92 protein-coding genes (2 of these 92 only partly in view) are annotated in these 115,343 nt (G+C 72.2%); 43 read left to right on the top strand and 49 right to left on the bottom strand.

Features of this window, described 5'->3' with window-relative positions; translation table 11 throughout:
- The 7 genes from HHX30_RS14640 to HHX30_RS14610 form a co-directional block, all read right to left on the bottom strand.
- Positions 1–769, bottom strand: partial view of a ThuA domain-containing protein gene (locus HHX30_RS14640; protein ID WP_169982459.1) — the 5' portion only. 5,246 nt of this gene lie to the left of the window's left edge; 769 of the gene's 6,015 nt are visible here — the first part of the coding sequence; it begins with the start codon at positions 767–769; the stop codon falls past the left edge of the window.
- Between the two features lie 132 nt (positions 770–901).
- Entirely contained in the window at positions 902–1,753 is an 852-nt protein-coding gene (locus HHX30_RS14635) for a sugar phosphate isomerase/epimerase (protein WP_169982458.1), read from the bottom strand.
- Positions 1,750–2,946 carry a substrate-binding domain-containing protein gene (locus tag HHX30_RS14630; RefSeq protein WP_169982457.1) on the bottom strand — a complete coding sequence of 399 codons (1,197 nt, stop codon included), beginning with the start codon at positions 2,944–2,946 and terminating at the stop codon, positions 1,750–1,752. Before HHX30_RS14630 ends, HHX30_RS14635 begins: the two co-directional genes overlap by 4 nt.
- A gap of 30 nt (positions 2,947–2,976) precedes the next feature.
- On the bottom strand, positions 2,977–3,990 hold the full coding sequence (locus HHX30_RS14625; protein WP_169982456.1) for an ABC transporter permease: 1,014 nt from the start codon (positions 3,988–3,990) through the stop codon (positions 2,977–2,979).
- The gene (locus HHX30_RS41630) at positions 3,987–5,012 is read right to left on the bottom strand and encodes an ABC transporter permease (RefSeq protein ID WP_169982455.1); all 1,026 of its coding nucleotides are present in this window, start codon (positions 5,010–5,012) and stop codon (positions 3,987–3,989) included. The genes HHX30_RS14625 and HHX30_RS41630 overlap by 4 nt, the downstream gene beginning before the upstream one ends.
- On the bottom strand, positions 5,009–6,511 hold the full coding sequence (locus HHX30_RS14615; RefSeq protein ID WP_169982454.1) for a sugar ABC transporter ATP-binding protein: 1,503 nt from the start codon (positions 6,509–6,511) through the stop codon (positions 5,009–5,011). Before HHX30_RS14615 ends, HHX30_RS41630 begins: the two co-directional genes overlap by 4 nt.
- Complete coding sequence (locus tag HHX30_RS14610) at positions 6,508–7,635, bottom strand: Gfo/Idh/MocA family protein (RefSeq protein WP_169982453.1); 1,128 nt, start codon at positions 7,633–7,635, stop codon at positions 6,508–6,510. The genes HHX30_RS14615 and HHX30_RS14610 overlap by 4 nt, the downstream gene beginning before the upstream one ends.
- Positions 7,636–7,765: 130 nt before the next feature.
- Between HHX30_RS14610 and HHX30_RS14605 the strand changes: the two genes are divergently transcribed.
- Positions 7,766–8,938, top strand: a complete 1,173-nt coding sequence (locus tag HHX30_RS14605; protein WP_169982452.1) for an ROK family transcriptional regulator — start codon at positions 7,766–7,768, stop codon at positions 8,936–8,938.
- A gap of 128 nt (positions 8,939–9,066) precedes the next feature.
- Here HHX30_RS14605 and HHX30_RS14600 read toward each other — a convergent pair whose 3' ends face one another.
- From HHX30_RS14600 to HHX30_RS14590, 3 genes are all read right to left on the bottom strand, one after another.
- Positions 9,067–9,594: an NUDIX hydrolase family protein gene (locus HHX30_RS14600; RefSeq protein WP_169982501.1), complete on the bottom strand. Its 528-nt coding sequence runs from the start codon at positions 9,592–9,594 to the stop codon at positions 9,067–9,069.
- Between the two features lie 128 nt (positions 9,595–9,722).
- The gene (locus HHX30_RS40620; protein WP_211591998.1) at positions 9,723–10,043 is read right to left on the bottom strand and encodes a hypothetical protein; all 321 of its coding nucleotides are present in this window, start codon (positions 10,041–10,043) and stop codon (positions 9,723–9,725) included.
- An 89-nt stretch (positions 10,044–10,132) separates the two neighbouring features.
- Positions 10,133–11,116, bottom strand: coding sequence for a patatin-like phospholipase family protein (locus HHX30_RS14590; RefSeq protein ID WP_169982451.1), 984 nt, complete (start codon positions 11,114–11,116; stop codon positions 10,133–10,135).
- 274 nt (positions 11,117–11,390) lie between these two features.
- Between HHX30_RS14590 and HHX30_RS14585 the strand changes: the two genes are divergently transcribed.
- Entirely contained in the window at positions 11,391–13,190 is a 1,800-nt protein-coding gene (locus HHX30_RS14585; RefSeq protein ID WP_169982450.1) for an MGMT family protein, read from the top strand.
- Positions 13,191–13,224: 34 nt separating this feature from the next.
- Here the strand turns inward: HHX30_RS14585 and HHX30_RS14580 are convergent, their stop codons facing one another.
- From HHX30_RS14580 to HHX30_RS14565, 4 genes are all read right to left on the bottom strand, one after another.
- Positions 13,225–14,283, bottom strand: a complete 1,059-nt coding sequence (locus HHX30_RS14580) for an ADP-ribosylglycohydrolase family protein (RefSeq protein ID WP_169982449.1) — start codon at positions 14,281–14,283, stop codon at positions 13,225–13,227.
- Positions 14,284–14,295: 12 nt separating this feature from the next.
- Positions 14,296–15,507, bottom strand: coding sequence for an acyl-CoA dehydrogenase family protein (locus HHX30_RS14575; RefSeq protein WP_169982448.1), 1,212 nt, complete (start codon positions 15,505–15,507; stop codon positions 14,296–14,298).
- A gap of 56 nt (positions 15,508–15,563) precedes the next feature.
- Positions 15,564–16,529 (bottom strand): glucosyl-3-phosphoglycerate synthase, encoded by a 966-nt coding sequence (locus HHX30_RS14570; RefSeq protein WP_169982447.1) that lies wholly within the window; start codon positions 16,527–16,529, stop codon positions 15,564–15,566.
- Positions 16,530–16,620: 91 nt separating this feature from the next.
- Complete coding sequence (locus tag HHX30_RS14565) at positions 16,621–18,093, bottom strand: helix-turn-helix domain-containing protein (RefSeq protein WP_249350017.1); 1,473 nt, start codon at positions 18,091–18,093, stop codon at positions 16,621–16,623.
- 244 nt (positions 18,094–18,337) lie between these two features.
- On the opposite strand from HHX30_RS14565, the gene aceA reads away from it, so the two are divergent.
- Positions 18,338–19,630: an isocitrate lyase gene (gene aceA / locus HHX30_RS14560; protein WP_169982446.1), complete on the top strand. Its 1,293-nt coding sequence runs from the start codon at positions 18,338–18,340 to the stop codon at positions 19,628–19,630.
- 105 nt (positions 19,631–19,735) lie between these two features.
- Here aceA and HHX30_RS14555 read toward each other — a convergent pair whose 3' ends face one another.
- The 3 genes from HHX30_RS14555 to HHX30_RS14545 form a co-directional block, all read right to left on the bottom strand.
- Positions 19,736–20,548 (bottom strand): ABC transporter ATP-binding protein, encoded by an 813-nt coding sequence (locus HHX30_RS14555; protein WP_169982445.1) that lies wholly within the window; start codon positions 20,546–20,548, stop codon positions 19,736–19,738.
- A gap of 45 nt (positions 20,549–20,593) precedes the next feature.
- The gene (locus tag HHX30_RS14550) at positions 20,594–22,258 is read right to left on the bottom strand and encodes a serine/threonine-protein kinase (RefSeq protein ID WP_169982444.1); all 1,665 of its coding nucleotides are present in this window, start codon (positions 22,256–22,258) and stop codon (positions 20,594–20,596) included.
- A 169-nt stretch (positions 22,259–22,427) separates the two neighbouring features.
- On the bottom strand, positions 22,428–23,408 hold the full coding sequence (locus HHX30_RS14545) for an alpha/beta hydrolase (RefSeq protein ID WP_169982443.1): 981 nt from the start codon (positions 23,406–23,408) through the stop codon (positions 22,428–22,430).
- A gap of 209 nt (positions 23,409–23,617) precedes the next feature.
- On the opposite strand from HHX30_RS14545, the gene HHX30_RS14540 reads away from it, so the two are divergent.
- The 4 genes from HHX30_RS14540 to HHX30_RS14525 are packed head-to-tail and all read left to right on the top strand — an operon-like array spanning position 23,618 to position 26,313.
- Positions 23,618–23,911, top strand: coding sequence for a hypothetical protein (locus tag HHX30_RS14540; RefSeq protein WP_211591996.1), 294 nt, complete (start codon positions 23,618–23,620; stop codon positions 23,909–23,911).
- Positions 23,908–24,708, top strand: a complete 801-nt coding sequence (locus HHX30_RS14535) for an ABC-2 family transporter protein (protein ID WP_311922392.1) — start codon at positions 23,908–23,910, stop codon at positions 24,706–24,708. The genes HHX30_RS14540 and HHX30_RS14535 overlap by 4 nt, the downstream gene beginning before the upstream one ends.
- Positions 24,709–24,714: 6 nt before the next feature.
- Positions 24,715–25,503 carry an ABC transporter permease gene (locus HHX30_RS14530; RefSeq protein ID WP_169982441.1) on the top strand — a complete coding sequence of 263 codons (789 nt, stop codon included), beginning with the start codon at positions 24,715–24,717 and terminating at the stop codon, positions 25,501–25,503.
- A 3-nt stretch (positions 25,504–25,506) separates the two neighbouring features.
- On the top strand, positions 25,507–26,313 hold the full coding sequence (locus HHX30_RS14525; RefSeq protein WP_169982440.1) for an ATP-binding cassette domain-containing protein: 807 nt from the start codon (positions 25,507–25,509) through the stop codon (positions 26,311–26,313).
- On the opposite strand, the gene HHX30_RS14520 is transcribed toward HHX30_RS14525, so the two are convergent.
- The 4 genes from HHX30_RS14520 to HHX30_RS14505 form a co-directional block, all read right to left on the bottom strand.
- Positions 26,237–26,713 carry a hypothetical protein gene (locus tag HHX30_RS14520; protein WP_169982439.1) on the bottom strand — a complete coding sequence of 159 codons (477 nt, stop codon included), beginning with the start codon at positions 26,711–26,713 and terminating at the stop codon, positions 26,237–26,239. The genes HHX30_RS14525 and HHX30_RS14520 overlap by 77 nt on opposite strands.
- Positions 26,714–26,777: 64 nt before the next feature.
- Entirely contained in the window at positions 26,778–27,725 is a 948-nt protein-coding gene (locus HHX30_RS14515) for an ABC transporter permease (RefSeq protein ID WP_169982438.1), read from the bottom strand.
- Positions 27,712–28,836 (bottom strand): ABC transporter ATP-binding protein, encoded by a 1,125-nt coding sequence (locus HHX30_RS14510; RefSeq protein WP_311922390.1) that lies wholly within the window; start codon positions 28,834–28,836, stop codon positions 27,712–27,714. Before HHX30_RS14510 ends, HHX30_RS14515 begins: the two co-directional genes overlap by 14 nt.
- A complete protein-coding gene (locus HHX30_RS14505) occupies positions 28,823–30,007 on the bottom strand; it encodes a DUF2092 domain-containing protein (protein WP_169982437.1) in 1,185 nt (394 codons plus the stop codon). The genes HHX30_RS14510 and HHX30_RS14505 overlap by 14 nt, the downstream gene beginning before the upstream one ends.
- Before the next feature lie 134 nt (positions 30,008–30,141).
- Between HHX30_RS14505 and HHX30_RS14500 the strand changes: the two genes are divergently transcribed.
- The 10 genes from HHX30_RS14500 to prfH all read left to right on the top strand — a co-directional run bounded on the left by HHX30_RS14500 (position 30,142) and on the right by prfH (position 42,497).
- On the top strand, positions 30,142–30,816 hold the full coding sequence (locus HHX30_RS14500; protein ID WP_169982436.1) for a response regulator transcription factor: 675 nt from the start codon (positions 30,142–30,144) through the stop codon (positions 30,814–30,816).
- Positions 30,817–30,855: 39 nt separating this feature from the next.
- On the top strand, positions 30,856–32,193 hold the full coding sequence (locus HHX30_RS14495; RefSeq protein WP_311922389.1) for an ATP-binding protein: 1,338 nt from the start codon (positions 30,856–30,858) through the stop codon (positions 32,191–32,193).
- An 8-nt stretch (positions 32,194–32,201) separates the two neighbouring features.
- A complete protein-coding gene (locus HHX30_RS14490; RefSeq protein WP_169982434.1) occupies positions 32,202–33,620 on the top strand; it encodes an aspartate aminotransferase family protein in 1,419 nt (472 codons plus the stop codon).
- A gap of 95 nt (positions 33,621–33,715) precedes the next feature.
- Positions 33,716–35,437 (top strand): GAF domain-containing protein, encoded by a 1,722-nt coding sequence (locus HHX30_RS14485; protein ID WP_169982433.1) that lies wholly within the window; start codon positions 33,716–33,718, stop codon positions 35,435–35,437.
- Positions 35,438–35,627: 190 nt separating this feature from the next.
- A complete protein-coding gene (locus HHX30_RS43250; RefSeq protein WP_169982432.1) occupies positions 35,628–36,674 on the top strand; it encodes a DUF4389 domain-containing protein in 1,047 nt (348 codons plus the stop codon).
- Between the two features lie 4 nt (positions 36,675–36,678).
- Positions 36,679–38,550, top strand: coding sequence for a hypothetical protein (locus HHX30_RS14475; protein WP_169982431.1), 1,872 nt, complete (start codon positions 36,679–36,681; stop codon positions 38,548–38,550).
- Entirely contained in the window at positions 38,528–39,094 is a 567-nt protein-coding gene (locus tag HHX30_RS14470) for a hypothetical protein (protein ID WP_169982430.1), read from the top strand. The genes HHX30_RS14475 and HHX30_RS14470 overlap by 23 nt, the downstream gene beginning before the upstream one ends.
- A gap of 338 nt (positions 39,095–39,432) precedes the next feature.
- Positions 39,433–39,924, top strand: coding sequence for a hypothetical protein (locus HHX30_RS14465; RefSeq protein WP_169982429.1), 492 nt, complete (start codon positions 39,433–39,435; stop codon positions 39,922–39,924).
- Positions 39,925–40,329: 405 nt separating this feature from the next.
- Positions 40,330–41,526 (top strand): RNA ligase RtcB family protein, encoded by a 1,197-nt coding sequence (locus tag HHX30_RS14460; RefSeq protein WP_211591995.1) that lies wholly within the window; start codon positions 40,330–40,332, stop codon positions 41,524–41,526.
- Entirely contained in the window at positions 41,523–42,497 is a 975-nt protein-coding gene (prfH, locus tag HHX30_RS41620; RefSeq protein WP_311922388.1) for a peptide chain release factor H, read from the top strand. Before HHX30_RS14460 ends, prfH begins: the two co-directional genes overlap by 4 nt.
- Before the next feature lie 210 nt (positions 42,498–42,707).
- Here the strand turns inward: prfH and HHX30_RS14450 are convergent, their stop codons facing one another.
- Genes HHX30_RS14450 through HHX30_RS14440 form a run of 3 tightly spaced genes read right to left on the bottom strand, consistent with a single transcriptional unit; the run spans position 42,708 to position 47,719 of the window.
- Positions 42,708–43,709, bottom strand: coding sequence for a hemerythrin (locus HHX30_RS14450; protein WP_169982428.1), 1,002 nt, complete (start codon positions 43,707–43,709; stop codon positions 42,708–42,710).
- The gene (locus tag HHX30_RS14445) at positions 43,709–44,353 is read right to left on the bottom strand and encodes a hemerythrin domain-containing protein (RefSeq protein WP_169982427.1); all 645 of its coding nucleotides are present in this window, start codon (positions 44,351–44,353) and stop codon (positions 43,709–43,711) included. Before HHX30_RS14445 ends, HHX30_RS14450 begins: the two co-directional genes overlap by 1 nt.
- Positions 44,354–44,398: 45 nt before the next feature.
- Positions 44,399–47,719: a BTAD domain-containing putative transcriptional regulator gene (locus tag HHX30_RS14440; protein ID WP_169982426.1), complete on the bottom strand. Its 3,321-nt coding sequence runs from the start codon at positions 47,717–47,719 to the stop codon at positions 44,399–44,401.
- 352 nt (positions 47,720–48,071) lie between these two features.
- On the opposite strand from HHX30_RS14440, the gene HHX30_RS14435 reads away from it, so the two are divergent.
- Positions 48,072–48,758, top strand: coding sequence for a neutral zinc metallopeptidase (locus HHX30_RS14435; RefSeq protein ID WP_169982425.1), 687 nt, complete (start codon positions 48,072–48,074; stop codon positions 48,756–48,758).
- Here HHX30_RS14435 and folP read toward each other — a convergent pair.
- Together folP and HHX30_RS14425 are read right to left on the bottom strand one after the other, a co-directional pair.
- Positions 48,751–49,662: a dihydropteroate synthase gene (folP, locus tag HHX30_RS14430; protein ID WP_249350015.1), complete on the bottom strand. Its 912-nt coding sequence runs from the start codon at positions 49,660–49,662 to the stop codon at positions 48,751–48,753. The genes HHX30_RS14435 and folP overlap by 8 nt on opposite strands.
- An 88-nt stretch (positions 49,663–49,750) precedes the next feature.
- A complete protein-coding gene (locus HHX30_RS14425; RefSeq protein WP_169982424.1) occupies positions 49,751–50,620 on the bottom strand; it encodes a LysR family transcriptional regulator in 870 nt (289 codons plus the stop codon).
- Between the two features lie 1,360 nt (positions 50,621–51,980).
- Here HHX30_RS14425 and HHX30_RS14420 point away from each other — a divergent pair.
- Both HHX30_RS14420 and HHX30_RS14415 read left to right on the top strand, forming a co-directional pair.
- Entirely contained in the window at positions 51,981–52,901 is a 921-nt protein-coding gene (locus tag HHX30_RS14420; protein WP_311922387.1) for a neutral zinc metallopeptidase, read from the top strand.
- Positions 52,902–53,417: 516 nt separating this feature from the next.
- The gene (locus HHX30_RS14415; protein ID WP_311922385.1) at positions 53,418–54,788 is read left to right on the top strand and encodes an LCP family protein; all 1,371 of its coding nucleotides are present in this window, start codon (positions 53,418–53,420) and stop codon (positions 54,786–54,788) included.
- Positions 54,789–54,877: 89 nt separating this feature from the next.
- On the opposite strand, the gene HHX30_RS14410 is transcribed toward HHX30_RS14415, so the two are convergent.
- Positions 54,878–55,420 carry a GNAT family N-acetyltransferase gene (locus HHX30_RS14410; protein ID WP_311922384.1) on the bottom strand — a complete coding sequence of 181 codons (543 nt, stop codon included), beginning with the start codon at positions 55,418–55,420 and terminating at the stop codon, positions 54,878–54,880.
- Between the two features lie 370 nt (positions 55,421–55,790).
- Here HHX30_RS14410 and HHX30_RS14405 point away from each other — a divergent pair, with 370 nt between their 5' ends.
- From HHX30_RS14405 to HHX30_RS14395, 3 genes are all read left to right on the top strand, one after another.
- The gene (locus tag HHX30_RS14405; RefSeq protein WP_169982421.1) at positions 55,791–57,152 is read left to right on the top strand and encodes a S8 family serine peptidase; all 1,362 of its coding nucleotides are present in this window, start codon (positions 55,791–55,793) and stop codon (positions 57,150–57,152) included.
- Positions 57,153–57,230: 78 nt separating this feature from the next.
- Positions 57,231–57,482 (top strand): hypothetical protein, encoded by a 252-nt coding sequence (locus tag HHX30_RS14400; protein ID WP_311922382.1) that lies wholly within the window; start codon positions 57,231–57,233, stop codon positions 57,480–57,482.
- On the top strand, positions 57,479–58,045 hold the full coding sequence (locus HHX30_RS14395) for an AAA family ATPase (protein ID WP_169982420.1): 567 nt from the start codon (positions 57,479–57,481) through the stop codon (positions 58,043–58,045). The genes HHX30_RS14400 and HHX30_RS14395 overlap by 4 nt, the downstream gene beginning before the upstream one ends.
- Here the strand turns inward: HHX30_RS14395 and HHX30_RS14390 are convergent.
- Entirely contained in the window at positions 58,042–58,629 is a 588-nt protein-coding gene (locus HHX30_RS14390) for a TetR/AcrR family transcriptional regulator (RefSeq protein ID WP_169982419.1), read from the bottom strand. The two genes, HHX30_RS14395 and HHX30_RS14390, sit on opposite strands and share 4 nt — an antisense overlap.
- 84 nt (positions 58,630–58,713) lie before the next feature.
- On the opposite strand from HHX30_RS14390, the gene HHX30_RS14385 reads away from it, so the two are divergent.
- Complete coding sequence (locus HHX30_RS14385; protein ID WP_169982418.1) at positions 58,714–59,676, top strand: zinc-binding dehydrogenase; 963 nt, start codon at positions 58,714–58,716, stop codon at positions 59,674–59,676.
- Between the two features lie 25 nt (positions 59,677–59,701).
- On the opposite strand, the gene HHX30_RS14380 is transcribed toward HHX30_RS14385, so the two are convergent.
- Together HHX30_RS14380 and HHX30_RS14375 are read right to left on the bottom strand one after the other, a co-directional pair.
- The gene (locus HHX30_RS14380) at positions 59,702–60,298 is read right to left on the bottom strand and encodes an HD domain-containing protein (protein ID WP_169982417.1); all 597 of its coding nucleotides are present in this window, start codon (positions 60,296–60,298) and stop codon (positions 59,702–59,704) included.
- A 48-nt stretch (positions 60,299–60,346) separates the two neighbouring features.
- Positions 60,347–61,111 (bottom strand): ion transporter, encoded by a 765-nt coding sequence (locus HHX30_RS14375; protein WP_169982416.1) that lies wholly within the window; start codon positions 61,109–61,111, stop codon positions 60,347–60,349.
- Positions 61,112–61,287: 176 nt separating this feature from the next.
- Here HHX30_RS14375 and HHX30_RS40615 point away from each other — a divergent pair, with 176 nt between their 5' ends.
- Positions 61,288–63,144 (top strand): serine/threonine-protein kinase, encoded by a 1,857-nt coding sequence (locus tag HHX30_RS40615; RefSeq protein ID WP_211591994.1) that lies wholly within the window; start codon positions 61,288–61,290, stop codon positions 63,142–63,144.
- A gap of 2 nt (positions 63,145–63,146) precedes the next feature.
- Here the strand turns inward: HHX30_RS40615 and HHX30_RS14365 are convergent, their stop codons facing one another.
- Positions 63,147–64,298, bottom strand: coding sequence for an ROK family protein (locus HHX30_RS14365; protein WP_169982415.1), 1,152 nt, complete (start codon positions 64,296–64,298; stop codon positions 63,147–63,149).
- Between the two features lie 241 nt (positions 64,299–64,539).
- Here HHX30_RS14365 and edd point away from each other — a divergent pair, with 241 nt between their 5' ends.
- Genes edd through eda form a run of 3 tightly spaced genes read left to right on the top strand, consistent with a single transcriptional unit; the run spans position 64,540 to position 67,969 of the window.
- A complete protein-coding gene (edd, locus tag HHX30_RS14360) occupies positions 64,540–66,369 on the top strand; it encodes a phosphogluconate dehydratase (RefSeq protein WP_169982414.1) in 1,830 nt (609 codons plus the stop codon).
- Positions 66,366–67,355, top strand: coding sequence for a glucokinase (locus tag HHX30_RS14355; protein WP_169982413.1), 990 nt, complete (start codon positions 66,366–66,368; stop codon positions 67,353–67,355). The genes edd and HHX30_RS14355 overlap by 4 nt, the downstream gene beginning before the upstream one ends.
- Entirely contained in the window at positions 67,352–67,969 is a 618-nt protein-coding gene (gene eda / locus HHX30_RS14350) for a bifunctional 4-hydroxy-2-oxoglutarate aldolase/2-dehydro-3-deoxy-phosphogluconate aldolase (RefSeq protein WP_169982412.1), read from the top strand. Before HHX30_RS14355 ends, eda begins: the two co-directional genes overlap by 4 nt.
- Positions 67,970–68,157: 188 nt before the next feature.
- Here the strand turns inward: eda and HHX30_RS14345 are convergent, their stop codons facing one another.
- The 6 genes from HHX30_RS14345 to HHX30_RS14320 form a co-directional block, all read right to left on the bottom strand.
- Positions 68,158–69,084 carry a PfkB family carbohydrate kinase gene (locus HHX30_RS14345; RefSeq protein ID WP_169982411.1) on the bottom strand — a complete coding sequence of 309 codons (927 nt, stop codon included), beginning with the start codon at positions 69,082–69,084 and terminating at the stop codon, positions 68,158–68,160.
- Between the two features lie 100 nt (positions 69,085–69,184).
- The gene (locus tag HHX30_RS14340; RefSeq protein ID WP_169982410.1) at positions 69,185–70,207 is read right to left on the bottom strand and encodes a LacI family DNA-binding transcriptional regulator; all 1,023 of its coding nucleotides are present in this window, start codon (positions 70,205–70,207) and stop codon (positions 69,185–69,187) included.
- Positions 70,208–70,217: 10 nt separating this feature from the next.
- Positions 70,218–71,831, bottom strand: a complete 1,614-nt coding sequence (locus HHX30_RS14335) for a glycoside hydrolase family 13 protein (protein WP_169982409.1) — start codon at positions 71,829–71,831, stop codon at positions 70,218–70,220.
- A 26-nt stretch (positions 71,832–71,857) separates the two neighbouring features.
- On the bottom strand, positions 71,858–72,730 hold the full coding sequence (locus HHX30_RS14330) for a sugar ABC transporter permease (protein WP_169982408.1): 873 nt from the start codon (positions 72,728–72,730) through the stop codon (positions 71,858–71,860).
- A complete protein-coding gene (locus tag HHX30_RS14325; protein ID WP_169982407.1) occupies positions 72,724–73,686 on the bottom strand; it encodes a carbohydrate ABC transporter permease in 963 nt (320 codons plus the stop codon). The genes HHX30_RS14330 and HHX30_RS14325 overlap by 7 nt, the downstream gene beginning before the upstream one ends.
- Positions 73,687–73,689: 3 nt before the next feature.
- The gene (locus HHX30_RS14320; protein ID WP_169982406.1) at positions 73,690–74,985 is read right to left on the bottom strand and encodes an extracellular solute-binding protein; all 1,296 of its coding nucleotides are present in this window, start codon (positions 74,983–74,985) and stop codon (positions 73,690–73,692) included.
- A gap of 318 nt (positions 74,986–75,303) precedes the next feature.
- Between HHX30_RS14320 and HHX30_RS14315 the strand changes: the two genes are divergently transcribed.
- Complete coding sequence (locus HHX30_RS14315; protein ID WP_169982405.1) at positions 75,304–76,575, top strand: ABC transporter ATP-binding protein; 1,272 nt, start codon at positions 75,304–75,306, stop codon at positions 76,573–76,575.
- Positions 76,576–76,593: 18 nt separating this feature from the next.
- On the opposite strand, the gene HHX30_RS14310 is transcribed toward HHX30_RS14315, so the two are convergent.
- Positions 76,594–77,211, bottom strand: a complete 618-nt coding sequence (locus tag HHX30_RS14310; RefSeq protein ID WP_169982493.1) for an amino acid-binding protein — start codon at positions 77,209–77,211, stop codon at positions 76,594–76,596.
- Positions 77,212–77,359: 148 nt separating this feature from the next.
- Here HHX30_RS14310 and pulA point away from each other — a divergent pair, with 148 nt between their 5' ends.
- The 7 genes from pulA (at position 77,360) to HHX30_RS14275 (ending at position 92,261) form a co-directional block, all read left to right on the top strand.
- Entirely contained in the window at positions 77,360–83,095 is a 5,736-nt protein-coding gene (gene pulA / locus HHX30_RS14305) for a pullulanase-type alpha-1,6-glucosidase (protein ID WP_169982404.1), read from the top strand.
- Positions 83,096–83,202: 107 nt separating this feature from the next.
- The gene (locus HHX30_RS14300; RefSeq protein ID WP_169982403.1) at positions 83,203–84,684 is read left to right on the top strand and encodes a serine hydrolase; all 1,482 of its coding nucleotides are present in this window, start codon (positions 83,203–83,205) and stop codon (positions 84,682–84,684) included.
- A gap of 163 nt (positions 84,685–84,847) precedes the next feature.
- Positions 84,848–86,233: a cell wall metabolism sensor histidine kinase WalK gene (locus tag HHX30_RS14295; RefSeq protein WP_169982402.1), complete on the top strand. Its 1,386-nt coding sequence runs from the start codon at positions 84,848–84,850 to the stop codon at positions 86,231–86,233.
- 123 nt (positions 86,234–86,356) lie between these two features.
- Positions 86,357–88,441, top strand: coding sequence for an N-acetylneuraminate synthase family protein (locus HHX30_RS14290; protein ID WP_311922381.1), 2,085 nt, complete (start codon positions 86,357–86,359; stop codon positions 88,439–88,441).
- Positions 88,438–89,388 carry a glycosyltransferase family 2 protein gene (locus HHX30_RS14285; protein WP_169982400.1) on the top strand — a complete coding sequence of 317 codons (951 nt, stop codon included), beginning with the start codon at positions 88,438–88,440 and terminating at the stop codon, positions 89,386–89,388. The genes HHX30_RS14290 and HHX30_RS14285 overlap by 4 nt, the downstream gene beginning before the upstream one ends.
- Positions 89,381–90,643: a polysialyltransferase family glycosyltransferase gene (locus HHX30_RS14280; RefSeq protein WP_311922380.1), complete on the top strand. Its 1,263-nt coding sequence runs from the start codon at positions 89,381–89,383 to the stop codon at positions 90,641–90,643. Before HHX30_RS14285 ends, HHX30_RS14280 begins: the two co-directional genes overlap by 8 nt.
- Positions 90,644–91,277: 634 nt before the next feature.
- Positions 91,278–92,261, top strand: coding sequence for a helix-turn-helix domain-containing protein (locus HHX30_RS14275; RefSeq protein ID WP_169982399.1), 984 nt, complete (start codon positions 91,278–91,280; stop codon positions 92,259–92,261).
- A gap of 81 nt (positions 92,262–92,342) precedes the next feature.
- Here HHX30_RS14275 and HHX30_RS14270 read toward each other — a convergent pair whose 3' ends face one another.
- Entirely contained in the window at positions 92,343–93,563 is a 1,221-nt protein-coding gene (locus HHX30_RS14270; RefSeq protein WP_169982398.1) for a DUF6716 putative glycosyltransferase, read from the bottom strand.
- Entirely contained in the window at positions 93,560–94,615 is a 1,056-nt protein-coding gene (locus HHX30_RS14265; protein WP_311922378.1) for a hypothetical protein, read from the bottom strand. Before HHX30_RS14265 ends, HHX30_RS14270 begins: the two co-directional genes overlap by 4 nt.
- Before the next feature lie 99 nt (positions 94,616–94,714).
- On the opposite strand from HHX30_RS14265, the gene HHX30_RS14260 reads away from it, so the two are divergent.
- The 7 genes from HHX30_RS14260 to HHX30_RS14230 all read left to right on the top strand — a co-directional run bounded on the left by HHX30_RS14260 (position 94,715) and on the right by HHX30_RS14230 (position 103,298).
- Positions 94,715–95,533, top strand: a complete 819-nt coding sequence (locus HHX30_RS14260) for an aldo/keto reductase (RefSeq protein WP_169982397.1) — start codon at positions 94,715–94,717, stop codon at positions 95,531–95,533.
- A gap of 154 nt (positions 95,534–95,687) precedes the next feature.
- Positions 95,688–97,190: a sulfatase gene (locus HHX30_RS14255; protein WP_311922377.1), complete on the top strand. Its 1,503-nt coding sequence runs from the start codon at positions 95,688–95,690 to the stop codon at positions 97,188–97,190.
- 331 nt (positions 97,191–97,521) lie between these two features.
- Positions 97,522–98,871, top strand: a complete 1,350-nt coding sequence (locus HHX30_RS14250; protein WP_169982395.1) for an ABC transporter substrate-binding protein — start codon at positions 97,522–97,524, stop codon at positions 98,869–98,871.
- An 84-nt stretch (positions 98,872–98,955) separates the two neighbouring features.
- Positions 98,956–99,930: a carbohydrate ABC transporter permease gene (locus HHX30_RS14245; protein ID WP_169982394.1), complete on the top strand. Its 975-nt coding sequence runs from the start codon at positions 98,956–98,958 to the stop codon at positions 99,928–99,930.
- Positions 99,927–100,817, top strand: a complete 891-nt coding sequence (locus HHX30_RS14240) for a carbohydrate ABC transporter permease (RefSeq protein ID WP_311922376.1) — start codon at positions 99,927–99,929, stop codon at positions 100,815–100,817. Before HHX30_RS14245 ends, HHX30_RS14240 begins: the two co-directional genes overlap by 4 nt.
- A 41-nt stretch (positions 100,818–100,858) precedes the next feature.
- A complete protein-coding gene (locus tag HHX30_RS14235) occupies positions 100,859–102,250 on the top strand; it encodes a GH1 family beta-glucosidase (RefSeq protein WP_169982490.1) in 1,392 nt (463 codons plus the stop codon).
- A 28-nt stretch (positions 102,251–102,278) separates the two neighbouring features.
- Entirely contained in the window at positions 102,279–103,298 is a 1,020-nt protein-coding gene (locus HHX30_RS14230; RefSeq protein WP_169982393.1) for a LacI family DNA-binding transcriptional regulator, read from the top strand.
- A 105-nt stretch (positions 103,299–103,403) separates the two neighbouring features.
- On the opposite strand, the gene HHX30_RS14225 is transcribed toward HHX30_RS14230, so the two are convergent.
- The 9 genes in view from HHX30_RS14225 to HHX30_RS14185 are tightly spaced (at most 13 nt apart) and all read right to left on the bottom strand, a layout consistent with a single transcriptional unit that may run on beyond the window.
- Positions 103,404–106,514, bottom strand: coding sequence for a non-ribosomal peptide synthetase (locus HHX30_RS14225; RefSeq protein ID WP_169982392.1), 3,111 nt, complete (start codon positions 106,512–106,514; stop codon positions 103,404–103,406).
- Complete coding sequence (locus tag HHX30_RS14220) at positions 106,511–108,454, bottom strand: non-ribosomal peptide synthetase (RefSeq protein ID WP_169982391.1); 1,944 nt, start codon at positions 108,452–108,454, stop codon at positions 106,511–106,513. The genes HHX30_RS14225 and HHX30_RS14220 overlap by 4 nt, the downstream gene beginning before the upstream one ends.
- A gap of 13 nt (positions 108,455–108,467) precedes the next feature.
- Positions 108,468–109,895, bottom strand: coding sequence for a condensation domain-containing protein (locus HHX30_RS14215; protein WP_169982390.1), 1,428 nt, complete (start codon positions 109,893–109,895; stop codon positions 108,468–108,470).
- Positions 109,892–110,080, bottom strand: coding sequence for an MbtH family NRPS accessory protein (locus tag HHX30_RS14210; protein ID WP_169982389.1), 189 nt, complete (start codon positions 110,078–110,080; stop codon positions 109,892–109,894). The genes HHX30_RS14215 and HHX30_RS14210 overlap by 4 nt, the downstream gene beginning before the upstream one ends.
- Before the next feature lies 1 nt (position 110,081).
- Positions 110,082–111,848, bottom strand: coding sequence for a condensation domain-containing protein (locus tag HHX30_RS14205; RefSeq protein WP_169982388.1), 1,767 nt, complete (start codon positions 111,846–111,848; stop codon positions 110,082–110,084).
- Positions 111,845–112,078: a phosphopantetheine-binding protein gene (locus HHX30_RS14200; RefSeq protein ID WP_169982387.1), complete on the bottom strand. Its 234-nt coding sequence runs from the start codon at positions 112,076–112,078 to the stop codon at positions 111,845–111,847. The genes HHX30_RS14205 and HHX30_RS14200 overlap by 4 nt, the downstream gene beginning before the upstream one ends.
- Complete coding sequence (locus HHX30_RS14195) at positions 112,072–113,646, bottom strand: condensation domain-containing protein (RefSeq protein WP_169982386.1); 1,575 nt, start codon at positions 113,644–113,646, stop codon at positions 112,072–112,074. Before HHX30_RS14195 ends, HHX30_RS14200 begins: the two co-directional genes overlap by 7 nt.
- Before the next feature lies 1 nt (position 113,647).
- Complete coding sequence (locus HHX30_RS14190) at positions 113,648–115,174, bottom strand: class I adenylate-forming enzyme family protein (RefSeq protein ID WP_169982385.1); 1,527 nt, start codon at positions 115,172–115,174, stop codon at positions 113,648–113,650.
- Positions 115,171–115,343: the 3' end of a non-ribosomal peptide synthetase/MFS transporter gene (locus tag HHX30_RS14185; protein ID WP_169982384.1), read on the bottom strand. The gene runs 5,536 nt beyond the window's last position; the window shows 173 of its 5,709 coding nt (coding positions 5,537–5,709); the start codon falls outside the window, past its right edge; it ends in the stop codon at positions 115,171–115,173. The genes HHX30_RS14190 and HHX30_RS14185 overlap by 4 nt, the downstream gene beginning before the upstream one ends.

The following is a 115,343-nucleotide window of genomic DNA, read 5'->3' as shown; positions in this document are numbered from 1 at the left end:
CCACGATGTGCCGCACCAGCGCCGCCTCGCCCGTGTAGTGGGCGCCGAAGTGGCCCATGCCGGTCACCCAGGCGCGGCCGCCGTCGTACGGCTTGCACCAGGAGATCGGGTGGTCGTAGCCCATGGCGTTGCTGCCCGGGTTGTAGGTCGTCTCGTCCATGGTGGCGAGCACGTGCGCGTTGCCGCGGACGTTGAGCGCGTAGTTGTACCACTCGTCGGCGCGTGCCCACCGCTGCGGCAGGTGCTTGGTGGACGGGTGGACCTGGTCCTCCACCCGGACGGTGCCGGGCAGGCCGGGGCTGGTGCCGGTGGCGGCGTGACCGGGCATCAGCGTGCCGATCATGTTGTCCCACCACGTGTAGTTGCCACGCATGTCGGTGGCGTTGTGGATGGCGACGATGCCGTGACCGGCCCGCATGTAGCGCTCCATGGCCGCCTTCTGGTCGGCGGTCCACGGGTCGCCCGAGGCCTGGAACATCACGAGCGCGTCGAACTGCGCGAGGTCCGCGTCGTTGAAGACGGACGCGTCCTCGGTGTGCTGCGAGGTGATGCCGGCCTCGGCGAAGGCGGCCTCCAACACGGGAACGCCCTGCTCGATCGCCTCGGTGTGCCGGAACTGCGTGGTCTTCGTGAAGATCAGCACGTGGGCTTTGTCGTCCGTGCCCTCGTGCGCGGTCGCCGGCGTGGAGCCGATCATGGTCAGCGCCAGCGCGCTGACCACGGGTATCGCGAGCCACCGTCCCCACCGGGGACGCCAGGTCACGTTCATGAGATGCGGTACCTCCATGACGCGAGGAACTACTGGTGTGGTCGTGACCGTGCGGCGTGCCGGCGCCGTCGGACTGGTGTTGAGTTGGCGTCGGGTCTGTCAGGGCTGTCGGGTCCGTCGGGTATGTCGGGTCTAGGGCATCACCCCCCTGAGGAACTCAAGTCCGCCCAGGGCGATCGCGTCCTGACTCACGGCGAGTGGACGCCAGATGGAGGCGGCGGTCGCGATCGTCGCGTTCTCCGCGGTGAACGACTCGATACACAGCGGGCCGGCGTAGCCCGCGTCGTCGATCGCGGCGAGGATGGCCGGCCAGCCCAGGTGGTCGGCGCCGGGCGTGCCGCGGTCGTTGCCGCACACCTGGACGTGCGCCACCCGGCCGGCGGCCGCGCGGATCGCCGCCGGGATGTCCGTCTCCTCGATGTTCTGGTGGTAGATGTCCAGGGCGACGCCGCAGTGCGGCAGGTCACCGATCGCTTCGAGGGTCTGGCCGACGGTGTTGAGCAGGCTCGTCTCGTACCGGTTGAGCGGTTCGACGGCCACCGTCACGCCGGCCGCGCCCGCATACTCGACCACGGGGGCGAGGCTGTCCCGCAGTTGCGCGTACGCGGAGGCCCGCTCGGCCGGCGACATCCGCCAGGTCCGGCCGACCGAGGAGTACGCCGGACCGGCGATCACCGGCGAGCCGACCGTCGCGGCGGCGTCCACCACCCCGAACAGATAGTCCTGGGTGGACCGGATGGTGGCCGGGTCCGCCGCGACCAGCTCACGACCGGGCGGCATCACCAGGCATACGGTGGCGCCGAGACCGTGATCGGCGAGCACCCGGGCGGCCCGCCGCGGCTCCCAGTCACCCGGGTTCTCCACCGGGAGTTCGAGCACGTCGAAGCCCCACCCCGCGACCTTGGCCGCGAGGGCGGCCAAGGTCGCGTCGGTCAGCGGCGAGGTCCACACCCAGGTGTTGACCCCGAGCCGATGTCTGGTCACTTCCACGGCCCCGGGTAGCCCGGCATGTCCTCGCAGCCGCACATCGCGTAGTGCAACGGCGGCATGTCCTGCTTGACGTACTCCTTGACGTTGTCGCCGGTGATCCGCGGCTGCGGCAGCACCCACTCCTTCGGCACCTGCTCGCCCTTGAGGATCTTCAGCGCCGCGATGATCGGGGTCCGCCACTGGTAGGTGGGATAGGTCGGCGCGACCGCGGTCAGGCCCTCGTCGGCCCACAGCCGCAGGAAGTCCTGCTGGTCCTCGCCGACGATGGCGGGCACATCGACCCCGGCGTCCTGGAACGCCTCCGCCGCGGCGACGGCGGTGGCACCGGCGTCCATCCACACACCGTCGATCTGACCCTCGCGCTGGATGTAGTCGGTCACGATGCCCTTGGTCTTGGCCGCGTCGCCGTCGGTGAACTCCACGCCGACCACGTTGAGCCCGCTGCCGGCGAAGATCTCGTTGGCGGCCGCCCACCGCTGCTCGAGCACGTCCACGCCCGGCAGGATGCGCAGGGCGAGGACCTTGCCGCCCGGCTTGACCTTCTCCTTCAGGAACTCCGCGCCGTCCGCCCCGAAGGCGAAGCCGCCGATGGGGTGGATGAAGGTGGCCTGGCAGTCGGTGTTTACGCCTCGGTCGAACACGATCACCGGCACGCCGGTCTTGCACGCCTGCTCGACGGCCGGCGTCAGCGTGGCGGTGGTGTTCGGCGAGATGATGATCGCGGAACAGTTCTGGCCGGACAGCGACTGGATGTCACTGATCTGCTTGTCGTCCTTCGCCTCCGCGTCCAGCACGGTGAACTTGGCGATCTCCGGGTGCAGCTTCACCTCCTGCTGCATGGTCTTGTAACCCACCTGCCGCCAGGGGTTGTCCACTGAGGCGTTGGAGAAGCAGAGGGTGTAGTTCCCGCCCGGCTTCGCGAACTTCGCGGTGTCGACCATCTCCGGCTGGAGCATCTGCTCCCACGGCTTGCCGTCCGGGCCTTCCGGCGTGGCGTTGCGGAACGCCAGCTGGCGGTCGTACTCGGCCTGGTCGAAGAACTTGGACTTGCCCGCGTCCGAACTGGGTGATCCACCGCTCGAACTGGGTGATCCCGCGCTCGGGGCCTTGTCGTCGGGCAGGTCGCTTGAGCACCCGGCGAGCGCGAGCGCGCCCGCCACGACCACTACGGCCCATCTATTGATCATTATCGTTGATCTCCTTACTACCGGGGGACTTCAGGAGGATGCGGGTTGCGCGGGTCGCTCGGGGTTCCGCTGTTTCGGCCACAATCGCAGCCGCTGCCGTACGCCGCTGCCGAGGGCGGCGTAGGCGACGGCGGCAATGATGATCACGCCCTGCACGGCCGACTCGAGGGCGCCGCTGACGCCGAGCAGGTTCAGCAGCGTGAACAGCGCCTCCAGGGACAGTGCGCCGGCGGCCGCCGCGACGACCGACCCGCGCCCACCGCCGAGGAGCACGCCGCCCAGCACGACGGCGGTGATCGCCCGGAACTCCAGGCCGTTGCCGACCTGCGCCGAGACGCTGGCGAACCCGCCGAGCAGGATCGAGGCGACCGCGGCGAGCAGTCCGGAGAGGACGAACGCGAGCAGCCGGAGCCGGTCGACCCGGCCACCGGACAGGCGCACGGCGGCCTCGTTGTCGCCGGCCGCGACCAGCGCCCGGCCGGTGCCGCCGCGCATGAACAGCGCCGCGGCCGCCAGGATCGCCAGCAGGATGAGCACCGACCACGGAACCGCGCCGAGCACCGGGACATCCACGGCGCCGCGCCCGAACATCCGGAACCCGGCGGACAGCGCACCGCGTGGCGCGCCACCGGTCCACAGGAAGATCGCGCCGTCGAGCACGAGCAGCATGCCGAGCGTGACGATGAACGACGGCACCAGGAGCTTCGTCGTCACCAGCCCGTTGACCAGGCCCACCAGCAGGCCGAACCCGAGCACGAACAGGATCACCCACGCCGTCGCCGACTCGCTCCCGTTGATGAGCCGGGCCGCGATGACCACGCCTGCGGTCACCAGCGCGCCGACCGACAGGTCGAATCCGCCGGAGACGATGACGAAGTACTGCCCGATCGCGAGGATCATGAGCGGCGCGGCACGTTTGAGCAGCGCCAGATAACCGGACGGCTCGTCGTAGGCCGGGCCGGCGACCGCCAGGCCGACGAGCAGCAGGAGCAGCACGACGAGCACCGGCGCGGTGCCCTCGGCCAGACGAGGACGCCAGGTCATGTCAACCTCCCGCGGGCCCGATTGGCCGTCATGCGCCGGGCGTAGAGCGCGACCGCCGTCACGAGCACGACGCCGCGCACCACGTCCTTGAAGAACGGATCGACCTCGAGGTCGTCGAAGATCGTGTCCAGGGTGGCCAGGATGAAGACGCCGCCGATGGTGCCGACGACGCCGCCCCGGCCACCGGCGAGCAGAGTCCCGCCGAGCACGACGGCGGCGATCGACTCCAGGTCGTACCCGGCGTCGGTGCCGACGTACGGGGCGCCCGATCCGAGCCGGCTGGCGAGGTAGATCCCGGTGAGGCCGGCGGCGACCGAGCACAGCACGTGGGCGGTGACGATGGTCCGGCGGGTCGGCACCCCCGACAGCCGGGCCACTTCGATGTCCCCGCCGACGGCGTACATGTGGTAGCCGGGACGGGTCCGCGACAGGTACCACCAGGACAGCGCGGCGACGGCCAGCATGAGCAGCGCCGCGACCGGCACAGGGCCGATCCGGTCGTAGCCGAGGTGCTGGAAGCCACGCGGTACGTCCCCGGCCGGGCCGGTGTAGGTGTCCTCGAGGTAGCCGCGCAGGATCAGCGCCACGCCGAGCGTCGCGATGAACGCGTTGGCCTTGAGGACGGTGATGACCAGCCCGTTTACCAGACCGACGCCGGCGGCCACCACGAGCGCGAGCAGCACGCCGGGCACGATCATGCCGTCCCGCCCGCCCATCGTCTCCGCGGCGATCAGCGAGGTGAGGCCGACCAGGTAGGCGACGGACAGGTCGAGGGATCCGGTGAGGATCGCCATCGTCTGCCCTATCGCGACGAGGCCGAGCGCGGTGGCCCGGGTGAAGATGTTGAGGATGCCGGCCTGGTCGAGGAGGACCTCGCCGCGGAGCCCGACGAGCACGCTGCCGACGACGAGAAGTGCGGCGAGTGCGATGTAGACGATGGCGACCGGGGTGAGTCGTCGGTGGAACGCCGGCCGCGTGACCTTCCGCGTGACCGGTACGGTGTTCTCCTCGAGAGCGCTCACGCCGCATCACCGACCCCGTGCCCGGTGGCCAGCGCCATCACGGCCCCCTCGCTCGCGCCCGCGGGCAGCTCACCGGCCGGCGCACCGTCGTGCATGACGAGGATCCGGTCGCTCATCCCGATCAGCTCGGGGAGCTCCGAGGAGATCATCAGCACCGCCACGCCGCGCTTCGCGAGATCGCGCAGCAGCTCGTGTACAGCCCGCTTCGCGCCGACGTCGATGCCGCGTGTCGGCTCGTCGACGACCAGCACCTTCGGCTCGACCGCCAGCCACTTGGCGAGAACGACCTTCTGCTGGTTGCCGCCGGACAGGAAGCGCACCTCCTGGTGCTCGCCGCGCGCCACCACGGTCACCATGTCGAGCAACGCCTTGACGTCCGATTTCGCCCGGGAGCGTGCGCCACTCAGCGCGGCGCGGCGTACCAGCAGCGTGTTGTCGCGTACGGACTGACGGAGTGCCAGCCCGTCCCCTTTGCGATCCTCGGTGACCAGCGCGATCCCGAGGCGCACCGCGGTCCGGGGCCGGGTGACCCGCTGTGCCACCCCGTCGACTTCCACCACGCCGCGGGTGAACGGCTCGACGCCGAACACCGCGCGTGCGACCGCCGAGCGGCCGGATCCCTGCAGCCCGGCCAGCCCGACGATCTCCCCGGCGCGCACCTCGATGTTCAGGTCACGAACGTGGTCGTTGCCGGCGCCGCGCACCGCGAGGCGGACCGGCCCGAGGTCGTCGGGGGCGGCCCGGTCCGGGTAATACTCGCCCAGGTCGCGGCCCACCATGTGCCGGACGAGGTCCTCGGAGGTCAGCTCGCCGGTCGGGGCGCAGGTGACGAACCGGCCGTCCTTGAGCACGGTGATCCGGTCGGAGAGGTCGAACACCTCCCGCATGCGGTGCGAGACGTAGAGGATCGCGATGCCCCGCTCGCGCAGCCGGCGCACCAGGTCGTAGAGCAGTTCGACCTCGTGATCGGCGAGCGCCGCGGTCGGCTCGTCCATGCCCAGGACCCGAGCGTCGGTCGACAGAGCCTTGACGATCTCCACGACCTGCCGCTGGGCGACCGACAGCGACGACACGGCGTCGGTGGGATCGATCCCGTCCTCGCCGAGCCAGTCCAGCAGCTCGCGGGTGTCGGCCACCATGCGCCGCCGGTCGACCTGCATCCCCCGCACGGGCTCGCGGCCGAGGTAGACGTTCTCGGCGACACTGCGGTGCGGCAGCAGGGTGAACTCCTGGTGGATGATGGCGATGCCGGCCCGCTGCGCGTCGGCCGGGCCGGCGAAGGACACCTCGGCGCCGTCGACCTCGATGGTGCCGCCGTCTGGCCGGTGCACCCCGGCCAGCACCTTGAGCAACGTGGACTTGCCCGCGCCGTTCTCGCCCATGACCGCGTGCACCTCGCCCCCGCGCAGTTCCAGGTCCACACCGCGCAGCACCGGCACGCCGAGGAAGGACTTGGTGATCCCGGTCAGCCGCACGTTCGTCGCGATGCCGGAGGTCATGCCGGCACCTCTCTCCACGCGCCGTCCGCGGCCGCCGAGGCCAGCACCGTCTCGGTGATCCGGACGGCGCGCAGGCCGTCCGCGAACGTGGGCAGGCCGTCCGGCGCGTCCTCGCCGCGCACCGCCCGGTAGGTGTCGGCGACGAACGCGTCGAAGCAGTCCTGGTAGCCTTGTGCGTGCCCGGCCGGCAGCCGGACGTAGCGCGCGGCGGAGGGGTGAAGCGTTCCGGGGTCACGCAGAAGCGTCTGACTGCCCTCGCGCCGGCCGACCCACAGTCGCTCCGGGTCCTCCTGGTCGAAGCCGAAGCTCGCCTCGGTGCCGGAAATCTCCAGGTGCAACCGGTTCTTGCGACCCGCGGCGACCTGCGACACAACCAGAGTGCCGACCATGCCGGCGGAGGTCGTGAAGTGCACGGAGGCCAGGTCCTCGGTGGGCTTCCCGTTCCCGCGGGCGCGCTCGTGCACGACCGCGGTGCGAGCGGACAGGTGCGCGATCCGGTCGCCCGTGACGAACTCGAAAAGGTCGCACCAATGCGAACCGATGTCGGCGAAAGCCCGCGACGGCCCGCCGAGCGCGCCGTCGACCCGCCAGTCGTCGTCCGACGGGCGGGATAGCCAGTCCTGGAGGTAGCCGCCGGTCACACTGGCGACGACGCCGGCCTCGCCCGCGGCCAGCCGCGCCCGCAACTCACGCACCATGGGGTGGAAGCGGTAGACGAACGGCACCGCGGCCACCCGATCGCCCGCCGTCTCAACGAGCGCGACGGCCTCGGCACTCCCGGTGGCGAGCGGCTTTTCGCAGATGACGTGCACACCGGCGGCGAGCGCGGCGGCGGTGACGGGGGCATGCGACGCGTTAGGCGTACAGACATGCAGCACGTCGATCTCAGCGTCGTCGAGCAGGGCCGCCAGGTCCGGGTAGCCCTCGTCCGCACCGACCGCGCGTGCCGCGGTGACGGCCCCCTCGGGGCGGGACGCCACCGCGGCCACGACTCTGGCCCCGGCGCGCCGGGCCGCCTCGGCGTGCACCTGTCCCATGAAGCCCACGCCTACAACCGCCACGCGCAGCGTCGGCTGCTCGGATTCGGGCCCGCCAGACGCCCGTAGAAGATCGGTCACTGACATGCGTTGAAGGTAAGCGAACTTATGTCGAGCGTCAACGAAAGTTTTGCCTTGATCGTAGAAACTTTTGGCGATCCCGTCTCAACTGGTTGCCGGTGCCGACGGAAGGCGGTAGCTTCGCTTTAATTGAGGGGTGAACCACGGGCAAAGCGCCACCCCGACGTCGCCTGGCGAGCTGCTTGGGCTGCTGCGGGACGGGAAAGCGCGCACCCGTACCGAGCTGGCGACCGAGACCGGACTGGCCCGGTCGACCATACGCCTGCGTCTCGACGCGCTCATGAACGCCGGGCTGGTCACCAGCGGGGGCGACAACGCCGCCACCGGCGGCCGGCCTGCGAGCAAGTTCGTGTTCAACGCCCGCGCGCGCGTGGTGCTGGCGGCCGACGTCGGGGCCACCCACGCCACCGTCGCCATTGCCGACCTGACCAGTGAGCCACTGGCCATCGAGAGGCTCGCGCTGGACATCGCCGACGGGCCCGACGCGGTGCTGGGCCTGCTCATCGACACCTGGCGACGGATGTGCGCCGACCCCGGCCTCACCGCTCCCGTGGCCGGCGTCGGTGTCGGGCTGCCCGGCCCGGTCGAGCACTCAACCGGCAAGCCGGCCCACCCCCCCATCATGCCGGGCTGGAACGGTTACGACGTGCCCGCGCGGATCGCCGCCGACTTCGCCGTGCCGGTCCTGGTGGACAACGAGGTCAATCTGATGGCGCTCGGGGAGCACGTCCGCTGCTTCCCGAACGAGGAGAACCTGATCTTCGTCAAGGTCGCGACCGGCATCGGCTCAGGCCTGATCAGCAACGGCCGGTTGCATCGAGGCGACGTCGGCGCGGCCGGCGACCTGGGGCACATCCTGGCCCCGCACGCCTGCGACGTGCGCTGCCGCTGTGGCAACAGCGGCTGTCTGGAGGCCGTGGCCAGCGGGCCCGCCATCGCGGCCAGGCTCCGCGCCGCCGGCCTCGATGCGACGACCAACGCCGACGTCGTGGCCCTCCTGCAGGCGGGCAACGCGATCGCCGGCCAGGCGGTGCGGCAGGCCGGCCGGGACATCGGCGAGGTGCTGGCCGCCGGCGTCAGCCTGTTCAACCCATCGCTGATCGTGGTCGGCGGGGCGCTCGCGCAGGCCGGCGAGATGCTGCTGGCGGGCGTGCGGGAGTCGATCTACCGTCGCTCGCTGCCGCTGGCCACCGAGCGCCTGCGCATCGTCACCTCACAGGCCGGCGAGAACGCGGGCGTCGTCGGCGCCGCTGCGATGGTCGTCCAGCACGTCCTTTCCCCCACCGTGCTGGACCGCGAGCTGGCCTAGAGACCGCCGGGGACCCCCGGCGCCACTCGCCGATCTCGCCATGCTCACGGCACACGTGTCGCGGAACGCCCGTCAGGCAGCGCGACGACGGCTCAGCGCAACGGGAAGGCGCTCGTTGGCGTTCCCGATCAGGGCAGGCGGCCGACGTAGGCGAGCGCCTGCTTGAGCAGCACGCCCTGGCCGCCGGTCATCTCCTGCTGCACGATCGGGGAGGCCGCCTCCTCCGGCGTGAACCACTCCAGGTCCAGCGCGTCCTGCCTGGGCCGGCAGTCACCGCGTACGGGGACGATGTACGCCAGCGAGACCGCGTGCTGGCGAGGGTCGTGGAACGGCGTGACCCCCGGGGTGGGGAAATACTCCGCCACGGTGAACGGCGTCGGCGAGACCGGCACGCTCGGCAGCGCCACCGGCCCGAGGTCCTTCTCCAGGTGGCGCAGGAGGGCGTCGCGGATGCGCTCGTGGTAGTACACCCGCCCGGACACCAGCGCCCGGCTCACGGTGCCGTCGGCGCCGATCCGCAGCAGCAGGCCGACGCGGGTCACCGTGCCCGTGTCGTCCACGCGCACCGGCACGGCGTCCACGTACAGGATCGGCATCCGGCCCCGCACCGACTCGATATCGTCGGGGGCGAGCCAGCCTGGCGTCGTTTCGGTCATTTCGGTCACGGGTCGATCGTACTTGCCCAGGCGACAGGTGGTTCGCAGGTCGGCGCAACCCGCACCGCACCCCCTGCGACCTGCTCCCCTGCTGGCACGCGGCGACGAGAAGCCTTGGCCACGCCGAGTCACCCGGTGGCCGCGATGACCCCGCCGCGGGCGCGGACCGTGCCGTTGTGACGCCAGATTCGCGGGTTGACAACGGCGGGCGCCGATCCCTCGGGGAAATTCACCAGGACCTCCCGGGCCGCGAGCCGGCGGAGCAGCTCGCGGGCTCCCTGCCGCTTCAGCGTCGTCAGATGGGTGGGGGCCAGCACGATCGGATCGGCCTGTTCCGCGTCGAACGGGTTCGGGTCGAGGTGCGGCCGGTCGATGACGACCACGGTGCCCGGCAGACGCTGGAAGGACAGGCCCCACAGCAGCCTGCCCAGCAGGCGGGCGCCGTGCACGTCCGACAGGATGTGCCACGTCTCGTGGAAGCGGTTGGTGGAGAACCGGGCCTGTGGCCCTGTTCATGAAAGCGCCGCGCGGGCGTCCGTCACAACTGAATTAGCCTGGGCCGGTGCCGGTGATCCTCCTCGTGCGGGGGGCCCAGCGGGCGGGCGAGTACGGGGTGCGGTTCGCGCCGCTCCAGCCAGTGGGCGGTCGACAGGGTCGCCCGCTCGATCATGTCGGCCGTACCGCGGAAGTCGACGGGCAGCACCTCGACCGGGCACAGCGGCGGCAGCACGTGCAGGCGGGTCCGGCGCGTGTTCTGCCTGATCGAGGCGCTGATGCGCTGCTCGCTGAGCAGGTTGTAGCCATGCAGGGCCATGGCGATCGCGGTCGACGGGGCCGCCGGCAGATGGCAGGAGAACCCCGGTGCCAGCAGGTACGCCTCGTCGGCGCCCGCGTCAACCGCGTAGTCCAGTGTGGTCAGGTCCGCGACGCCGCCGTCCATGAGCATCCGGTCCCCGATCGTCACGGTGGGATACAGGGCCGGGATCGCGGTGCTGGCCAGCAGGGCCGGCAGCGCGGGCCCCCGCGACAGGACCACCGGCCGTCCCGTCCGCACATCCGCGGTGAGCACCGACAACGGCGTCCGCGTCTCCTCCAGGTGCCGGATCGGCAGGATGCGTTCGAGGAACCGCCGCAGGGAGGAGTTGTCGAACAGGTAGTTGCGGCGGCCGAGCATCGCCGCGGCCAGCGTGGCCGGGTTGAGCGGGAAGGTGTAGTTGAGCACGCCGAGCGCCCGCAGGGCTCCCCGTACGGGATGGAAGGGCAGGTTTCCCGCAAGAGCGCGCAGCACGTCGGGCCCGCTCACCGGGTACACGTCGTGGCTGCTCACCGACAGCCACAGCCGGGCCAGCTCCTCCACGCCCTCCTCATCCGGGTGTGAGGCGTAGTAGGCGCCGTTGAGCGCCCCGATGGAGGCGCCGACCACCATGTCGGCGCGGATCCCGTGAGCGGTGAGCGCGCGGAGCATGCCGACCTGCGCGGCTCCCAGGCTGCCGCCTCCCCACAGGATGAACGCCGTCGTCATCGGCCGCTTCCCCACCCTCCCCCGGCCCCGGTCCCCCTTCCTACCCGTACGCCCTTGTTTCACCCGCCGTCCGGAGAGGTGAGGGTTACGTGAGACGAGGGACTTTCACCGAGCCCTTGTTTATCCTGCCGGGGGCGACAGTTGAAAGGCAGGAATCCCCCCGATGGCCTATGCCGACAAGATCTCTCCCATTCTCCGCGCCACGCTCGAGCTCCTGCGTGAGGCCGGACGGCCGCTGCGACCCGAAGAGGTTCGCGAGGAAGTCGAAGGGAGAGTGACGATCCCCCCGGAGCTCCGGGGGCCCAACGCGCACGGGCAGGCGCGGTGGTGGGCGCAACTGGGCTTCCGCACGGGGGAGGCCGCATCACTCGGCTGGATGACCAAGCGGAACGGCTGGGCGATCACCGAAGCCGGCGTCCGCGCGCTCGACGACTTCGCGGGCACCGAGCTCTATCGCGAACTGACGCGTCAGTACCGGGCGAGGAGACTGCCACCGCAGGGCCGTGTCTACAGCGACCCCCGCTGGAACGTCGTCCTGGAGGCCCTGGAGCGTTTGGAACCGGGTCACTGGACCACGTATGGCGACCTCGCGGCCCTGGTGGGCATGTCGGCGCAGTCGGTGGGAGGCTTCATGGCCGAGAGCGCCGACACGGGCCATGCTCACCGGGTCCTGCAGTCGGGAGGGCGGATCTCCCCTCAGTTCCGCTGGCTGGACCCGGAACGGACCGATGACCCGCGTGAGGTGCTCGAGAAGGAGGGCCTGGCCTTCGATCACGCCGGCCGCGCCGACCCTCGGCGGCGCGTCACCGCCGACCGCTTCCGTACGATGCTCGCGCAGGCCGGCGTCGTCCTGCCCCCGGCGGGCGGCCCCGAACCCGCGCCTCCGCCCGACCCGACTCCTGCCGCGTTCGAGCAGTTCCAGCAGAACATCGAGTACGCCCGGCAACTCGTCAACGGCGGCCGCAGCTTGGAGCAGCTCGGAGTCGGTTCCTTCGACGTCACCGACCTCTACCGTGCGGCCTGGACCCAGGGCGTGGCGGCCCTCGACCACTGGGTCACGCGTGAGATCGTCGATCGGGCCCTCACCCTGGCCCTGAATCCGAAACTTCCCCGTCCTCCCAAGTTCAACAATCTGAGCATTCCCGTCGAGCTGTTCGAGAGGATTCACTATGGTGACGAATCCCTCGGGGAGGCCTTCCGCGCTCACCTGGAGCGGCACTTCTCCTTCATGACCTTCCAGAACCCGGAGAAGATCAAGGAAGGGTTCGCCTACGTCAGCGCGGTGAACCTCTGGGTGAAGGTCGCCGAGGTCCTGACCGATCAGGACGCGAACAACCCGATCACCGCGGACGGCGTCCGTACGAGGCTCCGAGAGATCGCCTGGCGCAGGAACAACATCGCCCATACCGCCGACCACGATGCGCGACGCCCCGGGCAGAAGGCTCCGATCACCGCCGACGAGGCGGAGGCGACCATCGACTGGCTCGAAACGATGGCCATCGCCATCCAGCTGACCCTCGGCGACACCCTTCCCGCCCCGGACCCCGGCAGCCCGAGTGAGATGCGAGGCGCCCCTTCGACGGTCGGGGCAGGACAGGCCGGCGGCTCCCGGGCGAAGCGCACGTGGGACGAGCCCGGCTTCCTCCAGGCCGTCGAGCGGTACTGTCCCGCCGACGTGCGCGACACACTGCTGGCCGTCTACCGTCACGCCGAGAGCCACCCGTCCTTCCACGAGTACTACTTCGGCGAAGGCGAGTATCCGTCGGTGACCGCCTGGTTCAATCTCGGCTCGGACACGGCCTCCGTATGGAGCATCTACACGAGTCCGGCCAAGTCGGTCCTGGCTGTCAATTTCGGGTCAATCCGCCATCACGGCGCTTCGGAAGAACGGATGGCACGGCTCGCCGAGAGGCTCGGCGCCCTTCCGGGATCGGCTCATCTGCGCGACCAGCTCGAATCCGCCGACTACGCGAAATACCCGTCGCTCCAACCGGCCGCCCTCGCGCGTCCGGAGTCCCGGGAGGTCATCATCGCGGCCCTGAACGAGTTCCTGACCGGCGAAACACCCCACTGACCACCGCGACCGCAGGCCTTCTCGCCCGGCGAGATCACCACCCCGGGTAGCGGTCGAGCCAGAACGGGTCCTCCGGAGGCGTGTACTCGCTGCCGCCCGGGCTGTCGGTCACCTCCGACACCAGGTCACGTGCGAGGGTGTCCATGACCCAGGCCGACTCCAGCCTGCTGAGGAGCTCGACCGGCCACACGTCGACGCCGTGCAGGGCTCCGAGCACGGCGCCGGCGACGGCGGCGACGGAATCGGCGTCGGGCGCCGCGGCGGCGAAGGTGAGCGCCTCCATCGCCTCGGCCGGCTCGGAGTAGGACGCCGCGACGTACACGCCGCCGAGGAAAGCGGATGGCGCGGTGGCATCGGGTGCGATCCGCGCCAGCCGGGCCTTCTGCCGGGGATTCTGCCGGGCCTGGGCGAGGACCGCACGAGCCTCACCGAGGAACGTCCCCGTGTCCGGCGGCCAGGGCCGGTCGGCATCGGGCTCCGCCGCTTCATCCAGAGAACGAGTGGACAGGCACCGCCCGGTCAGGATCACAGCCGCCGCCGTCGCCTCGTACGCGCGCGGGTCGCCGTGAGTCAGCGCGGCCACGTCGCGGGCGAGATCCGCGAGCTGGTCCGCACTCATCGTCCGGGACAGGGCGGCCAGCGGCAGCGATCGGGTGAGGGCATGGCAGCCGCGGCTGTGCGTGGCCGGCCGGCGAGTGGTGCCCTGTTCCGGCTGGTTCAGTGCCTTGACGGTGGCGGGTGCGGACCCGCGCCGCTCCCTCAGTAGCGGCACGCCGGCGAGCCATCCATCCGGCCAGTGCTCCGATCCGTCCGACCACTGCCGATTCTGGTCGTACACCTCGATGCCCTGCAGTGCGGCCCATCGGCAGTAGGCGTGCCACACCACCGACGGCGGGTGACAGATGCCCTTGTGCGCCGCGCGGACCGACGCCCGGATGACGCCGTCGATCGTGAAGGCCGCCAGCTGCGTGCTGACCCCCGCCCGGATGGGCCCGGACGCGGGCACCGCGCCACGGCTCAAGCTTTCGCCCAGTGCGAGGCCCAGCACGAGGCCACGGACCCGGTTGGCCCAGGTGGCCTGGTCTCCACTCATCTGACAGGCGCCTCAGCGGACGGGGAGGCCGGTGACGGAGCGGCCGATGATGAGGCGCTGGATCTCGCTGGTGCCCTCGAAGATGGTGAAGATCTTGGCGTCGCGGTGGAAGCGCTCGACCGGGTGCTCGCGGGTGTAGCCGGCCCCGCCGAGGATCTGGATGGCCTGCTCGCTCACCCAGACGGCCGTCTCGCTCGCGACCAGCTTGCTCATCGACCCTTCGGCCTGCTCGAACCGCCGGCCGTGGCGGGCCATCCACGCGGCCCGCCACGTCATGAAGCGGGCGACGTCCACGCGGGTGGCCATGTCGGCCAGCAGGAAGGCGACGGCCTGGTTCTCCCCGATCTTGCGGCCGAACTGCTCGCGCTCGCGGGCGTAGTCGCGGGCGTACTCGAAGGCCGCGCGGGCGACGCCGACGGCCATCGCGGCGACGAGGGGGCGGGTGGTCTCGAAGGTCCGCATCGCGGCCTGCTCGCCCGAGCGCGCGCCGGCGCGCACCCGCGCGAGCCGCTCGTCGAGCTTCTCCTTGCCGCCCACCAGGCACCGCCCCGGCACCCGTACGTCCTCCAGGACGACCTCGGCGGTGTGGGAGGCGCGGATGCCGTGCTTCTTGAACTTCTGCCCCTGGGACAGACCCCGCGTGCCGGGCGGGACCACGAAGGACGCCTGACCCCGGGTGCCCAGGGACGGGTCGACCGAGGCCACGACGACGTGGACGTTGGCGATGCCGCCGTTGGTGGCCCAGGTCTTCACGCCGTTGATGACCCACTCGTCCTTGGCCTCGTCGTAGACGGCCCGCGTCCTGATCGCGCCGACGTCGCTGCCGGCGTCCGGCTCGGAGGAGCAGAACGCCCCGAGCTTGACGTCGTCGGGAGTGCCGAACATCTGGGGCAGCCACTCCCCCATCTGCTCGGGGGTGCCGTTCGCGGCGATGGATGCGGCGGCCAGGCCGGTGCCCACGATCGACAGGCCGATGCCGGCGTCCCCCCAGAACAACTCCTCGAACGCCACGGGCAGGCCGAGCCCCGACTCCTCGAACCACTGCTGCGCGAAGAAGTCGAGCGAGTACAGTCCGATCTTGGCGGCCTCCTGGATGACCGGCCAGGGCGTCTCCTCACGCTCGTCCCACTCCGCACCCGCCGGGCGGACGACGTCCCTGGCGAACTCGCGGACCCAGTCGCGCACCTCGCGGACGTCGTCGTTCAACTCGGGGCAGAAGGTCATCTCAGGCTCTCCTCTCCTTCAAGTGTTACCAACGGTAACACCTCGGCGGGAGCCGGTCAGCGCAATCGGGACGCGTACTGCGGGACCGTGGCCATCGGCGGGCGCTCGGCCACTCCGACGTGCCGCGTCAGCGGGCGGTGCCCGGTGGGGCCGCGTTCGAACTGGACGAGCCGCGCGGACGGCTCGTGCAGCGGGACGATCTTGTTCTGGCGCTCCAGCCGCACCCAGGCGGTGTGCATGATCTGTCCGGCCATCCCGCCGAGCGCCTCGGTCGACTGGTGGGAGTGGACTCTGCGGCCCAGGTCGACCTGCGCGAGCGCGTCGAGCCCCACCAGGTCCAGCAGGTCGATGAGGAGCCCCAGCTCCACGCCGTACCCGGTGACGAACGGCACCCGTTCGAGCACCGCGCGGCTGCCGGCGTATTCACCCGCGAGAGGCTGCACGAACCCGGCGAGCAGCGGCCAGTGCAGGTTGATCAGCGGCCGGGCGACCAGTTCGGTGACCCTGCCCCCGGCGTTCGGCTCCGCCGCGCCGAGCAGCGGCCGGTCGTAGCACGCCTTCACGTATCCGACCGCGGGGTCGGTCAGCAGCGGCCCGAGCAGGCCGGTCACGAACGAGGTCCGGAACTCGCGCAGGTCGGCGTCGACGAACACCACCAGGTCGCCGGTGGTCACCGCGAGGGACTTCCACAGCGCCTCGCCCTTGCCGTCGTAGCGAGGATCGTGCAGCTCGGGCAGGATCTCGTCCTGCGCGAAGACCTTCGCCCCGGCGCGTAAGGCCCGGGCCGCCGTGTCGTCCGACGACCGGGAGTCGATCACGACCAGCTCGTCCACGAGCGGCACGGCCTCGACGAGGTCGCGGCGCACGGCCGAGACGATCTCCCCGACCGTCTCCTCCTCGTTCCTCGCGGGCAGCACCACCGAGATCGAGGCGTCTCCCTTGGCGGACAGCAGGGCGCGGGCCGGCCAGTCGGCCGCCGACGAGGTACGCCGACTCAGCCAGGCCTCCACCTCAGGCAGCACGCCCGTCCTCCCCCTGTCCGCCGGCTTCACTGGCATCACCTTATGCGGCGGCCGGAGGAGGCGATCAGCACGGGGCGTACACCGGGACCGCTCAGCCGTGGGCGGCGTGGCGCTCCAGGAACGCGTACACGTCGGCCTCGTCGACGCCGGGGAACGACCCGGGCGGCAGCGCGGCCAGCACGTGGGAGTTGGCGCGCGCCGACGGCCAGGCGTAGCCCTCCCAGCGCTGCGCGAGCTCGGCCGGGGGGCGGCGGCAGCACTCGCCGTTGGGGCAGTTCGACTTGGTGCGGTGGGTGGTCTCGCGCCCCCGGAACCACCGCGACTCCCGGTACGGCACGCCCAGCGTGATCGCGAAGTCCTTCTCCTGTGACGGGTCCACGTGCGCGACGCAGAAGTACGTGCCGGTGGGCGAGTCGGAGTACTGGTAGTACAGCGAGAACCGGTCGGGTGAGAGGAAGACCTGGCGGCCCGACCACTGCTGGCACAGCCGCTGCCCCTCGATCGCGCCCTGCTCGTCGGCGGGGAAGACGATCCCGTCGTTCTCGTACGCCTTGTAGATGATCCCGCCGGCGTCGTTGCGGACGAAGTGGCACACCAGGTCGAGGTGGCGGGTGGCCAGGTTGGTGAACCGGTGCGCCGCCATCTCGTACGACACCGCGAACACGTCGCGCAGGTCCTCCACCGACAGCGCCTTGTCCTGCTTGGCCTCCCGCAGGTACGGCACGGCCGCCGCCTCGGGGACGAGGACGGCCGCGGCGAAGTAGTTGGCCTCCACCCGCTGGCGCAGGAAGTCGGCGAAGTCGCGCGGCTTGTGGTGCTGGAGCGCGATGTGCCCGAGCGTCTGCAGCAGCACGGTACGCGGCGTGTGCATGCCCAGTTGCTGGCGCTTGACGTAGATGCGCCGGTTGCGCAGGTCGGTCACCGAACGCGCCGAACGCGGCAGGTCGGGCGCGGTGTGCACGGCGAACCCGAAGTGCGACACCAGCGCCTGGACGGTGCTCTCCGACAGCGCGCCGGTCCGGTAGCCGACGGCGGTCAGGGCCTCGGCGGCGGCCTTCTCGATCTCCTCGAAGTAGTTGCCCAGCTCGCGCTGCTTGCGCCGCAGCTCGGCGTTGGCGGCCCGCGCCTCCTCCGGCGTGGCAGTCCCCTTCGCCTCCCTGGCCTTGAGCTCCTCGAACAGGCCGAGGATGTGCTCCAGCACGTCGTTGGGCACCCGAGCGGAGACCTTCAGACGGCTCAGTCCGAGCCCCGCGTAGAGCGGGTCGCGCTGGGCCTCCTCCAGGGCGATCTCGAGCTGGGCCCGCCGGTTCGGCGCCTGCCTGCGCAGCAGCTCCTCCACCGGCACGTTCAGCGCGGCGGCCAGCGACTTCAGCAGCGAGAGCTTGGGCTCGCGCTTGCCGTTCTCCAGCAGCGACAGCTGGCTGGGCGCGCGCCCGACGCGGTCGCCGAGCTCGGAGAGCGTGAGACCGCGTTGCTTGCGCAGGTGCTTGAGCCGCTGGCCGAAGGCCAGGAGATCGAGCTCGTGCGTCAAAGACAGCGGTTCTTCGCCCAGGACGGAGGTCATGACCCGATCTTATGCGGAAAATCGGTGTTTCTTCCAGCAGTACGTGATCCACCTCACACGGATTGGTCTAGTCCACATCGAAAACTTCGCGTTTCTTCACCTCTAAATACCCGTCAGTCTTGCTTGCTCCAGAAATTTTGAAGTTCTTTCTGCTGGTGTCGCCTTGTGAGTGTCTTGATATCGACACAAACTCGGAAGCAAGCCCCAGGTGACGACAACGTACGCAACAAGGGAGTGACCGGAGATGTCGGACCGCCTCACCGCCGCCGCCCAGCGGCTGCAGCAGGACTGGAACACCAATCCGCGATGGAGCAACGTCGAGCGGAGCTACACGGCCGAGGACGTCGTCCGACTGCGCGGCTCGGTGCAGGAGGAGCACACGCTGGCAAGGCTCGGCGCGGAGCGCCTGTGGGATCTCCTGCACCACGAGGACTACGTCCACGCCCTGGGCGCGCTGACCGGCAACCAGGCGGTCCAGCAGGTGAAGGCCGGCCTCAAGGCCATCTACCTGTCGGGCTGGCAGGTGGCGGCCGACGCCAACCTCAGCGGCCACACCTACCCCGACCAGAGCCTCTACCCGGCCAACTCGGTCCCCGCCGTGGTCCGCCGGATCAACAACGCGCTGCTGCGGGCCGACCAGATCAGCTGGGCCGAGGGCGACGAGGGGGCTCCGCACTGGCTGGCGCCCATCGTGGCCGACGCCGAGGCCGGCTTCGGCGGCGTGCTCAACGCGTTCGAGCTGATGAAGGCCATGATCGCGGCCGGCGCCGCGGGCGTGCACTGGGAGGACCAGCTCGCCTCGGAGAAGAAGTGCGGCCACCTCGGCGGCAAGGTGCTGATCCCCACCGGCCAGCACATCAAGACCCTGAACGCGGCCCGCCTCGCGGCCGACGTGGCGGGCGTGTCCTCTCTGGTCATCGCGCGGACCGACGCCCAGGCCGCGACGCTGCTGACCAGCGACGTGGACCCCCGCGACCGCGCCTTCTGCACCGGCGACCGCACCGCCGAGGGCTTCTACCGGGTCCGCAACGGCGTCGACGCCTGCATCGCCCGGGGCCTGGCCTACGCGCCGTACGCCGACCTGCTGTGGATGGAGACCTCCACGCCCGACCTCGACGTGGCCCGCGAGTTCGCCGAGGCGATCAAGCGGGAGTACCCCGACCAGATGCTGGCCTACAACTGCTCGCCGTCGTTCAACTGGCGCAAGCACCTCGACGACGCGACGATCGCCAAGTTCCAGCGCGAGCTGGGCCACATGGGGTACAAGTTCCAGTTCATCACCCTGGCCGGCTTCCACTCGCTGAACTACTCGATGTTCGACCTGGCCAGCGGCTACGCCGAGGAGGGCATGACGGCGTACGTCGGGCTCCAGGAGGCCGAGTTCGCCGCCGAGCGGCGCGGCTACACCGCCACCCGCCACCAGCGGGAGGTCGGCACCGGATACTTCGACCTGGTCAGCACGGCCATCGCGCCGGACTCCTCCACGACGGCCCTGAAGGGCTCGACGGAGGAGGCACAGTTCGCCGGGGCTCACTAACCACAGCGGACACAGGTCGGTGGCGGCCCCGCCGCCGATCCGCAGGTCACCCTCACGGGGATCTGACGGATCGGCGGCGGGGCCTCGCCGTGCCCGGCGCCGGTGTCAGACGCGCAGCGCGCGGGCGTACCAGCGGCCGTCCAGCGAGTCGATGCGCAGCCGCCGGCCGAAACAGTCCGACAGGTTCGGACCGGTGAGCACCTCCTCCACGGGACCGGCGGTGACGATGCGGGTGTCCCGCATCAGCAGCGCGTGCGTGGTGGTGGCCGGCACCTCCTCCAGGTGGTGCGTGACCATCACGGTCGTGAGCCCCTGCCGGGTGCGGGCCAGGTCCTCCAGGGCCTCGATCAGGTCCTCCCGCGCCGGCAGGTCGAGACCCGCGAACGGCTCGTCGAGCAGCAGGATCGCCGGGTCGGCCATCAGCGCCCTGGCCACCCGGATCCGGGCCCGCTCCCCCTGCGAGCACACCTGGAACCGCCGGTCGGCGAGGTCCTTGCAGCCGAGGTCGGCCAGCAGCCGGTGGGCCCGCTCCCGCTCCTCGTCGCCGTACCGGTCCCACAACGGCGCGCTCGTCGCGGTGTGCCCGGTGAGCACGACGGTCAGCGCGGTGGCGCCCTCCTCCTCCAGCAGCGACTCGTCCACGAGCCGCTGACTGGCCGCCACCAGGCCGATGCTCCGGCGCAGTTCCCGCAGGTCGACCCGGCCGAGCCGGCGCCCGAGCACCGTGGCCGTCCCCGAGCTCGGGTGGCGTACGGCCGCGGCGACCGAGAGCATCGTCGTCTTCCCGGCGCCGTTGGGGCCGAGGATCACCCAGTGCTGGCCGTGCTCCACCCGCCAGTCGGCCCCGGTCACCAGGGTCCGGCCGACCACGCGGACGGTCACGTCGTCGAGTTCGAGAGCTGCGTCCATCACGTCCATGGGCACACAGCATGCTGCATGGGCGTCCCTGCTCACCACGGCGTGTCAGGGGATGGACGGCGCCGGGGTGGACACCACACCGGGCGACTCGCTCACCGGCGGCGGGGGCGGGCTGGACGGCGGCGACTCTCCGTCCCCCCACTGCGGCTCGGCGGTGACCCCCGTCGACGGCGCCGGGGAATGGCCCTGCCCGGGGTGCCCCGGCTGTCCGGAGTGCCCGGGCTGCCCGGACTGTCCGGGCTGTGGTGGCGGGGACGGCCGGGCAGGGCGGCAGTCCCTCGGCCGCCCGGTGCCGCAGTGCCCGTCCGCCGGCGGGCGCAGCGTCACCCCGGCCGACGGCGGCGTGGGCACCGTGGTGGTCCGCTCGCCGTCCGGGGTCGCCGGCCCGGGCGGCGGCATGGTCCGGGTGGCCGTCACGGTCACCCTGGGCCGGGCGGCGTCCGCGATGGGCACCACCGGCGGCCGCGAGGTGCCGAGCTTGTCCTTCGGCGGCAGGGCGCCGTCCTCGCCCGGGACGACCACGGGCAGCGCGGGCGGCGGATCCGCCGTGCTCTCCATGCGGGCCGCCCCGGTGCCCGCCGCGACCACGGTCATCGCGGCGATCGTCACGGTGGCGAGCGCGGTGAAGCCCGCGTGGGACATCTGCGCCCCCGAGCGCGCCGCGCGGCGCCGGGCCGCCCTGCCCTGTGCCGCTCCCTGTGCCGTCCCCTGTGCCGCTCCCCGCGCCGCGCCGGCCCGGGTGCGCACCCCGCGTGCGGCAGCCCGGCCGGGGGCGGTGCCCGCCGGGTGGGGCACGGGCTGCCAGATCTCGTCGAGCACGGCGGCGACCGCGCGCCGGGGGTCGGCGGTCGCGTGGACCCCGCCCGCGGCGAGCAGGAAGGCGAGCAGCCCGGCCGCGTCGGGGCGGTCGGCCGGCTCCCGCCGCAGCGCCGCCGCCACGCCGTCCCACAGCGGCTTCGGCACGGCGTCGATCCGGGGCTCCTCGACCAGGATGCGCCGCGTGAGCACGTCGAGGTCGCCGGCGCCGAACGGATGCTGCCCGGTCGCCGCGAACGCGACCAGGCAGCCCCAGGAGAAGACGTCCGAGGCGGGGATGGCGTGATGGCCCCGCAGCCGCTCGGGCGCCACCCAGCCCGGGCTGCCCATGATCTGCCCGGCCTGTGTGTGCGCCATCGCGACGTCGAGGTCGCGGGCTATCCCGAAGTCGATGACGAACGGCCCGCGCGGCGAGAGCAGCACGTTGCCGGGCTTCAGGTCCCGGTGGACCAGCCCGGCCTCGTGGGTGGCCACCAGCGCGGCGGCGGTGCCGAGGGCCACGCCGTACGCGAGGTCGGGCGTGAGCGGTCCCCGGGCGGCGACGACCTGGGAGAGCGCGGGGCCGGGGACGTACTCGGTGACGAGGTAGGGCCGGTCGCCGTCGAAGCCGTCCTCGATGACGGCGGCCGTGCAGAACGGCACCACGCGGCGGGAGAGCGCGACCTCCTCGGCGAACCGGGCCCGCAGCGTGGGGTCGCCCAGGTGCATCGGATGCGGCGTCTTCAGGGCGACCTGCCCTCCGCCGGGATGCTCGGCCAGGTAGACCACGCCCATTCCGCCGCTGCCCAGCCGGCCGAGCAGCAGGTAGCGCCCGACGACGACCGGGTCGCCCACGGTCAGCGGGCGCACACCGGGAGGCATGCCGTTCTGGAAGGCCGTTCCGCCACGTGCCATACGGAAGCTACCTCTCTCGAAGTGCCGCACAGCCACTGTGGCCGCTTGGAACGCGCCACGCGCTCAACTAGCGCCAAGCGGCATGAGAGGTAAGCCCAATGGCACCTCCAGGTAAGGTCAGCCGGAGAAACCCCAGGTCACATTGGTCCCATTGACCCCAAAATGACCCCTACGCGGCCTCGGCGCCCGCGGCGGAGCGGTGGACGTCGACGGCGTCGAGGAAGCGGGAGACGTGATCGAAGAACAGGCGGCCCTCGGGGAGGACGTCGGCCAGGAGGGGGAAGATGTGCGGCATGCGGTTCCACTCCTCGTAGGTCACCTGCACGCCGTTCTCACGGGCGCTGAGGGCGACGTGGCGGGCCTCGTCGCGCAGGACCTCGGTGGAGCCGGTGACGATCATCAGCGGGGGGATCCCGGTGTAGTCGCCGTACACGGGGGACACGAGGGGGTCGAAGCAGTCGAGGCCGTCGGTCCAGCGGCGGGCGAGCCAGTCGACACGGCCGGCGGGGAGCATGGGGTCCGCCCAGACGTTGGCGCGGCGGCGGCTGGAGCTGAGGTCGGCCCAGGGGGACAGACAGATCCCGGCGGAGGGGAGCGGCATGCCGCGGTCGCGCAGGGACAGCAGCGTGGCCAGAGTGAGGTGGCCTCCGGCGGAGTCCCCGGCCAGCACGATGTCCTGGGCGTCGTATCCGAGGCCGAGCAGGCACTCGTACGCCTGGAGTGCGTCCGTCAGCGACTCGGCGAGGGAGTGGACCGGCCCCTGGCGGTAGTCGAGCGAGAACACCGGGCGGCCGGTGACGGCCGACAGCCGCCATGTGATCGGCCGGTGGGTGGCCGGGGAGCAGACGAAGTAGGCGCCGCCGTGGAAGTAGAGCACCACCTTGCCCTCGTCCAGGCCCGTCCCGCCGTGCACCCATTCCCCGGTGCACGAGCCGAATCCGTCTGGAACGATGGACACGTGCTTGGGGAGCATGCCCGGGACCCGCTCGCCGAGGCAGATGATGCGGCTGGCAACGGCCATCCCCCTGGTGTTGCGCACGAGAATGGTGGAGATCGGCTTCATGGTGCCCCGCAGAACCCCGTTGATCGCGGCGGCCTGCCAACTGACCGGATATTCCGGACGGATGTCTACATTCAGCTCATGCTCCATGCAAGCCTCCCAAAAGGGACATTCCCCATTAGGTCATCCGTTCTACCGGTTGGCATGTTTCACTCCCCTTACAGGGATGTTACGAGCAGGTAACGACCGGAGGTCATGAGGCACCCATGCATGGATATTCGGCGGCTCCGCTGCCCCGGAAGCTCGGTGTCAAGCCCGGCCACCGCGTGTTGCTGGTAAACGCTCCGCAAAATATCCGTATGGACGGCGATCAAGGGGACGACGGAAATCCCGAGCCGTACGACGTGATCGTGATTTTCTGCCCCGACAGGGCCACCCTGGCGGCCGCGTTCCCGCGGGCGCGCGAGCGCCTGGCGCGGGACGGCGGGCTCTGGGTGAGCTGGCCCAAGAAGGCGAGCGGCGTCGCCACCGACCTGTCCGGCGACCTCGTCCGCGCCTTCGGGCTCGGCGAGGGCCTGGTGGACAACAAGGTGTGCGCCGTGGACGAGGTGTGGTCGGGGTTGCGCTTCGTCCGCCGCCTCGCCGACCGGTGATCCCCGGCCACGGCGCCGCCGTCTCCCTCTACCCGCGGCTCGCCTGGTACGGCTTCCGCAGGCACGCGGCCTACTGGGCCGCCGCGCTGGCCGGGGCCTTCACCAACACCGTCTTCGGGGTGCTCCGCGCGTACGTGCTGATCGCGCTGTGGCAGGCCCGGCCGGGGCTCGGCGGGTACGACGTCGCGGCGGCGGTGACCTTCACGTTCCTCACGCAGGCGTTCATCGGGCCCATGCAGCTGTTCGGCGGCGGCCTGGACCTGCCGCAGCGGATTCGCAGCGGCGACGTCGCGCTCGACCTGGTCCGCCCGGCGTCCCTGCAGGCGTGGTGCCTGTCGGAGGACCTGGGCCGGGCGGCGTACCTGTTCGCCGTCCGCGGCGCCCCGCCGGCCCTCGTCGGCGCGTCGCTGTTCGGCATCCTCGCCCCGCGCGCGCCGGCCGCGTTCCTCGCGAGCGTCGCCCTCGGCGTGGTCGTGAGCTTCGGGTGGAGGTACATCGTCGCGCTGGCGACGTGCTGGGTCATGGACGACCGGGGCCTCGCGACGCTGTCCATGGTGCTCACCACGTTCTTCAGCGGGCTCATGCTGCCCCTGACGATCTTCCCCGGGTGGTTCGGCGAACTCGCCCGCGCGCTGCCGTGGTCGGCGATGGCCCAGGTGCCCGCCGACGTCTACCTCGGCACGGCCGAGCCCGCCCGCGCCCTCGCCTTCCAGGCGCTGTGGGCCGCCGTCCTGCTGGCCCTGGGCGCGCTCATGACCCGTGCCGCCCGCAGGAAGGTCGTGATCCAGGGTGGCTGAGCGGCCGTGATCAGGACGTACGCGCTGCTCGCCTGGGCCTGGACGCGGGCCGCGGCGCAGTACCGGCTCTCGTTCGCGCTCACGACGGCGGGCGCCTTCGTCGTCGGCGGCCTCGACATCGCGGTGATCTGGGTGATCTTCGCCAACACCGACTCGCTGGCCGGCTTCGGCCTGGCCGAGGTCATGTTCCTGTACGGCGCGTCGGAGCTGGCCTTCGCGCTCGCCGACATGCTGTTCGGCAACGTCGACCGGATCAGCCAGCACATCAGGGCAGGCACCCTCGACGTCATGCTGATCCGGCCCGCGTCGCTCTTCGTGCAGGTGGCGGCCGACCGCTTCACCCCGCACCGGATCGGCCGGGCCGTACAGGCCGCCGTGGTGCTGAGCGTGGCCCTGACGCGGCTGGAGATCCCGCTCGGCCGCGTCTGGATGGTGCCCGTCATGGTGGCGTCGGGGGCCGTGATCTTCACGGCGTTGTTCACGCTGGGCGGCGCGCTGCAGTTCCTGCTCACCGACGCCCCCGAGGTGGCCAACGCGCTCACCTACGGCGGGGCGATGCTCAACCAGTATCCGCTGAGCGTCTACGACGCCCGCATCGTCCGGGGGCTGACCTTCGTGCTGCCCCTGGCGTTCGTCAACTGGCAGCCGGGCCTGTACGTGCTCGGCCGGCCCGACCCGCTCGGGCTGCCGTCCTGGACGGGTTTGCTGTCCCCCGCCGCCGCGCTCGCGCTGGCCGCCGTCGCGGCGCTCGCCTGGCGGGCGGGGATCCGCCGCTACCGATCGACGGGGAGCTGAACAGTGATCGAGGCAGACGGGGTCGGCAGGACCTTCACGGTCCGCCGCCGGGTCGTGCACGCCGTACGGGACCTGTCCTTCCGCATCGCGGCCGGGGAGTTCGCCGCCTTCCTCGGCCCGAACGGCGCGGGCAAGTCCACCACGATCAAGATGCTGACCGGGATCCTCACCCCGACCTCGGGCCGGGTCACCGTGGCCGGTCTCGACCCCTCCCGGCGGCGTACGGCTCTCGCCCGCAGGATCGGCGTCGTCTTCGGCCAGCGGACGACGCTGTGGTGGGACCTGCCGCTGCGGGACAGCCTGGAACTGGTCCGGCTCCTGTACAAAGTAGATCGCAAGGTGTTCCGGGAGCGGCTGGACGAGCTGTGCGACCTGCTCGACCTGGGCGCCTTCCTGCGGACGCCGGTGCGCCAGCTCAGCCTGGGCCAGCGGATGCGGGGCGACATCACCGCCGCCCTGCTGCACGATCCCGCCGTGCTGGTGCTCGACGAGCCGACGATCGGGCTCGACGTGGTCAGCAAGGCGGAGGTGCGCGACTTCCTGCGCCGGCTGAACGCCGAGCGCGGGACGACCGTGCTGCTGACCACCCACGACCTGGGCGACGTGGAGCGGCTGTGCCGCCGCGTGCTGCTGATCGACCACGGCCGGCTGGCCTTCGACGGCACGGTGGACGACCTGCGCGCGACGGTGCCGGAACGCGCGTCGATCGAGGACGTGGTGGCCGAGCTCTATCTCAGAAGCCGAGCGACTCCTCGTACTCCTCCTCCTGCTCCTCTTCCCGCTCGCGACCGGCCCAGCGGGACGGCATGAGCACCGGGAGGAACAACGCGACGCCGAGCAGGCCGTACACGCCGGTGGACAGCAGCGTGAGCATGCCCCGGCCGGCCTGCAGCAGCTCGGCCTGCACCGACGGCCCGGTGGGCACAAGGCTCGCGGCGCGCGACACGTCGAGCACGTAGACCACGGTCCAGGCCAGCAGCGCCATCGACGGGACGAACGCCGCCAGCGGGGACACCCGGCCGACCAGCACCAGCCCGAGCAGCAGGCCCACGACGGCCATCACGCCCAGGGCGATCAGCATGCGGGTGTCCTTGGCCGGGTCGATGCTCTGGGCCGCTCCCCGGACCGCCTCCTGGGAGGCCCAGCCACCACCGAGGAGAAGAGCCGCCCCGACGACAACGCCCAGGAGCAGCCCGAAGAAGTGCCGCATGAACACCACCTTGGGTGAGAGGTCCGCGGCAACACTAGCGACAAAGAACGGTAAAGGGCAGCACTTACGCCGTGATGTCCTTGCTCGTGAAGCGCGCCCAGGCGACGGACCCGGCGACGATGGCGTAGGCGGCGAAGGCGAGCAGCCCCTGTCCCATCTGGTCGAACTCCACCGGCGCCCGCAACGCCCCGTCGAACGCGCCCCACCACGAGGTCAGCAGGAACGGCCGCACGGCCGCGACCTGTGGGATCGCGGACAGGACCTGGCTGACCACCACCAGCACGACGCTCGATGCCACCGCCCCGATCGGCGCCTCGGTCAGGGTGGACACCGCGAGCGCGACCGCGCCGAGCGCGGCCATCCCCGCGGCGGCGTACAGGACGACCACCCCCACGCGCAGCAGGGCGCCGCCCGCCGGGATCGTCGTGCCGGACAGCAGCGTCACCGGCCCGACCGGGAACAGGACCAACCCGGCCGCCAGCGCCGACAGCGCCACCACCGCGCACGCCGCGAGGCAGAAGACCACGACGTTGGCGTACTTGACCGCGAGCAGCCTGGTGCGGCCCGCCGGGGCGACGAGCAGGTAGCGCAGGGTGCCCTGGGCGGCCTCGCCGGCGATCGCGTCGCCCGCCACGACCGCCACGGTCAGGGGCAGCACGATCGGCATCATCGCGACGAACGCGGCGAACGTCAGCATCAGGCCGTTGCCCGCGATCTGCCCGACGATCGAGCCGCCCACGTCCTCACCCGACGCGACCCGCACCGCGACGCCGACCAGCACCGGCACCACGGCCAGCACCCCGAGCATCGCGAGGTTGCGCGGGCGGCGGAACGTCAGGCCGATCTCGGAGGCCAGCAGCCTCGTCAGATGCCGCGTCGTCCGCCCCGCCGACGGCACGCCCGGTGCGGGCCCGGTGGCGTGGGCGGACGGCCGCTCCTCCCCCGGCCGGGCCTCGGACACCGCCTCGGACACCGCCTCGGACACGGCTGTCGCGTTCTCACGCACCGACATCGAACCCCTCCCCCGTCAGTCCGACGAAGATCTCCTCGAGCGTGGGCCGGACCACGCCGAACCCGCGTACGGCCACGCCCTCGCCGACGAGCAGCGCGCAGAGCCGTTCCGGCGCCTCCTCGCCGGCGACCGCCGTCACCTCGCCGTCCCCCGCGCGCACCTCGCGCAGCCCGGCCCGGGACAGCACGGCCACCGCCGCGCCGACGTCCGGCGTCTCCACGCGCAGGCGCGCCTGTTCGCCCGACGCTCGAAGGGCGGCGATCGGCCCCTGGGCGACGAGCCTGCCGGTGCGCATGACGCCCACGTGGGTGCACATCTGCTCGACCTCGCTCAGCAGGTGGGAGGAGACGAAGACGGTCGTGCCGTCCTCGGCGATCCTCCTGATCAGCGTGCGTACCTCCCTGGTGCCCTGCGGGTCGAGGCCGTTGGTCGGCTCGTCCAGCACGAGCAGCTCCCTCGGGACCAGCAGCGCGGCGGCGATGGCCAGGCGCTGGCGCATGCCGAGCGAGTAGTTCCGGTAGCGCTTTCCGGCCGCCGCCGTCAGCCCGACCCGCTCCAGCGCCGCGCCGATCCTGGCCCGCGCCGTACGCGGGTCGGCCCCCGGGCCGGCCGCGTCCAAGCGGCGCAGGTTCGCCTCGCCCGACAGGTACGGGTAGAAGGCCGGCCCCTCGACCACCGCGCCGACGCGCGGCAGCGCCCGCGCCAGCCCGGCGGGCATGGGCGTGCCGAGCAGCGACCACGTGCCGGCGGTCGGGGCGACCAGGCCGAGCAGCATGCGGATCGTCGTGGTCTTGCCCGAGCCGTTGGGGCCGAGGAAGCCGAAGACGGCGCCGCGCGGCACTGCCAGGTCGACCGCGTCGACCGCCACCTGGCCGCCCCGGAAGCGCTTGGTGAGACCGGACGTGACGATGGCGTGCGCGCCCGCGCCCTCGGAGGAGGGCGAGGGTGCCCCGGCGTCGTCCCGGAGCGCCCCCGCGCGCGTGCCCACCGTCACCGCGTCCACCGTGATGTCCACCCGGCTGTCCACCGCGATGTCCACCGCCATGTCCCGCGTGATGTCCTCCGCGATCCCGTCCGTCCGCGGTGCGTGGGCCGGGTCATCTCTTCTCACCCGCCGCCCGGTAGAGGGCCTCCGGGGTGACGGCGCCGGCGAGCAGGCGGCCGTCGTCGGTGATCAGGATCGACACCACCTTCGTGCGCAGCAGCCTGCCGCTCCCCCACGCCCCGCTGACCGGGGTGGCCGACGAGCGCACGCCGTCGAGCAGCGCCGCGAGATCCACGCCGTCCCGCTCGCCGGACCGCTCGCCGGACCGTTCGGCGGGGGCGTCGGGCAGGGACGTGACGAGCACGCTGTCCCAGCCCGAGCCGACGACGCGGCCCCGGTCGCGGGCCTCGGCGGCCGCCTCCGGCCGGTGCCCGGCGGAAGGCGCGGCGGTCCCCTCCTCGACCTTCGCGCCGGGCGGCGGCGTGAAGGCGAAGTTCTCCGGGGCGGGAGCGGTGAACGACAGCGACTCGAAGCCGACCTCGAAGACCGGCTCGGCCGCGCCCTTCGCGTACACCTGGACACGCAGCGGCATCAGCTTCTCTCCGTCGAGCGCCACCCGGACGTCCTTGATCAGTGAGTCGGCCGCCTTGGGCGTCAGCACGATCTGGTAGGCCGCGCGGCCCGCGACCGTCACGTTCTCGCCGACGCCGATCGCGGTGTCGGTGCCGGCCGCCTCCAGCGCCTGCCGCGCGGCCTGCTCCGGCGTCGCGAACCGCGTGTCGAACGGCGTCGCGGATCCGGGCCGCATCGGGAAGGCGCCCTCCGGCCTGCCGCCGGTGGCCGCCGGAGCGGTCATACGGGTCGCCTTGTTCGCGGCGCTGTCCCACAGCCACACCTCGTCGCCGTCGGCGATGAGGTCGGTCTCGCTCATCTCCCCCGGCAGCATGAGGCGGAACCGGTTCTCCCCCGCGTACCAGATCTTGAGCTGGTGCGACCCCGACAGCAGCGACGCCGGCGAGGCCCCGGCCGACCCGGGCGGCCCGGACAGGCCCGACAGGCCGGGCAGCGCGGGCAGGCCGAGCGACGCCGTCTCGACGATCGTGCCGGACATCTGCGGCATCCGGCCGTTCTGCCAGGTGCGCGCGACCTCGGCCAGCAACTGCTCCGCCGTACGGTCCGGCAGCGACGGGTCGCTGCGCACCGCCGCGATCACCGGGCCGGTCCCCACGGCCGCCGCCACCACGGCCACCGCCGCCACCGGCACTCCCCACCTCACGGCTCGGGCTCTCTTCGCCATCTCACATCTCCCACTATGGGCGGAAACCTGACGACTCGAGACTGCCGGGAGGTTCCTGTGCCGACGCTGAGACGGGCTGAGAGGCCTCTCAGGCACGCCGCACCCGCACGGGCGAAAGGGGCCACACTGGGGCAATGCGGGTTCTGGTGGTGGAGGACGAGCGGCGGATGGCGGCGGCGCTGCGCCGCGGACTGCAGGCGGAGGGCTTCGCCGTCGACCTGGCGCACGACGGCCACGAGGGCCTGCACCTGGCCCGCGTCGGCGACTACGACGTGGTCGTGCTCGACATCATGCTGCCCGGCATGTCCGGCTACAACGTGTGCAAGCAGTTGCGCGCGGAGGAGAACTGGGTGCCGATCCTCATGCTGTCGGCCAAGGACGGCGAGTACGACATGGCCGACGGGCTCGACCTCGGCGCCGACGACTACCTCACCAAGCCGTTCTCGTACGTCGTGCTGGTGGCCCGTCTCCGGGCGCTGCTGCGCCGGGGCGGCGGCCGCAGGCCCGCCGTGCTGCGCGCGGGCGACCTGTCGCTCGACCCCGCGGCCCGGCACGTCGCGCGGGGCGAGGAGCCGGTCGAGCTGACGCCCAGGGAGTTCGCGCTGCTGGAGTATCTGATGCGCCGGCCGGGCGAGGTGGTGTCGAAGCCGGAGATCCTGGAGCACGTGTGGGACACCTACGACACCGATCCGAACGTGGTCGAGGTGTACGTCGGGTATCTCCGGAGGAAGATCGACACGCCCTTCGGGCGCGCCGCCCTGCAGACCGTGCGCGGAGCCGGATACCGGCTCGCGAGCGACGGCGGCTGAGCCGTGCGCCCGCCCGATCCCCCCGTTCTCGCGCGCCCCGTGACGTGGTGGCGGCGGCAGAGCCTGCGGTTCCGGGTAACCGCCGCCGCGACCGCCGTGCTGGCGCTCGCCCTCGCCGTGTCGGCGTACGTGTTCGTCGCGGTGCTCGGCGAGGCGCTCGTCCGCCGCATCGACGACCAGGTCTACCAGCGGGGCCGTGAGATCGTCGCGCTGTCGGACGCGGACCGGCTGTCCGATCCCGTCGTCTCGGCGGACAACACGATCGTGCAGGTGCTCGACCGGGACGGGCGCATCGTCGACGCCACCCCCAACACCGATCGCCTGGTCCCCCTGCTGCCGGCGGAGGCGCGGGAGGCCGCCGTGCGCACCGGCGAGCCCCTCTTCCTGGACGGCAGGCCGTACGCGCTGCCGGGGCCGCTGCGGGTGCGGGCGCTCAGCGCGGACCGCGGCGTGACGGTGATCGTCGCGCGGTCGTTCGCCGAGGTGGAGAGCAGCCTGGTGACCACCGGGCACGTGCTTGCCGTCGGTGTGCCGCTCCTGCTCGCGCTGCTGGCGGCGGTCTCGTGGCTGGTCGTCGGGCGCACGCTGCGGCCCATCGCGCTGCTGCGGCGGGGCGCGGCCGAGGTGGGCGCGACGGCGCGGTCGCGGCGGCTGCCGGTGCCCGAGGCCCGCGACGAGGTCCACGCGCTCGCGACCACGCTCAACGACATGCTCGGGCGGCTGGAGGAGGCCGACGCGCGCCAGCGGGCGCTGGTCTCCGACGCCGCGCACGAATTGCGCAGCCCGCTCGCGAGCATCCGGCTGCAGCTGGAGGTCGCGCTCAGCCACCCGGAGGGGCAGGACTGGAAGGAGACGGCGGAAGGGGCGCTGGAGGACACCCTCCGGCTGTCCCGGCTCGCCGAGGACCTGCTCGCGCTCGCCCGGCTCGACGAGGGCCGCCTGGGCCGGCGGGAGCCGGTCGACCTGGCCGAGCTCGCCCGCCGTACGGCCGAGCGGCACGGCCTCGACCTCGACCTCGCGCCCGGACCGTCTCCCGTCGTGCTCGGCGACGCCCTGGACCTGCGGCGGGTGCTCGCCAACCTGGTCGGCAACGCCCTGCGGCACGCGGCGTCGGCGGTCCGGATCGGCGTACGCGCCGCCGGGGCGGTCGCGGAGCTCACCGTCACCGACGACGGGCCGGGCATCCCGCCGGAGGACCGCGAGCGGGTCTTCGACCGGTTCACCCGGCTCGACGACGCGCGCAGCCGCGACGACGGCGGCGCCGGGCTCGGTCTCGCGATCGTGCGCACCACGGTCGAGGCCCACGGCGGTACGGTCCATCTGGAGGACGCCTCCCCCGGACTGCGCGCCGTCGTCCGGATCCCCCTGGCACGTTGAGGAGTTCCATGCTTCCCGACCACGGCAGGCCCGTCGCCGAACTGCTCGCCGAGCTCACCGCCCTGAAGGCGGCCGACCTGCCGGTCCGCGGCGGCAAGGTGACGGCCTACGTCTACGACACCGGCCTGCCGGAGGTGCACGAGGCCGCGCACCGGGCGTACGCGGAGATGCTCGAGGTCAACATGCTCGACCCGACGGCCTTCCCCAGCATGGTCGCGCTGGAGCGTCAGGTCGTCGGGGCGGTCGCCGAGCTGCTCGGACGTCCCGGCGCGCCGGGGATCTTCACCAGCGGCGGCACCGAGTCGATCATGCTGGCGGTGAAGGCGGCCCGCGACGCCCGCCCCGGCGCCACCCGGGTCGTGCTGCCGGTCACCGCGCACCCGGCGTTCCACAAGGCCGCGCACTACCTCGGCATGGAGATCGTGCCGGTCCCGGTGGACCCGGCCGGCTACCGCGCCTCGGTCCCGGCGTTCGAGGACGCGCTGGACGAACGGACCGCGCTGGCCGTGGTCTCGGCGCCGTCCTATCCGCAGGGCGTCGTCGACCCGGTCGAGGAGGTCGCCGCGCTCGCCGCCTCGCGCGGCGTGCCGTGCCACGTCGACGCCTGCGTCGGCGGCTGGCTGCTGCCGTGGCTGCGCGAGGCCGGGGCCGCGATCCCGCCCTTCGACCTGAGCGTGCCCGGCGTCACCTCGATCTCCTGCGACCTGCACAAGTTCGGGTACGCGCCGAAGGGGGCGTCGGTGCTGCTGTTCCGCGACGCGGAGCTGCGCCGCCGGGCCTACTTCGCCTCGGCGGCCTGGCCCGGCTACACGATCATCAACGCGACCGTGCAGAGCTCGCGCTCGGCCGGGCCGCTCGGCGGCGCCTGGGCGACCCTGCAGGCCCTCGGCCGGGAGGGCTACCTGGAGCTCGGCCGCAGGACGCTGGAGGCGACCCGGCGGCTGGCCGACGGCGTCGGGAAGATCCCCGGCCTGCGGGTGCTCGGTGAGCCGGAGGCCGCGCTGGTCGCCGTCGCCGGCTCCGCCGAGGTGGACGTCTTCGTGCTCGCCGACGAGGCGCGCCGGCTCGGCTGGTTCCTCCAGCCGCAGCTGTCGTACGCCGGGATCCCGGCCAACATCCACGTGACGGTCACCGGCGTGACGCTGGCCGGGGTGGACGCGATGCTGGAGGTGATCGCGGAGGCGGCCGAGGCCGCCCGGAAGCGAGGGCCGGCCGAGGTGCCGCAGGGCCTGCCCGAGCTGATCGCGTCCCTCGACCTCGACGCGCTGGACGACGCCACGTTCGCCGAGCTCGCCGCGTCGGTGGGCATCGACCTCACCGCCACCGGGCAGCCCGGGATGGCCGTCGTGAACGCCGTGCTCGACGCGCTGCCGGCCGCGGCCCGCGAGGCGGTCCTCGTCCGGTTCCTGTCGGTCCTGTACTCCTGAGCCGCCTCTCGCGGAGGAGGCCCTCGGCCCCGGTGAGCGCCCCCCGGTTCTCCCGGGGTGGGCACGGGCGTGCCGGTGATGCCAAACTTCGCGTTATGAGGGAGAACGAGCAGCGGTCGCTGGTTCCCAGCATGCGGCTGGACGATTTGCTGGCGGAGTTGCAGGCGCGTCTGGAGGCGGTGCTCGCCACGCGTGACCGGGTGCACGCGCTGCTGGAAGCGGTCGTGTCGATCGGCAGCGATCTGGACCTGGAGGTGGTGCTGCGGCGGATCGTGGCGACCGCCACCACGCTGGTGGATGCGACCTACGGGGCGATGGGCGTGATCGGGGAGGAGAACACGCTCGTCCAGTTCGTGCCGGTGGGCTTGAGCGAGGAGGAGATCGCCAGGATCGAGCACTGGCCGCACGGGCTGGGCCTGCTCGGTCTGTTGATCAAGGAGCCGCAGACGCTGCGGTTGTCGCACATCGCCGAGCATCCCGAGTCCTATGGGTTCCCGCCGGGTCATCCGCCGATGGGGAGTTTCCTGGGTGTGCCGATCCGGGTGCGTGACGAGGTGTTCGGCAATCTGTATCTGACCGAGAAGCGCGGGGGCGGGGACTTCGACGAGGACGACGAGGCGATCGTGGTGGCACTCGCCACGGCCGCGGGTGTGGCGATCGAGAACGCGCGGTTGTATGAGGACAGCCGGCGGCGGGAGACCTGGTTGCAGGCCTCGGCCGACATCACGACCCGGTTGTTGTCCGGTGGCGAGCCGCAGGAGGTCCTCACGCTGATCGCGCGGCGCGCCCGTGAGATGGCCGACGCCGACGCCGCGGCGATCCTGCTCCCGGGCAAGGGCGACGACACCCTGCACGTGGCACTGGAGGACGGCGCACCGGCCGACGACGGGCAGCAGGGCGTCCGTCTCGTCGGCGACGAGGTCGCGATCGAGGGGTCCCTGGCGGGCCGGGCGTTCCTCAGCGGCGAACCGCTGGCGCTGGACGATCTCGACCACAACCAGGTGCGTCTGGTCTGGGCCGACGACCCGCCGGTGGGCCCGGCCGGCGCCGTGCCGCTGGGTGCGCCGGGAGCCGTGCGCGGGGTGCTCGCCCTGGTCAAACGCTCGGGACGGATGCCGTTCAGCCAGTCCGAACTACGGACACTGCACGCCTTCGCCGGACAGGCCGCCGTCGCCCTGGAACTGGCCGAGACCCGCCGCGACGCCGAACGACTCGGCCTGCTGGAAGACCGCGACCGCATCGCCAAGGACCTGCACGACGTCGTCATCCAACGCCTGTTCGCCGTCGCCATGACCCTGATGAGCGCGGTACGCCTGGTCGAACGCCCCGAAGCCTCCTCCCGTCTGCAGAACGCGATCGACGAGCTCGACACCACCATCCGCCAGATCCGCTCGACCATCTTCGCCCTGCAGACCCCGCGCGAGCACACCGCGCCCAGCCTCCGCGCCCAGATCGTCGACCTGGTCGAAGGCGCCCGCGGCCACCTGGGCTTCATGCCCGGCCTGAGCCTGGAGGGCCGCCTCGACAACGACGTGCCCCCCGAGGTCGCCGAACACCTGCTCGCCGTGCTCCGCGAGGCCCTGTCCAACCTCGTCCGCCACGCCAAAGCCCGCCGCGCCGACGTCACCGTCCACGCCGCCGACGGGCACCTGACGCTCCTGGTCCAGGACGACGGCGTCGGCATCCCATCCGAAGGCCGCCGCAGCGGCCTGCGCAACCTCGCCGACCGCGCCGAACGACTCGGCGGCGCCTTCGCCGTCACCTCCCCCGAGGCCGGCGGCGCCCGCCTCGAATGGACCGTCCCGCTGCACGGATGAGACCCCTCCCCTACGCCGGCGGATCCTCGCCGGCGTAGGGGCCGTCCGGCGGCGGGTGGCGAAGGTCACCGCCGCCGCACGTCACTCGGCCCGCCACGCCATGCCTTCCGCCCGTGGCCACCGCCGCCGGGCGCGGCGAGGCTGAGGCCAGGGCCGGCTCCCGGTCCGGTCCCGGGATGGAGATGGTCCGATGTCCGCGGCAACCTATCCGGTACGCGTGGACGCCGCGCCGGACCGCCCGCTGTCACGGTGGCTCTGGCTCGTCAAGTGGCTTCTCGCGATCCCCCACTACGTCGTCCTGGCGCTGCTGTGGCCCGCCTTCGCGGTGCTGAGCGTGTACGCGTTCTTCGCGATCCTGATCACCGGGGAGTACCCCCGGCCGGTCTTCGCGTTCAACGTCGGAGTGCTGCGCTGGACCTGGCGCGTGCAGTACTACGCCTACGGGGCGCTGGGCACCGACCGGTACCCGCCGTTCACCCTCGCCGACGTGCCCGGATATCCGGCTCATCTCGAGGTGGCCTACCCGGCGCGGCTGTCGCGCGGTCTCGTGCTGGTCAAGTGGTGGCTGCTCGCACTGCCGCACTACCTGGTGGCGGGCCTGTTCGCGGGCGCGGCGCTAACCCTCCGCACGCCGGCGCCCGTGCCGGACCGGCCGCCCGCAGCATGGACGGGCGGCAGGATCGTCGCGGTCGTGGCAGGGGTCCTCCTCGGCCTGGCCGCCGGGGGCCTCGTCACGGGCGGGGCCGCCGTCATGCGGCTCGACCACGCGCGCGACGCGGCCGGGTACGTGTCCGCCCCGGCGCGGCTCCTGACGACGGACGGCTACGCCCTGGTCGGCGAACAGCTCGACCTGCACGGCGCGGCCACCGCGCGCACCCTGCGCTCGGTCCTGGGCGACGTACGGATCGAGGTGGTGTCCGCACGTGCTGGCACTCCCGTCTTCGCCGGCGTGGCCCCCGCCGCGGCCGGCATCTGGACCGCGCAGGTCTCGGGCGCGGGGCCGCGGACGCTGGCCCTGCCGGTGGCCGAGGGCTCGTGGAGGGTCGTGGTGATGAACGCCGACGGTACCGGCACGGTGCAGGCCACGGCCCGGGCGTCGGCCCGGCTGCCCGGGCTGGGCCGGGTGGCGTCGGCGCTGCTGGCCGCGGGCGGGGCGGCGTTCGCGGCGGCGGTCGTCCTCGTCGCGGTGCCGGTGGCCCGTGCGTCCGCCCGGCGGCCCCGAACACGGCGACCCTGAGGACATGGGTCCCGCACAGGGCGACTGGCTGATCAAGCCGGCTCGCCCGAAGCAGCCGGGGGTGAGGACCATGGCGGCCGAGCCGAACCCTCTTTCCGAGGACCCGGCATTGTTCGACATGTACATGACCGCGCTGGACCGGGTGATGGCGCGGCCGGAGATCAGGAGCGCGCTGGCCGACCTCCGCCTGCCCGGAAGCGCGGTGCGGTCGAGGCTGCTGGTCGGCGCGCACCGGGTGCTGAGCCTCGCGCCGGACGAGTACGCCGCGTACCGGGCCGAGCTGTCCAGACGTACGCACGTCGGCCAGGCAGAGCTCCCCGGTCCGGATCTGCCCGACGAGCTCGACGCGCTCAGGTACGTGAGCCGCAGGATCGCCGGGGCGGGGATAGTCATTATCGCGTTCGGCGCCCTCGCCCGGTGGTGGGACTGGTCGTGGATCGCGCTCTGGGCGGGAGGCACGGCGGTGACGGCGGCCGCCGCGGCGCACCTGCTGTCGAAGCCGCGCATCGGGCTCATCAACGGGCACGAGGTCCTGCGCCGAGGGCCGATTCCCGACTGGAGCTCGTCGCTGACGCTCGCGCGCGACCGTCTGATCGTCGCGGTGAGCCGCGTCGAGCTCCTCGCCCAGGTGCGGACGCTCCTCAACACCATGCGGGAGAACCGCTTCGACCACGCCTTCTCGGTGAGCAGCAGCCCCGGCCTGAGCGAGGTGTACGACAGCGCGTACAACGTGGACACCCACACCATCGACCAGGTCGACGCACTGATCAGGAGCGTCGCGGGGATCAGCCTCGGCATCGCCGGTCCCCGGGGGTCGGGCAAGTCGACGATCGTGCGGCGCTACTGCTCCCCCGGGTCGCCCCCGGCCGCTCCCCGCGAACCTCCGGGCGCGACGGGCGATGACCTGCGGTGCATGGTCTCCGCGCCCGTCGACTACGCGGCGCGCGACTTCGTGCTCCATCTGTTCGCGACGTTCTGCCGGGCCGTCGTCGCCCATTACGCCACTCCCCGGCACGCGGGCCGGGCGGCGTTCCGCAGGCGCGTACGCGGACTCAGGCGCGTCCTGGCCGGGCGGGCCGGAACCGTCGTCCATCACGGTCTCGTCCTGCTCCTCATGCTCGTGGTGGCACAGCCGGTCTCCGTGCTCCTGGGAGTGCCGCCGGCATGGGTCGCCGCATCGGCGGCGGCCCCCGCTCTGTTCGGACTGGTGCGCCAGACGAAACGCTGGAGCGGCCTGCTCACACGGCGGCGCGCGTCCCGGCGCGCCCGGGCGGGCATCGTGGCCGCGGCCCGGCGCAACCTGCTCAGGGTGCGGTTCCTGCAGTCGCGCACCCTCGGGTGGTCGAGTGGGGTCAAACTGGCCGCCGGGTTCGAGGGCCAGGTGACGGGTAGCGTCACCCACGCGGAACAGCCACTCAGCTATCCGGAGGTCGTGGAGCAGTTCCGATCCTTCGCCCACCGGGTCGCCACGTTCGCGCACGCGCGAGGGGAGAACGTGTTCGTCGGGGTGGACGAACTCGACAAGATCGGGTCCGCCGATCAGGCCGAGCAGTTCCTCAAACGAGATCAAGGGCATTTTCGGCGTTCCGCACGTGTACTTCATGATCTCGGTGTCCGACGACGCCCTCATGGCCTTCGAGCGGCGGGGCATCCCGGCGAGGGACGCCTTCGACAGCTCCTTCGACGAGATCGCGCGCGTCGGGCTGCTCGACTACGCGGAGAGTCGCAGGCTCCTGTACCGGCGGGTGATCGGGCTCAGCGAACCGTACGTCGCCTTGTGTCACGTGTTGTCGGGAGGGCTGGCCCGCGACCTGATCCGGTCGGCGCGCCAGTTGGTGCGCATCGGCGCCTCCATGATGGCGGGAGACGCCGGTGAGGAGCCGTCCGAGCTCGTCATGGAGGCCGACCGGTACGTGCTCGCGATGGAGGACGTCGCCGGGCGGGGGACCGCCCTCGCGCCACCCTCGCTCGGCGACCTGTGCTCCGCGCTGGTCCGGGACGAGCTGACCCGCAAGGCCCAGGCGATCGGCCATGCGCTCGGTGTCGCCTGCCCGAGCGGCGGCGGAGATCTCGAGGAGGTCCTCTACGACATCGGTCACGCGGGCGGCGCCGCCAAACCGCCGATGGAGATCGTCGACGCCGTGCTGAAGGGGGAGCCGGGCGAATCCGCGGACGCGGCCCGCCTTCGCCTCGACTTCGCCTCCTACGCCTATTTCTGCTCCGCTCTGCACGACGTGTTCGGAGAGTCACTCGGCCACGACCGCATGCGCGAATGCGCCGGCGGCGGGGAGTGTCCGGGCAGCTTCGACGCGCTCGCGAACGCGCGGCACGCGTTCGTGGTCGACCCACGGATCGCGTGGGCCAGGGTGACCGCCTGCAGACGAGCGTGGCACCTCGAGGTGCGGGAGATCCCTGGCTGACCACGGTGACGGAGTCGCGGATCATGAACCGGCTGCGCGCTCATGGCACGACCGCGCCCGCCGCAGGCGCGACCGCAGCCCGCAGGTGGTGCTGGCCGCGGAGATTGCCAGTGCTGTATTCGAGGCCGGTCTGCCGCCGTACGACAGCGACCGCCAGAGCTCGCTCGGCGGTATGTACCTCGGCCGCGCGTGGCAGGCAGACGGTTACACCGTGCTCTGGGCTCAGCACGACCGGCAAGCCCGCCTTGACGTGCGCGGCTATCAGGTGTTCACCGACGTGCAAAACGTGATGAACAATACGCTCCGCGATCTCCTGCGCGTGCTCGGAGCTCGACGGGGTGGTGCTGCACGGGAAGGTCGTTCCCGCGGGGGACGATCTACCCGCTCCGGACGCTCCCCGCGAGTATCTGACGTCCGAGGCCGCCGCGCTGATCTACGACGGCGTCGCGGAGAACACCCGCACCACCTACCGGCGCGCCTGGACACAGTTCGAGTCCTGGTGCGAGCAGTACGGCTTCAGCCCGCTGCCGTGCGGGGAGCTGACCCTGGCCAACTACGTCGCGTCCATGGTGATTGCGGGCCTGGCCCCGGCGACGATCGACCAGGCCATCGCATGCATTCTCAGCCGGCACGAGCTGGCGCACCAGCCGAAGCCGAACACCAAGGCCGCCCGGCACGCGCTGCGCGGCTACAAGCGGCGGCTCCTGGATGACGGCTGGCGGCAACGGAAGGCTCCGCCGATCCTGCCCGAGCAGCTGCAGGCCATGGTCGCCGCGCTGCCGCGTACCGTGGCCGGCATGCGGGACCAGTTCATGCTGGTGGTCGGCTGATGGATGATGGCCCGCCGCTCCGAGCTCGTCGCGCTCTGAACTCCTCCCGGGACACATCGTCCCAAGCGTTCAGCTGTCCACAAGACCGGGGCAACATCAGCCGAACCCGAAACCTGGTCCGAGCAACCCATCAGCTGAACGCCGCACCATGCAGGAAGCCATGGCGCCCACTGCCGGTACTCCGCAACGAGACCCCGCGGCCACGTACTCACGCAGGCATGCCCTAGCCGCACGGCCATGCAGGCCCGTACGGCCCAAAATCGTTTGCCTGGCATGGCGGGGCTCAGAGAATGTGGTGTCCATGAGGCTCTGACAGACAACACCCCCGCGACTTCAAGATGTCACTGCGCCGACTCGCGCCGTGATGCCGCCCGCTCATGCCCTGTTTCAGCGAAAAGAGCGTCTTTGTCTCACCAACACTCCCCGCAGGAGTTCCTGCCGCCCACTACGGCCATGGGGTCGGCCACCGTCACCGTGTTCGCCTCCCCCACCAGCTGGATCGAATCCGAGGCCCTCGCACAGTGCAACCAGGTGGCCGCCCTCGACGGCATGAAGCACGTCGCCGCCATGCCGGATCTGCACCCCGGCAAGGGCGCCCCAATCGGCGCCGCCATGGCCTCGACCATCTTGTACCCGTTACTGGTGGGCTCCGACATCGGTTGCGGCATCGCCGTGTTCCCCGTCAAGCTCAAGCGCGCCGTACCCGAGAAGCTCGCCGCCCGGTTCCCCGACCTCGATCGCGCGCTGGACCCTGAGCAGGATGCCGACGACCCGGCCTGGGCCGTCGTGAAGGGCGATATCCCCGCCGGTCACCTCGAGGGCCTCGGGACGGTCGGCCGAGGCAACCACTTCGTCGAACTGGCGCGCATCGGGACCGTCTCCGAACCGAACCACGCGAGCCGACTCGGACTCGCCGCCGGCGACCTGGTCCTCATCGTCCACAGCGGCTCCCGCGGCTTGGGCGAACAGATCCTGCGGGCACACACTGAGCTCCACGGCGCGGGCCCCGCCCCTGATCCCGGCGCCTACCTGGCGATGCATGACGACGCCGTACGCTGGGGCTCACTCAACCGACGGCTGCTGGCCGCCCGGGTCGCCCACGCGCTGGGGACCGAGCCCACCGAGCCGATCCTCGACCAGTGCCACAACCTCGTCGAGGTCCACGACGAGATCTACCTGCACCGCAAGGGGGCGGCACCGGGCGACGGCCGCGACGTGCTCATCGCCGGAACGCGAGGCACCCCTTCCTACCTGGTGGCCGGCCACGCCGGGCCGGACGCCAACCATTCCGTGGCGCACGGCGCCGGCCGCAAGATGTCCCGTGCGGACGCCCTGCGCCGGGGCCGTGCCAAGCACACGGTCGAAGAGCTGCGACGCACACCGATGGGGTCGCTGGTGGTGTGCGGCGACCGCCAACTCCTCTTCGAGGAGGCACCAACGGCCTACAAGCGCATCGAGCAAGTCATCGCCGACCTCGTCGACCATGACCTGGCCACGCCCGTGGCCACCACCATCCCTCTGGTCACCTACAAGACGCCCGACCTCGGCTCCACACCCCAGAAGGACCACCGGGACCACCGCCGCAAGCGAGGCCGGCCGTGAGCGTCCACCTGCTCCTGTCAGCCGGACGCGGGCCGCAGGAGTGCACCTGGGCGCTGGCCCAGCTACTGCACCGCCTGGAAGCCGACGCCACCCGGCACAATCTGGAGACCCATCGGGCCCAAACTGTCCCCGGTGACCGGGCCGGCACCTACCGATCGGTCCTCATCCAGATCTCAGGAGACGGCGTCGAGGCATTCGCCGCCTCATGGACCGGAACCCTGTGCTGGCAGGCCCCCAGCCCATACCGGGCCAACACCGGACGGAAAAACTGGTACGTCATCGCCCAACCGTGCCAGGTCGACACCCCACGCACCACCTTCGCCGAAGCAGACGTCGACATCGTCGCCTGCCGCACCGGCGGCCCCGGCGGTCAACATCGCAACAAAGCCAGCACCGCGGTACGGGCCACCCACCGGCCCACCGGTATCGTCGTCGTAGTCGACACCGAGCGGCAATTCAGCCTCAACCGCCGCATTGCCATACGGCTGCTGCGACAGGCCATCGAGCACGGCGACGAGGCGGCAGAGCGCGCCGCCACCACCGACCGCTGGCGCATCCATGATGACCTCGTACGCGGCAACCCCACCCGCATCGAACGTCCGGAACCGTCGAAGCAGGACCTGGCCCCGCAGAAGCAGACGCGCCGACGACGGCGGCAGTCCACTGGACCGCGCCCACCGCCGAAGGAGAATCGCATCCGACAACACACAAGATTTTCGGCGGGTTCCGGGACGCTGGTTCCTCCGGAGACGCGATCAGGTCGCGGCAACCGCCAGCCGTCCAGTAAACGACCTCCCTATCCACCATCGACAACCGAAACACCGCTAAGGCGTACGCGATCATGCTGCGCATCCTTGGCCCGCAAGCTCGGCGTGCAGAACCTGAGCGGTGCGAGCCTGGGGCAGGTACGGGGGATGACCGAGAAGGAAATCCGGGCCGTGGCCATTGTCGATGCTGGAACGCGGTTTTGACGGCGCCCTGGACAAGGTGGCCGCGTGAGTGCCCTTAAGAGCAGCAGGAAGACGCTCAGCCCGCCCAGTGGCGTGCTGACCCCGAGCGGGTACATCGGCCCGAGTGTGCTCGACGTGAAGGGCGGTTCGACGGCGAACGGGGCGACGGTTCAGCTGTGCGCGCTGAAACGAGAACGTCCAGCAGTACTGGCGGCGGGTCCGCGGACGAGGTCACGCGTCTGGGCGGCGGACGCGGGGAACGGCCTGGCCGCGGCGGGCGGCCTCGGCCTCCAGGCGCTTCCTGAGCAGCCTGCCCTGGCCGAGGAACGAGCGCATCCGCTCGCGGCGGTTCCCCGACAGGCTCCAGTCGTCCAGGGCCCGCTCGACCCGCACGCTCAGCCGATCGCCCTCTCCGGTCGCGGTCCCGACGAGCACCACGTTCTCCTGCCACTCCATGGCCGGGCCGTGCCGGTGGAAGGTCAGGCACACCGGCCCTTCGGCCGCCTGGACGCCCGCGGGAAGCCGCAGGTCGAAGCCGGTCTCGGTCCGTACGGCCGAGCGGGTGCGCACCGCCAGCGGCATGTCGTCGGCCACCATGGTCACGACGGGCTCGCCCAGGCGGGCCGCGCGGCCTGCGAAGGGCCGCCAGTCCGCGGGCGGGGCCGATCGGCTCGGCAGCCAGGGGCCCGTCGGGGCGGGATCGGAGGCGGGAACCGCGACGTCTCCGGGGGCCGTCCAGACCTCGGGCGTCCTGGACAGGTCGCCCTCGGGCCACCAGACCATCCTCTCGGGGGTGACCTCCACCCAGATGCGAGCGAAATACCACCCCAGCCGCTTCACCAGGAACCACGGCATCCCGGCGAACCCGGCGCCGGTCTTGGCGAGCGACTCGCGGACGTACCGGTCGGTGTTGGCCTGCAGATCCGCGTCGCGTACGGTCGCCCGGCCCTGCACGAGGACGACGGGCGGCCGGCTGAGCCCGCTGCCCGTGTCCTCCGCGCCGGCGCCGGAGTAGAGCAGCGCGACGCGCGGATCGTGCCGGGCGCGCTCGGCCTTGCCGGGGTAGGTGAGCCCAGTGCTCACGTCGAGCGTGCCGGCCGCGCCGGCGTACGGCGTGACGGGCCAGGTGACGGGCCGGCCTTCGCGGGTGAGCGAGGCGTATTCGCAGACCATGGCGCGGACGAGAATCTCAGCCACCTCGTGCGGCCACGTGGTCGGCGTGGATGCGGTCATCACGACTCCAGGACAGCGTTCGCGGGGATGGTGACGCCGTACAGGCGGGTGAAGCGCCGCCGGTAGGCCGGCCACCAGAACAGGCGGAACATGAGCCGGGCCACGACCGGCAGGTCGGCGTACGACGTCGCGAGCAGATCGGCGTCCGCACTCGAGGCGAGCCAGCCGAAGATGACGGCGACACGGCGGCGCCCGAAGTCGTCCATCGCCCGGCGTTTGTCGGCCTCGACGTCGTCGAGGGTGAGGTGGCGGAGCATGAGCGGCACGGCGGTCCGCTCCTCGTGGTCGAGGTGCTCGTTGACGAGCTCGTGCAGCCGCCGCAGGGTGGGCGCGCGCTCGGCCAGGGGCACCCCGCGATCGGAGGCGGCCGCGATGAGCGGGTCGAGCACGGAGTGCTCCGACTCCAGCTCGGCCAGCACGTCCGCCGCCTCCGGGGCACGGCCGGCGAGCGTGGGCCACAGGCTGGCATCCTCGTGCGAGTGATGGGCGTGCAGCATGTCCAGCACGAGCGCGAGCTGCTCCTCCAGCAGTTCCTCGTGCGCGTCGTCACGCGGGTTCGCGCACGCCTCGGCCAGGCGGCCGAACTCGGCGCGGAAACCGGCGTGCATCATCAGGAAGCCGGTCAGGTGTTCTGGTGTGATCATCAGTCTGTTTCCTCACGTGTCGGAAACAGACTGCGCGCCCCGCCCCTACGCGCACTTGTCGAGGGCTTGCCGGGCCCTTGTCAGCCAGTAGCCGCCGCCCGCCCGCTCCAGCAAGCGCACCGCCTCCCGCAGGTGGGCCCGCGCCCCCTCGCGGTCCCCGAGCGCCAGTAGCGCCTCGCCCATGTGGCCGTCGTACGCGCCGTCGATCGTGGTGCAGGTGCCGCTCACATGCAGCAGCCCGGCGAAGGGACGGAACGCGTCGTAGACCTCCCGCACGATGTCCGTCTCGCCGAGCCGGATCGCCGCGTGCAACCGGCACATGGCGGCCATCGCCCAGTGGTAGTCGCGCGGCGGCAGCGGGGTCTCCCGCAGGAGCCTCCGGGCGCGCCCGTGCTCGCCCCGGTCCGCCAGCGCGTACGCCAGGACGTAGGCGAGGCCGGCCATGCCCGTCCGCTGGAACATCTCCTCGATCCATTCCGCCTCCTCGCCGAAGCGGTCCTCCTGGATGAGCGTCTCGGCCCGCACGGCGAGCATGCCCACCTCGAAGTACGCGAGGTCGGAGAAGGACAGCGTCGCCCTGACGGGCTCGAAGTGGCGAGTCGGGTCCGGCACACCCTGGAACAGGTCGAGACCCACGTGTGCGATCGCCGCCTGCAGCGCCAGCGTGGGGTTGTGCAGGTCGCGCAGCAGCGCGTCGGTCTCCGCCAGCAGCGCGCGGGCCTGCGGCACCCTGCCGTGCTCGACGTGATGGGCGACGAGGTGGAGCTGTGCGATCGCCCTCAGCTGGGACGACAGGTCCGGCTCGGCCAGCAGGCGCCGCGCGGTCGCGGCGAGCTGCTCGACGAAGTCCTGTCCCTGCATGGCGAGCAGCCGCAGGTGGAGCACGCGCCGCAGCAGGGCGGGGTCGCCCAGGCGCTCGGCCGCCGCCACGGCCCGCGACGAGACCGCGTCGACCTCGTCCTCGCGGCCGGTCTGGGCGTGCACGACGGCCCGGACGGCCTGCGCCGTCGCCCACGCGGACGTGTCCGGGGACAGCTCGCGCACGGCCCGGTCCATCGCCTCCCGCAGGGCGGCCACGTCGAGGCCGTAGCGGAACGGCACCCAGACGCCGTGTCCCATCGCGATGTCGGCGGCCCTGACGGCCTTGTCCAGGTCGGCGCCGGCCAGGGCGAGCGCCTGCTCGACCGCCTCGTAGCCCTCGTCGAACCGCCCGGCGGCGTAGCGGCTCTCGGCCAGCCCGACGGCGAGCTCGAACCGCTCGGCCAGGCCGGCCCCGGCCGGCCCGGCCGCCGCCAGCGCCTCCTGCCACGAGGTGGCCGCGTCGTCGGGCGCGTGCCGCCGCAGGGCCGCCCGCGCGGCGCGGGCGGAGTAGTCCATCGCCATGCGGGCGGGCTCCGCGCCCAGCTCCGCCGCCGCGAGCCAGTGCCGCGCGATGACCGCCGCGCGGTCGTCCCTGTCTCCGTGGACGCGGGTGAGGACGCCCGCGACCTGCTCGTGCACGCGCGCCCGCCACAGCCGCGACCGGCGCGACAGCAGCGCGTCGGTCACCAGGGCGTGCGCGAACTCGTACCCGCCCAGCCGGTACGACGACTCCCAGATCAGCCCCGCGCCGAGGGCCGCGTCGAGCGGCGGCAGCAGGTCGCCGACCGTGCCTCCGGCGACCTGGGCCAGGACGCCCGCCTCGAACTCGTCGCCCATCACGGCGGCGAGCTCCAGCACACGTGCCGCCTCCTCCCCCAGGCCCGCCACCCGGTGCAGCACGACGTCCAGCACGCCCTGCGGCAGTTCCTCGCCCGCCCGGGCCAGCTCCGCCAGGAAGAACGGGTTCCCGGCGGTGCGCCCGCGCAGTTCCTCTGCTTTACGGCTGCCCGGGTCGCGGCCGGACAACTCCCGGACGAGCGCGCGGACCTCCTCGGCGGCGAGCCCGTCGAGCCCGAGCCTGCGCGCGCCGAACCGCGACAGCGCCGACAGCGTGCCGGTGAGCGCCGACGCCTCGTGCCGCCGGAAGGTCGCCACCAGCAGCAGGCCCGGCCGGGCGGTGGACGCCACGTGGACCAGCAGCCGCAGCGTCGCGTCGTCGGCCGCGTGGATGTCCTCCAGCACGACGATCACCGGGCCGGCGCCGGCCAGGAACGTGCCGACCGCCTCGAAGAACCGCAGCCGCGCCCCCTGCGCGTCGGACGCCGGGATCGCCTCCAGGCCGCCCGACAGGAACGTGCTCACCTCGCCGGGCAGGGCGACCTCCGGGGCCGCGGCGGCGAGGTCGCGCAGGACCCGCTCCCAGGGCCACAGGGCGGGCGCGGTCTCGTGGTCGGGACTCGACCCCCAGCCGACCGGCACGTCGGCGGTCGCGCGGAACCGCTTCAGCAGGCTCGTCTTGCCGACGCCCGGTTCGCCGTCCACCAGCACGACCTGCCCGGCGGCGGACGACGCCTTCGCCGCCTCGTACAGGAACTCCAGCGCGCTCTGCCTGCCGACGAAGACCGGCTGTTCCGCCGCGGGCTCGGGAGCCCTGCGTGCCGTCGTCTCTTTCGGCGTCCGCTGTTCCGGCGTCCGTGCCGCAGGCCGCCGCGGGGGTGACGGCGTGGCAGGACGCTCCGGTGGGAGCAGCGCGGCGTCCTGGCGCAGCACCGCGCCTTCGAGCTCCCGCAGCCGCGGCCCGGGGTCGATGCCCAGTTCCCCGGCGAGCACCTCCCGCACCCTCCGCAGGCAGCCGAGGGCCGCCGCCTGCCGGCCCGCCCGGTAGTGGGCCAGCACCAGCAGTTCCCAGGCACGCTCCCGCAGGGGGTGTTCGCGGACGAAGGAGTCCAGCCGCGCGACCACGTCCGTGTGGCGGCCCAGCTCCAGCAGGGCCGCGGCCAGCCCCTCCACCGCGTCCAGCCGCACCTGTTCCAGACGGCCGATCTCCGGCTGCGCCCACTCCTCGGACCGCACGTCCGCGTACGGGTCGCCCCGCCACAGGCCGAGCGCCTCGGCGAGGGCGTTCGCCGCCACCTCGTGCCGTCCCCCGGCCAGATGGCCGGTCCCGGCCGACGCGAGCGTCTCGAAGTCCCTCGTGTCGAGGTCGAGCCCGCCGGTCATCAGGCCGTACCCGTCGGCGGCGCTGACCAGGACGGCCGCGGTCGCGCCCGGCCGCCGGTCGGGCTCCAGCCGGCGGCGCAGGTTGGAGACGTAGACCTGCAGGCTCCCCTGGGCGCTGGCCGGCGGGTTGCCTGACCACAGCCGGTCGGCCAGGAGGTCCACGGGGAGCACGCGGTCGGCGTGCATCGCGAGGAGGGCCAGGAGGGCTCGCTGCTTCGGCGGTCCGGCCGGTACGGCCTGCCCGGCCACGACGAGTTCCATGGGCCCGAGGACGTTCAGCCGCACGGGCCAATGCTACGGAGACGCATTCAACCGGTCCAGTTGTCACATTCCCGGAGCCGTCCGACGTTCCCGCACCGTGATCGGGACCCGTGCGGACCCTCTGACGCCGGCGACCTGAGCCCCCTCTGGTGGGATCTTCACGTCGCCGGTCACAGCTACCATTTGCCCTACAATGCGACGCCATCCCCCTTTGATCCTCGCCTGTCTCCTTGCGACGGCCTGCACCGCCGATCCCACCGCCCGGGCGACCCCCATGCCGGCCGCACCGTCGACCGAGACGCTCCGGTCGCCGGCGGCTGCCCCACCCTCGCCCTCATCCTCGGCGACGTCCGGACCCCGGCTGGTTTCCGTGCCCATGGGTGAGAGCGCCGCCCTCGAAAGCCCGATCTACGCGGCGCCGCGTACGAGCGCGCGCTGCGAGTTGCCGGCGATCAAGCCGGACCACTGGGGCTCGATGAAGAGGTACCTCGCTTCGACGTCGGCCTGCCTGGACCGCGTCTGGACGCGCGAGTTCGCCGCGGTGCGGGTCTTCTACTCCCCGCCCCGGCGCAGGTACATCCGGCACCGCACGCGCGATCCCCAGTGCGGGATGATGCCCGCCAAGGGCGCCGCCGGCACCTACTGCCCGCTCACCTCGACCTATTACATCCTCGTGCCCGGGGACACCATCGGACCGTGGGGGGCGGCGTGGGCGGCGCAGCTGATCGCCCACGAATACGGGCATCACGTGCAGTACATGACGAACATCCTCGACTACGCGGACTTCCGGTCCGAAGGCGCCGCCAAACGAGCGATCGACCTCGCCAGCCGGCGGCTCGAACTCCAGGCCGAGTGCTTGTCCGGAGTGGCGCTCAGGGCAGCGCGCGGCGAACTGCCACCGTTGACACAGTTCCAGGACCTCTACACCGGCCGGCTTCCCGCACAGTGGGTGCGTGACCACGGCCGCCTGAGCACACAGCGGCACTGGTTCGAGCAGGGATGGCGCAGCGGCAGGCCCGCCGCGTGTGACACCTGGTCGGGACCGGAGCGCGAGGTCAACTGACCTCCGCCTCGGCGCCGTTTCGCGAGCCCGGCGCGCCGCCGAGGCGGGAGACCACCGCGAGAGCCGTACGGGCGCTTGCCGCGTCGTGCACGCGGAACACCCGGGCACCCTGCAGCGCCGACACGGCGAGCGTGGCCAGCGTGCCGGCGTGGCGATCCTCCACGGGCAGGCCGCCCAGGGTCTCCCCGACGAAGTCCTTGTTGGAGACGGCCACCAGCACCGGCCACCCCGTGGCCGTCAGCTCGCCGAGCCGCCTGCTGACCTCCAGCGAGTGCCATGTGTTCTTGCCGAAGTCGTGAGCCGGGTCGACCAGGATCGCGTCGCGGCGGACCCCCGCCGCGACCGCGCGCTCCGCGAGGTCCGTCGTGTACGCGATCACGTCGGCCACCACGTCGGCGTACGCGATGCGGTGGGGCCGGGTGCGCGGCTCCACCCGCCCGGCGTGCGCGCACACCAGGCCGATGCCGTACGCCGCGGCGACCTCGGCGAGCTCGGGGTCCACGCCGCCCCAGGTGTCGTTGAGCAGGTCGGCCCCGGCCTCCGCGACGACCTTGGCGACCTCCGATCGCCAGGTGTCGACACTGATGATCACGCCGGGGTGCCGTTCACGCACCGCGGTGACGACCTCGGCCACGCGGCGTATCTCCTCGGCCGGGTCGACCTCCGTGCCGGGACCGGCCTTCACGCCGCCGATGTCCACGATGTCCGCCCCTTCCTCGACGAGGCGGGAGGCGGCGTCCACCGCGGCGGAGAAGGCGTAGGTCGATCCCCTGTCGTAGAAGGAGTCGGGGGTCCGGTTGACCACGGCCATGACAGCGAAGTCGCCGGGACCGAAGGCACGGCCGCGCAGGCGCAGGACGGGCGAAGGGCCGGGCGCCTCTGCGGGCATCGGCGTAGTGGGCATCGCCCGCCAGCGTACTAGGTGCGCGTCGTCCGATCCGTGCCCGCGGGAAGCTCACGGCCGTGGAACGCTCCAAACCGCGGGCAGATGGTCATGCCGCGGAGCCGCCCTCGGCCAGGGCCACGAAGTCCTGCGCCATCGCGGGCAGCCGCCGCCGGGCGTGCACGACCGCGATGATCTTCCGGAGCGAGGGATCGAGCGATCGGACCACCAGGCCGGCCCTGGCCGCCTGCTCGGCCATGCTCCGGTACCACAGCAGCGAGGCCCGCCCCTCCCGTACGGCCCGCAGCCAGCCCCGGCGCTCGTCGGACTCGACGGCGGGGATCGGGCGGACGCCGTACGTGGCGAAGATCTGGTCGAACTCCCTGCGGCGCGGGCTGCCGGGGGCGGGCAGCACCAGCCGCATGCCGTTCAGCCGGGCCACGGGGACGGGGTCGGGCAGGTCGAGGCCGGGCGGGGAGATCAGCACGATCTCCTGGCGTTCGAGCGGGTGGCTCACCAGGTCCGTGGGCACCGGGAGATCGGTCAGCCCGAGATCGGCGCGCTGCTCGCGGACCGCGCTGACCACCCCCTCCCGGCCCTCGCACCGCACGATGTGCACCCGGATGCCGGGATGCTCGGCGGCGTAGGCGGGCAGCAGGCGCCCGGCGAGGCCGGGCTCCAGGCTCGGTGTGGACGCGATCCGCAGTTCGGCGCCGGAGGAGTTGCCCTGCGTCGCGAAGGCCTCGATCTCGGCCACCGCGTCGAGGGCCTCGCGGGCCAGCTTCACGACCCGGCGTCCCTGGGCCGTCACGACGACCCCGCGGCCCGAGCGCGCGAAAAGCGTCATTCCGAGTTCGCGTTCCAGGTCGCGAATCGCGCGGGACAGGGCGGGCTGCGCGATATAGAGCGATCTGGCGGCATCGGTCATGGTGCGGTGCTCCGCAGTGGCGACCACGTAACGGAGCTGCTGCAGATTCATGCGAAAAACGCTAGGGCAGACGAGCCCGGCGATTCCGGAACATCGCAGAGATCACGCCGCTCGATTACCCATCGTGCCCGACATCTGCTACATCCGTGATGGATGAGATTTCAGTATTCTTTTGCCCCAAATCCACAAAGGGGGCAATGTCGTGGCGCAGCAGTACCCTCCCCAGGAGCAGCCCGGGGGGAGTTCTCCCTATTCAGGGCCACCGTTTCCGCCGCCCGAGGCTGTGCCCGGCTCGCCGGACGGAGCGCACTCCCCCGGCGCGGCCCCGGGACCGTACGGCCCGCCCGCCTGGGGCGGCGCGAGCGGCGCGAGCGGCGCGGGCGGCGCGGGCGGCGCGGGCGGCGCGGGCGGCGCGGGCGGCCCGGAGGGCGCGGGCGGCCCGCAGCCCGGGCCCGGAGCATGGAACGAGCCGTCCGGATGGCCTCCATCTCCAGGAGGGCAGCCCGGGCGGCCGGGTGGCCCCGGCCCCTACCCCGGCGCGGCTCCCTATCCGCCGCCCCCGCAGCAGCAGAGCGGTCCCCATGCGCCCGGGACGCATCCTCAGGGACCGGCCGCGTACCAGAACGGCCCGTCCCACGGCGGTCCCCAAGTTCACGGTGGGCAGGTCCACGGCGGGCAGGTTTACGGGGGGCAGGTTTACGGGGGGCAGGTTTACGGGGGGCAGCAGCCCTACCCGCAGGCCGCGCCGCCCCCCGGCCACGGCGCTCACCCGGCGGCCCCGGCGCAGGGCGGCGTCCATCCGCAGAACGGTCCTCAGCCGGGCGCGACGCCGTACCAGCCCGGAGCTCAGCACCAGGGCGGCGCGCAGCGGTACCCGCAGACCCCGGCGTGGCCGGGCGCGACGGGTGAGGGCCCGCACGCACAGGCACACGCCCAGTCCCCCTCCGCCTACGCGCCCCCGCCGTCCCCCGCCGCGCCGGCCGGTTCTCCGTACGACCCGGCGAACGGAGCCCCGGGTCATCCGGGCGGCCAGGCGTACGCGCCGGGCGGGCCCGCGTACCCGGCGAACGGCCGTTTCCAGGCTCCGCCGGGGAACCCGGGGGCCCCCGCCCCGCCACAGCCCCCGCCGCCCGCGGGAACCCCGGCCTGGGGAACGCCACCCCAGCCGGCACCGCCCGCGCCGCAGGGCATGCCGTTCCCGCCGGCGCCGCCGCAGGGACCTCAGGCACCGCCGCAGGGGCCCGGATGGGCGCCACAGCAGGGGGCGCCGCAGGGGCCGCCCCAGGGGCCGGGATGGGCACCGCAGCCTCCGCCTCCCCCGCGCGGGCCGGCCGCGCCCTACCCTCCGCCCGCCTGGCGCCCGCCCCGCCGCAGGTCCGGCGCGGGGGCGGTCGTCGGCGCGCTGATAGGCGTGCTCGCGGTCGTGTTCGTGCTCGTCGTGGTGGTGAGCGCACTGGCGGGCCTGTCGGACCACGAGGAGACGGTCTCGCCCGTCGCGCTTCCGACCCTCACCCTCTCGCCGTTCCCGTCGCACAAGGACACCACGGACGCGGAACCGACCCACAAGCCCACGACGCAGCCCACGACACAACCCACGACGCGGCCGACCCCGGTGCTCAACCGCACGACGAAGAACAACAGCCTCTACCGGGCCGGGTCGCCGGCGAAGACGAACTGCCGGGCCGGAAACGCCAGCATCTACAACCACGCCCAGTTCAAGGCGCTGATCCTCAGGACCGGCACGTGCATGGGCAAGGCGTGGGCGCCGGCGCTGCAGCGGGCCGGGATCGAGTGGAGCCCGCCGAAGTACATGATCGCGGCCCGCAAGGGCAGGGGCGCCTGCGGCGACTATCCCGCCCCCGGCAGCAACGTCCCGTACTACTGCCCGAGCAACAGCACGATCTACGCCTCCACCTCGGCGATGGCGAGGGAGTACGGCCCGCTCGGGTCGTGGAACGGGATCATCATCAGCATGATGGCGCACGAGTACGGCCACCACATCCAAAGCATCTCGGGCATCTCCGACTCCTGGTGGCGGCAGACGCTCGACTCCACCTCGCGCAGCGGCCGGCTGGCCCTGAGCCGCCGGCACGAACTGCAGGCGACGTGTTTCGGCGGCATGTTCATGCGGTCGGTCGCCGCCTCGTATCCGATCGACACCACCCGGCGCAACACGCTCCTGTGGGCGTACGGCCACCTGGGCGACCCGCCGGGAGGGCCGCGCGACCACGGGAACACGCGCAGCAACGCCGCGTGGTTCCGCCAGGGGTACACCCGCCCGATGACCTACCAGTGCAACACCTGGGTCGTCGGGTCCGCGGCCGTGTCGTGATCACCGGCTTGATGATCTACGTCTACCTTGTCCGGATATGGGAGTTAGAATCCCTAGCCACGGCTTCGGAGGAGAGAGCGGTGAACCATGCGAGGCGGGGGTCCCGCTGACGACACCGGGGGTCCCCGGGAGGGTCGGCGCCCAGGTCAGCCCGGTGGAGACACAGGTCAGCCCGGCGGAGACACAAGTCAGCCCCGCGAAGACGCTGGTCAGCCCGGTGCGAATACGGGTCGGCCCGGTGGAGACGCAGCTCAGCCCCACGCGGAGGCGAGCAGGCCCGGCGGCGGCACGGATCAGCGTGGCGGGACCGGGAGCGACGGGGGACCCACGGGCTCGCCACGCGCGGCCTCCGCGCGCGGCGGGGCGGCGCGTTTCAGTCCCCCGCTGACCACCGCCTCCCTGATCGGCTGGACGGCGCTGTCGGCCGTCCTCCCCGGGGCGGCCCACCTGCGTGCGGGCAACCGCCGCACCGGGATCGCTCTGCTGGCGACGTTCGGCGTCGTACTGGTCGCCCTGGTGGTCCTGGTCCTGAACCTGAAGGACAACGCGGGCGTGGCGCTGCGCGGCAGCACGCTGACCGCCGTCATGGTCGGCGCGGCCGTGTGCGCGCTCGCCTGGTTCACGCTCGTGCTGCTGTCCTTCATCGCCCTGCGCCCGCAGCGCCTGCACCAGACCGGGCAGGTGGTGTCCGGCATCGTCGCGGGCGTGCTGTGCGTGGCGGTGATGGCGCCGTTCGCCTTCACCGCGAACACGATCAGGACGGCCAACCAGTTACTCGACGACGTCCTGGCTCCGGTGGACGACGGCTCGACTCCCGCCCCCGTACGCGCCGAGGATCCGTGGAACGGCCGCAAGCGGGTGAACTTCCTGCTGGTCGGCGGCGACGCCGCGGGCAACCGGGTCGGGGTGCGCACCGACTCGATGACCGTGGCCAGCGTGAACATCGCCACCGGCAACACGGTCCTGTTCAGCCTGCCGCGCAACCTCCAGTACGTCCGCTTCCCCCCGAGCAGCCCCCTGCGCAAGGTGTTCCCCAACGGCTTCAACGACGAGGGCCAGGGCCTGCTCAACTCCGTCTGGTACTACGCCGACAACAACCCCCAGGTCATGGGAGGCAAGAACCGGGGCGCGCAGGCGCTGAAGGACGCCATCGGCTACACCCTGGGCCTGCACATCGACTACTACGCGATGGTCGACATGTACGGCTTCGCGGCTCTGATCGACGCGGTCGGCGGGCTCAAGATCCGAGTCGAGCAGGACGTCAAGTGGGGCGGCAAGTTCGGCACCGCCGGCACCATCAAGGCCGGTTACCGCACGTTGAACGGCGAGGAGGTGCTCTGGTACGGCCGCTCGCGGGTCGACACCGACGACTTCTCCCGCATGGGCCGCCAGCGCTGCGTCATCGGCGCGCTCGCCCAGCAGGTGACCCCGGCCACGGTGCTCGCGAACTTCAACAGGATCGCGGCGGCGGCCCGGCACATGTTCCGCACCGACATCCCCCGCGACCTGCTCGAGCATCTCGTCCCCCTCGGCATGAAGGTCAGGAACGCCAAGATCACCAGCCTCCAGTTCGTGCCGCCGCTCATCTACACCGGCAACCCGGACTGGGCCAAGATCAGGAAGCTGACCCTGGAGGCGATCCGCGAGTCGATGACCGACCGGGGCGCCGTCGCGGCCACCGCGTCGCCCATGACCTCCGCGGGATCGGCGTCGTCCGCGACGCCCTCCGGTTCGCCCTCGGGGTCCATGTCGCCGTCCGTGTCGCCGTCCGCCTCGCCGAGCCCGTCGGCCTCGCGCACGCCGGTCCTCGCCGGGGCGAGCCCTCGCGCCACCCCCACTCCCAACGACAAGCCGGCCAAGAGCCTGTCGGAGCTGTGCGGCTTCTGAGCCGGAGCTGCTGAGGGGGCGTCACGCACGTTGACGTCCCTTCCGTCGCCTGCGCTCGGGATGGCGTGCCGGTCAAGGGCTCTTCGGGGCTACGGCCGAGGCCGGGCGAACGATCCGGGCTCGTCGGCCGGGGGCCGCAGGCCGAGCCACTGCTCGGCGTCCCAGGCCTGGAACCGCTCGACCTCGGTGAATCCCAGCTTCGCCGCGAGGCGCATCGAGCCGACGTTGGCGCTTTGGGTGGTGAGCACCATCGGCTCGCCGGGAAGGGCGGCGTCAAACCAGTCGAGTGCCGCCGCGCACGCCTCGGCGGCGTACCCGTGCCCCCAGGCCTTCGGCAGGAACAGGTAACCGAGATCGGCCTTCCCCACGGCAGCCGGGCGACGGTGCCCGGTTGCTCTCCTGAGCAGGATCTGGCCGATCATCGCCCCGTCGAGCTCGACGACGAAACTCCCGGGCCATCGCTCGGGCACCTCGGGCATCTCACGCTCAAGCTCGTCACGCGGGCGGGGACCGCCGAGGTAGGTGTGCACCTCCGGCGAGGCGAGCAGCTCGATGAACGTTGTACGGTCCCGCGCCTCGGGCTCGCGGAGCACGAGCCGCTCGGTCCGGATCGGCTCAGGCGGCCACGCCACATTTCCTAGATCCGACATGCGCGCAAGCCAACCAACCCTGTAGGACGACGCTCAACTTGGGCATCGACGCGTGGCTCACCGGCCGGGCCATGAGCGGGCGGGGTTCGGATCGGCACACGTCGGGTCCGGTCAGGTCCGCCGCCATGACGAGGCCGGTCCACGGGTCGGGCGGCGGGGACACCGCATCCGCCATCGGCCGATACACCCGGGATGCGGAGCCGGCCGGCGGGTCGCCCCGCCAGAGCTTCTGATCGGCGCGACACCGGAAGGTTTTCCGTGAAGGCGTGGACGCGGCCTCCCGGATGCAGCAAGGTGGTCACGTAACGTATCCGCCCAGTCACCATCCGCCGAGTAACGGAGTGGACTCGTCGTGCGCGTACTCATCCAGTTGCGTCCGTCCCCCGACCTGGTCGCCGCGGTCGCCGACCCGTCGGTTTCGTCGATGGCGTCGGACGTGGCCGACGGCCTGCCCGGGGTCGTCCTCGACCAGTCGTACGCACCCGTGGCCGTGCCCCGCCCGATGCCCGCCTCCCCCGGCGGGGATCCGCTGTCGCTCAACCAGCCACTGATCTTCTCCATGGCGCCCCAGGACGCCTCGGTCGTGGTCCGCGGGGAGATCGCCGACGACGAGGTCACCAGCAGGATCGCCCTCCTGCCGGCGACCCGCCGCGACGTGGTCGCGGTGTACGCCGACCCGGCGATCGAGACCACGCTCACCTGTGCGGGCGACCCGGCCGTCGGCGACTGGCACGACGTCGAACGGCTGCTGCGCGTGCCCGACCTGACGTCCGAGGGGCTGGACGGCTCCGGCGTCCCCCTCGCCGTCATCGACACGGGCATCAACGCGGCGTACGTCAAGGCGGCCCGCGGCCACGATGTGACGGTCGACCACGAGCGGAGCTGGAACCCCGCGAGCGTCTCCGGGACCCCGGGGGACTTCCCGGTCGACCACGGCACGATGTGCGCCTTCGACGCGCTCATCGCCGCGCCCAAGGCGTCGCTCGTGGACGTGCCCGTCCTGCTGTCGCGGCGGCAGGGCGGCTCGACGCTCGACGGCCTGCTGTCCGACGCGATCGCGGCGTACGCCCACCTGCGCGAGGTCCTCGACGCCCAGCCGGCCGAGTCGCGGGCACTGGTGGTGACCAACAGCTGGGGATCCTTCTCTCCGCGCTGGGACTTCCCGCCCGGCCACCCCGGCAACTACTCCGACAACCCCGCCCATCCGTTCAACCTGATCGTCGGCAGCCTGGCCGAGGCGGGGGCGGACATCCTGTTCGCCGCGGGCAACTGCGGGACGCAGTGCCGCGACAGCAGGTGCGCCTTCCCCGACCGGCCCATCGTCGGGGCCAACTCCCATCCCCGCGCGCTGTCGATCGGCGGGATCGACACCGCGGGGACGCGGGTGGGCTACTCCTCGCAGGGTCCCGGGCGGCTGACGGCGCGCAAGCCGGACGTCTGCGCCTACACGCACTTCGCCGGCTCCGGCGCGCTCGGCGACGGCGAGCCCGACTCGGGCACCTCGGCCGCCTGCCCCGTCGCGGCCGGGCTGGTCGCCGCCGTGCGCTCCCGCTGGCCCGCCAGCGTGCTGCCGCCCGCCCAGCTCCGGACCCTGCTGCGCCGGACGGCCGATGATCGCAGTGCCGTAGGGTATGACCACGACTACGGGTACGGCGTGGTGGACGCCGCCGGCATCATCGCCGCGCTGCGCCGCCGCGCCGCCAAGGCGGCCTGAAAGCACAGCGCCGCCAAGGCGGCCTGGGGCGGCCGCGCCGCCCGGCGTCGAGACGCCCACCAAGGGGAGGCGGGGCCGGTGGCAGAGGTGCTCATCACCGTGCGGCTTCCCGCGCCCGCGACGCTGGAGGCCGCGATGCGGCGGCTCGACCTCGCCGAGGACGAGGTCGACACCGCGTACGGCCTGGTGCCGGTCGATCCGGACAGGGGCCTGTACGTCCTGCGGGTGACGGAGGACGCCGGACGGCGCGTCGGCGACTCGGGCGCCGGGGCGGCGGACGGCGGACCCTACTCCGATCCGCCCATCGAGCCCTACGGCCCGCCGCGATGACCGCTCCCGTCTGGGTGGTGTCCGGTCCGCCGGGCGCGGGCAAGTCGACCGTCTGCGATCTGCTGCTGGCCCGCCTGGATCCCGTGCCCGCCCTGCTCGACAAGGACACGATGTACGGCGGCTTCGTCGAGGCCACCCTCGCGGCGCACGGCAGGCCGTCCGGCGAGCGTGAGGGGCCGTGGTACGACGATCACGTCAAGCGGCACGAGTACGCCGGCATGACGGCGACGGCCAGGGAGATCCGCTCCCACGGCTGCCCGGTGATGCTCGGCGGGCCGTTCACCTCCCAGGTGCACGACGCGGCGCTCTGGCACGCGTGGGTGGAGGCGCTGGGCGGCCCCGAGGTGCGCCTGGTCTGGATCCGCTCCGACGGCCCCACGCTGCGTGAGCGGCTGGTCCGCCGGGGTCTCCCCAGGGACGGGCAGAAGCTGGACAGGTTCGCCGAATACCTGCGTGCCATCCGCGTGGACGAGCCGCCTGCCGTGCCGTACCACGAGATCGACAACCGCCTCGGCGCCCCGCCGCTCGCCGGCCAGATCGACCGGCTGCTGACGAGGACCTAGGCGGTTTCCGGCCGGTGGGCGTGGAACGCCTGGATCACCAGCGCGGCGAAGCGCCGGGCAGCCGTGACCCGGGCGGCGGTGGAGGTGGCGGCGATGCCCCTGTTGGCCATGAGCATGAGGATCAGGTCGTCCAGGACGAAGTCGGGGCGCAGGTGGCCGGTGTCCTTGGCGCGGCGGGCGAGCTCGGCGAGCGAGTCAAACGTGTGCCGCCGCGTCGCGGCGACGTCCGTCGCGCCGGGGAAGGCCGACATGAAGGCGCCGGTGAAGCCTCCGTTGCGGGCGTGCAGCTCACAGACCCTCTCGATCACACGGCAGAAGCCGTGCCACGGATCTGGGTCGGCACATCCCTCCTCGACGATGGCGTGGCACGCGCGCACCTCGTCGGCGAAGGCTTCGGCGACCAGCATCTGCTTGGTCGGGAAACGGCGGTAGACGGTGGCGGGGCCGACTCCGGCCCGCCGGGCGATCTCACGCATGGAAGCGTTCAGACCTTCGGCGGCGAACAGCGCGCGGGCCGCCTCGAGGATGCGCTCCCGGTTGTTCAGGGCGTCGGCACGCAGGATGTGAGGCAAACGGTCACTCACCGCTCTCACTTTAGCCAAGCGGACGGCGGCGGCCGTTAGCGTCCGGGCCATTCCCCCGACCGATCCCAGAATCTGGAGACGACATTGAAGGCAGTCGCGATCCAGGCGTTCGGCAGCCCCGAAGGCATGGAAGTCATCGACCTCCCTGCCCCGGCTGCCGCCGCCGGACAGGTGCTGATCGCCACCGAGGCGATCGGCGTGGGCGGCGTCGACGCCGTGATCCGACGCGGGGCTCTGTCTGCCTACGGCTTCGCTGAAGGCCATGTCCCCGGCGGTGAGGTGGCGGGCACCGTGACCGCCGTCGGCGACGGCGTCGACATCTCATGGATCGGACAGCGGGTGTGGGCGTTCACCGGCGTGGGCGGCGGCTACGTCGAACAGGCGACCGCTCCAGTCGGGGAGGTCCTTCCCCTCCCCTCGGGCCTGTCCGCCGTCGACGCGGTGACGCTCGGCGGCTCAGGGGTGGTGGCCCACTTCGCGCTCGCCCATGCGCGTTTCGCTCCCGGTGAGTCGGTGCTGGTGCGCGGCGCGGCCGGCAGCATCGGCATCACGGCGGTCCAGCTCGCGGCTCGTGGCGGCGCCGGCGCGGTGGCGGTCACGACGTCGTCGGCCGAGCGCGGGGATCGTCTTCGCACGCTCGGCGCGACCCACGTGCTGGACCGCTCGGGGGAGGGAGACGAGGACGCTCCCGTGGGCTACGACGTCGTCATCGACGTCGTAGCGGGCGCCGACATGCCTGCTTTCCTCGCCAGGCTCAACCCGAACGGCCGCATGGTGGTCGTCGGCGTGGTCGGAGGCCCGCCTCCGGCGGACTTCGGGACGACGATGATGGCGGCGTTCCGCAAGTCGTTGTCGTTCGCCACCTTCAGCGCCGACACCGTGGCCGGGTCCGCTCGGCAGGCCGTGAGAACCGAGCAGTTCGCCGCCGCGAGCCGGGGCGAGCTGCGGACGGTGGTACACGAGGTGCTGCCGCTGGAGCACGCCGTGCTGGCGCACCGGAAGATGGACGCCGGCGAGGTGTTCGGCAGGATCGTGCTGACGCCGTAGCCCTCGCGGCTCACGCCGTCGCCGGTCACACGATCTCGTGCCCGTACGCCGCGGCGAGCGGCCGCAGGTCGGGGACGCCGAAGGCCGCGCACATCGACGCGAACGTCTCGGCCTTGTCCTCGCCGTACCGGCGGACGTGGACCGCGTAGGCCTCGGCGGTGACGAATCTCGGCGGGTCGGTCTTGCTGTGGAACTTGTCCGCGAACATCACGAGCCCTTCCTCGGCCGACTCCGCGTGATAGTCGGCGGGAGGCAGCGGCAGGCCCTGTCGCAGCACGTCCTCCCTGCTGATCCCCACACCCGTGTGGTGAGAGCAGAACCGGCTCAGGATCTCGGGCAAGCCCTCCCCGCGGAGCAGTTCGTGGCCGAGGATCCCGTGGCGTACGTAACCGGTGTGGTCGAGCCGTCCGTCCTCGTCGTAGAGCAGGTAGACGCCGATGTCGTGCAGCAGGCTTCCGGCCCGCACCAACTCGGCGTCGACGTCGAGTCCGCCGCGGTCGGCCAGTCGCAGGGCGATCGCGCAGACGATCTCGCAGTGGGTGTGCACGAGCTCGAACGCTTCCTCCGTGGGCGCGTGTTTCGCGTGCAGTGCGCGGATCTCAGCGTCCGTCGGAAGCCGCATGCGGCGGAGTCTAGCAAGCGACGATCATGGTCAATCGGATTCCCGCCGTCAGGAGGGCACCCGTTCGCCCAGGCTCTCGCGCAGGCCCCTGATCTCCTCGCGCAGGGCCGACAGCTCGGCGAGCGTCGAGCTGTCCTGCCTCGCCTCCTCCTCCATGGCGCTCACCACGACCGCGATGAAGAGGTTCAGCACGACGAAGGTGCAGACCAGCACGAACACGACGAAGTAGATCCACGACGAGGGATGGGTCTCCATCAGCTCGCGGTTGATCTCCGACCAGCCGTCCCCCGTCATGACCTGGAACAACGTGTACAGCGACGTGGGCAGATCGCCGAAGTAGTCGGGCGCGGCGGCGCCGTACAACTTGGTGCCCATGACGGCGGCGACGTACAGGACGAGGCCGAGCAGGACGACGATCGAGGTCATCCCGGGGACGGCGGTGAGCAGCGCGGAGACCACCCGGCGCAGCGACGGCACCACCGAGATCAACCGCAGCGCCCGCAGGACGCGCAGGGCCCGCAGCACCGACAGGCCGCCCGCGGTGGGCAGGAACGAGAAGCCGATGATCAGCAGGTCGAAGACGTTCCAGGGGTCACGCAGGAACCGCCACCGGTAGACGTAGATCTTGGCCAGGATCTCCGCCACGAAGACGTACAGCGCGACGTGGTCGGCGACGTGCAGTTCCGTGCCGTACCGGGCGACCGCCTCGGCGGAGGTCTCGACGCCCAGCGTGGCCGCGTTGAAGAGGATCACCACAGTGATCGCCTGCTGGAACCGCCGCGACTCGATCAGGCGGCGGACACGTTCACGCACGAAGGACTCCTGGGGGGCCACGGAAGATCGACAAGAGCCTAGTGCCCCCGTCGGACAATTCCGCTCCGGTCGCCCAGATCCCCCGGCCGTGGCCGGCCCGATCGAGCGCCTGGGCGGGACGGGTGCTTTCGCTACTCTGGCCCGCAGAGCCGTGATCGCGATGGATGAGGGGCTGCATGGCCGAAAGTCCGTTACGTGCCGGAGACCCCGAACGGCTGGGTGACTACCGCCTCGTGGGCCGACTGGGGGAAGGCGGCCAGGGTGTGGTGTATCTCGGCGAAACCCCGGCCGGGGAGAGGGTGGCGGTGAAGGTCGTGCGGGTGCGGCCGTCCATCGGCGTTCCCACGTCCTTCGCCAGGGAACTGGCCGCGGCACGCCAGGTGGCGGAGTTCTGCACGGCGCGGATCATCGACGCCAGGCTGGACGCCGACCCGCCCTACATCGTGAGCGAGTTCGTCGACGGCCCATCGCTCCAGCAGGTGATCGAGAGCGGCGGGCCGCTCATGGGCGCGGTGCTGCATCGCCTGGCCATCGGCACCATCACCGCCTTGGCTGCCGTCCATGGAGCGGGGGTGGTGCACCGCGACTTCAAGCCGAGCAACGTGCTGGTCGGCCCCGACGGGCCACGTGTCATCGACTTCGGCATCGCCCGGCTGGTCGACGCCTCGACCACCACCGGCCTCCCAGCCGGTACGCCGCCGTATATGGCGCCCGAGCACTTCCACGGCGACCGGATCGGGCCTCCGGCGGACGTGTTCGCCTGGGGCTCCACCATCACGTACGCGGCCACGGGGGCGCCGCCGTTCGGCCGGGACACGCCCGCGGCCATCGCCTACCGCATCGTGCAGGGCGACCCCGTCCTCGGTGACCTGACGGGCGGGCTGCGCGATCTGGTGACACGCTGCCTGGACAAGGACCCGGCGCGACGGCCGACCGCCCGCGAGGTCCTCCTGAGCCTCCTGGACGACGTGCCGTCCTCCGGCGGGGACGTCGCGGCGCTCCAGATGGGCCGGCAGGCGGCGATCGAACAGGCCCCCGATCTCCTCGCGCCGGGGGCGACGGGCGGCGGGGAGCACCGGCTCCCCCGCCGGGCGCTGCTGGCCGGCGCGGGAGCGGTGGTCGCGGCCCTCGCGGGCACCTGGATCGCGGTCACCCGCCTGCCCGGCGGGACCGGAGCCGGCGGCGCCGTGCCGTTCGGGTCGAGGTCAGGGGCGTCGCCCGTGCCGACGGCCTCCGGCTCCTCCTCCCTCACCGCGGCTTCGGGCGGACCCACCGTGAGCGTCTCCGCCTCCCCGGACTCCACGGCCGGCGGGGTCGCTTCGCCGCCGGTGACCCCGGCCCGTGCGTCCGTGCCGTCCCCGGTCGCGGCTCCCGGGACTCCGGCCGAGCTGGGCGCGGCGATCGACGCCGCCGTCACGGCCACTCCTTCCGCGAGGTTCGCTTGCTCGGGGGCGTTCAGCGAGAGCGACACCTACCTGGGGGCCGACGGCCGATTCACCCATGATCCCGCACGCCTGTACTACGGCGGCTCCTACGACATGCGCGTCACCTATCCGGAAAGCGAGCGGAAACGCGTCGTCGTCATCGCTGACGACGTCCACCTTCCGAACGGCAAGAAGCTGCCGCTGGATCTCGACCCGCAGGGGCCGGCCGCCCATGAGCACGACAGCGCGGCGGCGGGCGCAGCGCTCTTCATCCTCGTCGGCTCGATCCCCACGATCCTGACCCTTGTCGGCGCCACCCCGAGGGTCTACCGCTCCGGGAAGGACGGCAGGACGTACTCGGGCGGTGTCCAGGTCGCGGACGCCGATTACGTGCTGCGCGACTTCCTCGCGAGCTGGCTGAGCCCGGCGCGGGGTCTGGACAGGTCCCGCATCTCGTACATCCTGACGCTCGACCAGGAGGACCTGCCGGTCAGGTTCGTGTTCACCTGGAAGGCGTCCCTGCCGCGGCGGGGACTGAACTCGTCGTCCTTCACGACGACCTACCGTGAGTGGGGCCCGACCCGGGCGATCGCCGCCCCGGCTTCCTGAAATCAGCGGGCGGCGGCGTCCACGGCTCGTGCCGACAGGACCTGGTCGAGGACCATGAGAGCGCAGCCGGTGATGCCCGCGCCGGGCCCGAGGCGGCCGCGCTCGATGCGCAGGCTGCGGGTGGCGAGCTGGGTGGAGCGCCGGTAGACGACCTCGCGCACGCCGGACACCAGCGGCTGGAACATCTCGGCGACGTCGCCGCCGAGGACCACGACCGCGGGGTTGAGCAGGTTGACCGCACCGGAGATGACCTCGCCCAGCCAGCGGCCGGCCTGCCGCACCACGGCCATGGTCTCCGCGTCGCCGGCCCGCACCAGGGCGGTCACGTCGGCGAGCGACGTCACGTCGCGGCCCTTGGCCCGCAGGTCGCGCAGGATCGCGGTGCCGCTGGCGACCGAGTCGACGCAGTCGAGGTTGCCGCAGCGGCACAGCACGCCCCCGCCGTCCCGCACCGGGATGTGCCCGATCTCCCCGGCCGCGCCGAGCGCGCCGCGCAGGATGCCGCCGCCGGAGATCACGCCCGCGCCGATGCGGGTGGAGACCTTCACGAACAGCAGGTCGTCGAGTTCGGAGGCGTAGACGACGCGGTGCTCGCCCATCGCGATGACGTTCACGTCGTTGTCCACGAGCACCGGCACGCGGAACCGCTCGGCGATGATCGGCGGGATCACCACGCCGGTCCAGCTCGCCATCACGCGGGCGCTCTCGACCCGCCCGGCGGCGAACTCCACGGTCGCCGGAACACCGAGCCCGATGCCGACGACGTCGTCCCGCCCGTCGAGCAGCTTCTCCCAGGTGTCCATGAGCAGGGGCAGCACGACGTCCGGCCCCTCCTCGACGTCGATGTCCAGGTCGGTGCGGTGCAGCACCTCGCCCGCGAGGTCGCACAGCGCGATCTGGGTGCGCCGGGCGCCGAGCGAGGCCACCGGGACGACTCCCCCGGAGGCGGCGAAGCGCAGCCGCACGGGCGGACGGCCCCCGGTGGAGGGCCCTTCGGCGTCCTCCACGATCAGCCCGCGCTGGAGCAGGTCGGCGACGCGGTGCGCGACGGCCGGCCGGGACAGGCCCGTCACACGGCCGATGTCGGCACGCGTCACCGCCTCCCCGCTCCGGATGAGCTGGAAGACCTCGCCGGTCGTGGCTATACGTGACATCGAGCGTAAGTGAAGCACAGGAACTCACCTAAGTTCAACGACTTATTCATTTCGAGTTACAAAACTAGGCTTGATAAGTCGCATAACTTCCCGATACTGTCCCATCCGTGCCCAATCGACACCTGGTGCCCGATCAACGGATCGGGGGCCGGACGTGCCGCCGGGCGCACGTCCCGGGACGACGCCCCCGGGGCGCGTTCGACCCCGCCTCGCGGCGGCACCGGCAGGAGGAGGACCTTCCGTGACGCACCCCGTTATCACCGAGGTCACCGAGCGCGTGGTGACGCGCAGCCGCGACGGCCGTGGGGCCTACATGGAGCGGGTGCGCCGCGCCGGGGCCGAACTGCGTGAGCGGGGGCCGGCCCGGGGGCGGCTCGGCTGCGCCAACCTGGCCCACGGCTTCGCGGCCGCGCCCGCCGAGGACAAGCTCGACCTGCGCGGTACGGCGAAGCCCGGCGTGGCCATCGTGACGTCGTACAACGACATGCTGTCGGCGCACCAGCCGTACGAGACCTATCCGCCGGAGCTGAAGCGGGCGGTCCGCGACGCGGGCGGCGTGGCGCAGGTGGCGGGCGGCGTGCCCGCGATGTGCGACGGCGTCACCCAGGGCCGGGCGGGCATGGAGCTGTCGCTCTACAGCCGCGATGTGATCGCGATGGCCACCGCGATCGCGTTGTCGCACGACATGTTCGACGCGGCCCTGCTGCTCGGGGTCTGCGACAAGATCGTTCCGGGGCTGCTCATCGGCGCCTTACGATTCGGGCACCTGCCGGCGATGTTCGTGCCCGCCGGGCCGATGACCTCGGGCCTGCCCAACAAGGTCAAGGCCAGGGCCCGGCAGGCCTTCGCCGAGGGCAAGATCGGCCGCCTGGAGATGCTCGACGCCGAGGCGGCGTCCTACCACTCCCCCGGCACCTGCACGTTCTACGGCACCGCCAACTCCAACCAGCTCCTCATGGAGGTCATGGGCCTCCACCTGCCCGGGGCGACGTTCGTCAACCCGCACACCGAGCTGCGTCACGCGCTGACCCGGGCGACCGCGCGGCGGGCGGTCGAGATCACCCCGCACGGCGAGGAGTACACGCCCGTCGCCGAGGTCGTGGACGAGAAGGCGATCGTCAACGCGGTCGTCGCGCTGCTCGCCTCCGGCGGCTCCACCAACCACACGATGCACCTGGTCGCCGTGGCGGCGGCCGCCGGCATCGAGCTGACCTGGGACGACATGGCGGCCCTTTCCAAGGTCGTGCCGCTGATCACCCGCATGTACCCCAACGGCCAGGCGGACGTGAACCACTTCCAGGCCGCGGGCGGCATGGCGGTGTTCATCGGCGACCTGCTGGACGCCGGGCTGCTCCACGAGGACGTGCTCACGGTCGCCGGGCGCGGCCTCGGCCACTACCGCTCCGCGCCCGCGCTCAAGGAGGGCGCGCTGGTGTGGGAGGAGCGGACCGAGCCCGGCACCGACACCGAGGTCCTGCGGCCGGTCGCCGAGCCGTTCTCCCCCGACGGCGGCATCCACATGCTGTCGGGCAACCTTGGCCGGGCGGTGAGCAAGGTCTCCGCCGTCAAGCCCCAGCACCTGGTGATCGAGGCCCCGGCCAAGGTGTTCGACGACCAGCTCGACCTGCTCGCGGCGTTCGAGCGGGGCGAGCTCGACGGGCAGGACTTCGTGGCGGTCGTCCGCTACCAGGGCCCCCGGGCCAACGGCATGCCCGAGCTGCACAAGCTCACACCGCCGCTGGCCGTCCTGCTCGACCGTGGCCAGAAGGTGGCCATCGTCACCGACGGCCGCATGTCCGGCGCCTCGGGGAAGGTCCCCGCGGCGATCCACCTGTCCCCCGAGGCCGCCGACGGCGGGCCGATCGCGCTGGTGCGCGACGGCGACGTGATCCGCCTCGACTCGGCCGCCGGGACGCTCACCGTGCTCGCCGACCTCACCGGGCGTACGCCCCAGGGCGCGCCGCTGACCGACGAGCAGTGGACCGGCACCGGCCGCGAGCTGTTCGCCTCCTTCCGTCGCGTGGTCGGCCCCGCCGAGCGCGGGGCGAGCGTCTTCGGAGGTGCCGCGTGAGCCTTCCCTGGCTGGTCGCGGACATCGGCGGGACCAACGCCAGGTTCGGTTTGGTGACGCGGCCCGGAGGGCAGCCGGAGGCGGTAGCCGTACTCGACGTTTCCCAGCATCTCGGCCTTGCCGATGCCGTAGCCGCCTATCTCGCAGATTATGCGGGCGGAGTTCGGCCGGGGGCCGCGTGCCTGGCGATCGCCGGTCCGGTCGACAGGGACCGGTACCGGCTGACGAACGCGGGGTGGTCGGGGTCCGTGGAGGAACTCGGCATCCCGCTCACGGTGCTGCTCAACGACTTCGAGGCGCTGGCGATCTCGCTGCCGCACCTCGCGGGGGACGACCTCGTGCCGCTCGGCGGCCCCCCGCCGACGGCGGGCCTGACGAAGGCCGTGCTCGGACCCGGCACCGGGCTCGGAGTGGCCGGGCTGGTCCCCGTGCGCGAGGGCTGGCAGCCGGTGGCCGGCGAGGGCGGGCACGTCGCCGTCCCCGTCGTCACGGAGTTGGAGATGGAGATCGTCCGGGCGCTGCGCGCGGACGGCCTGCCGTACGTCGACGCCGAGCACCTGCTGTCGGGCACCGGGCTGCCGCGGCTGTACCGCGGCCTCGCGCTCGCGCGCGGCGTCGCGCCCGCGACGCGCACGGCGGCCCAGATCACGACGCCGCAGATCACGGCGGCGCAGATCACCTCCTCGGACGACCCGCTCTGCGTCGAGACCGTCGAGGTCTTCCTCGCCCTGCTCGGCGGCTTCGCCGGCGGCGTGGCGCTCACCCTCGGCGCGCGGGGCGGGGTCTATCTGGGCGGCGGCGTGCTGCCCCGCCTGGTCGCGCGGATCCCCGGCAGCGCGTTCCGGGCCCGGTTCGAGACGACCGCGCCGGCGCTGTCGGAGTACGCCGCCGCGATCGCCACCTCACTGATCATCGCCGAACAGCCGGCGCTTACGGGTGCGGCCGCCTGGCTCGCCCAACGATTTCCCCATGTGGAGCGTGTATGAGCAACCTTCTCGACCTCGCGCCGGTCGTCCCGGTGGTCGTCCTCGACGACGCCGAGAGCGCCGTCCCCCTCGCCCGGGCCCTGGTGGGCGGGGGCCTGCCGGTCATCGAGGTCACGTTGCGGACCCCGGTCGCCCTCGACGCGATCCGGCGGATCGCCGCCGAGGTGCCCGAGGCCGTCGTCGGCGCGGGCACCGTGCGCTCGCCGGAGGACGTGGAGGCCGCGACGGAGGCCGGCGCCCGCTTCCTCGTCTCCCCCGGCACCACGCCCGGCCTGCTCGCGGCCATGCTCGCGGCGGGTGTGCCGTTCCTGCCCGGCGTCGCCACGGCCACCGAGGCGATGACACTGGCCGAGCGCGGGGTGCGCGAGCTGAAGTTCTTCCCGGCCGAGCCCGCCGGGGGCGTCACGTACCTCAAGGCACTGAGCGGGCCGCTGCCCGACGTGCGGTTCTGCCCCACGGGCGGGATCACCCCGTCGAACGCCCCGGCCTACCTCGCCCTGCCGAACGTCGACTGCGTCGGCGGAAGCTGGCTCACGCCGCGCAGCCTGGTGACGGCGGGCGACTTCGCCAGGATCGAGAAGCTCGCATCCGAGGCCGCGGCGCTGCGTCCCTGAGCGCTCCCCCGCGCTGTGTCTCTGAGCGCTCCCTGAGTTTCCCCAGCTCGCCGGCCCGTCCTTCCTCCCTCGACGGAGCCGGTGGCCATGCTCGTGCCCGTGACCCGGGCACGTCCATGGGTGCCGGGCCCGTGACCGCTCACCGGCGGTGGCGGGCCCGGCGTCGTCTCACGACACCGTGCCCCGTCTCACGACACCGCACCCAGCAGGGCGTCCGGGCCGATCGGGTTCTCGTGCGTGCCCTCGCTGGTGCACGCGTGCGCCCCGGCCACGGCGCCCAGCCGTACGCACTCCTCCAGGGGCAGTCCGGACAGCCGGCCGTACAGGAAGCCGGACACGAACGCGTCGCCGGCGCCGTTGCTGTCGGCCACCGGCCCGGGCAGCGGCTGTGCCGGGAAGTGCCGGATCTCGCCGCGCCCCTGTTCCGGCACGGCGAGCAGGTGGCAGCCCTCGGCCCCGGCCGTGCACACGACCACCGACGCGCGGCCCCGCTCCGCGATCGACCGCATGACCTCCTCCCGCCGCCCGCCGAGCTTCACCGCGGACAGGAAGACCAGGTCGGAGGAGTAGGCGAAGTCCTCGTGGTGCGGGTTCTCCCCGTCCCAGTCGTGCAGGTCGGTCGAGACCGTCGTGCCGTCCGGGATGTCGGCGTACACGTGCCGGGCGAAGTCCACGATCGAGACGTGGACGTGCCGGGCCGACCGGAGGGCGGGCAGGTAGAGGTCGCGCGGCATCCGCTGGCCGGGGACGACCCGGGGGTCGAAGAGCGAAAGCCGCCTGCCGCCGGAGTCCACCAGCAGGACGCTGCGGCGGGTGCCCGCCTCCGACACCGCGTGGGAGAAGTCCACGCCGCGGGCGGCGAGGTGGTCGCGGATCAGCGCGCCCTGTGGGTCGTCGCCGATCAGGTCGACGAACTTCACGCGCAGGCCGAGGGCGTGGCAGCCGAGGGCGACCCCCGCGCCGGTGTTGCCGATGCGGTCCACCACGGGCGGCACGGCGTAGGTGTCGGCGTACGGCAGGGGCAGCCGCGGCACGTAAACGGTCGTGTCGACGCCGGCGCCGCCGACGACGAGGACGTCGAGTGCATGATCAGGAAAGGCGTCGTTCGAGGTCACGCCGGGCTCCACGAGGTTCGGTGCATGATCACGAAGGGTGGACGCGCGGGTGAGCGGCCCTCCGTGCGACAAACTGCGAGATCACGGGGGTGGGGAGGGGTCAGCGGTTGACCAGAGGGCCCGAGCTGGTGGAGCCGCGCACCACGAGCTCGGGCTGGTAGACCAGCTCGACGTGCTTGGCCGGGGTGCCGCCGATCTCCTCGAGCAGCGTCTCGACGGCCGCGGCCGCCATCGCGCCGATCGGCTTGCGCACGGTCGTCAGCGGCGGGTCGGTGAAGGCCATCAGCGGCGAGTCGTCGAACCCGACGACCGACACGTCCCCGGGCACGGACAGCCCCCGCTCGCGGGCGGCGCGGATCGCGCCGAGGGCCATGAGGTCGCTGGCGCAGAAGACGCCGGTGCAGCCGCGGTCGAGCAGCGCCGCGGCGGCGGCCTGCCCGCCCTCGACGGAGAACAGCGAGTGCTGGATGAGATCGTCGACCTCGGTCAGGCCGAGCAGCTGCGCCATCGCCTGGCGGAAGCCCTCGATCTTGCGGATTACCGGGACGAAACGCCGCTGCCCCAGCGCGAGGCCGATGCGCTCGTGCCCCAGGTCCACCAGATGCTGCACGGCCAGGCGCGCGGCGAGCCGGTCGTCGGGCGAGATGAACGGCGCGGGGATGGCCTCGTTGTAGCCGTCCACGAACACGATCGGCAGCCCGCGGTCGGTGAGCCGGGTGTAGCGGTCCATCCGCGCGGTGGTGTCGGCGTGCAGGCCGGACACGAAGACGATGCCGGACACACCCCGGTCGAGCAGCATGTCGGTGAACTCGTCCTCGGGCGCGCCGCCGGGCTCCTGCGTGCACAGGATCGGCGTGTAGCCGTGCTGGATCAGCGACTTCTCCATCGCCTGGGCGAACGCCGGGAAGATCGGGTTGCCGAGCTCCGGGATCACCAGGCCGATCAGGCCGTTGCTGCGCTGGCGCAGCCGCTGGGGGCGCTCGTAGCCCATCAGGTCGAGGGCGGTGAGCACGGCCTGGCGGGTGCCCGGGGAGACCCCCGCCTTGCCGTTGAGCACACGGCTCACCGTCGCCTCGCTCACTCCGGCCTGAGCAGCGATGTCGGCGAGCCGTGTGTTGTTCATGAGCATTACTTTAGACATTTTTCCCGGTCCACCAGGTGGCGGAGTCGGGCGCGAGCCGCACGACCCCACCGGACGTCTCCGGCCCTCCGCTGGCCAGCAGCAGGTCGCCCGGCGCCCCGATCTCCACCCAGTCGTGGGTCATGTTGAGCACGCAGACGAACGAGTCGCCGCGGCGGAACGCGAGCGTGCCGGCCGGGCTGTCGAGCCAGGTCAGCGTGCCGTCGCCCAGCTCCGGGTGCTCCCGCCTGAGGGCGAGCGCGGTCCGGTAGAGGCTGAGCGTCGAGGCGCCGTCGCGCAGCTGCGCCTCCACCGACAGGTCGCGCCAGCCGGCCGGCATCGGCAGCCAGCTCTCGTAGATGCCCGGCGGGGTGAAGCCGTACGGCGGCTCGCCCGCGGCGGTCCACGGCAGCGGCACCCGGCAGCCGTCCCGGCCGCTGTCGGGGTCGCGCAGCCGCTGGGGGTCCTGCAGGTACTGCTCGGGCAGGTCGAGCACCTCGGGCAGCCCGAGCTCCTCGCCCTGGTAGATGTAGGCCGAGCCGGGCAGCGCCAGCATGAGCAGCGCCGCCGCCCGCGCCCTGCGCAGGCCGCGCTCGCCGCCGCCGTACCGCGTGACGTGCCGCTTGACGTCGTGGTTGGACAGCACCCAGGTCGAGGGCGCGCCCACCAGGGCCGACGTGCGCACCGACTCATCGATGACCTCGCGGAAGCGAACGGCCTCCCAGGGCGTCTTCAGGAAGTGGAAGTTGAACGCCTGGTGCAGCTCGTCCGGGCGGACGTAGTTGGCCAGCCGCTCGGGCGAGGGCGCCCACGCCTCGGCCACCCCGATGCGCTCGCCGTCGTAGGAGTCGAGGATGCGGCGCCACGTCCGGTGGATCTCGTGCACGCCGTCCTGGTCGAAGAACGGCACGACCTGCTCGCCGATCATCTCGGCCTGGCCCGAGGCGCCCACGTCGGGCAGGCCGGGCGCCTTGACCATGCCGTGCGCCACGTCGATGCGGAAGCCGTCCACGCCGAGGTCCAGCCAGAACCGCAGCACGTCGGCGAACTCCTCGTGCACCTCCGGGTGGTCCCAGTTGAGGTCCGGCTGCTCGGGCGCGAACAGGTGGAGGTACCACTGCCCGTCCTCGACCCGGGTCCAGGCGGAACCACCGAAGATCGACTCCCAGTCGTTGGGCGGCAGCTCGCCCGCCACGCCCTTGCCCTCGCGGAAGATGTAGCGCTCCCGCTCCTGGCTGCCGGGTCCGGCCTCCAGCGCCGCCTCGAACCAGGGGTGCCGGTCGGAGGTGTGGTTGGGCACCACGTCCACGATGATCCGGATGCCCAGCTTGTGGGCGTCCGTGATCAACGCCTGGGCGTCGGCCAGCGACCCGAAGATCGGATCGACGTTCCGGTAGTCGGCCACGTCGTACCCGAAGTCGGCCATCGGCGAGGGGTAGAACGGCGTCAGCCAGATCGCGTCCACGCCGAGGTCGGCCAGGTACCGCAGGCGGCTGCGCACGCCGAGCAGGTCGCCGATCCCGTCGCCGTTGCCGTCCGCGAAGCTGCGGACGTACACCTGGTAGATCACCGCGTCGCGCCACCACCTGGTCGTGACCGCGGACGGCTGGACGGCGAGTTCGGTCATTGGGATCCCCCGATTCTCATATAGGGTCACGCCTTCGTCGCGCCGGCCGTCAGGCCGGTGACGAGGTGGCGCTGGACGAGCAGGAAGACGGCGGCCGCCGGGATGGCGATCAGCACCGACGATGCCGTGAGCAGGCCCCACTCCGCCTTGTGCTGGCCGACGAACTGGCTCAGGCCGACCGCGAGCGTGTACTTGTCGTCGCCCGTCATGAACGCGGTCGCGTACGCCACCTCCGCCCAGGCGGTGATGAACGAGTAGAACGCGGCCACGGCCAGGCCGGGCTTGGCCAGCGGCAGGATGAGCCGCCAGAACGTGCCGAACGGCGTCAGGCCGTCCACCCGGCCCGCCTCGTCGATCGTCACCGGGACGGTGTCGAAGTAGCCCTTCATCATCCACGCGCAGAACGGCACGGTGGAGGTGAGGTACGCGATGACCAGGGACGGGAACTGGTTGATCAGCCCGAGCCCGGCCATCAGGTTGTAGATCGGCACGATCAGGATCGCCACGGGGAACATCTGCGTGATCAGCAGCATCCACATCACGGAGCGGAATCCGGGGAAGCGGAAGCGGCTGACCGCGTAGCCGGTCGTGGCCGACAGCAGCACGCCGAGCACGGCCGTGATCAGCGAGACGATCACGGCGTTGGCGGCCCAGGTGAGGAAGCGGGTCTCCCCGAGGACCTGCGTGTAGTTGGCGAGCGTGGGGTGGTCGATCGGCGCGACCGACGCGGTCTCGATGACCGTGCGCGGCTTGAGGGAGGTCAGCACCAGCCACGCGACCGGGAACACCGACACGATGCTCGCGGCGATCAGCGTGAGATGCAGGGCGACCGACCTGCCGGGGCTGCGCCTGTCGCGGCTCCACGTGCCGGCGCGGGCGGGGGCGGCGTGGCTCACCATGCCTCCCCCTGCTGCCTGAGCGCGCGCCGGTAGACCGTGGCCATCACGACGAGCAGGGCGAGGATCACCATGCCCCAGGCGGCGGAGCCCGAGTAGTTCCTGATGCCCTCGAACGCCTGGCGGTAGGCGTATGTCACGAGAATCTCCGTGGAGCCGCCCGGTCCTCCCTTGGTGAGCAGGAAGATGACCGGGAACTGGTTGAACGTCCAGATCGTGCCGAGCAGGACGACCGTGCTGGACACCGGGCGCAGGCTCGGAAGCGTGATGTGGCGGAAGCGCTGCCACGGCGTGGCGCCGTCGACCTCGGCGGCCTCGTACAGCTCGCGTGGGATCGCCTGCAGGCCGCCGAGCAGCGCGAGCATCATGAACGGCACGCCCAGCCACACGTTGCAGGCGATCACCGAGACCTTGGCCCAGAACGGGTCGTCCAGCCAGCTGACCCCGGCGAACCCGGCGGCCCGCAGCATGGCGTTGACCACGCCGAACTCGCCGTTCAGCAGGTAGCGCCAGATGAAGGCGGACACGAAGGCCGGCACGGCCCAGGGCAGCACGAGCAGGATCCGGTAGAGCGACCGCAGCCGCATGGGCCGGTTGAGCAGCAGCGCGAGGCCGAGGCCGATGCCCACGTGCAGGGCGACGCACACGACGGTCCACACGACGGTCCAGGTCAGCCGGCCGAGGAACTCCGACGAGGTGAGGATGTCGATGTAGTTCTTCAGGCCCACGAACTCGTAGGTGGACGGGATGACGTTCATCCCGATCGTGCGGCCCATGTTGCCCTCGGTCGCGTCGGTGAGCGACAGGTAGATCCCCCGGACGAGCGGGTAGCCGACCAGCACCAGCGTCACGACGACGACCGGCGCGGTCATCGCCCAGGCGTACCAGTGACGCGACAGGAGGCGCCGCGCCCCACTGCGGGGCGCGGCCCTTCTCGTCACGACGACGTCAGCCGTCATCGCCTACAGGCCCCAGCCCTTGAGGATGCCCTGGTAGGCGGTGGCGACGTCCTTGAGCATGGGCTCGGTCGTCGTCTGCCCGCCGGCGAGCTTCTGGTAGCCCTCGACCAGCGGCTGGAACAGCGAGGCCGCCTCGGGGATCCAGGGACGCTCGACGGCCGTCTCCATCGGCTTCTGCCACTGCGCGATCTTCGGGTTCGCGGTGGCCTCGGAGGCGCTGTAGGCGGGCGTGCGGGTCGGCAGCAGGCCGAGCTTGCCGGCGATCTTCGCCTGGCTCTCCGCGCTCGCCATGTACTGGACGAACAGGTAGGACGCGTCGAGGTTCTGCGAGCCGGCGTACACGCTGTAGTCGTGGCCGCCCAGCGGCGAGCCCGCCTTCGCCGAGCCGGCCGGGACCGGGGCGACGCCGAAGTTGTCCGGGTTGTCCTTGAACACCTTGCCACCGAGGTTGTCGGCGTTCGACCACGGCCCGTTGAAGATCATCGCGACCTTGCCGTCCTTGAACGCGGTCTCGGCGTTCGTGTAGCTGTCCTGCAGCGCGGGCTTGACTGCGGCGCCGGACGTGATGAGGTCCTCGACGATCTTCACCCCCGCCACGCTCTGCGGGGACGAGATCGTGATCTTCTTGTTCTGGACGTCGACGAAGTCGCCGCCCTCGCCGTAGATGAACGGAAGCAGGAAGTAGGCGTCCACGTTCAGGGCGATGCCGCCGGCTCCGGTCTTCGACTTGACGTCGAGCGCCACCTTCTTGAGGTCGGCCATCGTGGCCGGAGGCTCGTCGTAGCCCGCCTTCTTCAGTAGTTCCTTGTTGTACAGCAGGCCGAGGGTGTCCGTCACCTGCGGCACGCCGTACGTCTTGCCGTTGAACTTGCCGCTGGCCGCCGGGACCGGCAGGAGCTCCTCGGGCTTGTCGACGGCCGGAGTGCCGTCCAGCGGCGCGAGGTAGCCGAGCGAGGCGAACTCCGCGACCCACCCCACGTCGGTGCGCAGCACGTCGGGGGCGCCCGACCCGGACTGCGCGGCGGTCTTGAACTTGTCCCGCGCGTCCGCGAACGGCACGTTGACGTAGTTGACCTTGATCTTCGGGTACTTGGCCTCGAAGCCCTTGATGATCTCCTGGAAAACCGGTCCCTCGGTCGTGGCGTCCGAGGTGTCCCACCAGGTGACCGTGCCGGACACCTCGGCGGGGGCGGCACTCTTGGCCGGGGCCGAGCCGGCGTCGCCGGAACCGTCGCCACAGGCGGTGACCGCCAAAGCGAGCGCCGCGGCCACCGCCGCGGACGTGAGGACTCGCCTCATCTGCGTCGCACTCCTTGCTCAGGGGGATTTGAGCGGAACGTAACAGGAGCACGAACGGGGATGAAAGGCCTTACAGAAACTTTCAGCAATTTCGTTACATTTGACGCTCCCACAGGGGGGCGCGGGAGGTCACGACATCCCCCTGACAGCCGTCTTTAACGTGGGGAAAGTCTGGAGTAACGAGAAGTTGCAGGTAGATGCCGGATCTTTCACGACACGTATGGACACGGGTACCCGCGACGCGATGTACTACCTCATCATTCACACCGAAGGCTGGGGATCCGGGCCGGCCTGCCTGCCCGGGAGGAACGAGCTGGCATGAGCACCGTCGTCCTCGACAACGTGTCGAAGATCTACCCGGGGGGGTACCTCGCGGTCGACCGCATGAGCCTCCGCGCGGGCGAGGGTGAACTCCTCGTCCTGCTCGGACCGTCGGGCTGCGGGAAGTCCACGCTGCTGCGCATGATCGCGGGACTGGAGGAGATCACCTCCGGCGACCTGTGGCTGGGCGGGCAACTCGCCAACCACCTCGCTCCCCGGGACCGGGACGTGGCGATGGTCTTCCAGAACGGCGCCCTGTATCCCCACAAGACGGTGCGCGGCAACCTGTCCTTCCCACTGGAGATCGCCAAGGCGGACCCCACGATGGTCAAGCAGCGGGTGGTGGAGCTTTCCCGCGCGCTGCACATCGACGAGACGCTGGACCGGCGGCCGGGCACACTGTCCGGCGGCCAGCGTCAGCGCGTCGCGATGGGCCGCGCGATCGTGCGCCAGCCCTCGCTGTTCCTGATGGACGAGCCGTTGTCCAACCTGGACGCCGGCATGCGCACCGAGTTGCGCATGGAGATCTCGTCACTGGTGCGCGCCCTCGGGGTGACCACCATCTACGTGACGCACGACCAGGTCGAGGCCCTCACCCTGGCCGACCGCATCGCCATCATGAACCGGGGCGTGCTGCAGGACATCGGAACCCCGGCGCAGGTCTACAACGATCCCGCGACCGCGTTCACCGCCGCGTTCCTCAACTCCCAGCAGCTCAACCTGCTCGCCGCCACGGTCCGCACGCCTCAAAATCAGTACATAATGCTCGATTTCGGGCCACATCAGCTGACCATGCCCTGGACCGATCCACGGGCGTACGCCGTGTCCCAGCACACCGGCATGCAGATCATCGTGGGGATCCGCCCCGACGGGCTGGTCCCCGTGCCGGAGAAGACCGAGGGCCCGACCTTCTTCGGGCGGGTGCGGACGCTGGAGTATCACGGTCACGAGTGGCTCGCCTACCTGGAGGCCGGGATCCCGGGCGTCGAGGTGCCCGAGCCGCCGGACCGCCGGCAGCTCAACGGCGCGGCGAGCGGCGGCAGGGCGCGGTCGATGATGCGCCGGCTGCTGAACGGTTCCACGCCCCCGGAGGAGGAACCGCCGCCGCCGATCTCGCAGTCGGGCACGCACCGCCGCGCGGACCTGATCGTCAGGCTCGGCAACCGCCCCGTGTGGCGCGCGGGCGAGCACGGCCGGGTCGCCGTCGACGTCTCCCGGCTCATGCTGTTCACGATGGACGGCACCCGCATCGACCCGCCCCGCCGCTGACACCCCTCGCACCACCCCTCACACGGGACGGCTGACGCCGCCGGCCAGCACGGAGACGATCCCCGCCAGACGGACGATCTTGTCCAGCTCCGCCCGGTGGAACGCCGGGCCCTGGGAGCGCGCCACCACCAGGTGGACGCCGTCCATCGGCACGCTCACCAGGTGCAGCCCGCCCTCCTCGAACGCCGAGGCGCGCAGCGGGGTGAGGTCGGCCGCGGGCACGACCTCCGGCGCCTGCCAGCTTCCGTGGACGATCGTGCCGTCGGCCGAGTCGACCGCCACCGCCCACTCGGCGCTGACGAGGTCGGGCACCGCGTCGACGAGGGTGACGTACGCCCGGTGCGGCTCCGCGGCGACGTGGCCGAGCAGGTCGTAGTCGGGGGTCGACCCGGGCACCTCCCTGGTCGGCCACACGGCCTCCACCCGCGTGCCGGGGACCACGCCGATCCGCTCGCGCAGCTCTCCGGGCTCGAAGACGCCCGACCAGGAGACGGTGAAGTCGTCCACCGCGCGGCCCGCCTGCCGCTCCAGCACGGTGACCTGCAGGATGTCGGCTCCCAGCACCCCGAAAGCGCGTGCCACCTGGCCGAGCACCCCGGGCCGGTCGGGGAGCGAGACCCGCAGCCGCAGCAACATCCCCACCACCTCCTTCTCTTGCGACACCAACAGTGTCGGACACACGTTTCGCCGCCGTTACGGCGGTGGGTCACGGAATGGCTGCAATGTTTCTGGAAGTTGCAGCAAAGCCTTGCATGAACCAGGACGCGACACTAGCTTCCGGGCCATGGTGACCCCCCAGCACCGGCGTACGCGCGTGCCCATAGCGCTGTCCACCGTCGTGGCACTCGCCGCCGCGCTCATCGCCCCCTGTCTGACGTCTCCCCCGGCGGCGTCCGCCCTGGTCGCACCGGTCCCGGTGGCACCGGTCCCGTCGGCACCGGCCGGCGCGCCGTCCGACGCCGAACTCGCCCGTGACGCCCTCCGTACGGACCTGTCCCGCGAGCGGCTGTATTTCGCGATGACCGACCGGTTCGCCAACGGCGACCCCGCCAACGACCGGGGCGGGCTGTCCGGCGACCGGCTGACGACCGGCTTCGACCCGGCCGACAAGGGCTTCTACCAGGGCGGCGACCTCGCCGGGCTGATCGGGAGGCTCGACTACATCAAGGGCCTGGGCAGCACGGCCATCTGGCTCACGCCGTCGTTCAAGAACCGGCCCGTGCAGGGCACGGGGGCGGGCGCCAGCGCCGGCTACCACGGCTACTGGATCACCGACTTCACCAGGATCGACCCCCACCTCGGCACCAACGCGCAGATGAAGAGCCTCGTCAAGGAGGCGCACAAGCGCGGCATGAAGGTGTTCTTCGACATCATCACCAACCACACGGCCGACCTCATCGACTACGCCGAGAAGACGTACGGCTATCGCGGCAAGGCGGCCTACCCCTACGTGGACGCCTCCGGGCGAGCCTTCGACGACCGCGACCACGCCCTGCGGGACGACTTCCCGAAGGTCACCGCCGAGTCGTTCCCGTACACGCCGGTGGTGACGGCGAAGTCGAAGGTGCCGTCCTGGCTGAACGACCCGACCATGTACCACAACCGGGGCAACTCGACCTTCTCCGGCGAGAGCTCCGAGTACGGCGACTTCGACGGGCTCGACGACCTGTGGACCGAGCGGCCCGAGGTCGTCAGGGGCATGACCGACATCTACACGACGTGGGTCAGGGAGACCGGCATCGACGGCTTCCGGATCGACACCGCCAAGCACGTCAACATGGAGTTCTGGCAGCGCTTCGCGCCCGCCCTGCACGGCTACGCCGCCAAGCTCGGCAACGACAGGTTCTTCATGTTCGGCGAGGTCTACAGCTCCGACCCGGCGTTCGAGAGCCGCTACACCACCACCGGCGCCCTCGACGCGACGCTGGACTTCGGCTTCCAGGAGGCGGCGCGGTCGTACGCGAGCGGCGGTGACGCCGCGAGCCTGAGCAGGCTGTACGCCGGCGACGACTACTTCACCGACGCCGACTCGGGCGCCTCGTCGCTGCCGACGTTCCTCGGCAACCACGACATGGGCCGGATCGGCTACTTCCTCAGGCAGGACGACCCGTCGGCCGGCGACGCCACGCTGCTCGCCCGCGACCGCCTGGCTCACCAGCTCATGTACCTGACGCGCGGCCAGCCGGTCGTGTACTACGGCGACGAGCAGGGCTTCACCGGCGCGGGCGGCGACAAGGACGCGCGGCAGCCGATGTTCGCCTCCAGGACGGCCGACTACCTCGACGACGACCTCATCGGCACCACCGCCACCCACGCGACCGACAACTTCGTCACCACCCATCCCCTCTACACCTCGATCGCCGAACTGGCCCGGCTGCGCGACCGCTACCCGGCGCTGGCGGACGGCGCGCAGATCGAGCGGCTGGCGAGCGGAGGGGTCTACGCCTTCTCCCGGATCGGCGCGAAGGAGCGGGTGGAGTTCGTGGTGGCGCTCAACAACGGCGCCGCCGCGCAGACCGTACAGATCCCGACGTACTCCCCCGGCGCGTCCTTCACCCAGGTCTACGGCGGGACGGGCAGGCTCACCGGCACGGCCGACGGGAAGCTGTCCGTGACCGTGCCGCCGCTGTCGGCCGTCGTCTACCGCGCGGACAAGCCCCTGGCCGCCCCGGCCACGGCGCCGGAGATCTCCCTCACGCTGCCCGGCACGACGCTGCGCGGGACCGCGGCGGACGGCCGCGTGCCGATCGCCGCCGAGGTGCCCGGCGCCGGGTTCGCGCAGGTCACGTTCGCCGTCAAGGCGGGGAACGCGCCGTGGCGGGTGCTCGGCACCGACGACGCCCCCAACGGGCACACCTACCGCGTCTTTCATGATCTGACCGGCGTGCCCGCGGGCACCCCTCTCGCGTACAAGGCGGTCGTCAAGGACGCGGCGGGCCGGTACGCGGGCGCCACGGCGAGCGCGACCGCCGGGCCGGAGCCCGAGCAGGAGCAGCCGGGCGCGGTCAGGCGCGACCACCTGGTGGTCCACTACAGGCGCGACGGCGGCGACTACGACGGCTGGGGCCTGCACGCCTGGGGCGACATCGACCAGACGGTCGAGTGGGGCTCACCCGTCGGCTTCGCGGGCGAGGACGGGTTCGGCCGCTTCGCCTGGCTGAAGCTGAAGCCCGGCGCCACCGAGGTCGGCCTGATCACCCACAGGGGCGACACCAAGGACCAGGGCGACCGGATGGTGAATCCCACGCGTACGGGCGAGGTGTGGCTCGTGGAGGGCAAGCCCGGCGTGTACGCCTCCCGGGCCGCCGCCGAGGGGTACGCCACGATCCACTACCGCCGCACCGACGGCGCGTACGACGGCTGGGGCCTGCACCTGTGGGGCGACGCGATCGCCGACGGCGCGGGCACCGACTGGGGCGCGCCGCGCCCGCCGGACGGGACCGACGCCTTCGGCGCCTTCTGGCGGGTGCCGCTGAAGAACGCCGACGCCCCGCTGAACTACATCGTCCACAAGGGCGACACGAAGGACCCCGGGCCCGACCAGTCGTTCGTCCCGGCCCGGCAACCGGAGGCGTACGTGACCTCGGGCGAGAACGCGGTCCACGACAGCGCGGCGGCGGCCCGGAACGTCGCGGTGCTGCACTACCACCGCGAGGACGGCGACTACGACGGCTGGGGCCTGCACTTCTGGGGCGACGCGTCCGGATCGGCCGAGTGGGGCGACCCGCTGCGGCCGTCCGGGACCGACCGCTTCGGCGTGTACTTCGAGGTGCCGCTCAAGGAGGGCGCGAAGACGCTCGGATGGATCATCCACAAGGGCGACCAGAAGGACCAGCAGGCCGACCAGTCGCTGGACCTCGGCGTGACCGGCCACGAGGTGTGGAAACTGTCAGGTGTGGACGGATACCTGCTGCCGCAGCCCGCGGCCACCGGAGCGGACGCCGACCTGTCCAAGGCCACGGCCCAGTGGATCGACCGGGACACGGTCGCCTGGAAGGGCAGGGTCGCCGAGGCGAACCACTACGCGCTGGCCTACTCCCCCAAGGGCGACATCGCGTACGACACGGGCGGCCTGACCGGGGACGTCCATCTCATCCGCCTGACGCCGGGCACGCTCAGCGACGCGCAGAAGGCCGCCTGGCCCCATCTGGCGTCTCCCGGGGCGGCGTACGGCGCACTGAAGGTGGACCCGCGCGACGCGGACCTCACGCGCGACGCGCTGCGCGGACAGGTCGTCGCGATCGAGCGCGGGCCCTCCGGCGCGCTGCTGACCGCCACCGGCGTGCAGATCCCCGGTGTGCTCGACGACCTGTACGGCGGGGCGGCGAAGGTCCCGCTCGGCCCCACGGGGAACGGACGGCTGGCGGTGTGGGCGCCCACCGCGCAGAAGGTCGAGCTGGCCCTCTACGACGGCCCGGCCACCGATCGCAGGACGGTCCACCGGATGCGCAGGGACGACGCGACCGGCGTGTGGTCGATCGACGGCCCGGCGTCGTGGCGGGGCAGGTACTACACCTACCTCGTCACCGTCTACGCCCCGGCCGCCGGAAAGATCGTCACCAACGAGGTGACCGACCCCTACAGCCTGTCGGTCTCGGCGGGCTCGGGGCGCAGCCAGATCGTCGACCTCGACGACCGGTCGCTGCGGCCCGAGGGGTGGACGGGGCTGAACAAGCCCCCGGCGGTGCGCCAGGACCGGGCGTCGATCTACGAGTTGCACGTCCGCGACTTCTCCGCCTCCGACAGCACGGTCCCCGAGGCCGAGCGGGGCACGTACAAGGCGTTCACCGAGGGCGGCAGCGCCGGGATGACCGAGCTGCGGAGCCTGGCCAAGGACGGGCTCACGCACGTCCACCTGCTGCCGGCCTTCGACTTCGCGACCGTGCCCGACCGGAAGGCGGACCGCACCGAGCCCGGCTGCGACCTGGCCGCGCTGCCGCCGGACTCCGACCGGCAGCAGGCGTGCGTCGCGGAGACGGCCGCGAAGGACTCCTTCAACTGGGGCTACGACCCGCTGCACTACACCGTGCCCGAGGGGTCGTACGCGACCGACCCGGACCGGCGGATCAAGGAGTTCCGCGAGATGGTCGCGGGGCTCAACGGCGCGGGCCTGCGGGTGGTCATGGACGTGGTCTACAACCACACCCACGCCTCGGGGCAGGACCCCGGCAGCGTGCTCGACCGCGTCGTCCCCGGCTACTACCACCGGCTCATGGACGACGGCACGGTGGCCACCTCCACCTGCTGCGCCAACACCGCCCCCGAGCACGCCATGATGGGCCGGCTCGTGGTCGACTCGATCGTCACCTGGGCGAAGCAGTACAAGGTCGACGGCTTCCGGTTCGACCTGATGGGCCACCACCCCAAGGCCAACATCCTCGCCGTGCGCAGGGCCCTCGACGCGCTCACACCCGGCAAGGACGGCGTGGACGGAAAGTCGATCATCCTGTACGGCGAGGGCTGGAACTTCGGCGAGGTGGCCGGCGACGCCAGGTTCGAGCAGGCCACCCAGGCCAACATGGCGGGCACCGGGGTCGGCACGTTCAGCGACCGGCTGCGCGACGCCGTCCGCGGCGGCACGCCGTTCGACGCGGACCCGGGCGTCCGGGGCCTCGGCTCCGGCCTGGCCGACGCACCCGGGGACCGGCTCGCGCACTACGAGGACCTGGTCAAGCTCGGGCTCGCGGGCAACCTGCGCGACTTCACGTTCACCGGGTCGGCCGGAACTCCGGTCAAGGGGTCGGAGGTCGACTACAACGGCAGCCCCGCCGGGTACGCCGCCGCCCCCGCAGACACGGTGACGTACGTGGACGCGCACGACAACGAGACGCTGTTCGACGCGCTCGCCTACAAGCTGCCCGAAGACACCCCGATGGCCGACCGGGTCAGGATGCAGTCGCTGTCGCTGGCGACGGTCCTGCTCGGCCAGGGCACGGCGTTCGTCCACGCCGGCAGCGAGCGGCTGCGGTCCAAGTCGCTCGACCGCAACTCCTACGACTCCGGCGACTGGTTCAACCGCCTGTTGTGGGACTGCCGCCAGGGGAACGGCTTCGGCGGCGGCCTGCCGCCCGCGAAGGACAACGAGGCGCGCTGGCCGTACGCGCGGCCCCTGCTGGCCGACCCGGCCCTGCGGCCGGACTGCGCGGCGATCGGGGCGGCGCGGGCGCGGTTCGGCGAGTTCCTGCGGATCAGGTACTCCTCCCCCGCCTTCTCGCTGGGCTCGGCCGCGGAGATCGGCAGGCGGGTCTCCTTCCCGCCGTCCGGCACCCCCGGCGTCATCGTCATGCGGATCGACGCCGCCGGTGTCGATCCCGCGAGCACGGCGATCTACGTGGTGTTCAACGCCACCGGAAGGACCGCCGCACCGGCCGTGCCCGCGCTGAAGGGCGCCGGGGCCGCGCTGCACCCCGTGCAGGCGGCGTCGGACGACCCCGTGGTCCGGCAGGCGGCGGCGGACCCGGCGACCGGGACGCTGACCGTGCCCGCCCGCACGGTCGCGGTTTTCACCCAGCAGCGGTAGGAGTCGCACCGGGCGCGGGGCTCTCCCGCGCCCGGTGCCACGGCGGCTCCACGCCACGTCTCGAAACTCGATTGAGCGGGCTTGTGCGGTTTCGTTAGCGTGTCCGGATGCCTTCCCAGCGCCTCCTGCCGCGCTCGACACCGGCCGCCTCGGGGATGTCGTCCCGTTCGATCGCCGCGCTGCTGGACCGGCTCGAAGCGGGATCCGTCGAGTGTCACTCCCTGATGGTCGTACGCCACGGTCACGTCGTCGCCGAAGGCTGGTGGGCGCCGTACTCGGCCGGACGCCCGCATCTTCTCTACTCGCTGACCAAGTCGTTCACCTCGATCGCCGTGGGGCTCACGATCGCCGACGGGCTGCTCTCGCTGGACGACCGCGTGGTGGACGTGCTGCCCGAGCACGTCCCGGCCGGCATCTCCGCGCAGGGACGCCGCCTCACCGTTCACCACCTGCTGTCCATGACAACCGGACACCGTACGGACAGCCTCGACGAGGCCTGGCGCCTGGAACCGGGCGACCTGGTGAAGGGCTTCCTGCGCGTACCGTTTCCCGAGGCCGAGGGGACGCGGCACGCCTACGACAACGCGACCACCTTCGTCCTGGCCCGGATGGTGGAACGGGTCACCGGGCGCGGCCTCCCGGAACTGCTCGACGAGCGGCTCTTCCGGCCGATGGGCGTCGACCACGCCGAGTGGGACCGGGTGGCGAGCGGCGCCGCCTTCGGATTCCACGGACTGCACCTCACGACCGAGGCCGTCGCCGCCTTCGGTGAACTGCTGCTGCGCGGAGGCCTCTGGCGCGGCCGGCGGCTCGTCCCGCGCGAGTGGGTGGAGCTTGCGACCAGACGGCACATCGACACCCTGCCGTCCGAGGACGGATCGGAGGACGCCGACTACCTGTGCGGTTACGGTTACCAGTTCTGGGTGTCGCGTCACGGTTACCACGGTGACGGCTCCTTCGGGCAGCAGTGCGTGGTCGTCCCGTCGCACGATCTCGTGGTCGCCGTGACCGGCGCGCATACGCGGGCACAGGCGGTGCTCGACGCGATATGGGAGTGCCTGCTGCCCGGCGTGGACCAGGCGGGGAGCACTGAGCTCGCGGGAAGCACTGAGCTCGCGGGAAGCACTGAGCTCGCGGGAAGCACCGGGGACGACGAGAGCCTCGCCGAACGGCTGCGGCGGCTGTCGTTCGCGCGGGTGCCGGGTTCGGCCGCCCCGGAGCGTGCCGTCAAGGCGAGACTCGACGCCTCCGCCGAGGATTCGGCTCTGCCCGGCGGAACCACGGTGGCCGTCGACCCCGTGGAGGGCGGCTGGCTCCTGCGACTCGGGTCCTCCCTGGACGTCGAGGCCGGCCACGGCGAATGGCGGGAGAGCTCACCGCTCGGCCGCCCCGTCGTCGCGGCCGGCGCCTGGCAGGGCGACACGTTCGTCGCCGACCTCTACGTCATCACCACACCGCACCGGGTCCGGCTGGTGGTCGACGCCGACGCGGGCACAGCGGTGGCGACGTGGAACATCGTGCCCCTGACCGGCCCCGATCTGGCGTTGCATCTGCGGTCGCCGCTGATGACACGGCCCGACGTCGCGTAGGTGACGCATCCCGGCCCGTGAGGGACGCGTACGCTTCGCCGAGTGCCCGCACTCGCCCGGCCGCATAACCTGCGACTGGAATATGGGAGACTTTGAGCAACTTTGGGACGAGCTTTTCGCTGTCGCGAGTTTCCCTAAAGATGACCATCAGTAGCCTCGGGTAATGCTCCTCCCCAGGCGCTCTCCGTCGCTGCGAGCCCGGCTGGCACTCATCGCCACCGGGACCGCGGCGATCCTGCTGATCCCGCTCGCGATCGTGGTGCACGTGCTCGTCCGCGACGCGGTCGCGGACCGCATCTGGGACCGGAGCCTGGACACCGCCACCCACATCGCCGCGCAGATCCGCGACGGGCACCTGAGCGACCCCATTCCGGCCGGCGAGAACGGCATCGACCTGATCGAGGTGACGAGGCCGGACGGCCGGATCGTCGCCGAGAGCGCCGGAGCCCGGAAGCTGCCGCGCCTGAGCCCGTTACGCACGGCCCCCGGCCGCGAGATCACCCAGACGACGGCCTGCTCGCCCACCGGGCACGACTGCCTGTACGTGACCGTGCTGCGGGTGTCTCCCGGCGCCGAATCGGACATCGTCTACGCGGGCCGGGCGGCCCCGCCGATCCTCGACACCCCCTTCACGCTGCCGGCGCTGCTCCTTGCGGCCCTGCTGCTCACCGCGCTGGCGGGCTGGACGGCCTACAAGTTCACGGGCCGCGCGCTGCGGCCGGTGGAGGCGATCCGCTCGGAGCTCGCCGAGATCACCGAGAGGAACCCCGGCGGCCGCGTGCCCGAGCCGCCCGGCGACGACGAGTTCTCCCGGCTGGCCCAGGCGGCCAACGACGCGCTGTCCCGGCTGGACATGTCGATCCAGCGGCAGCGGCAGTTCGCCGCCGACGCCTCGCACGAGCTGCTCACCCCCATCGCCGGGATCCGCGCCCAGCTGGAGAGCGCGCGGCTGCATCCCGAGGACACCGACGAGGCCGTCTGCGCCGCGCTGCGCGACACCGAGCGGCTGGAGGCGATCGTCGCCGACCTGCTCCTGCTCGCCCGGATCCCCACGGTCCCCGAGACCGCCCGGGAGGAGGTCGACCTGTCCCACCTGGTCGTCTGCGAGGTCGAGCAGCGGCGGGAGGGGCTGCCGACCCACCTCCACAACACCCCCGGCGTGATCGTCAGGGGCCTGCGCCGGCACCTCACCCGCGTGGTGGCGAACCTGCTCGACAACGCCGAGCGGCACGCGCTCACGCTGGTGTGCGTACGCGTCGAGCGCACCGAGGACGAGGCCGTCCTGTACGTGCGCAACGACGGCCGGCCGATCCCCGAAGGGGACCGCGAGCGGATCTTCGAGCGGTTCTACCGCACCGACGCGGCGCGCAGCCGCGCCCGGGGCGGCACGGGCCTGGGCCTGGCCATCGCCCGCGAGGTCGTGGAGGCCCACGGCGGGTCCATCCGCGTCGAGGACGTCACGGACGGCGAGCCCGGCGTGCGGTTCGTCATCACGCTGCCGCTGGCCCCGGCGGAGCCCGCCCCGGCGTGCGGCGACACCCAAAGTTAAGAACGGCGCCCCTGGTCGTTCAGCCGAGTAACCCCGAACGAAAGGACCTGCTGGCTAGTTTTCGGGACACCCGGCCCCCATGGGCCACACGGGTTCCCGATGTCGCAGGTAGAGGAGTCACTCGTGCGAGTGCTGGCCGTCGTCCCCGCCCGTGGAGGCTCGGTGGGCGTCCCACTGAAGAACCTGGAGAAGGTGGGCGGCGTCCCGCTCGTCGCCCGTGCCGTGGACGCCTGTCTGCGGGCCGAGCTGGTGGACGAGGTGATCGTCAGCACCGACCACGACCGGATCGCCGAGGCGGCCGCTGCCGCCGGCGCCCGCGTCGTACGCCGGCCCGATGAGCTCAGCGGTTCGACCGCCTCCAGCGAGAGCGCCGTGCTCCACGCCCTGTCCGAGCTGTCCGAGCTGTCCGAGCTGTCCGGCGAGGAGCCGGAGATCGTCGTGCTCGTCCAGTGCACCAGCGCGTTCCTCGACCCCCGCGACCTCGACGCCGCCGTCGCGAAGGTGCTGGACGGCGAGGCCGACTCGGTCTTCTCCGCCACCGAGACCTACGAATTCGTCTGGACCGGCGCCGGCCACGGGGTGAACCACGACCCGGCCGTGCGCCCGCGCCGTCAGGACCGCGAGCCCCACTACCGTGAGACCGGCGCGTTCTACGTCATGCGTACGGAGGGCCTGCGCGAGCGCGGCCACCGTTTCTCCGGCAGGGTCGCGGTCCAGCCGGTGCCCGCCCGGCACGCGGTCGAGATCGACACCCCCGAGGATCTGGAGATCGCCCGGGCGCTCGCCCCGTTCGTGGACGAGCCGCTGCCGATCGACGTGGACGCGGTCGTCACCGACTTCGACGGCGTGCACACCGACGACCGCGCGTTCGTCGACTCCGACGGCCGGGAGATGGTCGCGGTCAGCCGCTCCGACGGGATGGGGATCTCGCTGCTGCGCCGGGCGGGCGTGCGGGTGCTCGTGCTGTCGACCGAGCGCAACCCCGTCGTCGCCGCCCGCGCCGCCAAGCTCGGCGTGCCGGTGGTGCAGGGCCTCGCCGCCAAGGACGCCGCGCTGCGCGAGTGGCTGGCCGCCGAGGGCCTGACCCCCGAGCGGGTGGCGTACGTGGGCAACGACGTCAACGACCTGTCCTGCATGGCGATCGTCGGCTGGCCGGTCGCGGTGCCCGACGCCCATCCCCGGGTGCGGGCCGCCGCCCGCGTCGTGCTGTCGGCCCCCGGAGGCGCCGGGGCCGTGCGCGAGCTGTCCGACCGGGTGCTCGCGGCCCGCCCGGCCACCGCGCTGGAGACGGTGCCGGCCCCCGCGCCCGTCACCGCCGCCCGCCACCTCGGGCAGCCGCGGCCGGTGCGGATCGGCAGGTCGCTGGTCGGTCCGGGGCAGCCCGTGTACGTCATCGGCGAGATCGGCATCAACCACAACGGCGACGTCGACATCGCCCGCAAGCTGATCGACGTGGCCGCCGACGCCGGCTGCCAAGCGGTCAAGTTCCAGAAGCGCACCCCGGAGATCTGCGTGCCGCTGGAGCAGCGCGACCAGATCCGGCAGACGCCGTGGGGCGAGATGACCTACATGGAGTACAAGATCCGGACCGAGTTCGGCGCGGACGAGTACGCCCACATCGCCAAGTACTGCGAGGAGCGCGGCATCGACTGGTTCGCCTCGCCCTGGGACGTGCCGTCGGTGGAGTTCCTGGAGGGGATGGACGTCGTCGCGCACAAGGTCGCCTCGGCGTCGGTGACCGACCACGAGCTGCTGCGCGCGCTGGCCGCCACCCGCAAGCCGGTCATCCTGTCCACCGGCATGTCGACGATCGAGGAGATCGACGCGGCGGTGGAGATCCTCGGCACCGAGCGCCTGGTGATGATGCACGCCACCTCCACCTATCCGCTCCCGCCCGAGGAGGCCAACCTCCGCATGATCACCACCCTCCGGCAGCGGTACGGCGTGCCGGTCGGCTACTCGGGACACGAGCGCGGGCTGCAGATCTCGCTGGCCGCCGTGACGCTGGGCGCGGTGACCGTCGAGCGGCACATCACCCTCGACCGGGCGATGTGGGGCTCCGACCACGCCGCCTCGCTGGAGCCCACCGGTCTGGAGCACCTGGTCCGCGACATCCGCATCATCGAGACCGCCCTCGGCGACGGCGTGAAGCGCGTCTACCCGGGCGAGGAGGCCCCGCGGGCCCGCCTGCGCCGCGCCACGGCATGATCACACTTTCGGTGGTGGTGCCGGTCCGGGACGGCGAGGAGTACCTCGGCGACGCGCTCACCTCGCTCGTGCGCAACCGGACGCGCGAGTTCGAGACCGAGGTCGTCGTCGTGGACGACGGGTCCGCGGACGCGACGCCGGAGGTCGTCGAGGACTTCCGGCGCGACCTGCCGGGGCTCAGCGTCGTCCGCAACCCGGTGCCGCTGGGGCTGGCCGGCGCCCGCAACACCGGGCTGAAACTGGCCGCGGGCCGCTACGTCACCTTCCTCGACGCCGACGACTGGCTCGCGCCCGGCTACCTGCCCCGGCTCGTCGCCGCCATCGACGGGCTCGGGTGCGACTTCGTCCGGGTGGACCACGTGCAGGTCGAGGACCGCAGACGGGAGACGCACCGGGCGCCGCAGCCACGCCGCGGCGTCGTGCTCGACCCGCGCGACGGCATCCTGCCGGCGGATCACAAGACCATGGTCGACTACCCCTACGCGTGGGCCGGGATCTACCGGCGCGAGCTGGACGACCTGCTGACCTTCCCCGCCGGGCTGCACACCGCCGAGGACCGCCCGTGGATCTGGCGGCTGCACCGCCTGGCCCGGTCGTACGCCGTGGTCTCCCTCGCCGGGGTGTTCTACCGGCGGGGGCTCGCGGCCTCGCTCACCCGGATCGGCGACGAACGGCAGCTCCACTTCTTCGACGCCTACGACATCGTGCTCGACGAGGCCGAGCCGCGCTACCTGCCCAAGGCCGCCCGCAACCTGTGCGCGCTGCTCGCCCACCACGTCGAACTGGCCGACCGGTTCACTCCCGCCGTACGCGCCCGGTTCGACGAGCGGGCGCGGGCGGCGCTCGCCCGGCTGCCGCGCGAGACGCGCGCCGAGGCCGTCGGCGGCCTGGAGCCCGGGCGGGCCGCCCTGCTGGGTCCCTATCTGCCGGGAGGGCCGCGTGCCTGACTCCACGCTGTTCTACGCCTCCACGCTGTTCGGCGCGATGACGCTCGCGGCGGCGATCGACGAGGGGCGGTTCCGCGACGGCGGCCGAATCCTCCTCGTGTCGAACAACGCGGCGATCCCCGAGGTCACCCCGGCGCTGGACGAGGCGCCGGGGTTCGCCGCGCTGCGTGACAGGTTCGACCGCGTCCTGTCCTGGAACGAGATCATCGCGCCGCTGCACCCGTCGGACTGGAAGCCGCGCTCGATCGAGACGCCCATGCTCGGCCGCCTGCTGGGCGACCTGACCGGCGAGCCGGGCGAGCTGGTGCTGGAGTCGGTCGCGGTGCCCCCGTCGCGTACGCTCGCGGGCCTGGTCAAGGACTGCCCGATCACCGTCTACTCCGACGGCCTGATGAGCTACGGGCCGACCCGCGACCCGCTCCCGCAGGAGATCGCCGGCCGGATCACCCGGCTGCTCCACCTCGACCTCGCCCCGGGCCTGGCGCCCCTGCTCCTGGCCGAGCACGGCGTGCCGGCCGAGGCCCTGGCGGACGCGTCGTTCACCTCGGTGACGGGCCGGGTCGCGGAGGCGGCCGAGGAGGCGCCGCGCGCCGAGGCGGTCATCCTCGGCCAGTACCTGTCCGCGCTCGGCCTGGTCACGGCGGCCGAGGAGGCCGCGCTGCACGAGCGCGTGCTGCGCGGCGTGGCGGCGCTCGGCCACCGGACCGTGCTGTTCAAGCCGCACCCCGCCGCCGGGCGGCGGCATGCCCGCGAGCTGCGGCCGGTCGCCGCGGAGCTGGGCGTCGAGCTCCTCGTGGCCCCCGCGGAGACGCCCGCCGAGGCGTGTTTCGCCGCGCACCGCCCCGAACTGGTCGCCGGATGCTTCTCCACGGCGCTGGTGACCGCGCGGCGGCTGTTCGGCCTGCCCGTCGCGGCCACCGGCACCGATCTGGTGCTCGAACGGCTCACGCCGTACGAGAACAGCAACCGGATCCCGGCGACGATCGTAGACGCGACGCTGCCCCGGCTGGAGGCCGACGGCACGATCACCGAACCGCCCGCCGCCGACCTGCCCGCCCTGGTCGCGGCCGTGGGCTACTGCATGCAGAGCACGGCCCACCCCGGCCTGCGCGAGACCGCCGCGGCCTACGTGCGCGCCCACGGGCCGGCGCGTTACTTCAAGAAGCGCAGGCTGGAGTCGCTGGGCCTGATCGAGCCGCCCGCCCCCTCTCCGGCCGTCCCGCAGTCGCGGCTACGCCGCCTGCTGTCCCGCTGAGCCCTCGCTCCGCACATGACAGAACGGGATGGGACACATCGATCGTGATGTCCTAGGCTGTGCCCCGTGCTGAGTCGATCTTCCGCGGCCATCAGCAGCACATGGCGACCACGGTCGGGACATCCCCTGCCGAGGGCTGCGGTGGTGACACCGTCCCGCCACACCGCGGTGTGCGGACGCCGCGGCCGGCCACGGAAGGCTCGGGGGCGATGAGCAGGCATGGAAGCGGCCGGGATCCCGTGTCGGCGCCGGCCAGCATGGGGCACGGCGCCCGTGGCTGCTGCCGTGCTTCGCCGGACGGGACCACCGGCGCTCGATGCGGGAGAGTGCTCTCGCGCGGTGTGGTCATAGGGCTTCCTCCGAGGCGTGATCAGGGTCGTTGCGGCGCGGAATCGCTCCCTGGAATCAGGGTGCCGGGATCCGTCGCGGATGTCTTGACGCCATCTGCACGGTTGATGGCCATTCGTGCACGCAGCCGATGCGATCACCCCGGCGTGGCTTCACGCCTCGCGCCCGCCCGGGGCAGGCGGGGCTTGCCCCCATCGCTCCCGGCGCGCTCACAACACCTGACCGGAGAGTAATCCACGGCGGAGGAACACCCTTTTCCGTAACGACCACTCGCCGAGGACATGTCATGAAGATTCTGGAGTGGAGCACCAGGAACCTGGCCGTTCGGGATCGATTTCCCTACTGGTACGACACGATGTCGCAGGCGCACCTGCACGCGTGGCTGGCCACCGACGACCCCGCCCGTTTCCACGCGTCGGCGCGGGTGTTCGATCTCGGCACGGTGCAGTTGTCGATGATGAGCCACCACACGCTGCGGGTGAACCGGCCCGCCAAGCTCATCCGGCGGTCGGATCCCGAGGTCTTCCAGCTGCACCTCCTCCTCGGTGGCGCCGGCGGCCTGAGGCAGGCCGGGCGTGAGGTGACCGTCCGTGCCGGACAGTTCCTCACCATCGATTCCTCCCGGCCGTACCAGGGGTGGCGAGGACCTGACGGCGATCCGGCCGAAGCCCTGCTCGTCCAGTTCCCGCGGGATGCTCTCGGCCTGCGGTCCGACGTGGTCGGGCGGCTCGCCGCGGCGCCGTTTCCCGTCCGGCCCGGCATCACCGGCGTGCTGGCCGGGCATCTCAAGCACCTGGCGGACAACGCCGAAAGCCTCACCCCGCACAGCGCGCGGGCGGTGGCCACCGTCACCCTCGACCTGATCGCGGCCGCCTACGCCGACCAGCTCGGGGCCGGTGACTCGCTGACACCCGAAGCGCGACGCCAGGCGCTGCTGTCGCTGATCCACGACTTCGTCCGGCAACGGCTCGGCGACCCGGACCTGACCCCCGAAACGATCGCCGCGGCGCACCAGATCTCCGTACGGCACCTGTACAAGCTCTTCCAGGAGCAGGGCCTCACCGTGGCGGCCTGGATCCGCCGAAGCCGGCTGGAACAGTGCCACCGCGATCTCGCCGACCCCCGGCAGCGCTCCCTTCCCATCCAGTCCATCGCCGCCCGCTGGGGCTTCACCGACGCCGCGACCTTCAGCCGTGCCTTCCGCGCCGCCTACGGCATGTCACCACGCGATCACCGGAATCTGGCTGCGGCCGGGCATGCGCCGAACTGAGGGCACCGTGCCTAACTGAGGGCAGTGTCCAACTGGGGGCATCGTGTCTAACTGGGGGCACCGTGCCGTCTCGGGCGGGGACTACAGCGCCTTGAGGTAGCGGCGCATCCGGCGCTTGGCGCGGTAGCCGTACCGCAGCATCCGGGGCGGCACCTCCAGACGCAGCCGGGCGCGGCGCCGGGCCGCCGCGTGCTCGGGGCCGTCGAGGAGCGAGCGCGCCGGCTCCAGCGCCCCCGCGCGAGCCGCGGCGACCAGTGCGGCGATCCGGCCGGTCCAGTCGCTTACCGAGGGGTCGTGGAAGTAGTTGGCCCCGCACCACTCCTCGGCCGGAACCCGGAAGTCCGCCTTCGCGAGGTCGTCGAGCGTGCCCAGGCAACCGCTGCCCTCGAACACCAGGTTGATCATCTCCGCGCTGACCCCGAAGTCGGACAGCACGAGCAGCGGCACGTTCGCGGCGATCGCCTCCAGCGCGGCCGTGGAGCTGACGGTGACGAACCCGGCGGCGCGGCTCAGGTGCTCGTGCATCGGGCCGGCGGCGAAGCGCACGGCGCCCGCGTGCACGCGGCCCTCGGCCTCCAGCGCGGTCCACAGCCGCTCGTAGTGGTGACGTTCGTTGTGCGTCTGCCGCTCGTCGTCGCGGGCCCGCAGCTTGACCACCACGTCCAGGTCGGGCCTGGCCCGCCCGAGCTCGGCCAGGGCGAGCAGGATGCGCTCCCGCTCCTCGCGCCGGCGGGGCACCTTGGCCTGGGTGGCGAACACGACCCGGTCGCGTACGCCCCCGGTGTCGCGGGCGCCCGGTTCGCGGGACAGGAGGTCGAGGTAGGGCAGCCGGGCCAGCGCGACCGCCCCTCCCCCGCCGAGACGCGCGCCGATCTCGGAGAACTCGGCGACCTCCCGGCCGCTGTGCACGACGAACAGGTCGCAGCCGCTGCGGAACAGCCACGCCTTCTCCGTCGCGGGCACCGAGATGCCGGGCAGGCCCGACACGAGCACCGGCCGGGGGCGCAGCCCGGCCAGCGTCTCCGCCGCCAGCGCGTCCACCACGGGGCCGGTGCAGGCCAGCAGCACGACGTCCGGCCGGAACCGTTCGGCGGCCCGCCGCACCTGCCGGGCCGGCAGCACCTGGGGAAGCCCCCGCGCGCGGGTGCCGCTCACCGCGGCGGCGATCTGCGCCTCCGATGGGGCGATGGGCGTACGGACGACGGCCAGCTCCGTGACCCAGTCCTGCGGGGTCGCGTCGAGCAGGCCCGCGGCCCACTTCAGATAGGAGTCGGAGTCGGCCACGGCGAGCAGGCGGGTCAAGGAGCGACCTTTCCGGGATCGTGCTGGTGGGGCGGGTGGGGCTGGTGAGGCAGGGGCTCGTGGGGCTGATGGGCGAACAGCTGGAGGTGGGAGCGCAGCGAGGGGGCGGCTGAGGCCGTCCACCAGTCCTCCGGCACGTCCACGGTCTCCACCGGCACGCCCCGCGCCGACAGCAGGACGCGCAGCGAGGTCACCGCGGTGGACGGCAGGCTCAGCACCCGCTGGTCCGGCCGTAGGTCGCGCAGCGTCATCTCGGCGGGCGCCCCGGCGTCGTACACGGTCAGCCCGGCGATCCGGCGCACCCGATCGAGGTCGCGGGGGTCCTCCCGGCGGTGCGGGAAGTAGGCGACCGGCTCGTCGAGCCGCTCCAGCCAGCGCAGGTAGCGGTCGCGATGGATGAGCCCGTTGCGTACGAGCGAGGTGCCGAGCACGACCGTGCCCTCCTGCGGCGGCGGATCGGCCGGCTGGGCGCGCAGCCAGGCGAAGTCGTGCCGGACGAGCCGGACGCCCGCGCCCTCCACATCCTCGGCGAGGCCGGCGGGCACCGGGAGCGCGGTGAACACCATGGGCCCGCGGGTGCGCAGACGGAGCCCGGCGGCGGCGCCCAGCACCTTGCGGCCGACGCCGGGCGTCCCCCGGGCGCGCAGCAGCGGGCGCCGCGCGACCAGCAGCTCCAGCAGGCGGATCGTGGCCAGCCCGTCGTCCACGAGCACCGTACGGCCGGGGACGGCCGTGAGGAGGGCGAGCTGGACGCGCCCGGAGAAGGCGTCGCCGACCGCCCACGTCCGGCCCGGCCGGGGAGCCCGCTGGGACGGCTCGGCGAACTCCAGCCCCTCGGGCGGCCCGAGGCGCTCGAGCTCGCGACGGGTCAGCCGCAGCGCGGGCAGCCCGGCCCGCGGCACCACCCTGGTGGCGGAACCGAGGAGCCCCGCGTGGTGCGCCTCGACGACGCACAGCAGCTGCAGGGGGGACTCCACCCACGCGACGGCCTGCCCCTGCCCGGCGGCGTGGCGCCGTCCCTCGTTCTCCACGCCCCGTAATGAAACGTTCACGACGCGCTCACCCTAACCGTCCAACACGACGGCGGCGGGAACGCCCGGTGAACAGACCTGGAAGGGATCTTCGCGGGACGTTACGGCAGCATGGAAGGCATGAACGTCATCACTTTGAACAACAACGTGCGGATGCCCCAGCTCGGCTTCGGCGTCTGGCAGGTCGCCGACGACGAGGCCGAGAAGGCCGTCACGACGGCCCTGGAGTGCGGGTACCGCAGCATCGACACCGCGAAGCTGTACCGCAACGAGAAGGGCGTCGGCCTCGCCCTGCGCGCCTCCGGCATTCCCCGCGAGGAGCTGTTCGTCACCACCAAGCTCTGGAACGACGATCACGGCTACGACAAGGCGATGCGCGCCTTCGACGCCGGCATGCGGCGCCTCGGCCTGGAGACCCTCGACCTGTACCTGATCCACTGGCCGGCTCCCCGGCAGGGCAAGTACGTCGAGACGTGGAAGGCCCTGGAGATGCTGTACGTCGACAAGCGGGTGGCGGCGATCGGCGTGTCGAACTTCACCGTCGCCAACCTGGAGCATCTGCTCGCCGAGACCGAGGTGATCCCGGCGCTGAACCAGATCGAGCTGCACCCGCAGCTCGCCCAGCGGGAACTGCGCGGCTTCCACGCGCACCGCGGCATCGCCACCGAGGCCTGGAGCCCGCTCGGGCAGGGCAAGGGGCTGCTCGACCTGCCCGTCCTGGCCGGGATCGGCGCGAAGTATGGCAAGACGGCCGCCCAGGTGGTGCTGCGCTGGCACATCCAGCTCGGCAACATCGTGATCCCTAAGTCGGTGACGCCCTCGCGCATCAAGGAGAACATCGAGGTCTTCGACTTCGCGCTGAGCCCGGAGGACATGGCGGCGATCAACGGTCTCGACGAGGGCCGCCGGCTCGGGCCCGACCCGGTCGTCTTCGGCTGACCGGCGGCGAAGGTCGCGGCAGGACCGAGGACGGGGACCGCAGCGCAGGCGGGCGGCGGCATTCACCACAGCCCCGCACATAACCGGCGCCGCGCGGTCACGCGGTCACGCTGCGTACGTTTCCCCTGGCGAACGCGTGGCAATGATTGCTGCCGTGCCCCAACCACGACGATCGAGAAAGCTGTGGGCCGGGCTCGCCGCGGCACTCCTGCTGTGTCTCGGGCTCACCGGGGCCGCCCGCGTCGAGCCCGCCCCCGCGGCCCATCGGCCCAACATCGTGCTGATCCTCACCGACGACCTGGACGCCGGGGATCTGAGCCGGTTCCCCAACATCACCGATCTCCTGGTGCGCCAGGGCACCACGCTGTCCCGGTTCTTCGTGACCAATCCCTGGTGCTGCCCCTCCCGCTCGTCCATCCTCCGCTCGCAGTACATGCACAGCCACCAGGTGGAGAGCAACCGGTCGCCGACCGGCGGGTTCCCGAAGTTCCGGCCGCTGGAGGCGTCCACCCTCGGGACGTGGATGCACGACGCGGGCTACCGCACCGCGCTCATGGGCAAGTATCTCAACAACTATCCCGAGGGGGCGCCACGCACGTACGTGCCGCCGGGCTGGGACGAGTGGCATGTCCCCGTCACCCGCCTGTACCAGGAGTACGGCTACACGCTCAACGAGAACGGCGTGCTCCGGCGGTACGGCGACGCCCCGGAGGACTACCTGGAGGACGTGCTGAGCGCCAAGGCCGCGGCGTTCGCCACCGATTCCGCCGCCCGGGGGGACGCCCCGTTCTTCCTCTATCTCGCCCCGGTCGCGCCGCACCTGCCCGCGCACCACGCACCGCGCCACGCCGCCGCCTTCGCCGGTGAGCCGGCGCCGCGAACCCCGTCGTTCGACCAGACGGACCTGTCCGCCGAGCCCCGCTGGCTGAGCGAACGCACACCGCTGTCGGCCGCCGACACACGCAGGATCGACCGCGTCCACCGCGACCGGCTACGCGCGATGCTCGGGGTGGACGACATGGTCGGCGCCCTGGTCGACGCGCTGACCCGGGCCGGCGAACTGGACGACACCTACATCTTCTTCACCTCCGACAACGGCTTCCACCTCGGCCAGCACCGGTTGCGGCCGGGCAAGACGACGCCGTTCGAGGAGGACATCCGGGTGCCGATGGTGGTGCGCGGGCCGGGCGTGCCGGCCGGGGGCGTCGCCGACGCGCTCGCGTCGACGGTCGACCTCGCGCCCACGTTCGCCGAGCTGGGCGGGGCCGCGGTGCCGCCCACGGCCGAGGGCCGCTCGCTGGCCCCGCTCCTGCGGGGGCACGACGTCGCCTGGCGCGACGCCGTCCTCGTGGAGTTCTACCACCCCTCCTACTCCCCGCACTCGCCTCCCACGTACGCCGTGCTGCGGACCGGGCGGTACGCGTACGTGGAGTACGAGACCGGGGAGCGGCAGCTCTACGACCTGTGGGACGACCCGGCGGAGACGCGCAACCTCGCGGCGTCGGCCGGCCCCGGCCTGACCGCCGTTCTCTCGGCCCGGCTGGCGCTGCTGCGCGCGTGCTCCGGGCCCGGCTGCCGGCTGGCGGACGCCGCGGGCACCGGGGTGTCCGTGGGCGGCGGCGTGTCCCTGGGCGCGGCTTCGAGCGGCGCCGGATGAGGTGACGGAGGGCAATAGGACGGGCACCCCGGCGGATTCGGGGTGCCCGCTAATCATTTCTGCCCATATCGGAATGGGAGCGCTCCCAAGCGTAGTATGTCCTACTATGTCCGGTTGAGTGGCCCTAACCACCCAGGGAGTAACAGTTAGGTTTCGGCATATTGACGCCCGCGTTGCTCATAGAGGACCCTTCGTGGGAGCGCTCCCAACGTGTTCACCAACACGGTGCTCAGCACGAGCACAACCTCTGATCGCGGGCCGTGAGATCGGGGACCGGCCTGGGATGCACCTCCCATGAACGATTCGGGATATCACCTGAGAGGGGTCCGGAATGATTAGCAACTCGCGCCGCGGCAGGCTGCTCGCGGTCGCCGCGGTGGCGGCGCTGGCTCTCGGCGCCACCGCCTGCCAGACCGACGACAAGGGGACGGACACCGCGTCCGGTGGCGGGTCCTCGGCGGCGGCCGGCCCCGTCACGGTCACGCTCCAGACGTTCGGCGGCGGCAAGAACTTCGGCTACAAGGAAGCCGTCGACAAGTGGAACGCCGAGCACAAGGACATCCAGATCAAGTATGACAACCTGACCGACCAGTTCGAGCAGGTCTACTGGCCCCAGATGATCCAGTGGCTGCAGTCCGGCGCGGGCGCCGGCGACGTCGTCGGCATCGACGAGGGCGGCATGGGCCTCGCCAAGGCGCACCCCGAGTGGTGGGCCGACCTGGGCGAGTTCGGTCTGCAGAACCGCAAGAACGACTTCGCCGCCTGGAAGTGGGAGAACGGCGTCACCGCCGACGGCAAGCTGTTCGGCCTCGGCACCGACGTCGGCGGCATGAGCCTGTGCTACCGCCGTGACCTGTTCGAGAAGGCCGGCCTGCCCGGCGACCGCGACGAGGTCAGCAAGCTCTGGCCCACCTGGGACGACTTCGTCGCCGTGGGCAAGAAGTTCCAGGACAAGGTCAAGGACACCAAGTTCGTCGACGGCACCAACACGCTCTACAACGTGGTCCTGGTGCAGGAGGCCGCCAAGAACGGCAACGTCTCCTACTTCGACAAGGACAACAACCTGATCGTCGACAAGAACCCGGCGGTCAAGACGGCCTACGACTTCGCCCAGAAGATCAGCCAGGAGGGCCTCACGGCCAAGCTGCGCAACTTCACGCCCGAGTGGAACACCGGCATGAAGAAGTCGCAGTTCGCCACCCTCGGCTGCCCGTCGTGGATGCTCGGCGCGGTCAGCGGCGACGGCGGCGCCGGACCGGACTTCAAGGGCAAGTGGGACGTCGCGGCGGTGCCCGGCGACGGCGGCAACTGGGGCGGCTCCTGGCTCGCCGTGCCGAAGCAGTCGAAGCACCCCAAGGAGGCGGCGCAGGTCCTCGACTACCTGACCGGTAAGGACGCCGAGGTCAGCGTCTTCAACTTCGCCGGCAACATGCCGAGCAACGTCCAGGCGCAGCAGGACCCGGCCGTCCAGGGCGCGAAGAACGAGTACTTCAACGACGCTCCGGTCGGTGAGATCTTCGCCAAGTCGGCCGCCGCCCTCCAGCCGGTCTTCCTCGGCGTGAAGCACGCCCAGGTCAAGAACGCCATCGAGTCGGTCGTCTCCGCCATCGACGACGGCTCGGTGCCGTACGCGAACGGCTGGAAGAAGCTCGTCGACGACGCCGTGAAGGCCGCGGGCTGACCCTGCCCGCCAGGTGAGCACCGGTCCGCCGCAGCGGCACCCCGCCGGCGGGCCGGTCGCCTGCTTTCACCCGAAAGGTAACTCATGAGCCTGCACGTCGACGCCGGGCAACCCACCCGGGCACCGATGCCGCCCAACCGGAGGCACGTCCGGCCGAGACCGGGCCGGTCCTTCCTGACCTGGCTGGACCTCAAGGCCGCGCCATACCTCCTGGTCTCCCCGTACTACATCCTCTTTCTGATCTTCGGGCTCTTCCCGCTCGCCTTCACCCTCTACTACTCGTTCTTCGACTACGACCTCACGGGCACGGTCGAGTGGACGGGACTTGGGAACTTCACCGCCCTGCTCGACGACGCCGCCTTCTGGAGGGCGGTCGTCAACACCCTCGCGATGTTCCTCATCGCGACGGTCCCCCAGATCCTGCTGGCGCTGCTGCTGGCCAACGCGCTGAACAAGCGGATGAAGTTCCAGCTGTTCGTCCGCCTGGGCGTCCTGCTCCCCCTCGTCACCTCGGTCGTCGCGGTGGCGGTCGTCTTCACCCAGCTGTACGGCCGCGACTGGGGCGTGGTCAACTGGGTGCTCGGCTGGTTCGGGGCCGACCCCATCGACTGGAAGGCCGAGCGTCTCCCCTCCTGGCTCGCCATCGCCACCATGGTCGACTGGCGCTGGACCGGCTACAACGCGATCATCTTCCTGGCCGGCATGCAGACGATCCCCAAGGACCTCTACGAGGCGGCCTCGATCGACGGCGCGTCCCGGCGGCGCCAGTTCTGGCAGATCACCGTTCCGATGCTCCGGCCGACGATGATCTTCGTCGTGCTCAACTCGACCATCGGCGGCCTCACGCTGTTCGCCGAGCCGACCACGTTCTACAACGGCAACGTCCACGGCGGCACGACCAGCCAGTTCCAGACCGTCTCGATGTTCATCTTCGAGCAGGGCTTCCGCGAGTTCGACTACGGCTACGCCTCCGCGGCCGCCTGGCTGCTGTTCCTGCTCATCCTCATCGGATCGGCCATCAACTTCCTGCTCATCCGCCGGATCGGGGGCAACAAGTGACCACGATCTCCGCGCCCGCCGGCACGCGGCGCCGCACCAAGGCGCCGAGTGGTGCCACCAGCCTCTGGACCGCCACGCCGATGACGAGGCTCGTCCTCGCGGTCACGATCATCATCTCGGCGTTCCCGCTGTACTACATGATCGTCATCGCCTCGCGGACCAACACCGAGGCGACCGACATGCCGCCGCCGTTCCTGCCGGGCGGCAACCTCGGCGAGAACGTCCAGCGCGTGCTGTCCAACCCCGACGCGCACTACCTGACCGGTCTCACCAACTCGCTGATCATCGCCTGCACGGTGACGGTCTCGGTGGTGCTGATCTCGACGTTCGCCGGCTTCGCGTTCGCCCGGCTGCACTTCAAGGGCGGCAAGGTGCTGCTCCTGCTGGTGCTGCTGACGATGATGGTCCCGCTGCAGCAGATGGGCATCGTCCCCCTCTACCGCCTCATGGTCAGCCTCGAATGGGTCGGCTCGATCAAGGCCGTGATCCTGCCCTTCCTGCTCAACGGCTTCGGCGTCTTCCTCATGACGCAGTACACCCAGCAGGCGGTGCCCAACGAGCTGGTCGAGGCCGCCCGCGTCGACGGCGCCTCCACCCTGCGGATCTGGTGGAACGTCGTCCTGCCCGCCGTACGGCCGGGCATGGGAGTGCTGGGCATCAACACGTTCATGCTGATCTGGAACGACTTCATGTGGCCGCTGATCGTGCTGACGCCGGACAACCCGACGGTCCAGGTCGCCATCAACTCGCTCAACGCGAAGTACGGGACGGACTACGTGCTGATCTTCAGCGGCACGCTCATGTCGATCCTCCCGCTCATCGTCGTTTTCATCGCGTTCGGCCGACAGATCATCGGCGGACTCATGGAAGGTGCGGTCAAGGCGTGACAACGCAAGACACACGACCCGAGGCAGAAGCCCCCAGCCTGATGTTCCCCACCGGGTTCGTCTGGGGCGCCGCCACCTCCGCGTACCAGATCGAGGGCGCGCTCACCGCGGACGGGCGGGGCCGCTCCATCTGGGACACCTTCTGCAGCCAGGACGGGCGGATCGTGGGCGGCGACAACGCCGAGACCGCGATCGACCACTACAACCGGTACCGCGACGACGTCAAGCTCATGGCGGACCTCGGCCTCACCGCCTACCGGTTCTCCGTCTCCTGGCCGCGGATCCAGCCCGACGGCTCGGGCGCGTACAACGCCAAGGGCCTCGACTTCTACAAGAGGCTCGTGGACGAGCTGCTCAGCTACGGCATCGACCCGTGGCTGACGCTCTACCACTGGGACCTCCCCCAGGCTCTGGAAGAAGCCGGCGGGTGGCCTTCGCGCGACACGTCGAAGCGCTTCGCCGACTTCGCCGCTACCGTGCACGCCGAGCTCGGCGACCGGGTCAGGCACTGGAGCACGGTGAACGAGCCCTGGTGCTCGGCGTTCCTCGGCTACGCCTCCGGCGAGCACGCCCCGGGGCGGCGTGAGCCGGCCGCCGCGCTGCGCGCCGCGCACCACCTCAACCTCGCGCACGGCCTGGCGGTCCAGGCGATGCGGGCGCAGAACGCCGACTCGCAGATCGGCGGGTGCGTCAACGTCTACCCGGTCACGCCCGCCACGGGCAGCGAGGCCGACCAGGACGCCGCCCGCCGCATCGACGGGCTGCAGAACCGGTTCTTCCTGGACGCGCTGCTCAAGGGCGCCTACCCCGAGGACGTGCTGGCCGACCTCAGCCACCTGTCCGACATGGAGTTCATCCGGGACGGCGACCTGGCCACGATCGCCGCGCCGCTCGACATGCTGCTGATCAACTACTACAGCCGCTTCACCGTGTCGGGCGCGCCGGGCGGCGCCGCCTCGGCCGCCGCCGCGCCGACGGACAGCGGCTCGCCGTGGATCGGCAGCGAGCACGTCGGCTTCGTCAACGGCGGCCGCCCGGTCACCTCCATGGGCTGGGAGGTCGACGGCAGCGGCCTGTACGAGATGCTGCGGCGTATCGCCGACGAGTACCCGCGCGTCCCGCTCTACATCTCGGAGAACGGCGCGGCCTACGACGACGCGATCGGCGAGGACGGCACCGTGCACGACCCCGAGCGGGTGTCCTACATCGATGCCCACCTGCGGATCTGCCACACGGCCATCGAGTCGGGCATCCCGCTCCAGGGCTACTTCGCCTGGTCGCTCATGGACAACTTCGAGTGGGCGTGGGGGTACGGCAAGCGTTTCGGCCTCGTCTACGTCGACTACGAGACCCAGGCCCGCACCATGAAATCGAGCGCTTTGTGGTATGCCGACACCATCAGACACGGCGGACTGCTGAGTCGGGCACAATAAGCGCAGACGCGATAAGGGGGCAGTATAAATGAACGGGGACCGCCGTTCCGGAGGCCGGCCGACTCTGGAAGCGGTCGCCGCGCGCGCCGGAGTCGGCCGCGGCACCGTGTCGCGGGTCATCAACGGCTCGCCGAAGGTGAGCGACCGGGCCCGCGACGCGGTGTTACTGGCGATCCAGGAGCTCGGCTACGTGCCCAACCGGGCGGCGCGCACCCTCGTGACCAACCGGACCGACACCATCGCGCTGGTGGTGTCGGAGTCGGAGCAGCGCGTCTTCGACGAGCCGTACTTCGCCGGGCTGATCCGCGGTATCGGCTCGGCGCTGTCGGAGACCGGCCTTCAGCTCATCCTCACGATGGCGCAGAACCGTGCCGAGCACGACCGGCTGGAGCACTACCTGACCGGACAGCACGTCGACGGCGTGCTGCTCACCTCGGTGCACGGCGCCGACCCGCTGCCGGGGCGGCTGGAGGAGATGGGCGTGCCGACCGTGCTCGGTGGCCGTCCCGTCGGGCTCAACCCCTACAGCTTCGTCGACATGGACAACCGGGCCGGCGCCCGGCAGGCGGTCAAGTACCTGCTCTCCAAGGGCCGGACGAAGATCGCCACCATCGCCGGTCCGCAGGACATGGGCGTGGGTGTCGACCGTCTCGCCGGATACCGCGACGCGCTGCTCGCCACCGGCATGAGCGAGCGCGTGGCGTACGGCGACTTCTCCGAGGAGAGCGGCTCGGCCGCCATGCGCGAACTGCTCGCCCGCCATCCCGATCTGGACGCCGTGTTCACGGCCTCCGATCCGATGGCGCTCGGGGCGCTGCGCGTGCTGAAGGACCAGGGCATGGTGGTGCCCGACGACGTCGCGGTGATCGGCTTCGAGGATTCCAAAGTGGCGCTGCACACCGATCCGCAGCTGACGAGCGTGCACCAGCCGACCGAGGCCATGGGCCGGCAGATGGTCCAGCTCCTGATCGCCCGGATCAACGGCGAGCCGCTGGAGCAGCCGGTCGTCATCCTCGACACCCATCTGGTGATCCGCGCCTCCGCCTGACACGAGGCCACGCATACGACGAGACCGCCGCGCACCCGAGGGTGCGCGGCGGTCTCGCGTTGCGGCGGGCCGTGTTTCGGCGGCCCGTGTTTCGGCGGAACGGGATCAGCCGCCGGCCGACGAGAGCAGGCGCTCGGCCTCCTCCTCCGACATGTCCTCCAGCTCGGCCACCAGCAGGTCCTCCAGCGCGACCGCCAGCTCGGCCACGGTGCGCCGTTCGAAGATCGTCCGCACCGGGACCTCCACCCCGGTCGCCCGGCGCAGCCTGGCCGCGATCCTCGTCGCGAGCAGCGAGTGCCCGCCCAGGGTGAAGAAGTCGTCGTTCACGCCGATGGAGGCGACGCCGAGCAGTTCCGCCCAGATCTCGGCCACCAGGAGCTCCGCGTCCGAGTCCGGCGGGACGTGCCCGGCCGACGACGCCCGGACCGGCGCGGGCAACGCCGTACGGTCCACCTTGCCACGGCTGGTCAGCGGCAGGGAGTCGAGCACGACCCACGCGGCCGGGACGAGATGGCGCGGCAGGGTCCGCGCGAGGTGCGCGGCGAGCTCCTCCCCCGTCGCGGTTCCGGTCACGTACGCCACCAGTTCCTCGGCGTGGACCGTCACGAACGCCTGGCCGACGCCCGGATGGTCGAGCAGCCGCGCCTCGACCTCGCCCGGCTCGATCCGGAAGCCGCGGACCTTGAGCTGCCCGTCGATCCGTCCGAGGAACTCCAGCGCGCCGCCCTGGTTCCAGCGTGCCCGGTCCCCGGTGCGGTATCTCCGCGACCCGGGCTGTCCCAGCGGGTCGGGGACGAACGCGGCGGCCGTGAGCGCCGGGCGGCGCAGGTAGCCGCGTGCCACCCCGGCACCGCCGATGACCAGCTCGCCGATCGCGCCCTTCGGAACCGGCGCCCCGGCGGCGTCGAGCAGGTGGACCGTCGTCGCGCCGATCGGCCTGCCGATGGGCGGCCTGCCGTACGGCGTCGCGCCGAGGTCGGCCGCGGTCGCGATGACCGCGGCCTCGGTCGGGCCGTAGGTGTTCATCAGGCGGACGCCGTCGCCGAACCGGCCGCGCCAGCGCGCCACCGCGCCGCCGGACGCCTGCTCGCCGCCGATGACGACCAGACGGAGCGCGGGCGGCCAGGCGATCTGGTCGATCTCCTCGACCAGGTGGTGCCAGTACGCCGTGGGCAGATCGAGCACCGTGACCCGTTCCCCGCCCGGGGCGGCCAGCAGGTCGGGCAGCGTCGCCGCCCCGCCGGGCAGCAGCACCAGGGTCGCCCCCGCGGCGAGCGCGGGAAAGACCTCTTCGAGGTGGGTGTCGAAGCTCAGCGACGCGAACTGGACGACGCGGTCGCCGGGCGCCAGGCCGTACTCCTCGCGCATCCACCGGATCCGGGCCGCGATGGCGCGGTGCTCGACGGCGACGCCCTTGGGCCGGCCGGTGGAGCCGGAGGTGAAGATCACGTAGGCCACGTCGCCCGGGCGCGTCCGTCCCGGCTCGCCGGATGCCGCCCCGTCCTCATCGGCCAGCGGGTCGACGGCGGTGAACCCGGCGGGCAGCGCCCGGTTCGTGATCACACGCGTCGCCCCGGCGTCCGCGAGCGCGAAGGCCAGCCTCTCCTCCGGCTCGTCCGGCTCGAACGGCAGGTAGGCCGCGCCCGCCCGCCAGACCGCGAGCAGGGCGGTGATCGCCTCGACCGAACGGGGCAGGCAGACGCCGACCACGTCGCCGGGGCGCACGCCCCGCTCCCGCAGCACCGCGGCGAGCCGTGCCGCCCGCCGGTCCAGTTCCGCGTAGGTGACCTCGGTCTCCCCGCAGGCCACCGCGACGGCGGCGGGCGTGCGCCGGACGGTCTCCGCGATCATCTCGGGGACCGCCGGTCCGGGGGTGCCGGCGCCGTCCCCGGCCATGGACCTCATGTCGGCCTCGTCGTCGGCGGTCCACACGCGCAGCTCGGAGATCCGGCGACGCGACTCGGCCGCGACCGACTCGAGCAGGAGCACGAAGCGGTCGGCGAGCCGGCGGACGGCCTCCGCCTCGTGCGGGGAGCCGCTGGACCCGTCGTGGCCGAACGACATGGCGAGCTCGCCGTCCTCCAGCCATGCCTCGACGTACAGGCCGAGCTTGACCTGGCGGTATCCGTGGGGGAAGGCACCGACGGACAGGTCGCCGAACGGCCGGGTGGGTCCCCCGGCCTGCGTGTGCAGGATGAACATGGTCGGCATCAGCGCCTCGACGGGATGCCCGATCCGCTCGAACGGCACCGACGGGCGGCTCATCGCCGTCAGCGCCTCCTGCCTGATACGCCCCAGCAGTTCGACGAACGACGGGTCCCCGTCCAGGTCGCCGCGCAGCACGACGGTCTGCGAGAGGTAGCCGATCATCGACTCCAGCTCGACCCGGTCGCGTCCGGCGACGGCCGTGCCGACGAGGACGTCGGTGTGGCCGGTGTGCCGGTGCAGGAGCACCTGGTAGGCCGTCATGAGCACGGTGAACAGCGTGGTCCTGTGCTCACGGGCGAGCCGGTCCAGCTCGTCGGCGACCTTCCGGCCGGCTCGGACGAACTGGTACGCCACGCGATCATCGTCGCCGGCGCCCCCGGGGCTCTCGCTGCCGATGCCGCACGGGAGGTCGGGCGGCGGCGGATCGGCCAGCCGCTCCTGCCAGTACGGCACCGCGCGCTCGGCGCGGCGGCGCTGCCAGCGGGCGTAGTCGGACGGCTGCACCGGCAGCGGCGCCAGGTTCGGCGCGCGGCCGTGCAGGCGCGCGGTGTAGTACTCCGCCAGGTCGTCCAGGAGGATCCCCAGCGACCAGCCGTCGCCGATGATGTGGTGCATCGTGACGCACAGGACGTGGTCCAGCGGCCCGATCGCGATGAGGGCGACGCGCAGTGGCACGCCCTCCGCGAGGTCGAACGGCGCGTTCACCCGCTCGGCGACGAGCCGCCGGGCGTGCTCCTCGTCATCGGCCTGGATCCGTTCGACCGGCGGGAGGGATCCCGGCGCCCCCGCCGGCTCGGCGACCGCCCAGGGGACGCCGTCCTCCTCCTCGAACCGGGTGCGCAGGCCCTCGTGCCGGGCCGCGAGGTCGGCGAACGCCCAATCGAGGGCGTCCGGATCGAGGGGCCCGCGCAGCCGGTGGACGAGGTACATGGTGTACGAGGCGTCGTGGGGGCTCAGCTTCTGCAGGAGCCACAGCCGTTCCTGGCCCGGCGACAGGGGCGCCCTCATGATTCGGACGCCATCTCGTCGAGCACGGCCGCCAGGTCCTCGGCGCTGAGGCCGTCGAGCTCGTCGCGGAGCGCGGCGATGTCGGCGAGATCCAGGTCGTCGTCGTCGAGCCGGTCCATCGCCGCCGCCAGGCCGGCCACGGTCGGGTTCTCGAACAGCACCACGATCGGCACGTTGGTCGCGAAGCGCGCCTGGATCCTGGCGATGATCTGGGTGGCGGTCAGCGAGTGCCCGCCCAGCTCGAAGAAGTCGTCGTCGACGCCCACCGGCTCCGCGATGCCCAGCACCTCGCCCCACATCGCCGCGAGGTCCTCCTCCAGCGGCGTGGCCGCAGGCCGGTACGGCCGGCTGCGGGCCCGGGTCCACTCGGGCACGGGCAGGGCCTTGCGGTCGAGCTTGCCGTTGGGGGTGAGCGGCAGGGCGTCCAGCACCACGAGGTGCGCGGGCACCATGTACTCGGGCACGCTGCGGCGCAGCCGGTCCCGCAGGGACGGCCACAGGTCGGCCCCCTCGGGCTCCCCGGCCGCGCGCACGACGTAGGCGACCAGGCGCGGCAGCCCGTCGGGGCCGTCGCAGACGCCGACGGCGGCGTCGGCCACCTCGGGCGCGGCGCGCAGCACGCTCTCGATCTCACCGAGCTCGATGCGGAAGCCGCGCACCTTCACCTGCTGGTCGGCCCGGCCCAGGTAGCGGAGCCTGCCGTCCTCGATCGCGGCCAGGTCGCCCGTGGCGTACAGGCGGGCGCCCGGCGTTACGGAGAACGGGTCGGGCAGGAACCTGGCGGCCGTCTGGCCCGGCATGCCGCGGTATCCCCTGGCCAGGCCGGAGCCGCCGATGTGCAGCTCGCCGGCCTCGCCGGGCGGCACCGGACGCCCGTCGGGGCCGAGGATGTGCACCGTCGTGTCGCCGATGGGCTCGCCCAGGTCCACAGGGCCAGGAGACGGGGCCACCCGCCCGGCCGTCGACCAGACCGTCGTCTCGGTCGGGCCGTACACGTTCCAGAGCCGGGCGCCGCCGCCGAGGAGGGCGTCGGCGAGGTCGCGGGGCAGTGCCTCGCCCCCGCAGAGCCGGGTCGCGACGTTCTCGGGCACGCCGCCGGATTCGAGCAGGATGCGCCAGCTCGCCGGGGTCGCCTGCATGATCGTGACGGCCTCGGTCACTGCGCGCGACCGCAGGGCCCGGCCGTCCGCCGTCTCGTGCCCGGAGGCGACCACGACCCGCGCCCCGCAGGCCAGCGGCAGGAGGAGTTCGAGCACCGAGATGTCGAACGACAGCGTGGTGACCGCCAGCCAGGCGTCGCGCGGGGTGAGCTCCAGCAGGGAGGCGAAGGACTCCAGCAGGTGGACCACCGCGCCGTGCGGCACGGCGACCCCCTTGGGCCTGCCGGTGGAACCGGAGGTGTACATGAGGTAGGCCAGGTCCCCCACCGGGCCGTCGGCCGGCACGTCGCCGGGCACCCCGGCGGAGACGGAAACGCCGGCGGAGACGGGAACGCCGTCCCACGCCAGCTCGACGACGTCCTCGACGCCGTCGAGCAGCCGGGACTCGACGCCCTGGCCAGCCAGGACCAGCCGGATGCCCGCGTCCTCGCGCATGAACCGGAGCCGGTCCTCCGGGAATCCCGGGTCGAGCGGCACGTAGGCGCCGCCGGCCCGCCACACGGCGAGCAGGGCGACGACAATGCCGGGGCAGCGCTCCAGGCACAGCCCCACCGGAACCTCCGGGCCGACTCCGCGGGCGCGCAGCAGTGCCGCGAGCCGGTCGACCCTGTCGTGCAGCTCCCGGTAGGTCAGCAGGCCCACGGCGCCGCTCACCGCGACCGCGTCGGGGCTCGTGTCACGCCACCGGCGGATCAGCGCGAGCGCCGTCGCGGCGTCCGTTCCCGTCCCCGGCCGCCCGGCACCCGGAGGCGCCGTCAGGCCGCTCACCGCGTCACTCACTTCCATGCACCTTTCACTTCGAGAACACGCTCGCGAACGGGCCGCTCAGCGCGGACAGCGGGATGTCGGGGTCGGCCCCGGCCCGCCGTACGACCTCGGCGAAACCGCCGATGAGGCGGCGCGCGGTCGCGGGCGTGAACAGGTCGCTGCTGTAGTCGAGGACGCCGCCCAGCCCCTCCGGTCCCCGCCACAGGTCCATCGAGACCTCGGACTTGGTGTGGCTGGGCGGGACCACGTGGATCTCCCGGTCGAGGTCGGCGAACCGGGTCCCCAGCAGATCTTCCTTGGGCAGGTTGTGCAGGTTGAACATGACCTGGCACAGCGGCGGCCTGCTGATGTCGCGGGGGACGCGCAGCGCGGCCAGGACGTGCTCGTACGGCACCTCCGCGTGCCGCATCCCGGCCAAGGTCGTCTCCCGCACGCGGTCCAGCAGCTCGTGGAACGACGGATCGCCGGACAGGTCGGCGCGCACCACCATCGTGTTGCCGAAGTAGCCGATCAACGGCGCGAGCTCGCTGCGGCTCCGGCCGGCCACCGGCACGCCGACGCAGAAGTCGGTCTGGCCCGACGCCAGGGCGAGGGTCGCCTGGTAGGCGGCGATCAGGGCCATGAACGACGTGCAGCGCCGCTTCCTGGCCACCTTCTCCAGCGGCGTGATCACCTCCGGCGGCAGCAGCAGCTGCTCGCGTCCGCCGCGCCCGGACCACCGGGACGGCCGGGGGTGGTCGGCCGGAAGGTCCAGCGCCGGGGCGCCGGCCAGGCGGCGCGCCCAGAACTCCACGCCCTCAGTGTGGTCCCGCTGTCTCTCCTGCACCGCGAAGCGGGGGTACTGCGTGGGCAGCTCCGGCAGTTCGGGCTCACGTCCCTCGCGTGCGGCGGCGTAGCACTCCGTGAGCTCACGCAGGAGCACGTCGAGCGACCAGCCGTCCATCACGATGTGGTGCAGGACGATGCACACGACCGCGTCGCCCACCCCCAGCCCGGCCAGGCCGGCCCGCAGGGGAGGCGCGTTCTCCAGGTCGAACGGGCGGTCGACGAACTCCTTCAACGCCCGTTCGAGGTCCGCCTCCCCGGAGAACACGATCTTCTCCAGCGGCACCGGTCCGGGCGGCAGCACGACCTGCACGGGGGCGTCCCCGCGCAGCCGGAAGCGGGTCCGCAGCACCTCGTGCCGCTCCACGATCCGGGTGAACGCGGCGGACAGCGCGCCCACGTCGAGCGGCCCGCGCAGCCGCATGCACCAGGGCGTGTTGTAGGTGGTGTCGGCCGGGTCGAAGCGGCTGAGGAACCACAGGCGCTCCTGCCCGGGCGACAGCGGCCACTCCTGCCCGCCGGTGTCCCGGGGCGCGCCCCCGAGGGAGCGCAGCAGCGCCGCCCGGCGCTCGGGGGGCAGGCCGGCCAGCTTCTCGATCAGCGCGGCGCGGCGCTCGGCGGCGGTCATCTGCCCAGGTCGCGTACGCTCAGCGGCCGCATGTCGGTCCACACCGTCTCGATGTGGTCCAGGCATTCCTGGCGGGTGCCCGCGAAGCCGGTGGGCCGCCACCCGGCGGGCGGCTCGCGGTCGCTCCACCATACGGAGAACTGCTCCTCGTCGTTGACGACCACGAGCATCGGAGAATCGGTCATGTCATCTTTCCCAGGGGTTCGTTGAGGGGGACGGCTCCCGGCCCCCGCCCTCGGCCAGGCGGGGACAGCCGGGCCAGCCGGTGGAATCGGCCGGGGGCGCCGCGCACAGGACGTAGTGGTGAGGGGCGAGCACGTCGGTCCGGCCGGTCGCGGCGCGCATGAAGGCGGTGTGGACGGCCTCGGGCGTGTCCAGCCCGGGGCGCGCGACGAGGTACCCGGTCAGCAGGGGCGCCCCGTCGTCGCCGTCCTCCAGCGCGACCGCGGCCACGCCGGTCCCGCACACCCGGCGCAGCAGCGCCTCGGTCTCCGGCAGGCTCACCCAGTCGTGGCCGATCGCCGTCCATCCGGCGGGGCGCGGCACCGGGTCCAGGCCCGCGATCTTCGCGACCTGGTCCAGCAGCACCTCCTCCGAGACGGCCCGGACCAGCAGCTCCTCCAGGCCGGTGAGCATCCGCTCGGCGACGTCTCCGGGCAGGAAGGCCGTGTCCACCAGCACGTAGAACTCGCAGGTGGACGGGGCGGGACCGGTGGCGAAGAAGATCCTCGCCTTGACCGCGGGGTAGGCGCCGACGAAGAACGTCCTGGTCCTGCCCCGGAGTGTGGCGAGCGCCGCGGCGTCTCCCGGATCGACCTGCGGCAGGCCCTGCCAGCGGCCCGCCTGCCTGACGTCGTTGAAGAACGCGTCCAGGTCGATGTCGGCGCCGCGCCGCCACGCCTCGGCCTCCCACGCGGCCAGCACGAGCGCGGGGTCGTAGTGCCCGTTCCGGTACGTCGCCATGGTCCTGCGATGTCCGTGCCGCAGCGCGCCGGCGAACGTGCCGTCCCCGAGGTCGATGACGCACAGCCCGTCCTGGGCGGCGGGCCCGGCCATCGCCTCCATCCCCGGGTGGTGCCGGTTCGACACGATGAGCTGCAGCGCAGCCGTACGATGCCCGGTCACGGCGCCGAGCAGGGCGGCACTGGCGACCGTGAGCACGCTGGAGGTCGTCACGCCGTGCCGGGCGGCGAGCGCCTCGGCGGCGACGGCCGCCGCCGGCGAGTCCATCCCGTGCCGGACGAAGCGCGGCTCCTCGGGTTCCCGCGCCGGAAAGTCGAACATCGAACGCGGCGCGGATGTCAGGCCGGTCCGCCAGTGCCGCAGCGCCTGGCCCCCGGGCGGCGGGTCCGACCGCTCGAAGGCCGCCTGGTCGAGCGGCTGCCAGTCCGGGCCGGGCAGGTCCTCCCCGGCGACCAGCCGCGGCCATTCCGCGGCCACCGTGTTCAGCGACCAGCCGTCGAGCGCGAGATGGGACAGCGCGAGCGCGAGCGCGCGCGGCCGGCCCCGCTGGCAGACGACCGCGCACCGGATCGGCAGCTCGGCCGCGTAGTCGAACCCGGTCGCGGCCAGCTCGGCGGCCAGCGCCTTGGCCGCGCTCATCGGCTTGGCCGCCGCCTCGTACACGCCGACCGTGAGCCGGCCCTCCCGGCTCACCCGCTGGCTGGTGCTCTCCCCGTCCCGGACGAACGCCGTGCGCAGCGTCTCGTGCCGCTCGACGAGGCGGCCCACGGCGCGCAGCACGGCGTCCACGTCGGCCGCGCCGGTCACCGGCAGGGTCCAGGGCAGGTTGAAGTAGGGGTCGCCGTCGTCCAGCCACTGGGTGGAGCGCCAGATCCCCTGCTGGCCCCAGGTCAGCGCGGCCTGCCCGTCCCGGGCGCCGCGGAACTCCACGGTGCGCGGCGGCAGCGCCGTGAGGCCGGGGGCCTCCACCGCCGGCGGACCCGCGGTCACTTCCGCTGCCCCGCGATGTGCTCGACCAGGCCGTCGAGCGTGTTGAGGTGGCCGCCGTCCAGGTCGACGTCGCAGTCGAACTCGGTCTCCAGCAGGTCGATCAGCCGGAGGTAGGCGATCGAGGTGAGGCCGAGCGCGGGCAGGCTGCAGTCCGCCGCCAGGATGTCGGCGGCGGCCAGGTCGCCGCCGCTCGCCTTCGACACCAGCTCGGCCACGCGCTCCCTCAGCATGCCTCCTCCCGCAGGCGGGCGACCTCAGCCGCGATCCCGGTGATCGTCGGCTCGTCGAAGAACACGTCGAAGGACAGCTCCACGTCCATCCGCTCGCGCACCTTCGCGATGATCTGGGTGATCGACAGCGAGTGCCCGCCGAGGTCGAAAAGGTCCTCGTCCAGGCCGATCTCCGGCATGCCGAGCACCTCGCGCCAGATCTCCCCCACCTCCGCCAGGAACGGCCCCGCGTCCGCCTCGCCGGTCGCTCCGGCCGAGGCCGGCTCCTCCCCGGTCCGGGCGAAGGACTGCTCGACCGCGCCGTCGGCCACCGGGGACGGCAGCGGCAGGCCGGCCAGGTCGGCGTCGGGTGCGGCGGCCACCGCACGCAGCAGGGAGAGCAGGTGCCCGGCGACGGTCTCGCAGCCGGAGCGGCTCAGGACGAGCGGGTTGAACTGCAGCCGGGCGGCGGCGCCGTCCGGCGCGTCCACCACCTGGAGGTGCAGCGTGCCGCGCACCGCGCCGTTGAAGGACATCCAGTCCACCGACGCCTCCAGGCCGGGGAACTCCGGCGCGCCTCCGTCACGCCTGCGGTAGCTGACCGACACCGGCGTCAGCGCGGTGCGGGGGCTCACGCCGCCGACGGCACGCGCGAGCGGCACCTGCCGGAACCGGTAGACGGCCCGCAACTCCTCACGCAGGGACCGGGCGAAATCGGCGAACGTCCCGCCCGGGGCCGGGGCCGCCACCGGCAGCTCGTTCACGAAGGGGCCGATGTGGCCCCGCGTCTCCTCGGTCCTGGTCGACAGGTCGACGGCCACCGCCGTGCCCTCGTTGCCGTACGCCGCGAGCAGGGTGTGCACCGCGGCGAGCACCAGCTCGAACCGGGTGACGCCCATCTTGTCCGCGGCGACGGCGAGGTCGGCGGGAAGCGCGAAGTCGACGGCCTCGCCGGCCGCGGCGCGGGTCGAGACCCCGGACAGCCCGGGGAGACGCAGGTCCTGCCGGTCCCGCCAGCGGCCGCGCCAGAACTCGGCGGCGTCGCCGAGCAACTCGGCCACCCGGGCGTTCTCCCGCTCGACGGCCTCGCCGTAGGTCGTAGTAAGGGCCGGCGTCGGCAGCCCGGCGTAGGCGCGGGCCAGACCCCGCACCAGGATGTCCTTCGACATGCCATCGAAGACGGCGTGATGGGCGACGACGACGAGCAGGTGCCGCTCCGGCGCGAGCCGGAAGACCGTGAACCGGGCCGTCGGCCCGGTCCGCAGGTCCAGGGCGAGGGACGCCTCGCGCTCGGCCAGTTCGCGGGGCTCACGGCCGGAGGCGTCCTCGAACCCGACGGGCGGCGGCACGGCGGCCGGCACCCGGCGCAGCACGCCGTCCCGCTCGGTCAGGGCCGCGCCCAGCTGGGGATGCGCGCGGATCACGTCGTGGCAGGCGGCCAGCAGCCGGTCCACGTCCACGGGGCCGTCGACCCGGATGGCCAGCGGCATGTGGTACACGCGGCCCCCGCAGCCCATCTGCTCCGTTATCCACATGCCGTGCTGAGCGAGGGACGCCTGCTCCCCCTCGTCTACGAGCGTCGGTGACATCTCATTCGCCTTCCGTGCTGATCACGGAGTCGCCCAGCAGCGCGGGCAGCTCCTTCTTGATGACCTTTCCTGACTGGTTCCTGGGCAGGCTGTCGACCACGAGGACCCGTTCGGGGAGCTCGTGCCAGGCCAGCCGGTCCATCAGGAAGGAGCGCACCTCACTCGCGACGAGCCCCGGCGACCTGGGCACCACCGCGGCGCCCAGCACGGAGCCCAGCACCGGGTGCGGGAGCCCGAACACGGCCGCCTCGGCGACCAGCGGGTGCTCGTGCAGCGCGGCCTCCACCTGGAGGGTGGACACCTTGAACGCCCCGGTCTTGACCACGTCGCTCTCCCGGTCGACCAGGTAGAGGTAGCCGTCGGCGTCCACGTATCCGACGTCGCCCATGCGCACCCAGCCGTCGCGGAACGACCTGGCGCTGGCCTCGGCGTCGCCGTAGTAGGACCGGGTGGCGGTGGGCGAGCGCATCCACACCTCGCCCGTCTCCCCGGGCGGGAGCGGGGTGCCCTCCTCGTCGGTGATGCGCAGCGAGCCGCCGAACGCGGGCCGGCCCAGCGCGGCCGGCCGCGTACGGTCGTAAATCATGATCGTCTGAGCGGGGGCGGCCTCGGTGGACGTGTAGTAGTTCGTCACGGTCGCGTTCGGGAAGGCCGCCGACAGACGTTCCGACACGGCGGGAGGAAGCGCGGCCGCCGCCGACCCCAGCAGCACCACGCTGGACATGTCGTGCCGCTCGTGCAGCCCGGCGTCGAGCAGCTCGATCGCCATGGAGGGCACCAGGAACACCGTGCCGGGGCGGTAGGTCTCGATCAGCCGGGCGAACCGGCCGGGCGTGAACCTCGCCGGGGTCAGCACGGCCGGGCGGGCGTCCAGCGCGTTGACCAGCATGGTCTGGCCGGCGTTGGTGCCGATCGGGAAGGCGTGCAGCAGGTGCCGCGAGTGGGCGAACCTGCGGTGCTTGGGCTGCGTGACGCACCCGTAGGCCAGGTTGGCGTGGCTCGCACCGACCCCCTTGGGCCGCCCGGTCGTGCCGGAGGTGTAGAGGATCTGCGCCAGGTCCCCGGGCCGCACCCGCGGCCCTTCCGGCGCCGGGTCCGGCCCGAGGCCGGCTTCCAGCTCCGCCGGGGTCGCGGTCCACGGCTCTCCAGCCGGCGCCGCGAGGTCCCGGCCGAGCAGCACCGCCGTCGCCGAGCAGTGCTCGATCATGTATCGCAGCTCGGCCGGCGCCAGCCGGTCCGACATCGGCACGGCCACCGCGCCCGCCTTCAGCACCCCGAAGAACGCCACGGCGAAGTCGATCCAGTCGCGGCTGCCGAAGTGCAGCGCCACCCGGTCGCCCGGGATGACCCCGCGGCCCGTCAGCCCGGCGGCGAGCACCGCCGACCTGCGCTCCCACTCCGCGAAGGTGAGCGTCCCGTGCCCCTCCACGATCATCGCCACGCCGTCCGGCTCCTGCCCCGCGCGCAGCCGCAGCAGCTCCGGCAGGGTGAGCGCGGGCACGCCCCGCGTCCTCGTCGCCCCCGTCATGCGTGCTCCTTCTCGGGTTCGCGAGCCGCCCGTGTGCCCATCCCTGTGTCCGCCCGTGTGCCCGTCCCCGTGTCCGCCCGTGTGTCCGCCCGTGTGCCTGCCCGTGTGCCTGTCCGTGTGTCCTTACGGGCGGCCGCGACGCGTTCGGTCAGGGCCTGATAGCCGACGA

It is taken from the genome of Microbispora sp. H10836 (assembly GCF_012999525.1).
Taxonomy (GTDB): Bacteria; Actinomycetota; Actinomycetes; order Streptosporangiales; family Streptosporangiaceae; genus Microbispora.
Note: the sequence above shows the minus strand (reverse complement) of the source record. Positions and strands in the feature narration are given on the sequence as shown.

Bases quoted from the DNA above. Each gene is read 5' to 3' on its own strand.
- HHX30_RS14555 (WP_169982445.1), bottom strand. From the start codon at position 20,548: ATGGACGTGATGGACGCAGCTCTCGAACTCGACGACGTGACCGTCCGC.
- HHX30_RS14285 (WP_169982400.1), top strand. From the start codon at position 88,438: ATGATCACACTTTCGGTGGTGGTGCCGGTCCGGGACGGCGAGGAGTAC.
- HHX30_RS14315 (WP_169982405.1), top strand. From the start codon at position 75,304: ATGAGCACCGTCGTCCTCGACAACGTGTCGAAGATCTACCCGGGGGGG.
- HHX30_RS14250 (WP_169982395.1), top strand. From the start codon at position 97,522: ATGATTAGCAACTCGCGCCGCGGCAGGCTGCTCGCGGTCGCCGCGGTG.
- eda (WP_169982412.1), top strand. From the start codon at position 67,352: ATGAGCAACCTTCTCGACCTCGCGCCGGTCGTCCCGGTGGTCGTCCTC.
- HHX30_RS14630 (WP_169982457.1), bottom strand. From the start codon at position 2,946: ATGATCAATAGATGGGCCGTAGTGGTCGTGGCGGGCGCGCTCGCGCTC.
- pulA (WP_169982404.1), top strand. From the start codon at position 77,360: ATGGTGACCCCCCAGCACCGGCGTACGCGCGTGCCCATAGCGCTGTCC.
- HHX30_RS14245 (WP_169982394.1), top strand. From the start codon at position 98,956: ATGAGCCTGCACGTCGACGCCGGGCAACCCACCCGGGCACCGATGCCG.
- HHX30_RS14610 (WP_169982453.1), bottom strand. From the start codon at position 7,635: ATGTCAGTGACCGATCTTCTACGGGCGTCTGGCGGGCCCGAATCCGAG.
- HHX30_RS14470 (WP_169982430.1), top strand. From the start codon at position 38,528: ATGATGGCGGGAGACGCCGGTGAGGAGCCGTCCGAGCTCGTCATGGAG.
- HHX30_RS14210 (WP_169982389.1), bottom strand. From the start codon at position 110,080: ATGACCGATTCTCCGATGCTCGTGGTCGTCAACGACGAGGAGCAGTTC.
- HHX30_RS14625 (WP_169982456.1), bottom strand. From the start codon at position 3,990: ATGACCTGGCGTCCTCGTCTGGCCGAGGGCACCGCGCCGGTGCTCGTC.
- HHX30_RS14475 (WP_169982431.1), top strand. From the start codon at position 36,679: ATGGGTCCCGCACAGGGCGACTGGCTGATCAAGCCGGCTCGCCCGAAG.
- HHX30_RS14450 (WP_169982428.1), bottom strand. From the start codon at position 43,709: ATGACCGCATCCACGCCGACCACGTGGCCGCACGAGGTGGCTGAGATT.
- HHX30_RS14520 (WP_169982439.1), bottom strand. From the start codon at position 26,713: ATGCGGCACTTCTTCGGGCTGCTCCTGGGCGTTGTCGTCGGGGCGGCT.
- HHX30_RS14515 (WP_169982438.1), bottom strand. From the start codon at position 27,725: ATGTCGGTGCGTGAGAACGCGACAGCCGTGTCCGAGGCGGTGTCCGAG.
- HHX30_RS14395 (WP_169982420.1), top strand. From the start codon at position 57,479: ATGACCGCTCCCGTCTGGGTGGTGTCCGGTCCGCCGGGCGCGGGCAAG.
- HHX30_RS14600 (WP_169982501.1), bottom strand. From the start codon at position 9,594: ATGACCGAAACGACGCCAGGCTGGCTCGCCCCCGACGATATCGAGTCG.
- HHX30_RS14310 (WP_169982493.1), bottom strand. From the start codon at position 77,211: ATGTTGCTGCGGCTGCGGGTCTCGCTCCCCGACCGGCCCGGGGTGCTC.
- HHX30_RS14435 (WP_169982425.1), top strand. From the start codon at position 48,072: ATGGGTGAGAGCGCCGCCCTCGAAAGCCCGATCTACGCGGCGCCGCGT.
- HHX30_RS14500 (WP_169982436.1), top strand. From the start codon at position 30,142: ATGCGGGTTCTGGTGGTGGAGGACGAGCGGCGGATGGCGGCGGCGCTG.
- HHX30_RS14325 (WP_169982407.1), bottom strand. From the start codon at position 73,686: ATGACGGCTGACGTCGTCGTGACGAGAAGGGCCGCGCCCCGCAGTGGG.
- HHX30_RS14260 (WP_169982397.1), top strand. From the start codon at position 94,715: ATGAACGTCATCACTTTGAACAACAACGTGCGGATGCCCCAGCTCGGC.
- HHX30_RS14340 (WP_169982410.1), bottom strand. From the start codon at position 70,207: ATGAACAACACACGGCTCGCCGACATCGCTGCTCAGGCCGGAGTGAGC.
- HHX30_RS14335 (WP_169982409.1), bottom strand. From the start codon at position 71,831: ATGACCGAACTCGCCGTCCAGCCGTCCGCGGTCACGACCAGGTGGTGG.
- HHX30_RS14380 (WP_169982417.1), bottom strand. From the start codon at position 60,298: ATGCGGCTTCCGACGGACGCTGAGATCCGCGCACTGCACGCGAAACAC.
- HHX30_RS14230 (WP_169982393.1), top strand. From the start codon at position 102,279: ATGAACGGGGACCGCCGTTCCGGAGGCCGGCCGACTCTGGAAGCGGTC.
- HHX30_RS14235 (WP_169982490.1), top strand. From the start codon at position 100,859: ATGTTCCCCACCGGGTTCGTCTGGGGCGCCGCCACCTCCGCGTACCAG.
- HHX30_RS14195 (WP_169982386.1), bottom strand. From the start codon at position 113,646: ATGTCACCGACGCTCGTAGACGAGGGGGAGCAGGCGTCCCTCGCTCAG.
- HHX30_RS14590 (WP_169982451.1), bottom strand. From the start codon at position 11,116: ATGACGACGGCGTTCATCCTGTGGGGAGGCGGCAGCCTGGGAGCCGCG.
- HHX30_RS14550 (WP_169982444.1), bottom strand. From the start codon at position 22,258: ATGGCACGTGGCGGAACGGCCTTCCAGAACGGCATGCCTCCCGGTGTG.
- HHX30_RS14425 (WP_169982424.1), bottom strand. From the start codon at position 50,620: ATGAATCTGCAGCAGCTCCGTTACGTGGTCGCCACTGCGGAGCACCGC.
- HHX30_RS40615 (WP_211591994.1), top strand. From the start codon at position 61,288: ATGGCCGAAAGTCCGTTACGTGCCGGAGACCCCGAACGGCTGGGTGAC.
- HHX30_RS14365 (WP_169982415.1), bottom strand. From the start codon at position 64,298: ATGTCACGTATAGCCACGACCGGCGAGGTCTTCCAGCTCATCCGGAGC.
- HHX30_RS14575 (WP_169982448.1), bottom strand. From the start codon at position 15,507: ATGACCTTCTGCCCCGAGTTGAACGACGACGTCCGCGAGGTGCGCGAC.
- HHX30_RS14580 (WP_169982449.1), bottom strand. From the start codon at position 14,283: ATGAGTGGAGACCAGGCCACCTGGGCCAACCGGGTCCGTGGCCTCGTG.
- HHX30_RS14490 (WP_169982434.1), top strand. From the start codon at position 32,202: ATGCTTCCCGACCACGGCAGGCCCGTCGCCGAACTGCTCGCCGAGCTC.
- HHX30_RS14295 (WP_169982402.1), top strand. From the start codon at position 84,848: ATGCTCCTCCCCAGGCGCTCTCCGTCGCTGCGAGCCCGGCTGGCACTC.
- HHX30_RS14225 (WP_169982392.1), bottom strand. From the start codon at position 106,514: ATGAGGGCGCCCCTGTCGCCGGGCCAGGAACGGCTGTGGCTCCTGCAG.
- HHX30_RS14330 (WP_169982408.1), bottom strand. From the start codon at position 72,730: ATGGTGAGCCACGCCGCCCCCGCCCGCGCCGGCACGTGGAGCCGCGAC.
- HHX30_RS14540 (WP_211591996.1), top strand. From the start codon at position 23,618: ATGGACGGCGATCAAGGGGACGACGGAAATCCCGAGCCGTACGACGTG.
- HHX30_RS14445 (WP_169982427.1), bottom strand. From the start codon at position 44,353: ATGATCACACCAGAACACCTGACCGGCTTCCTGATGATGCACGCCGGT.
- HHX30_RS14190 (WP_169982385.1), bottom strand. From the start codon at position 115,174: ATGACGGGGGCGACGAGGACGCGGGGCGTGCCCGCGCTCACCCTGCCG.
- HHX30_RS43250 (WP_169982432.1), top strand. From the start codon at position 35,628: ATGTCCGCGGCAACCTATCCGGTACGCGTGGACGCCGCGCCGGACCGC.
- HHX30_RS14275 (WP_169982399.1), top strand. From the start codon at position 91,278: ATGAAGATTCTGGAGTGGAGCACCAGGAACCTGGCCGTTCGGGATCGA.
- folP (WP_249350015.1), bottom strand. From the start codon at position 49,662: ATGCCCACTACGCCGATGCCCGCAGAGGCGCCCGGCCCTTCGCCCGTC.
- HHX30_RS14485 (WP_169982433.1), top strand. From the start codon at position 33,716: ATGAGGGAGAACGAGCAGCGGTCGCTGGTTCCCAGCATGCGGCTGGAC.
- HHX30_RS14320 (WP_169982406.1), bottom strand. From the start codon at position 74,985: ATGAGGCGAGTCCTCACGTCCGCGGCGGTGGCCGCGGCGCTCGCTTTG.
- HHX30_RS14200 (WP_169982387.1), bottom strand. From the start codon at position 112,078: ATGCTGAGGGAGCGCGTGGCCGAGCTGGTGTCGAAGGCGAGCGGCGGC.
- aceA (WP_169982446.1), top strand. From the start codon at position 18,338: ATGTCGGACCGCCTCACCGCCGCCGCCCAGCGGCTGCAGCAGGACTGG.
- HHX30_RS14505 (WP_169982437.1), bottom strand. From the start codon at position 30,007: ATGGCGAAGAGAGCCCGAGCCGTGAGGTGGGGAGTGCCGGTGGCGGCG.
- HHX30_RS14215 (WP_169982390.1), bottom strand. From the start codon at position 109,895: ATGACCGCCGCCGAGCGCCGCGCCGCGCTGATCGAGAAGCTGGCCGGC.
- HHX30_RS14565 (WP_249350017.1), bottom strand. From the start codon at position 18,093: ATGACCTCCGTCCTGGGCGAAGAACCGCTGTCTTTGACGCACGAGCTC.
- HHX30_RS14300 (WP_169982403.1), top strand. From the start codon at position 83,203: ATGCCTTCCCAGCGCCTCCTGCCGCGCTCGACACCGGCCGCCTCGGGG.
- HHX30_RS14615 (WP_169982454.1), bottom strand. From the start codon at position 6,511: ATGACCTCCGGCATCGCGACGAACGTGCGGCTGACCGGGATCACCAAG.
- HHX30_RS14545 (WP_169982443.1), bottom strand. From the start codon at position 23,408: ATGGAGCATGAGCTGAATGTAGACATCCGTCCGGAATATCCGGTCAGT.